Annotated in this window: 105 protein-coding genes and 4 tRNA genes; 68 read left to right on the top strand and 41 right to left on the bottom strand. The window is 70.8% G+C overall.

The window, feature by feature from the left end:
* Positions 1-230 precede the first annotated feature (230 nt).
* Both OHB21_RS33465 and OHB21_RS33460 read left to right on the top strand, forming a co-directional pair.
* On the top strand, positions 231-1,163 hold the full coding sequence (locus OHB21_RS33465) for a family 2A encapsulin nanocompartment shell protein (protein WP_067504225.1): 933 nt from the start codon (positions 231-233) through the stop codon (positions 1,161-1,163).
* Positions 1,135-3,303 carry a family 2A encapsulin nanocompartment cargo protein cysteine desulfurase gene (locus OHB21_RS33460; protein WP_195125613.1) on the top strand — a complete coding sequence of 723 codons (2,169 nt, stop codon included), beginning with the start codon at positions 1,135-1,137 and terminating at the stop codon, positions 3,301-3,303. Before OHB21_RS33465 ends, OHB21_RS33460 begins: the two co-directional genes overlap by 29 nt.
* A 66-nt stretch (positions 3,304-3,369) precedes the next feature.
* Here the strand turns inward: OHB21_RS33460 and OHB21_RS33455 are convergent, their stop codons facing one another.
* The gene (locus OHB21_RS33455) at positions 3,370-4,014 is read right to left on the bottom strand and encodes a TetR/AcrR family transcriptional regulator (RefSeq protein WP_067504219.1); all 645 of its coding nucleotides are present in this window, start codon (positions 4,012-4,014) and stop codon (positions 3,370-3,372) included.
* 1 nt (position 4,015) lies between these two features.
* Entirely contained in the window at positions 4,016-5,701 is a 1,686-nt protein-coding gene (locus OHB21_RS33450) for an FAD-binding dehydrogenase (protein ID WP_067504216.1), read from the bottom strand.
* A 239-nt stretch (positions 5,702-5,940) separates the two neighbouring features.
* Between OHB21_RS33450 and OHB21_RS33445 the strand changes: the two genes are divergently transcribed.
* The 3 genes from OHB21_RS33445 (at position 5,941) to OHB21_RS33435 (ending at position 10,162) form a co-directional block, all read left to right on the top strand.
* Positions 5,941-7,176: a cytochrome P450 family protein gene (locus OHB21_RS33445; RefSeq protein ID WP_067504318.1), complete on the top strand. Its 1,236-nt coding sequence runs from the start codon at positions 5,941-5,943 to the stop codon at positions 7,174-7,176.
* A gap of 69 nt (positions 7,177-7,245) precedes the next feature.
* Complete coding sequence (locus OHB21_RS33440) at positions 7,246-8,778, top strand: flavin-containing monooxygenase (RefSeq protein WP_195125614.1); 1,533 nt, start codon at positions 7,246-7,248, stop codon at positions 8,776-8,778.
* 466 nt (positions 8,779-9,244) lie between these two features.
* Positions 9,245-10,162 (top strand): LysR family transcriptional regulator, encoded by a 918-nt coding sequence (locus tag OHB21_RS33435; protein ID WP_195125615.1) that lies wholly within the window; start codon positions 9,245-9,247, stop codon positions 10,160-10,162.
* 507 nt (positions 10,163-10,669) lie between these two features.
* Here OHB21_RS33435 and OHB21_RS33430 read toward each other — a convergent pair.
* On the bottom strand, positions 10,670-12,721 hold the full coding sequence (locus OHB21_RS33430) for a hypothetical protein (RefSeq protein WP_195125616.1): 2,052 nt from the start codon (positions 12,719-12,721) through the stop codon (positions 10,670-10,672).
* Positions 12,722-13,082: 361 nt separating this feature from the next.
* On the opposite strand from OHB21_RS33430, the gene OHB21_RS33425 reads away from it, so the two are divergent.
* Entirely contained in the window at positions 13,083-14,036 is a 954-nt protein-coding gene (locus OHB21_RS33425) for a hypothetical protein (RefSeq protein ID WP_324192088.1), read from the top strand.
* Positions 14,037-14,045: 9 nt separating this feature from the next.
* Here the strand turns inward: OHB21_RS33425 and OHB21_RS33420 are convergent, their stop codons facing one another.
* Complete coding sequence (locus tag OHB21_RS33420; RefSeq protein ID WP_324192089.1) at positions 14,046-15,176, bottom strand: hypothetical protein; 1,131 nt, start codon at positions 15,174-15,176, stop codon at positions 14,046-14,048.
* Between OHB21_RS33420 and OHB21_RS33415 the strand changes: the two genes are divergently transcribed.
* The gene (locus tag OHB21_RS33415; RefSeq protein ID WP_067504201.1) at positions 15,157-15,456 is read left to right on the top strand and encodes a DoxX family protein; all 300 of its coding nucleotides are present in this window, start codon (positions 15,157-15,159) and stop codon (positions 15,454-15,456) included. The genes OHB21_RS33420 and OHB21_RS33415 overlap by 20 nt on opposite strands.
* A 53-nt stretch (positions 15,457-15,509) precedes the next feature.
* Entirely contained in the window at positions 15,510-15,851 is a 342-nt protein-coding gene (locus OHB21_RS33410) for a nucleoside triphosphate pyrophosphohydrolase (RefSeq protein ID WP_324192090.1), read from the top strand.
* A 312-nt stretch (positions 15,852-16,163) separates the two neighbouring features.
* Here OHB21_RS33410 and OHB21_RS33405 read toward each other — a convergent pair.
* The 3 genes from OHB21_RS33405 to OHB21_RS33395 all read right to left on the bottom strand — a co-directional run bounded on the left by OHB21_RS33405 (position 16,164) and on the right by OHB21_RS33395 (position 16,428).
* A tRNA-Val gene (locus tag OHB21_RS33405) sits at positions 16,164-16,238 on the bottom strand.
* Between the two features lies 1 nt (position 16,239).
* Positions 16,240-16,310, bottom strand: a tRNA-Cys gene (locus OHB21_RS33400).
* Between the two features lie 45 nt (positions 16,311-16,355).
* Positions 16,356-16,428 (bottom strand) — tRNA-Gly (locus OHB21_RS33395).
* A gap of 310 nt (positions 16,429-16,738) precedes the next feature.
* Between OHB21_RS33395 and OHB21_RS33390 the strand changes: the two genes are divergently transcribed.
* Positions 16,739-16,810 (top strand) — tRNA-Val (locus OHB21_RS33390).
* A 490-nt stretch (positions 16,811-17,300) separates the two neighbouring features.
* Here OHB21_RS33390 and OHB21_RS33385 read toward each other — a convergent pair.
* The 3 genes from OHB21_RS33385 to OHB21_RS33375 are packed head-to-tail and all read right to left on the bottom strand — an operon-like array spanning position 17,301 to position 18,624.
* Positions 17,301-18,197 carry a universal stress protein gene (locus OHB21_RS33385; RefSeq protein ID WP_067504195.1) on the bottom strand — a complete coding sequence of 299 codons (897 nt, stop codon included), beginning with the start codon at positions 18,195-18,197 and terminating at the stop codon, positions 17,301-17,303.
* 17 nt (positions 18,198-18,214) lie between these two features.
* Complete coding sequence (locus OHB21_RS33380; protein ID WP_067504192.1) at positions 18,215-18,487, bottom strand: hypothetical protein; 273 nt, start codon at positions 18,485-18,487, stop codon at positions 18,215-18,217.
* The gene (locus OHB21_RS33375) at positions 18,484-18,624 is read right to left on the bottom strand and encodes a hypothetical protein (RefSeq protein WP_157115796.1); all 141 of its coding nucleotides are present in this window, start codon (positions 18,622-18,624) and stop codon (positions 18,484-18,486) included. The genes OHB21_RS33380 and OHB21_RS33375 overlap by 4 nt, the downstream gene beginning before the upstream one ends.
* Positions 18,625-19,578: 954 nt before the next feature.
* Between OHB21_RS33375 and OHB21_RS33370 the strand changes: the two genes are divergently transcribed.
* The 13 genes from OHB21_RS33370 (at position 19,579) to OHB21_RS33310 (ending at position 33,329) form a co-directional block, all read left to right on the top strand.
* On the top strand, positions 19,579-21,810 hold the full coding sequence (locus OHB21_RS33370; RefSeq protein ID WP_067504190.1) for a SulP family inorganic anion transporter: 2,232 nt from the start codon (positions 19,579-19,581) through the stop codon (positions 21,808-21,810).
* Positions 21,811-21,910: 100 nt separating this feature from the next.
* On the top strand, positions 21,911-22,342 hold the full coding sequence (locus OHB21_RS33365; RefSeq protein ID WP_067504187.1) for a TIGR02611 family protein: 432 nt from the start codon (positions 21,911-21,913) through the stop codon (positions 22,340-22,342).
* Complete coding sequence (locus OHB21_RS33360) at positions 22,339-22,953, top strand: (2Fe-2S)-binding protein (RefSeq protein ID WP_170160686.1); 615 nt, start codon at positions 22,339-22,341, stop codon at positions 22,951-22,953. Before OHB21_RS33365 ends, OHB21_RS33360 begins: the two co-directional genes overlap by 4 nt.
* 521 nt (positions 22,954-23,474) lie before the next feature.
* A complete protein-coding gene (gene thrS / locus OHB21_RS33355; RefSeq protein ID WP_067504182.1) occupies positions 23,475-25,535 on the top strand; it encodes a threonine--tRNA ligase in 2,061 nt (686 codons plus the stop codon).
* Positions 25,532-26,104: an HIT family protein gene (locus OHB21_RS33350; protein ID WP_067504178.1), complete on the top strand. Its 573-nt coding sequence runs from the start codon at positions 25,532-25,534 to the stop codon at positions 26,102-26,104. Before thrS ends, OHB21_RS33350 begins: the two co-directional genes overlap by 4 nt.
* Positions 26,105-26,106: 2 nt before the next feature.
* On the top strand, positions 26,107-26,769 hold the full coding sequence (gene pgsA / locus OHB21_RS33345; protein ID WP_067504176.1) for a phosphatidylinositol phosphate synthase: 663 nt from the start codon (positions 26,107-26,109) through the stop codon (positions 26,767-26,769).
* Between the two features lie 64 nt (positions 26,770-26,833).
* Positions 26,834-27,793, top strand: coding sequence for a phosphatidylinositol mannoside acyltransferase (locus OHB21_RS33340; protein ID WP_067504174.1), 960 nt, complete (start codon positions 26,834-26,836; stop codon positions 27,791-27,793).
* Positions 27,790-28,914 (top strand): glycosyltransferase family 4 protein, encoded by a 1,125-nt coding sequence (locus tag OHB21_RS33335; RefSeq protein ID WP_067504171.1) that lies wholly within the window; start codon positions 27,790-27,792, stop codon positions 28,912-28,914. The genes OHB21_RS33340 and OHB21_RS33335 overlap by 4 nt, the downstream gene beginning before the upstream one ends.
* Positions 28,914-29,957, top strand: coding sequence for an NUDIX hydrolase (locus OHB21_RS33330; protein WP_067504311.1), 1,044 nt, complete (start codon positions 28,914-28,916; stop codon positions 29,955-29,957). The genes OHB21_RS33335 and OHB21_RS33330 overlap by 1 nt, the downstream gene beginning before the upstream one ends.
* A gap of 420 nt (positions 29,958-30,377) precedes the next feature.
* Entirely contained in the window at positions 30,378-31,298 is a 921-nt protein-coding gene (gene pdxS, locus OHB21_RS33325; protein ID WP_067504169.1) for a pyridoxal 5'-phosphate synthase lyase subunit PdxS, read from the top strand.
* A 223-nt stretch (positions 31,299-31,521) separates the two neighbouring features.
* A complete protein-coding gene (locus OHB21_RS33320) occupies positions 31,522-32,028 on the top strand; it encodes a hypothetical protein (protein ID WP_067504167.1) in 507 nt (168 codons plus the stop codon).
* Positions 32,029-32,140: 112 nt separating this feature from the next.
* Entirely contained in the window at positions 32,141-32,671 is a 531-nt protein-coding gene (locus OHB21_RS33315; protein WP_147265722.1) for a hypothetical protein, read from the top strand.
* A gap of 388 nt (positions 32,672-33,059) precedes the next feature.
* A complete protein-coding gene (locus tag OHB21_RS33310) occupies positions 33,060-33,329 on the top strand; it encodes an alpha/beta fold hydrolase (RefSeq protein ID WP_067504162.1) in 270 nt (89 codons plus the stop codon).
* A 26-nt stretch (positions 33,330-33,355) separates the two neighbouring features.
* Here the strand turns inward: OHB21_RS33310 and OHB21_RS33305 are convergent, their stop codons facing one another.
* Positions 33,356-33,967: a nucleoside/nucleotide kinase family protein gene (locus tag OHB21_RS33305; protein ID WP_067504159.1), complete on the bottom strand. Its 612-nt coding sequence runs from the start codon at positions 33,965-33,967 to the stop codon at positions 33,356-33,358.
* A 114-nt stretch (positions 33,968-34,081) separates the two neighbouring features.
* On the opposite strand from OHB21_RS33305, the gene OHB21_RS33300 reads away from it, so the two are divergent.
* From OHB21_RS33300 to OHB21_RS33285, 4 genes are all read left to right on the top strand, one after another.
* Positions 34,082-34,900, top strand: coding sequence for an acyl-CoA thioesterase (locus OHB21_RS33300; protein ID WP_067504156.1), 819 nt, complete (start codon positions 34,082-34,084; stop codon positions 34,898-34,900).
* Positions 34,901-34,948: 48 nt separating this feature from the next.
* Positions 34,949-35,596, top strand: a complete 648-nt coding sequence (pdxT, locus tag OHB21_RS33295) for a pyridoxal 5'-phosphate synthase glutaminase subunit PdxT (protein WP_067504153.1) — start codon at positions 34,949-34,951, stop codon at positions 35,594-35,596.
* Positions 35,597-35,738: 142 nt separating this feature from the next.
* A complete protein-coding gene (locus OHB21_RS33290; protein WP_195125619.1) occupies positions 35,739-36,566 on the top strand; it encodes a C1 family peptidase in 828 nt (275 codons plus the stop codon).
* A gap of 75 nt (positions 36,567-36,641) precedes the next feature.
* Entirely contained in the window at positions 36,642-37,394 is a 753-nt protein-coding gene (locus OHB21_RS33285; protein WP_067504132.1) for a YebC/PmpR family DNA-binding transcriptional regulator, read from the top strand.
* Between the two features lie 57 nt (positions 37,395-37,451).
* Here the strand turns inward: OHB21_RS33285 and OHB21_RS33280 are convergent, their stop codons facing one another.
* Both OHB21_RS33280 and OHB21_RS33275 read right to left on the bottom strand, forming a co-directional pair.
* Positions 37,452-37,955, bottom strand: coding sequence for an SRPBCC family protein (locus tag OHB21_RS33280; protein ID WP_067504129.1), 504 nt, complete (start codon positions 37,953-37,955; stop codon positions 37,452-37,454).
* A gap of 53 nt (positions 37,956-38,008) precedes the next feature.
* Positions 38,009-38,494: a metalloregulator ArsR/SmtB family transcription factor gene (locus OHB21_RS33275; RefSeq protein ID WP_084537352.1), complete on the bottom strand. Its 486-nt coding sequence runs from the start codon at positions 38,492-38,494 to the stop codon at positions 38,009-38,011.
* A 104-nt stretch (positions 38,495-38,598) separates the two neighbouring features.
* Between OHB21_RS33275 and OHB21_RS33270 the strand changes: the two genes are divergently transcribed.
* The 5 genes from OHB21_RS33270 to OHB21_RS33250 all read left to right on the top strand — a co-directional run bounded on the left by OHB21_RS33270 (position 38,599) and on the right by OHB21_RS33250 (position 42,021).
* Positions 38,599-39,111: an O-acetyl-ADP-ribose deacetylase gene (locus OHB21_RS33270; protein ID WP_067504126.1), complete on the top strand. Its 513-nt coding sequence runs from the start codon at positions 38,599-38,601 to the stop codon at positions 39,109-39,111.
* Positions 39,112-39,191: 80 nt separating this feature from the next.
* On the top strand, positions 39,192-39,761 hold the full coding sequence (gene ruvC / locus OHB21_RS33265; protein ID WP_067504123.1) for a crossover junction endodeoxyribonuclease RuvC: 570 nt from the start codon (positions 39,192-39,194) through the stop codon (positions 39,759-39,761).
* A complete protein-coding gene (gene ruvA, locus OHB21_RS33260; protein ID WP_067504120.1) occupies positions 39,758-40,363 on the top strand; it encodes a Holliday junction branch migration protein RuvA in 606 nt (201 codons plus the stop codon). The genes ruvC and ruvA overlap by 4 nt, the downstream gene beginning before the upstream one ends.
* A 6-nt stretch (positions 40,364-40,369) precedes the next feature.
* Positions 40,370-41,446 (top strand): Holliday junction branch migration DNA helicase RuvB, encoded by a 1,077-nt coding sequence (gene ruvB, locus OHB21_RS33255; protein WP_067504117.1) that lies wholly within the window; start codon positions 40,370-40,372, stop codon positions 41,444-41,446.
* Positions 41,447-41,505: 59 nt separating this feature from the next.
* On the top strand, positions 41,506-42,021 hold the full coding sequence (locus OHB21_RS33250; protein WP_067504114.1) for a GtrA family protein: 516 nt from the start codon (positions 41,506-41,508) through the stop codon (positions 42,019-42,021).
* Positions 42,022-42,026: 5 nt separating this feature from the next.
* Here the strand turns inward: OHB21_RS33250 and OHB21_RS33245 are convergent, their stop codons facing one another.
* Together OHB21_RS33245 and OHB21_RS33240 are read right to left on the bottom strand one after the other, a co-directional pair.
* Positions 42,027-42,590, bottom strand: coding sequence for a DivIVA domain-containing protein (locus tag OHB21_RS33245; RefSeq protein ID WP_067504308.1), 564 nt, complete (start codon positions 42,588-42,590; stop codon positions 42,027-42,029).
* Between the two features lie 158 nt (positions 42,591-42,748).
* On the bottom strand, positions 42,749-43,417 hold the full coding sequence (locus OHB21_RS33240) for a TetR/AcrR family transcriptional regulator (protein WP_084537351.1): 669 nt from the start codon (positions 43,415-43,417) through the stop codon (positions 42,749-42,751).
* A 35-nt stretch (positions 43,418-43,452) separates the two neighbouring features.
* Between OHB21_RS33240 and OHB21_RS33235 the strand changes: the two genes are divergently transcribed.
* The 9 genes from OHB21_RS33235 (at position 43,453) to OHB21_RS33195 (ending at position 55,814) form a co-directional block, all read left to right on the top strand.
* On the top strand, positions 43,453-44,946 hold the full coding sequence (locus OHB21_RS33235) for a flavin-containing monooxygenase (RefSeq protein WP_067504108.1): 1,494 nt from the start codon (positions 43,453-43,455) through the stop codon (positions 44,944-44,946).
* A gap of 299 nt (positions 44,947-45,245) precedes the next feature.
* Positions 45,246-45,593, top strand: a complete 348-nt coding sequence (gene yajC / locus OHB21_RS33230; protein ID WP_067504103.1) for a preprotein translocase subunit YajC — start codon at positions 45,246-45,248, stop codon at positions 45,591-45,593.
* A 105-nt stretch (positions 45,594-45,698) separates the two neighbouring features.
* Positions 45,699-47,372 (top strand): protein translocase subunit SecD, encoded by a 1,674-nt coding sequence (gene secD / locus OHB21_RS33225; protein WP_067504102.1) that lies wholly within the window; start codon positions 45,699-45,701, stop codon positions 47,370-47,372.
* Positions 47,369-48,583: a protein translocase subunit SecF gene (gene secF / locus OHB21_RS33220; protein WP_195125620.1), complete on the top strand. Its 1,215-nt coding sequence runs from the start codon at positions 47,369-47,371 to the stop codon at positions 48,581-48,583. The genes secD and secF overlap by 4 nt, the downstream gene beginning before the upstream one ends.
* Before the next feature lie 26 nt (positions 48,584-48,609).
* On the top strand, positions 48,610-50,322 hold the full coding sequence (locus tag OHB21_RS33215) for an ABC transporter substrate-binding protein (protein ID WP_195125621.1): 1,713 nt from the start codon (positions 48,610-48,612) through the stop codon (positions 50,320-50,322).
* A gap of 37 nt (positions 50,323-50,359) precedes the next feature.
* The gene (locus tag OHB21_RS33210; RefSeq protein WP_067504095.1) at positions 50,360-50,932 is read left to right on the top strand and encodes an adenine phosphoribosyltransferase; all 573 of its coding nucleotides are present in this window, start codon (positions 50,360-50,362) and stop codon (positions 50,930-50,932) included.
* 224 nt (positions 50,933-51,156) lie between these two features.
* Entirely contained in the window at positions 51,157-53,223 is a 2,067-nt protein-coding gene (locus OHB21_RS33205; RefSeq protein WP_232331636.1) for a CocE/NonD family hydrolase, read from the top strand.
* Positions 53,224-53,348: 125 nt separating this feature from the next.
* Positions 53,349-53,777, top strand: a complete 429-nt coding sequence (locus tag OHB21_RS33200; protein ID WP_195125622.1) for a hypothetical protein — start codon at positions 53,349-53,351, stop codon at positions 53,775-53,777.
* A 417-nt stretch (positions 53,778-54,194) separates the two neighbouring features.
* Positions 54,195-55,814: an ABC-F family ATP-binding cassette domain-containing protein gene (locus OHB21_RS33195; protein ID WP_195125623.1), complete on the top strand. Its 1,620-nt coding sequence runs from the start codon at positions 54,195-54,197 to the stop codon at positions 55,812-55,814.
* A 276-nt stretch (positions 55,815-56,090) separates the two neighbouring features.
* On the opposite strand, the gene OHB21_RS33190 is transcribed toward OHB21_RS33195, so the two are convergent.
* Genes OHB21_RS33190 through OHB21_RS33145 form a run of 10 tightly spaced genes read right to left on the bottom strand, consistent with a single transcriptional unit; the run spans position 56,091 to position 65,130 of the window.
* Positions 56,091-56,447 carry an MmcQ/YjbR family DNA-binding protein gene (locus OHB21_RS33190; RefSeq protein WP_113974910.1) on the bottom strand — a complete coding sequence of 119 codons (357 nt, stop codon included), beginning with the start codon at positions 56,445-56,447 and terminating at the stop codon, positions 56,091-56,093.
* Positions 56,448-56,487: 40 nt separating this feature from the next.
* Positions 56,488-57,651: an acyl-CoA dehydrogenase family protein gene (locus tag OHB21_RS33185; protein WP_195125624.1), complete on the bottom strand. Its 1,164-nt coding sequence runs from the start codon at positions 57,649-57,651 to the stop codon at positions 56,488-56,490.
* A complete protein-coding gene (locus tag OHB21_RS33180; RefSeq protein WP_198161668.1) occupies positions 57,648-59,030 on the bottom strand; it encodes an FAD-binding oxidoreductase in 1,383 nt (460 codons plus the stop codon). The genes OHB21_RS33185 and OHB21_RS33180 overlap by 4 nt, the downstream gene beginning before the upstream one ends.
* The gene (locus OHB21_RS33175) at positions 59,027-59,230 is read right to left on the bottom strand and encodes a hypothetical protein (protein WP_195125625.1); all 204 of its coding nucleotides are present in this window, start codon (positions 59,228-59,230) and stop codon (positions 59,027-59,029) included. Before OHB21_RS33175 ends, OHB21_RS33180 begins: the two co-directional genes overlap by 4 nt.
* Positions 59,227-59,550 carry a hypothetical protein gene (locus tag OHB21_RS33170; RefSeq protein WP_067504059.1) on the bottom strand — a complete coding sequence of 108 codons (324 nt, stop codon included), beginning with the start codon at positions 59,548-59,550 and terminating at the stop codon, positions 59,227-59,229. The genes OHB21_RS33175 and OHB21_RS33170 overlap by 4 nt, the downstream gene beginning before the upstream one ends.
* Positions 59,547-60,842, bottom strand: a complete 1,296-nt coding sequence (locus OHB21_RS33165; RefSeq protein ID WP_195125626.1) for an ATP-grasp domain-containing protein — start codon at positions 60,840-60,842, stop codon at positions 59,547-59,549. Before OHB21_RS33165 ends, OHB21_RS33170 begins: the two co-directional genes overlap by 4 nt.
* 17 nt (positions 60,843-60,859) lie before the next feature.
* Positions 60,860-61,891 (bottom strand): NAD(P)/FAD-dependent oxidoreductase, encoded by a 1,032-nt coding sequence (locus OHB21_RS33160; protein WP_195125627.1) that lies wholly within the window; start codon positions 61,889-61,891, stop codon positions 60,860-60,862.
* 1 nt (position 61,892) lies between these two features.
* A complete protein-coding gene (locus OHB21_RS33155) occupies positions 61,893-63,437 on the bottom strand; it encodes a class I tRNA ligase family protein (protein ID WP_084537349.1) in 1,545 nt (514 codons plus the stop codon).
* Complete coding sequence (locus tag OHB21_RS33150) at positions 63,434-63,838, bottom strand: cupin domain-containing protein (RefSeq protein WP_198161667.1); 405 nt, start codon at positions 63,836-63,838, stop codon at positions 63,434-63,436. The genes OHB21_RS33155 and OHB21_RS33150 overlap by 4 nt, the downstream gene beginning before the upstream one ends.
* Positions 63,835-65,130, bottom strand: coding sequence for a lysine N(6)-hydroxylase/L-ornithine N(5)-oxygenase family protein (locus OHB21_RS33145; RefSeq protein WP_067504050.1), 1,296 nt, complete (start codon positions 65,128-65,130; stop codon positions 63,835-63,837). The genes OHB21_RS33150 and OHB21_RS33145 overlap by 4 nt, the downstream gene beginning before the upstream one ends.
* 203 nt (positions 65,131-65,333) lie before the next feature.
* Between OHB21_RS33145 and OHB21_RS33140 the strand changes: the two genes are divergently transcribed.
* A complete protein-coding gene (locus OHB21_RS33140) occupies positions 65,334-66,959 on the top strand; it encodes a peptide ABC transporter substrate-binding protein (protein ID WP_195125628.1) in 1,626 nt (541 codons plus the stop codon).
* A gap of 58 nt (positions 66,960-67,017) precedes the next feature.
* Here the strand turns inward: OHB21_RS33140 and OHB21_RS33135 are convergent, their stop codons facing one another.
* From OHB21_RS33135 to OHB21_RS33115, 5 genes are all read right to left on the bottom strand, one after another.
* Positions 67,018-67,467, bottom strand: coding sequence for a TIGR03667 family PPOX class F420-dependent oxidoreductase (locus OHB21_RS33135; protein ID WP_067504047.1), 450 nt, complete (start codon positions 67,465-67,467; stop codon positions 67,018-67,020).
* 98 nt (positions 67,468-67,565) lie between these two features.
* Positions 67,566-68,783 carry an MFS transporter gene (locus tag OHB21_RS33130; RefSeq protein ID WP_067504044.1) on the bottom strand — a complete coding sequence of 406 codons (1,218 nt, stop codon included), beginning with the start codon at positions 68,781-68,783 and terminating at the stop codon, positions 67,566-67,568.
* Between the two features lie 18 nt (positions 68,784-68,801).
* Positions 68,802-69,632 (bottom strand): isocitrate lyase/PEP mutase family protein, encoded by an 831-nt coding sequence (locus OHB21_RS33125; RefSeq protein WP_067504043.1) that lies wholly within the window; start codon positions 69,630-69,632, stop codon positions 68,802-68,804.
* A 142-nt stretch (positions 69,633-69,774) separates the two neighbouring features.
* Positions 69,775-69,963, bottom strand: coding sequence for a hypothetical protein (locus OHB21_RS33120; protein WP_328436205.1), 189 nt, complete (start codon positions 69,961-69,963; stop codon positions 69,775-69,777).
* Positions 69,924-71,159 (bottom strand): helix-turn-helix transcriptional regulator, encoded by a 1,236-nt coding sequence (locus OHB21_RS33115; RefSeq protein WP_328436204.1) that lies wholly within the window; start codon positions 71,157-71,159, stop codon positions 69,924-69,926. Before OHB21_RS33115 ends, OHB21_RS33120 begins: the two co-directional genes overlap by 40 nt.
* A 335-nt stretch (positions 71,160-71,494) precedes the next feature.
* On the opposite strand from OHB21_RS33115, the gene OHB21_RS33110 reads away from it, so the two are divergent.
* The 21 genes from OHB21_RS33110 to OHB21_RS33010 all read left to right on the top strand — a co-directional run bounded on the left by OHB21_RS33110 (position 71,495) and on the right by OHB21_RS33010 (position 95,335).
* Entirely contained in the window at positions 71,495-72,427 is a 933-nt protein-coding gene (locus OHB21_RS33110; RefSeq protein ID WP_195125629.1) for a hypothetical protein, read from the top strand.
* 3 nt (positions 72,428-72,430) lie between these two features.
* Positions 72,431-73,684, top strand: coding sequence for an adenylosuccinate synthetase (locus OHB21_RS33105; protein WP_195125630.1), 1,254 nt, complete (start codon positions 72,431-72,433; stop codon positions 73,682-73,684).
* A 15-nt stretch (positions 73,685-73,699) separates the two neighbouring features.
* Positions 73,700-74,326 carry an NUDIX hydrolase gene (locus OHB21_RS33100; RefSeq protein WP_067504033.1) on the top strand — a complete coding sequence of 209 codons (627 nt, stop codon included), beginning with the start codon at positions 73,700-73,702 and terminating at the stop codon, positions 74,324-74,326.
* Between the two features lie 174 nt (positions 74,327-74,500).
* Positions 74,501-74,965 (top strand): histidine triad (HIT) protein, encoded by a 465-nt coding sequence (locus tag OHB21_RS33095; RefSeq protein WP_113974909.1) that lies wholly within the window; start codon positions 74,501-74,503, stop codon positions 74,963-74,965.
* A gap of 300 nt (positions 74,966-75,265) precedes the next feature.
* Positions 75,266-77,557, top strand: a complete 2,292-nt coding sequence (locus OHB21_RS33090) for a RelA/SpoT family protein (RefSeq protein ID WP_228791165.1) — start codon at positions 75,266-75,268, stop codon at positions 77,555-77,557.
* Between the two features lie 566 nt (positions 77,558-78,123).
* Complete coding sequence (locus tag OHB21_RS33085) at positions 78,124-79,755, top strand: cutinase family protein (protein WP_067504021.1); 1,632 nt, start codon at positions 78,124-78,126, stop codon at positions 79,753-79,755.
* Positions 79,756-79,808: 53 nt separating this feature from the next.
* Positions 79,809-80,738, top strand: coding sequence for a hypothetical protein (locus tag OHB21_RS33080; RefSeq protein WP_067504018.1), 930 nt, complete (start codon positions 79,809-79,811; stop codon positions 80,736-80,738).
* Positions 80,739-80,754: 16 nt separating this feature from the next.
* Positions 80,755-81,639, top strand: a complete 885-nt coding sequence (locus OHB21_RS33075) for a MinD/ParA family ATP-binding protein (protein WP_195125631.1) — start codon at positions 80,755-80,757, stop codon at positions 81,637-81,639.
* Positions 81,636-82,286 (top strand): hypothetical protein, encoded by a 651-nt coding sequence (locus tag OHB21_RS33070; protein ID WP_067504013.1) that lies wholly within the window; start codon positions 81,636-81,638, stop codon positions 82,284-82,286. Before OHB21_RS33075 ends, OHB21_RS33070 begins: the two co-directional genes overlap by 4 nt.
* Positions 82,287-82,326: 40 nt before the next feature.
* Positions 82,327-82,623, top strand: coding sequence for a hypothetical protein (locus tag OHB21_RS33065; protein ID WP_067504011.1), 297 nt, complete (start codon positions 82,327-82,329; stop codon positions 82,621-82,623).
* A gap of 10 nt (positions 82,624-82,633) precedes the next feature.
* Positions 82,634-82,906, top strand: coding sequence for a hypothetical protein (locus OHB21_RS33060; protein WP_195125632.1), 273 nt, complete (start codon positions 82,634-82,636; stop codon positions 82,904-82,906).
* A gap of 29 nt (positions 82,907-82,935) precedes the next feature.
* Entirely contained in the window at positions 82,936-83,784 is an 849-nt protein-coding gene (locus tag OHB21_RS33055; RefSeq protein ID WP_228790889.1) for a hypothetical protein, read from the top strand.
* The gene (locus tag OHB21_RS33050) at positions 83,781-84,593 is read left to right on the top strand and encodes a hypothetical protein (RefSeq protein WP_067504006.1); all 813 of its coding nucleotides are present in this window, start codon (positions 83,781-83,783) and stop codon (positions 84,591-84,593) included. The genes OHB21_RS33055 and OHB21_RS33050 overlap by 4 nt, the downstream gene beginning before the upstream one ends.
* 125 nt (positions 84,594-84,718) lie before the next feature.
* Entirely contained in the window at positions 84,719-86,182 is a 1,464-nt protein-coding gene (locus tag OHB21_RS33045; RefSeq protein WP_113974960.1) for a hypothetical protein, read from the top strand.
* Positions 86,179-87,666 carry an SCO6880 family protein gene (locus OHB21_RS33040; RefSeq protein ID WP_067504003.1) on the top strand — a complete coding sequence of 496 codons (1,488 nt, stop codon included), beginning with the start codon at positions 86,179-86,181 and terminating at the stop codon, positions 87,664-87,666. The genes OHB21_RS33045 and OHB21_RS33040 overlap by 4 nt, the downstream gene beginning before the upstream one ends.
* Before the next feature lie 7 nt (positions 87,667-87,673).
* A complete protein-coding gene (locus tag OHB21_RS33035; RefSeq protein ID WP_113974908.1) occupies positions 87,674-89,863 on the top strand; it encodes a hypothetical protein in 2,190 nt (729 codons plus the stop codon).
* A 325-nt stretch (positions 89,864-90,188) separates the two neighbouring features.
* Complete coding sequence (locus tag OHB21_RS33030; protein ID WP_067513909.1) at positions 90,189-90,497, top strand: transposase; 309 nt, start codon at positions 90,189-90,191, stop codon at positions 90,495-90,497.
* 55 nt (positions 90,498-90,552) lie between these two features.
* Complete coding sequence (locus tag OHB21_RS33025) at positions 90,553-92,184, top strand: peptidoglycan DD-metalloendopeptidase family protein (RefSeq protein WP_228788969.1); 1,632 nt, start codon at positions 90,553-90,555, stop codon at positions 92,182-92,184.
* 242 nt (positions 92,185-92,426) lie between these two features.
* Positions 92,427-92,978, top strand: a complete 552-nt coding sequence (locus OHB21_RS33020; RefSeq protein ID WP_324191861.1) for a hypothetical protein — start codon at positions 92,427-92,429, stop codon at positions 92,976-92,978.
* Between the two features lie 40 nt (positions 92,979-93,018).
* A complete protein-coding gene (locus tag OHB21_RS33015; RefSeq protein WP_067513907.1) occupies positions 93,019-94,866 on the top strand; it encodes a type IV secretory system conjugative DNA transfer family protein in 1,848 nt (615 codons plus the stop codon).
* Between the two features lie 46 nt (positions 94,867-94,912).
* On the top strand, positions 94,913-95,335 hold the full coding sequence (locus OHB21_RS33010) for a DUF4913 domain-containing protein (protein WP_067513906.1): 423 nt from the start codon (positions 94,913-94,915) through the stop codon (positions 95,333-95,335).
* Positions 95,336-95,412: 77 nt separating this feature from the next.
* Here OHB21_RS33010 and OHB21_RS33005 read toward each other — a convergent pair whose 3' ends face one another.
* Positions 95,413-96,048, bottom strand: a complete 636-nt coding sequence (locus tag OHB21_RS33005; protein WP_067513905.1) for a hypothetical protein — start codon at positions 96,046-96,048, stop codon at positions 95,413-95,415.
* Between the two features lie 408 nt (positions 96,049-96,456).
* A complete protein-coding gene (locus OHB21_RS33000) occupies positions 96,457-97,326 on the bottom strand; it encodes a peptidylprolyl isomerase (RefSeq protein ID WP_195124495.1) in 870 nt (289 codons plus the stop codon).
* Between the two features lie 141 nt (positions 97,327-97,467).
* Between OHB21_RS33000 and hisS the strand changes: the two genes are divergently transcribed.
* The 3 genes from hisS to OHB21_RS32985 all read left to right on the top strand — a co-directional run bounded on the left by hisS (position 97,468) and on the right by OHB21_RS32985 (position 100,580).
* Positions 97,468-98,745, top strand: a complete 1,278-nt coding sequence (gene hisS / locus OHB21_RS32995) for a histidine--tRNA ligase (protein ID WP_067513915.1) — start codon at positions 97,468-97,470, stop codon at positions 98,743-98,745.
* Positions 98,746-98,833: 88 nt separating this feature from the next.
* On the top strand, positions 98,834-99,472 hold the full coding sequence (locus OHB21_RS32990; RefSeq protein WP_084538160.1) for a hypothetical protein: 639 nt from the start codon (positions 98,834-98,836) through the stop codon (positions 99,470-99,472).
* A gap of 100 nt (positions 99,473-99,572) precedes the next feature.
* Positions 99,573-100,580 carry a malate dehydrogenase gene (locus OHB21_RS32985; protein WP_195124494.1) on the top strand — a complete coding sequence of 336 codons (1,008 nt, stop codon included), beginning with the start codon at positions 99,573-99,575 and terminating at the stop codon, positions 100,578-100,580.
* Positions 100,581-100,586: 6 nt separating this feature from the next.
* Here OHB21_RS32985 and OHB21_RS32980 read toward each other — a convergent pair whose 3' ends face one another.
* The 6 genes from OHB21_RS32980 to OHB21_RS32955 all read right to left on the bottom strand — a co-directional run bounded on the left by OHB21_RS32980 (position 100,587) and on the right by OHB21_RS32955 (position 108,024).
* Entirely contained in the window at positions 100,587-102,122 is a 1,536-nt protein-coding gene (locus OHB21_RS32980; protein WP_195124493.1) for an MFS transporter, read from the bottom strand.
* Positions 102,119-102,697, bottom strand: a complete 579-nt coding sequence (locus OHB21_RS32975; RefSeq protein ID WP_195124492.1) for a TetR/AcrR family transcriptional regulator — start codon at positions 102,695-102,697, stop codon at positions 102,119-102,121. Before OHB21_RS32975 ends, OHB21_RS32980 begins: the two co-directional genes overlap by 4 nt.
* A 187-nt stretch (positions 102,698-102,884) precedes the next feature.
* Positions 102,885-103,973, bottom strand: coding sequence for a 2-oxoacid:ferredoxin oxidoreductase subunit beta (locus OHB21_RS32970; RefSeq protein ID WP_195124491.1), 1,089 nt, complete (start codon positions 103,971-103,973; stop codon positions 102,885-102,887).
* A complete protein-coding gene (locus OHB21_RS32965; protein ID WP_195124490.1) occupies positions 103,973-105,913 on the bottom strand; it encodes a 2-oxoacid:acceptor oxidoreductase subunit alpha in 1,941 nt (646 codons plus the stop codon). Before OHB21_RS32965 ends, OHB21_RS32970 begins: the two co-directional genes overlap by 1 nt.
* A gap of 67 nt (positions 105,914-105,980) precedes the next feature.
* Entirely contained in the window at positions 105,981-107,000 is a 1,020-nt protein-coding gene (locus tag OHB21_RS32960; RefSeq protein ID WP_195124489.1) for an Rv2578c family radical SAM protein, read from the bottom strand.
* Between the two features lie 31 nt (positions 107,001-107,031).
* Entirely contained in the window at positions 107,032-108,024 is a 993-nt protein-coding gene (locus OHB21_RS32955; protein ID WP_067513898.1) for an NAD-dependent epimerase/dehydratase family protein, read from the bottom strand.
* A gap of 209 nt (positions 108,025-108,233) precedes the next feature.
* On the opposite strand from OHB21_RS32955, the gene OHB21_RS32950 reads away from it, so the two are divergent.
* Together OHB21_RS32950 and OHB21_RS32945 are read left to right on the top strand one after the other, a co-directional pair.
* Positions 108,234-108,551, top strand: coding sequence for an ESX-1 secretion-associated protein (locus OHB21_RS32950; RefSeq protein WP_067513912.1), 318 nt, complete (start codon positions 108,234-108,236; stop codon positions 108,549-108,551).
* Positions 108,552-108,559: 8 nt separating this feature from the next.
* On the top strand, positions 108,560-110,209 hold the full coding sequence (locus OHB21_RS32945) for a hypothetical protein (protein ID WP_067513897.1): 1,650 nt from the start codon (positions 108,560-108,562) through the stop codon (positions 110,207-110,209).
* A 382-nt stretch (positions 110,210-110,591) separates the two neighbouring features.
* On the opposite strand, the gene OHB21_RS32940 is transcribed toward OHB21_RS32945, so the two are convergent.
* Positions 110,592-111,116: a hypothetical protein gene (locus OHB21_RS32940; RefSeq protein ID WP_195124488.1), complete on the bottom strand. Its 525-nt coding sequence runs from the start codon at positions 111,114-111,116 to the stop codon at positions 110,592-110,594.
* A gap of 116 nt (positions 111,117-111,232) precedes the next feature.
* A complete protein-coding gene (gene ypfJ / locus OHB21_RS32935) occupies positions 111,233-112,159 on the bottom strand; it encodes a KPN_02809 family neutral zinc metallopeptidase (protein WP_195124487.1) in 927 nt (308 codons plus the stop codon).
* Between the two features lie 164 nt (positions 112,160-112,323).
* Between ypfJ and aspS the strand changes: the two genes are divergently transcribed.
* Positions 112,324-114,102, top strand: a complete 1,779-nt coding sequence (gene aspS / locus OHB21_RS32930; protein ID WP_067513894.1) for an aspartate--tRNA ligase — start codon at positions 112,324-112,326, stop codon at positions 114,100-114,102.
* A 58-nt stretch (positions 114,103-114,160) separates the two neighbouring features.
* Here the strand turns inward: aspS and OHB21_RS32925 are convergent, their stop codons facing one another.
* Positions 114,161-115,192 carry a DUF2189 domain-containing protein gene (locus OHB21_RS32925; protein ID WP_324191863.1) on the bottom strand — a complete coding sequence of 344 codons (1,032 nt, stop codon included), beginning with the start codon at positions 115,190-115,192 and terminating at the stop codon, positions 114,161-114,163.
* Between the last annotated feature and the right edge of the window lie 151 nt (positions 115,193-115,343).

The raw sequence follows: 115,343 nt of genomic DNA, 5'->3' as shown, positions 1-115,343 counted from the left end.
GAGTGCCATCCGGTGCCGCGGGTGGTGCACGCGTCGTAGCAGGTCAACGCGTTCGTGACGGGGGAGTGCGCCGTGGGGTGCGAGGGGGTGGCATCGGGTGCCCGCGAGAGCGTCCGCGATCGGGTCGCGGCCGCAACACGATTCCCCCGAGTTGGCGCGAGAACGCGGGCACGCGGGGTTAGCATGTGCGCACTGGTAACGGTGGATTTGCCAACCCCTAGGTGGTTTCGATGACCAGAGCTGTGCCCGGACCGGTTGCCCTCGGCGACGACGCCGCGCGGACACTGGCGAACGCGACGAAATCCGTCCCGCAGATGGAGTCCGTCAGCCCCCGGTGGTTGGTGCATCTGCTCGACTGGGTGCCCGTGGAGGCCGGTATCTACCGGCGCAACCGCGTCACCCACGAGCAGACGGTGGACATCCAGTGCGACAATTTCGACGAGTCGCCCCTGCCCGAGACGTTCATCGACTACGAGCGTGAACCTCGCGAGTACCGGCTCAAAGCCGTGCACACCATCCTGGACGTGCACACCCGCGTCTCGGATCTGTACTCGAGCCCGCACGATCAGATTGCCCAGCAGTTGCGGCTCACCATCGAGGCGATCAAGGAACACCAAGAGGGCGAGCTGATCAACAGTCCCGACTACGGGCTGATCTCCAATGCCGCCGACAAACAACGCATTCCGACCCTCGCGGGCCCGCCCACCCCCGACGATCTGGACAACCTGATCGCGAAGGTGTGGAAGGAGCCCGGCTTCTTCCTGACCCACCCCGAGGGCGTCGCGGCGTTCGGCCGGGAATGCACCCGGCGCGGTGTGCCGCCGCCGACGGTGAGCATGTTCGGGTCGCAGTTCCTCACCTGGCGCGGCATCCCGATCATCCCGTCGGACAAGGTTCCGCTGGTGGACGGCAAGACCAAGTTCGTGCTGGTCCGCAGCGGGCAGTCCCGGCAGGGCGTGATCGGCCTGTACCAGCCGGGCCTCACCGGGGAGCAGGGCCTCGGACTGTCGGTGCAGTTCATGGGCATCGACCGCAGCGCCATCGCGTCCTACCTGGTGTCGCTGTACTGCTCGCTGGTGATCCTGGTCGACGACGCGGTGGCCGTGCTCGAGGACGCCGAGGTGGACAAGTTCCATGACTACGCGCCCGAGTACCGGAAGTGAGCCCGATCCGGCGGCCGCCCGCGCGGCGGACCTGCCGGACCCGGCCGCACTGAACGCCCTGGCGGCCCAGTTCTTCTCGGCCCTGCCGTCGGCGTCGGCAGGTGCGCTCACGCCGGGCGCTCTCGGCGTGAGCGGTCCCCCCACGGGACAGGTTGCCGGGATTCCGGGAGCGGTCGCGAATGGTGCCGTGCCCTCTGGGGCGTGGACGCCTTCCGGTGATCTCGCCGGGTTGACGACCCCCGGCGGCTGGTCATCGCACACGACCCAGGCGCCGCCCGCGCACGCCGGCGGCCGGCCCGCCGCGTCCGGGTCGCCTGCCGCACCTCCCGGTGGGCGCACCCCGGAGCCCACGGTCCCCGGCCGCCCGGCCGACGGCGCGGATCACGCTGTGCCGGGCACGAATTCGTGGGCACCGTCCGGGTCCGGGGTCCCGGGATACGGCAGGTTGTCGCCGACCGGCGTCTCTCCCGCCGGATTCGACCGGGCCGCGCGGCCGTCCGCCGCCGACCCTGGCTTCGATCATTCGGCTGTCGTGCCGCCCGGTACGTCCGGAGTCTCGCCGAACGCTGCCTCCGCACCGCCCGGTGGTCGCACCCCGGACCCGCATGTCCCCGGTCGCCCCGCCAACGGCGCGGATCACGCTGTGCCGAGCGCGAATTCGGCGACGAACCCGAGTCGCGTGGCGGCGCGGTCGAGTTCGGCGCCCTCGGCAGGGGGCGCGCAACCTCCGGCTATCCCGTTCGGGGACGCATCCGGGTATCTCCCGCCGTGGGAGGCGATTCTGCCCGCGCCCCGCACGCTGGACGCCGCGCCCGCCGTCCCCACCTCCGCGGCACCCGCGTTCTATTTCCTCGATCGGTCATCGAGCGCGCCCTCGTTCGCGGACACCCGCGCGACCGATTTCGCCCCCGATCCGCACCCCCCGTTCGACGTGGACGCCGTGCGCGCCGACTTCCCCATCCTGCGCGAGCAGGTGAACGGCTACCCGCTGGTGTGGTTCGACAACGCCGCGACCACGCAGAAACCGCGCGCCGTGATCGACCGGCTCACCCACTTCTACGAGCACGAGAACTCCAATGTCCACCGCGCCGCACACGAATTGGCGGCGCGCTCCACCGACGCCTACGAACAGGCCCGCGACACCGTCGCGCGGTTTCTCGACGCGGGTTCGTCGGAGGAGATCGTGTTCGTGCGCGGCGCGACCGAGGGCCTCAACCTGATCGCGCAAACGTGGGGCCGTGCCAACGTGCGGGAGGGTGACGAGATCGTCATCTCGCATCTGGAACACCACGCCAATATCGTGCCCTGGCAGATGCTCGCCGCCGAGACGGGCGCACGCCTGCGCGTGATCCCCGTGGACGACAGCGGGCAGGTGCGCCTCGACGAGTACACGGCGCTGCTGTCCGACCGCACGAAACTCGTGTCGGTGACCCATGTTTCGAACGCGCTCGGCACCGTCACACCGGTGCGCGAGATCGTGGAGCTGGCGCACCGGGCCGGGGCGATCGCGATTGTGGACGGCGCGCAGTCGGTACCGCACACCCGCGTCGACCTGCAGGCTATGGACCCCGATTTCTTCGTCTTCTCCGGCCACAAACTGTTCGGCCCCACCGGGATCGGCGTGGTCTACGGGAAATCCGAAGTGCTGCAAGATATGCCGCCGTGGCAGGGCGGAGGCAACATGATCAGCGATGTGACGCTGGAACGTTCGCTGTTCCAGCCGCCGCCCGGTCGATTCGAGGCGGGCACCGGCAATATCGCCGACGCCGTCGGCCTCGGCGCCGCCATCGAGTACGTCGAACGTCTCGGCATCGAGAACATCGCCCGCTACGAACACGATCTGCTCGCCTACGCCACCCCGCGCCTGGCCGCGATCCCGGGCGTGCGGTTGATCGGGACGGCGGCCGACAAGGCGAGTGTGCTCTCCTTCGTGCTCGACGGCTATGAACCGCTCGATGTCGGAAAGGCGTTGAACGAGCGGGGCATCGCGGTGCGCGCCGGACACCACTGCGCGCAGCCGATCCTGCGCCGGTTCGGCGTCGAAGCCACCGTCCGGCCCTCGTTCGCGTTCTACAACACCTGCGAGGAGATCGACCGCATGCTCGACACGATCGACCGCCTCGCCCGTGCCCGCCGCTGAACCGTCACGCCGGCCTGCACGCCGACGAGGAGGGTGGCAGCCTCACCCGTGCCCGCCGCTGAGCCGTCAGCGGCGGGCCGGCTCGTCGGTGTAAGCCAGGACGACCGTGAGGAACAGGTCGGTCCGGCGCCGGCGCACCACGGGATTCTCCGGTTCCATCAGGCACTGCACCAGGGTGCCGTCGTGCACCGCGATCAACGCCTGCCCCAGCGCGGCCGGGTCGCGCACGACGCGGCCCGCCCGGCGGATCTGGGTTTCCAGCAGCGGCATGATCGCGTCCGCGATGGCCTGTTCGCGGGCCACCATCACGGCGCGCAGATCCGGATTGCGCAGGGCGTGCGCGGTGAACTCGGCGGTGATGCCGTACCACTTGGCGTCGAACGGCGTCACATCCAGCAGCGCGTCGGCGATCCCCGTCATATCGGCCATGTCGGTGGGCATGGCCGCCAGCGCGGCGGCCATGTCCTCGATCATCCGCGCCGAGCGCTGGTGCCACATGGCCAGGAAGAGCTCCTCGAGCGAGGTGAAGTTCGAGTAGAACGCGCCGCGCGTGTATCCGGCGCGCTCACAGATCATCTCGACCGTCGAATGCCCGAAACCCTCCTCGGCGAACGTGTCGAACGCCGCGTCCAGCAGGCGCTGCCTGGTCTGCCCGCGCCGCTTGGTGACGCGGGGTGCGGGTGCGGCGCCTGGCGCCTCGGCGGCGGGCACCTCAGGCCCCCTTCGCCGGCTTTCGCGCCAGCGCGCGCCCGGCGGCGCGACCGGAGAAGATGCAGCCGCCCAGGAAGGTGCCCTCCAGCGCGTTGTAGCCGTGCACACCGCCGCCGCCGAAACCGGCCACCTCGCCCGCCGCGTACAGGCCGGGCAGCGGCGTGCCGTCGGGACGGATCACCTGCGAGTCCAGGTTGGTCTGGAGACCGCCCAGCGTCTTGCGGGTGAGGATGTTCAGGCGCACCGCGATCAGCGGGCCCGCGGCCGGATCGAGGATGCGGTGCGGCTTGGCGACGCGGCCGGCCTTGTCGCCGAAGTACTGGCGCGCGTTGGTGATCGCCATCAACTGCGCGTCCTTGGAGTACTTGTTGTCGATGTCGCGGTCGCGCGCCACGATCTGGCGTTCCAGCTCGGCCGGGTCCAGTTTCGGGCCGCGCGCGATCGCGTTCATGCCGTCGACGAGTTCGGCGAGGGTGTCGGCGACGACGAAGTCCACACCGTGCTGTTTGAACGCCTCCACCGGGCCGGGCGCGCCCTTGGCGACCCGGCTCTTGAGCAGCAGCTTGAGGTCCTTGCCGGTGATGTCGGGGTTCTGCTCGGAGCCCGAGAGCGCGAACTCCTTCTCGATGATCGACTGGGTCAGCACGAACCACGAGTAGTCGTAGCCGGTGGCCAGGATCGCCTTCATCGTCGTGTTGGTGTCGAAGCCGGGGAAACACGGTGCGGGCAGCCGCTTTCCGTTCGCGTCGAACCACAGCGAGGACGGGCCGGGGATGATGCGGATGGCGTGGTCGGGCCAGATCGGGTCCCAGTTGTTGATGCCCTCGGTGTAGTGCCACATGCGATCCCGGTTGACGATCGCGCCGCCGGCGGCCTCGGAGATGCCGAGCATGCGCCCGTCGACGTGCGCGGGCACGCCCGAGATCAGCGTCTCGGGGCAGGGGCCGAGGCGCTCGACCGGCCAGTTGCGCCGGATCAGCTCGTGGTTGTGGCCGATGCCGCCGGAGGTCACCACCACCGCGGGCGCGCGGAACTCGAAGTCGCCCACCACCGTGCGCGAGGATGCCTTGCCGCGCGCCAGATCGGTGTTCTCGAGCACGCCGCCGCGCACGCCCACCACCGCGTCGTCCTCGACGATGAGCTCGTCCACGCGGTGGCGGAACGCGAAGGTCACCAGACCTTTTCGCTCGGCCTCGAGCACCGGTTCGGCGAATACGCGGACCACCTCGGGGCCGGTCCCCCAGGTGAGGTGGAAGCGCGGCACCGAGTTGCCGTGCCCGTCGGCCAGCGCACCGCCGCGCTCGGCCCAGCCGACCAGCGGCGTCACCCGCAGCCCGAGCGCGTGCAGGTAGTCGCGCTTCTCGGTGGCGGCGAAGCGCACGTACGCCTCGGCCCACTGCCGCGCCCAGTGGTCCTCGTCGTCGCGGTCGAAGCCGGCCGAGCCGAGCCAGTCCTGCAGGGCCAGCTCGTAGGAGTCCTTGATGCCGAGGCGGCGCTGTTCGGGGCTGTCCACGAAGAACAGCCCGCCCAGCGACCAGAACGCCTGGCCGCCGAGATTGTTGCGGTTCTCCTGATCCAGCACGAGCACCCGGCGGCCCGCGCGGGTCAGCTCGTAGGTGGCGACCAATCCGGCCAGGCCCGCGCCGACCACGATGACATCGGCGGCGGGGGAGTCGGCACTACTCATGGCTGATCCTTCGATCGTGCGGACCGGCGTCGTCCGCTGTTCGATACAAATTTGTATCCGATACGCTACCGCATCCGATCGCGGCCGGTGTGCGGTTCACGGAATTCGCGGAGAGGTCGCCGGGGCTCGAGTGCGCGGGTCGCGCTCACGCGGGTTTCCGCCGTTTCGTGACGTGGACCGTGGTCCGTGCCACCATCGAAGGGGCGCAACATGACTCGCCGAACGGGGAGAGGTTCAGCATGAGACAGTTACCGCCCGAGTTCTTCCGCACGCCCTACGTCTTCTACGAGAAGTTGCGAGCGCAGGGGCCCGTCCACCAGGTCACCTTCCGCACCGGCGTGCGCGCCTGGCTCGTCGTGGACTACGACGCGGCGCGCGAGGTGTTGCGCGACCCCACCGTCCGCAAGGACCCGCACACCGAGAGCGGACTGGCCGCCCGGCGGGGCTCGGCGGGCAACAGCGGCGTCGGCACGGTGAACAGCAGACTGGGCTACCACCTGCTCAACACCGACCCGCCGCGCCACGCGCGCCTGCGCAAACTGGTCACGCCCGCCTTCGCGCCCGCCAAGATGGACGCGCTCGCCCCGCGCGTCTCGGCGATCACCGACGAACTCCTCGACGGGCTCGCCGCCTCGGCCGACGCGTACGGGCGGGTCGATCTGATGGAGGAGTTCGCCCTCCCGTTGCCGCTCATGGTGATCTGCGAGATGCTCGGCGTCCCGTTCGCCGACCGCGCCCGCTTCAAGGAGTGGTCGGCGATCGTCTCCGACGTCACCCTCTCCGACCCGGTCCGGATGCAGGAGGCGACCGACGCCATCGTCGACTACTTCGACGCCGAACTGGCGCGCCGCCGCGCCGGGGCCGGCGGGAACGATCTGCTGTCGGACCTCATCGCCGCGAGCGATCGCGACGACCGGCTCACCGACGACGAGATCATCTCCATGGCGTTCCTCATCCTGATCGCGGGGCACGAGACCACGGTCAACCTGATCGGCAACGCGGTGCTGACCCTGCTCGGCGAGCCCGCGCGCTACCGCGCGCTACGCGAGGATCCGGGCGGCGTGCCCGCGCTGCTCGAGGAGGTGCTGCGCTACGACGGCCCGGTGAACATGGCCACCTTGCGCTACACCACCGCGCCGGTGGCGCTCGGCGGCACCGAGATCCCGCCGGGGGAACTGGTCCTCGTCGCGCTCGGGTCGGCCAACCGTGATGACAAACACTTCAGCGCGCCCGGCGAATTCGATCCCGGCCGCGGCGCGAGCGGGCACCTGGCGTTCGGCCACGGCATCCACTACTGCCTCGGCGCGGGCCTGGCCCGGCTGGAGAGCCGCGTCGCGCTGACCGGCCTGCTGGCGCGCTATCCCGACCTGCGGCTGGCCGTCGATCCGGAGGACATCGCGTGGCGGGAGAGCATCCTGTTCCGCGGGGTACGGGACCTGCCGGTCGAACTCGCGCCCGAGCCGGCACTGCGCTGAGGCGGTCATTCGTCCGGGATTGCGCCCGCGAGCTTTGCGCGGCCGCGCGGGCGGGTACTCTCGGTGCCCATGACGAGCGGTAGCCGCATCGCGATCGTAGGTGCGGGCATTGCGGGCCTCGCCTGCGCGAAGGTGTTGGGCCGGGAGGGTTTTCCGGTCGAGGTGTTCGAACGGGCGCCCGACGTGGGTGGTGTGTGGAGTGCGACGCGGCGCTATCCGGGGCTGCGCGCGCAGAACTCCAAGCACACCTATCACTTCTCGGACTTCCCCATGCCCGAGGACTACCCCGCGGTGCCCGACGGTGCCCAGATGCAGGCCTACCTGGAGGGATACGTCCAGCACTTCGGACTGCGCGAGCAGGTGCGGCTCGGCACCGAGGTGGTGGCGGCCGACCCGGTGGACAGCGGATGGTTGCTCGAGGTCCGCGACGAGAACGGCATCCACCGCACCTCCTGTGATCACCTGGTGGTCGCCAACGGCGTCTACAGCGAACCGGCCATGCCGGACATCCGCGGCGTCGACGCGTTCCGCACCCTCGGCGGTCAGGTGGTGCACTCCTCGCAGTTCCACGATGTGGAGGCGGCGCGCGGCAAAACGGTGCTGGTGATCGGCTACGGCCAGTCCGCGTGCGATATCGCCGAGGCCGTCAGCCACGTCGCCGCGTCCACCACGGTGGTCGCCCGCCGGTTGCTGTGGAAGATCCCGCGCAAGCTGGCGCGCGGGCTCAGCTTCGAACGCCTGCTGCTGAGTCGCCTGGGCCAGGCGCATTTCCAGCACCTGGAACCGCGCGGCCTGGAACGGTTCCTGCACGGCGGTGGCCGCAGCTTCCGCGACACCGATTTCGACGTGCTCCAGGAGATGGTCACCAAGCGGCTCGGCCTGCGGGAGCTGAACCTGGTGCCGGAGGGCCGGTTCGAGGAGATCGCGCAGAGCAGCGTCGGCGTGGTCACCGACGGGTTCTACGAGCAGGTCCGCGACGGGCGCATCACCGTGCTGCGCGACACCACCGTCGACGAACTGTCCGCCGGCGCGCAGGGCCCGGTCGCGTGGCTGTCCGACGGTGCGGAGCTACCCGCCGACCTCATCGTCTGCGCCACCGGATTCCAGCGGCGCGTGCCGTTCCTCACCCCGTACATCCAGCGGCAGCTCACCGACGAGGACGGCAACTTCCGCCTCTACCGGCACATCCTGCCCGTCGAGGTCCCCAATATCAGCTTCGCGGGCTACAACTCGTCGGTGGTGAGCACCCTGAGCTCCGAGGTGGGCGCGCACTGGATCGCCGCGCTGCTCGCAGGCCGCCTCGCCGTGCCCACCCGCGAGCAGATGGGCGAGGAGATCGACCGGCGGCTGGCGTGGATGTCGGCGGGCACCGACGGCCACCACGCCCACGGCACCACCATCACCCCGTTCGCACTGCGCAACCTGGACGAGATGCTGGCGGACCTGAACCTCCGACTGCCGCGCTCGGCCCGCGCCGCCCAGTGGTTCCGGCCCGTGCGCCCCGCCGCGTACCGGGGGACGCTGGAACGGTCCAAGCCGTCGGTGGAGCCCACCCCGCCCGCCCCCGCCCCGGTTCGCGACCCACATCCGTCGCAGGCGTGAGGGGGCTGAGGATTCCTACCGCCAGGCTCGGCCTGCGTGCCGCCCGGTGATTCCTGCCAGTGCGCCCCAGCCGGGGACGATGTGAGCCGTCGGTGGGTTCGGCTCACCCGCCCGGTTCCGTGCTCATGACCGCATCCGTTGCAGGCCAGAGGATTGGGGCGTAAGCCGATTCGGCCTGCGTCCGTCGTAGCGCATCGCCCGTGGAGCGGTGCAGTGCGCAGCGGCTGGCCGGAACGCGTCGACAGCGTGGCACACGGTGGCGGGGACAGCGTGGTGCATGGTGGCGGGACAGCGTGGCGCACGGTAGCGGGGACAGCGTGGCGCACGGGGGCGGGGAGATCGGTGCCGTGCCGGTGAGGGGCACACGCAGCGGGGGGTGCGCGGGCAGGTTCCGGTCGGGCCGCCCTCGCGGATTGCCGCATGCGCAATGCTCGGGGGCTCCGATTCCATCTGTGATAATCCGCGGGTGGACGCCCTCGACCTGAATCTGCTGGTGGCGCTGGATGCGCTGCTCGAGACCGGCAGCGTCACCGGCGCCGCCGAACGGCTGGGCACGTCGGCGCCCGCGATGAGCAGGACGCTGGCGCGGTTGCGGCGGGCGCTGGACGATCCGCTGCTCGTGCGCGCGGGCCGCAATCTGGTGCCGACGCCCCGCGCCCTCGAGATCCGCTACGAGGTGCGCGCGGTGGTCGAGCGCGGGCGGGCGTTGCTGGCGGAGCGTGCCGAGGCCGACCCGGCCGGACTGCGGCGCGGATTCGCCGTGGCGGCCGACGACGCCGTGCGCGCCGGATTGGCGGGCTCGCTACTCGCGACCGTGCGCAAGCAGGCACCAGGGGTGACGCTGCGTTTTCTGTCCGACGACGTCGACGGCGTGGCGGCCTTGCGCGACGGCCGCGCCGATCTCGCGGTGGGCGTGCTCGAACCGGGCGACCCCGAGATCGCGACGCAGCGGGTGTTCGGCGACCGGCTCATCGGGGTCGCGGCGCCACGGCATCCGTTGATCACCGGCCGCGTCACCGTCGCCGCCTATGCCTCCGCCGCCCACGTGGCGGTCTCGCGCCTCGGCCGCGCCCGCGGGCCCATCGACGACCGGCTCGCCCTGCACGGCCGCACCCGCCGCGTGGTCGCCACGGTCCCCGACCTCACCACCGCCCTGCTCGCCGTCCGTCCGGGCGACCTGATCTGCCCCGCCCCCGCCCGCCTGGCCGCGGGCACCCTGCGCGCACTCGGCCTGCGCGCCTTCGACATTCCGCTACCACTGCCCGAGGTCTCGATCGGCATGGCATGGCACCCGCGCAACACCGCCGACAGCGGCCACCGGTGGTTGCGCGAAGTCGTGCGGTCGTTGCTGGCGCCGGAGGGGGAGAAGCGCAAACGCGGGTAGACGCAACGGTGGTGACCGTCAGCTCGGTGCGTACACACGTCCCACGTGCGTGTGGACGTTGCGGGTGCACGGTAGCCGCCGGACAGCGCTGCGCCGGGAGATCAACGCGCGTGTACCGTCGGCCCCGTACCGGGGGCGGTCCCGTGTGCCGCTGAGGCCGGGCGGGCATGCTTCCGCATCCGGTCACCGGTGCGGGCGTGGACCGTCGGTTGTAGCGGGGAGTGATCGCGTCGGCCTCGGTTCCGGAGACAGGCTCACTCCCCTCCAGCCACACGCGCCGCGCGCCGGCTGTGGCGAGGGGAACGTGCTCACCCGGCGACAGGCACGTCGCGGGAGGTGGCCGCCTCTGTGCGGTTACGGCTGGATCGTGCCCGGAGCTCGCTGTGCCGATAGGTACTTGCCGGCCGAATGTGATCGGCGTGCTCCACGAGCCCGTCGTGGCGGCGGCTTCGGTCCCGGTGTTCCGCGTCGACGGCGGCACCGGACCGTTGCCGGGGCTTCGTGAGCTCAGGCGGGCTCGCCGGAGGGGGAGTTCAGGGGGCGGCCGAAGGGGCCGGCCGGGTTGCGCTTGAGTTCGTCGAGCATGGCTTGGAGTTTGTCGACGTGCGAGTTGTCCTCGGTGGGCGCGCGGTGCTGGCTCGCGGCGGGGTCGTCGCGGTCGGGGCGCGGGGCGGTGAGGTTGGCGTCGGGCCGCGAGATCGGGGTGTCGTGGTGACCGTTGCCCGAGGGCGGGACGGGCTCGAACACCGACTCGTAGCCGTAGGTGTTCGCGAACGGCGGGTCCGGATTCGGCGGAACCTGATTGTGCCCGTTCGACTCCGGGGCGGTGGTGAGCGGCGGACGCGAGATGGTCGGTTCCATCCAGTCGTGCAGGGCGGGCGGGATGGCGGTGGGCTCACGCCGCGGCAGGGCGGGCGCGGGCGGGGTGGGCGACGACTCCACGCGGGCCGCGACGGCGCCGGACTCGAAACTGTCGGTGCTCTGTGGCTCGGCGGGAGCGGACGAATGGATCATGTCGTCGGTGAGTCTCGACGTCGCGGCCGGCGCGGCGTCGGCGGGAGTCGACGGGCGCAGGCGCTCGGCGCGGGTGGGGCGCGCCGCGTCGGACGTACCGGCGTGTTCGGCGGCGGTCCGCGCTCCATCCGCGAGCGGTGGTGCGGAACGCGTGAGGCCGGGGCTGTCGACGCGGGCGGCGTCGGGAGGGGGAGCGTCCGGGTGCGTGAACTCGGTGGCGTCGCCGTGCCGCTGGACGGGCGTGGTCTCCTGCTGCGCCGGCGCGAACTCGTGCCGGTGCGCGGCGTCCGGCCGCTGGTCCCGTTGCGGGTTCTGCGCGGGCGTGAACTCGCGCCACTGGGTGGGGGCGGCCCGCTGTTGCGGGGCGGCGTCGTGGGGTTCGGCGGGCGTGGTCTCGGGTCGGGCGGGTGAATCAGAGGGCCGGAGACCGGTGTTCGTCTCGTGTCGCGGGCCGGAGGCGAGGGCCGCACCGGTGTCGAGTTGCCGTCCGGTCGCGGAATCCCGCCGCCCGGAGCTTTCGTGCTGCAGCGACGTGTCGAGGGGCCGACCGGAGATGTTCTCGTGCCCGGCGGTCGTGTGCCGCGCGGACGCACTGTCGAGCTGCCGGTTATCTGCGGCCTCGGACCGCACGCCGGACGCGTTCTCGAACTGGGCCTGCGCGCTGTCGAGCCGCCGGGCCGACCCGGTGTCGGCCTGCCCGCTCGCCACGGCATCGAGGCCTTGGCCCGAGGCGATGTCGAACGGCTGGAAGGCGTTGGCGTCGTTCGGCCGTGCCGGTGTGGTCTCGCGGCCGGAGTCGTGCCACCGGCCGGGCGAGTGTTCGCGCCCCGGCGCGTTCGGCGTGCCGACCTGCTCGACGCGCGACGCGTTCGACGTTGCGGAGCCAGCACCCGAGGCTTGCTCGGCGCGTGAACGCTCCGTGGACTCGGCAGGGAGGCTGTCAACCGGCCCCACCGGGCCGTCAGTGGACTCGGCCCGGTGTCCTTCCGCGCCGACCGGTGCACCCTCGGCCGAATCCGCGCGGCGCCCCCGGGTGCGCCCGGGGAAGGAACTCCCGGCGGAATCCCCAAGGCGCCCTTGGGTGTGCCCGGAGAGCGTGTCCCCGGTTGGATCCCCCCGGCGTCCGTCGGCGTGCCCGGCGCCCGAATCCCCAACCGCCACCGTGCGCGAGCCCTCAGCCCGCGCACGCGTCCGCCCGGCGCGTGAACCCGGCACTCCGGAATCACCGGCGATCTCTCCCGCGGTCTCGGGCACCTCGAAACGGGCCCCCTCGACCAACCTCGACACGGACTCGGCCCGCGGCAGGTGGTGGCGCGCGGTCTCGGCCGCCGGGTCCGCGCCCTCGAGGCGCGCGCCGAGCGCGGACACGTCCTGTTCGGTGCGGAAGGCCCACGCCTCCAGCTTCTTCAAGCGCGTCTCGATACCGTTGTCGTCGGCCACCTGGGCCGCGACGGCGTCGAGCCTGCCGCTCACGTCGCGCAGGAGCTCCGCGATGCCGGACAAGATCGCGCCCACCGATTCGGCGCCCTGCTGGCCGTGCTCCATGCGTGCTCTACCTTCTTCCCCGTCGATGCCGAAACTGCGCGCGGCCCGGCGATTCTATCCGCCGCCCCCGGCCGTTGCGGGGCGAGCACCGGGGCGGCGCGCGGGCCGGGTGACGCGCCGCGCCGGTGGGCGGGATTGGCGGTAACTATCAATTCGGTTAAGGTCCGATCGCCGCTCCGGCGCGCCGAACAGCGAAATCCCTTGCGACACATCACACGTCAGCCTCCGATGGGTCTCGGTACGGCCACGGCTCACCCGAGTGCGGGGTAAAGGGGACTGGCGGGGAACTAGGGTTCGGGAGCACTCTGGTAGGTGGAGTTTGGTCGCGAGACCGGTGGTGTTCGGGCAGGGGAGTGATCGCGTGAGGACGAAACAGCGCGCGGAGCAGGCTTGCGGACGCCGGACGATGCTCGCGGAATTGGGACTCGGCGAGGTCGACGGCACCCGCGCCATCGCGGCGGGCCGGTCCCGCTACAGCTGCCGCTGCCCGGGATGCGCGGCGGCGCAATGGGATATCCAGCGTCTCAAGTACTGGATCTGCTCCCGGCTGGTCGCCTTCGGCGCCGACGAGGCCGAGGTGGATCAGCGCGTCAACGGCGTGCGCGTCGACATCCTGTGGCGCCGCGACGGCAAGACCTATGCCATCGAAGTGCGCGGCGGCGCGCTCGATCGCACCTTGGCGCTGGAACACACGTCGCTGCTGCGCGACGCGGGATGCGACGGCGTGCTGTGGCTGTGTCAGCCCGGCTACTGGGTCTCGCACCTGCCCGCGCTCGGCATCTCCGACTACGCGCCGCCCGCGTGCGACTACGTCGCGGTGAGCGGGATGGTCGACACCGAGTACAGCGATCTCGTGGCCCCCAGCCGCGAGCCGATCGAGCTGCGGGAGTTCCTGCGCGGCTGGGTGTCGGGCGAGATCGCGTGGGGATATCGGGACGAGAAGACCGGAGGATGGGCCACCGTGACGGATTGGGAGCGCCACACCAAGACGCAGGCGACGGTCATCGCCCGCCAGCGCGAGGAACTGCGCGATCAGCGCACCGCGCTGGCGCTGTCGCGGAAATCGGTGCGCGACACGGAGAAACAGGTCGTCAAGCTCGCCGCGCGGCTGGACCGCGCCGCCCACGACGCCGACGACCAGGCGGCGGCGCTGGCGGAGATGCAGCGCAAACTCACCGAGCACTACCGGGTGGACGCCACCCTGCGCGCCACCATCCGGACCCTGCAACAGACCGTCGGGCATTGGCAGCTGATCACCTGCTTCGCGATGCTGGTGATCATCACGTTCCTCACCTCGGCGTTCGTGCTGCTCTGAGCCGCCTGCTCAGGTGGTGAGGCGGAAAGGGGAGCGGTCCCAGCGCCATTCGTGACGCAGGGTGAGGGCGGCCAGGTCGAGGAGGTCGAAGCCGGTCTCGCCGCGCAGTGCCGTGAGCGCGGTCCACGACGTCGTGCCCGGAGGGATCGCGTCGGCGACCGCGTCGGCCACCGGGCGGGCGAGGAGATCCGGGACGCCCAGCGTGCTGCCGGTCCACACGAGCCACCCCCAGCCCCGCGCGTGCGCGGCGGCCCGCGCGGCCGCGGATTTGACGCGGTTGACGTGGAAGGCGATGTGCCCGAGCGGTTGCACGTCGATGAGGACGACCCGGCCGTCGCCGAGGTGGGCGGCCAGCGTCGGGTGGTGGACGCGCGCGTCGCCGTCGATCTCGTACGGCACGGCGAGCGGGCGCTCGCGGAAACCCTCGACCACGGTCGCGGTGTTCACGGTGCGCAGCAGGCCCGCCTCCAGCGCGGAATCGAAGCCGATGTCGCGGCCCGCCTTGTCGAAGTAGAACCGGCCGCCTTCGTCGCTGTCGGCCGTCGAGGTGGTGGGCAGCGGGGCGGGAGAGCCGGTGGGCCAGTCGGCGCCCGCGAGCAGAGCGGTCAGATCGCCCGCCGCGGCGGGTTCGGTGTCGCGCAGTTTGGCCAGGCGGCGGTTGGTCTTCATCCGCCACGCCATGATTCGCTGCATGACGTACCCCGAGACGCGTTTGGCGTCCTCGGGCGGGTGGCCCGCCAGCCGGATCTTCAGGTACGAGAGTTCGGCGGCGGCGGGATCGGTGCCGGTGGCGTAGGTGTCGCGCAGGAGGGTGCGCACGAGCTGGGAGTCGCGCGCGTCGAGCGGGTAGCGGCGCGCGAAGACCTCGGCGATCGGGTGCCCGGTGAACGCCGCCTCCCGCAGGATCTGCCCGGTGGCGCGGGTGTGCAACTGGCGCACCCGGTCTCGCGCCAGATCGAAGCGCTCGCCGATGCGCGCGAACGACTCCGGGGGTTCGCCGTCGACGCCGAGCCTGCGCGCGACGATCTCCGCGTCGCGCTTCTGCCGGTCGGCGTGCCGCGCGACCAGGCCGCCGATCACCTCGTCGATCTCCTCCAGATCGAACGTCACCTCGCCGGCGATGTCGTCGGCGAACGACACCTCCGCCACACCGTCCCCGGACGCCTCGTCACCCACGCAGCGCAGCCTAACCGCGCGCACCGACAGATCCGGGCTGTCACACCCCGGCCGCCCGCGTCGTCGTCCCGGTGAAGGTTTCGCGCTGCCCCCGATCGGCGTCGCGGCCGCCGTCTGCCTCATCGTCTACTTCCTCGGCGCGTCGGCCACCGCGATCCGCGCCCACTCCTACGGGACGTCGGTCTTCCCGCTGCTCTACCTGATTCCCGCCGCGGCGACCCTGGCGCTGCAGCTGGCGCGCTGAGCCCGGCGCACTCCCCGGACGACGGTGCGGCGGCGGCCGGGGAGTACAACTGGGTGACGGCATCGACGTCGAAAAGGGGAGCGATGGGCAAGCTGGTGCGGGACCGGATTCCCGAGATCATCCGCGCGGAAGGCGGCACCCCCAACGTGCACGTCCTGAGCACGGCCGCCTACGAGATCGCCCTGCACGACAAACTCCTCGAGGAAGCGGCCGAACTCCGCGCCGCCCAGGACCCCGCCGACCGCCTCGAGGAAGCCGCCGACGTCCTCGAGGTCCTGCTCACCGTCGCCGGCCTGAACGGCTTCGCCCTCGACGACCTCGTCCGCGCCGCCGCCCACAAACACGCGCGGCGCGGGGGATTCGACGAGCGGTTGTGGTTGAAACGGTTCGAGTGAGCTCGGGTTCGCGGCGCCTGGACTCCCCGGCACGGCCGCGACCGGGGTTCGCCTGGGTGATATTTCGATGTGAGGCGATTCTGTCCGTGTCCGGGCGCGGAGTTGAATTGTCCCGCAAGGGAACTCTCCGGACGTAGGTCCGGGTCGGCGGTCGCCGCACCGCTTGTTCGAGGAGTGTCGGTCACGCCTCGAACCAGCACGAGTGGGCCCGCAGCGCGGGCCGGGTGGGTCGGAGGTGACGCGGAAGCGCGCGTAAGTGGCACGAACACAAGTAAAGCCCCGGTGAAAACCGGGGCTGACCTGGTATTACGGTGGTGCGCGATACTGGGATTGAACCAGTGACCTCTTCCGTGTCAGGGAAGCGCTCTCCCGCTGAGCTAATCGCGCGAGGTGGAGACGGGAATCGAACCCGTGTGCACGGCTTTGCAGGCCGTTGCCTCACCACTCGGCCACTCCACCGCGCAAAGGGGGACGGCTGTTTTCACTGCCTGGCCCTACCTCTCGAGCGGATGACGGGATTCGAACCCGCGACCCTCACCTTGGCAAGGTGATGCGCTACCAGCTGCGCTACATCCGCATTCGCATCTCGGGGGCTTTCGTTCCGGCCTCCGTGGTGCGAGACAGAACATTAGCCGACGCTCGGTGAAAGGTACAAATCCGCTGGTAGAACGGTTGGAAACGGCCGAGTTGCGTCAGGGGCGCGGGGGTCTGGTGTGGTGCGCGGTGCGCGGATCGACCACTGGGGCTTATGTGTCACCGATTCACGCGCGCCCGACCCCTCCCGCACCCCCGATCAACCCTGTCCAGGTGGCGATTTGGTGACCGACCGGTGGTGCGTGCTAATGTTCCATCTCGTTCGGAGGGAACACCCTCCGGACCGCAGTCCCGGTCTCATAGCTCAGCGGGAGAGCGTCCGCCTCACACGCGGAAGGTCGCTGGTTCGATCCCAGCTGGGACCACAGCAATCCCCTCGACTGAAATGCCAGGTCGGGGGGATTTTTCGTTGCTCTGCGAGGTCTCGGCCGGTCGATTGGCCACCCCGCGCAGCGGATATGCACAGAAGCGGGATCGCCACCGGTTCCGAGGCGGCAGTCGTTCGGAGCAACGTCTTTGTCCTGGAAGTCGTAGGGCCGCGCCGGCCGTCGGCACGGGCGATCGACAGGAGATGCGGGTGATGCGGGCGATCGCCCCCGCGCGGGCGCCGCCGTGCTTCCTCGGGCGTGTGCGCGGCCGAGACACTTCTGAATCGTCGTGCGCGCCTCGGGGTTCGCCGGGTCTGCCGCCTCTCACTCCGGCAGTTCCTCGGCGGGGTGGCAGCGCGGTAGTCCAGCCGGACTGGCGTAGGCGGCGATCGGTATCAGGGGCTTGGTCGTCGCTCACGTGCCGCCGCCCGAATCGTCCGCGTCCAGCCGCCTGCGCTGGTCCGGGTGGGCGGCCCGGTCGCGTCCGCTAGTCCGGATGCGCGACGAGCACCGGGCACGCCGCCCGGTGGAGGAGGGCGTTGCTCGTCGAACCGAGGAGCAGGCCGAGAAAACCGCCGCGCCCCCGGCTGCCGACCACGACGAGTTGGGCGGTCTCGGAGTGGCGCAGCAGGTGTTTGCGGGAGCCGGCGGGGTGGATGTCGAATTCGACGTGGACTTCCGGGTACTTCGCCTGCCAGCCCGCGAGGCGCTCGGACAGCATCTCCGCGGCGGCCGCTTCGACCCCGCCGTCGGGGAGGACGCCGGTGAACACTCGGAAGGCGTCGACGGTGATGTCGTTGACGGCGTGCACCACGATCAGCGGCGCGTCGCGGAACGCGGCTTCGGCGAAGGCGGCGGCCACGGCGGGCTCACCGACCCGGCTGCCGTCGACGCCCACCACCACGGGCCGGTCGGCAGGGTGGTCGTCGCCGCGCACCACCACGATCGAGCCGTGCCCGTGCGCGCCGACCGCGTACACGGTGGAGCCGATGGGGGAGAGCGGCCCGCCCGAACCCGCGCCCATCACCACCAGGTGCGCGGTCGCCGAGGCGTCGATGAGCAGTTTCGAGGGGTGCTCCGGCGAGACCTCGGTGCGCACCTCGCAGTCCGGCGCGGCCGCGAGCGCGACCTCTCGTGCGGCGGCCACCACGCGTTCGGCGCGCTCGCGCAACGCGTCGGCGACACCGGGAACCATCGCGTCGTAGGCGCCGTAGATCGCCGTCACCGCGGTGAGGTCGTACCCGTGCACGAGGCGCAGCGCACGATTGCGGCCCGCTGCGGTGCTCGCGGCCCAGCGCACGGCGCGATCGGAGGAGAGGGAGCCGTCGACGCCGACCACGACGGCGGCGGTGGCGAGGTGGTGCGGATCCGAGGAGCGGGACATGGCGGCCTCCGGAGGGTTCAGTCGCCGCGGCGGCGACGGGATGTGGACGGGCGCCGGGTGCCGTTGCGCCCCAGCGTGATTCCCCAGCGCAGGAGCCACGCGGAGGCTCCGACGTACATCGCGAACGTCACGTAGACCAGCCCGCCGAAATCGGCGGCCCACCCGGCCAGCGCGAACGAGGCGGCCGCGGCGAGGGCCAACAGGACGGCGCCGAGGATGCGGGCCGGGACCGCCAGCACGGACAGGTCCGTGCCGGCGGCGCGGCGATCCGGGGCGGCCACGGCGTTCATCCCGGGTCCCGCGAAACGGCGCCGGGATTCGCGACGAACTGGAGAGCGGCGACCCGGTCGGCGCGGCGAGCGGACAGCGCGAGACCCGCCGCGCGGGGAGCGCGGTGGCGGGGATGAGAGGTCTCGCTGTCGATCATGTCCCCAGTCTTCGGCCCCCCGGGGTGCGCAAACAGGGGACTTCTACCCGTTTCGGAGGGCCCTGAGTCCCTTCGCGGTGACCCGGCCAGACCGTGCCGTACTTGTGACGCGTATCACGATTTGATAGCGGTTCGATGTTTCCGCCCGGAAAGCTTTCCGTGCGCTTTGCGAAGTCTTTACTATTGACAATGGCCCCGGTGCCGGAGGGGCCGCCGCTCGCGTGAAACATCTTGTGCTCCACCACGCTTCGCCCGCCGCTCGCTTTCGATGCCAGTACATGTTGACCGATGAACCGGAACGGCCGCACGCCGCGCCGGCGAAGGAGAGATATGTCCACCGACACCGATCCCGCACCACGGACGTCGCGGTCGTCCCGCACACCCCGCACCGACGCGGAGGTCACTGCGGCCCTTGTATTTTCGATCGATCATGCCGCCGCTTCGCGCGGTGCTCGCCCCCGTGTCGCGAGCCCGTCCGCGGGCGGTTCGTCAGGCCGTACGCGCGGCCGTCCGGTGCGCAGAGTCGCCAGGACGCGCGGTTACGGCGCGGTCGGCCCGGACGATCCGACCGGGATCCGGCAGGCGCGAGGGCCTCGCGCGAACCTGAGAATCCTCGTTCCCGCGACGGCGCGCGACGGGGTGGACGGCCGTGTGCCGCCCGCCTGACCGGCGTGCGCGACGGACGTGGAACGGGCGCTCCCGCTGCACGATTCGACCCTGGTGTGCCGGACAACACACCGGCGGGGAGATATGTGAGCCGCCACGAAGCTCTTCCCTCTCAGGCTTTGCTAAGCCTTTACTAATAGCCTCGTTCCAGCTTTACCTTCTCGACCCGTCGCTGTGTCGGGACAGCTTCACCGCGAGATGCCGGTTCGCGGTCTTTTGCCCTGTTGGACAAAGTTGATCGTCAACCGACGTCGGCGCCGTGCGCGCCGAGTCGGCGAAGGAGAAGCCATGGCTGTCGAGAGTGATCTCGCCCCACCCCCGACCACGCCGCGCGCACGGGCCCTGTCCGAATGGCTGGCATCCGTTGTGCGCCATGATGTTCCCGCGTCGATCGTGGTCTTCCTCGTCGCGCTGCCGCTCTCGCTCGGCATCGCGCTCGCCTCCGGCGCGCCCGTCGCGGCCGGACTCATCGCCGCCGTCGTCGGCGGCATCGTCGCCGGTGTCCTCGGCGGCTCCGTGCTCCAGGTCAGCGGCCCCGCCGCGGGCCTGACCGTCGTCGTCGCCGAATCCATCAACCAATTCGGTTGGCGCGTCACGTGTTTCATCGTCGTCGCGGCCGGGTTGTTACAGATCCTGTTCGGGCTCAGCCGGATCGCGCGCGCCGCGCTGGCCGTGGCGCCCGTCGTGGTGCACGCCATGCTCGCGGGCATCGGCATCACCATCGCGCTGCAACAGATCCACGTGCTGCTCGGCGGCTCGTCGGAGAGCTCGGCGTGGAGCAATATCAGCGCGTTGCCCGGCCGGCTGGCGTCACTGGACGCCGGCGACGCCGTGGTGGGCACGGTGGTCATCGCGATCATGCTCGGGTGGCGCTACGCACCCGAGAAGATCAGGGTGGTGCCGGGACCGCTGGTGGCGGTGCTGGCGGGCACGCTGCTCTCGCTGGTGCTGCCCACCCACGTCGAGCGGATCGTGCTCAACGGCTCGCTGTTCGACGCCATCGGCCTGCCGCAGATCCCCGACGGCGGCTGGGGCGCGGTGGCGCTCATGGTGCTCACCATCGCGCTGATCGCCAGCGTCGAGAGCCTGCTCTCGGCCGTCGCGGTCGACAAGATGCACTCGGGCAAGCGCACCAACTTCGATCGTGAGCTGGTCGGTCAGGGATCGGCCAACGTGGTGTCGGGCATGCTCGGCGGCCTGCCGGTCACCGGTGTGATCGTGCGCAGCTCGGCGAACGTGGCGGCGGGTGCGCGCAGCCGCGCCTCCGCGGTGCTGCACGGCGTGTGGATCCTGCTGTTCTCGGTGGCGCTGGTCTCGGTGGTGCAGCAGATCCCGACGGCCGCGCTGGCCGGTCTGCTCATCGTGATCGGCATCCAGCTGGTGAAGCTGGCCCACATCAAGCTCGCCCGGCGCACCGGCGACTTGCTCGTCTACGCGGTGACCGTGCTCGGCGTGGTGTTCCTGAACCTGCTCGAGGGCGTGCTCATCGGCCTGCTGCTCGCCTTCGCGCTGCTGCTGTGGCGGGTGGTGCGGGTCGCGATCGACGCCCGCCAGATCCCGCAGTCGCAGCGCTGGCTGGTGACCATCGACGGTTCCTGCACCTTCCTGGCGCTGCCGCGCCTCTCGGCGGAACTGGCGAAGGTGCCGCCGGGCACCGATGTGACCGTGGAGATGACCGTCGACTTCCTCGACCACGCCGCCTTCGAGGCCATCGAGGAGTGGGTGCGCCAGCAGGAACACGGCGGCGGCAGCGTCGAATTCGTCGAGATCGGCACCGTGCGCATGGCCGATGCGCTCTCCGGCCCGCCCGCGCGCGGGTTCGGGCGGGCGGTGTGGGACGAGATCCTGGGCCCGTGGCAGCGCGACGACCGCAAGGCCGATCCGGTGGCCGAGGGCGTGGCCGCGTTCCACCGCAGTCACGCGCACGTGGTGCGCCCGCACCTGGGCGGTCTGGCCGACCGGCAGGACCCGCACTCGTTCTTCCTGACCTGCTCGGACTCGCGGATCGTGCCGAACGTCATCACCAACAGCGGGCCCGGCGACCTGTTCACCGTGCGCAACGTGGGCAACCTGGTGCCCGAATCCGGTGACGCGTCGGTGGAAGCGGCCCTGGTGTTCGCGCTCGAGGAACTGAACGTGCGCTCGGTGGTGGTGTGCGGGCATTCCTCCTGCGGGGCCATGCACGCGCTGCACACCGGCACCGCGACCGGCCCGTCCATCGGCCCGTGGCTTGCGCACGCGAAGCCGAGCCTGCGGCGCTTCCGGCACGGGCACCCGGTCGTGATGGCGGCCCGCGCGGCGGGCTTCGGCGAGGTCGACCAGCTGAGCATGGTGAACGTCGCCGTGCAGCTGGAGACGCTGCACCGGCATCCGGTGGTGCGGCGCGCGGTCGCCGAACGCGGGGTGCGGGTGTCGGGGCTGTTCTTCGACATCGCGGGCGCACGCGTGGTCGAGGTGACGGTGGACGGCCTGGCCCACATCGAGGGCGCCACCGACCGTCCGGTGCCCGAACTGGTCTGATCCGCACGATGCCGGGGAACCCGCGGTGACCTGCCGGTCGCCGCGGGTTCTTCGTCACCGGGACCGGTCGGACGGCCGGACAGCTCGTACCCTGGCGAATGTGAGCGTGGAGTTGGAGAAGGACAGCCCCGAAACGCCGAGCGGATGGCGTGGCTTTCGCGCGCGTGTCGCGGCGCGCCCTACGCTGAACCGCGCGTACCGCATCGGTGTGGGCGTGGTCGGCGTCGCGGTGCTGGCCGTGGGCATCGTCGCGATCCCGTATCCGGGGCCGGGCTGGGCCATCGTGTTCGCCGGACTCGGCATCCTCGCCACCGAATTCGGCTGGGCGAAGAAGGCGCTGGCCGCGGTGCGGGAGCGCTACTGGCAGCTCATGAACTGGTATGTCTCCCAGGGACTGTTCCTGCGGGCCCTCGGAGCGATAGCTACTGTATTGCTCGTCCTCGCGACGCTGTGGGTCCTCGGAACATTCGGAATGGTCGGCGGCTGGATCGGAGTCGAAGCGGAATGGTTGCGCAGTCCCCTGACGTGGTGAACACCGTCCCCGGCGGCATGCTCACCGAGCCTACGTGGCTGAGCGCCAGGATCACCGAGATGGGGGAGGCTTGGGGCACCGCCGTCCCGCGCGTGGCGGGCACCCTGTGGTGGTGCATGGTCGCGTCCGCACTGGTGGAGCCACTGGCCAGGGCCTACGCCACCGGGCAGCTGCCGCCCGAACCCGCGCTGGACCGGCTCGACTGCGAGGTGCGGCCCGACGGCGGCGTGGAGCGGGTGCGCATCCCGCCGGTCGACGCGCCGGATCCCGCGCGCGCCGCGGCCGTCCTGCGCGAGACCTTGGCCGCCGTCATCCCCGTCGTGGCGGCCGTGTCGGGGGCCGGAGTGCCCTCGCTGTGGGCCGTGGCCGCCGACGCCATGGGTAACCGCGCCCTCGACGCGGGGGACGGAAGTGCGGGCGCCCGGCTGGCCGAACAGGTCGGCGGGCGATTGCCGGTGCCGCGCTTCGTCGAGGTGGGCGGCCGGACCTTCCTGCGCCGGACGTCGTGCTGTCTGGTCTACGAGGTCGACGGCTGCCAGATGTGCACCAGCTGCCCGAAGCGTCCCGCCGCCGAACGCACGGCCTTGCTCGAGCGCGCCGCGCGGGGGTGAACGGGGCGGCGCGCCTGGCTCGCGGGTCGTGGAGGGCTGGGGTCGCCAGGTGCCGCCCGTCACAGCGGTGGACCGTTCGATGGAGTGCCGCGGATACTCCGGCACGATTCCCCGCGCGCGTGCCGTCCGCGGCGGATCGCGCGGGTACTCGAAAACCCGGCTCCCGCGCCTGACACCGCTGCCCGCCGAGGTCGCCACCCTGTGGTTGGAAGTCGCGGCACGCCGAGGGCGGATCGCGAGACGCAACGTCGCCGCCCGCGTGGTGGGGGAAACGAGGCCCGGAAGTCCGTCGGGGGCCGCCCATGGCGATGGCGATGCCCGTGCGGTGGGCGGCGAAGGGTGCCCGAGGCCCCACCGCGCGAAGTCGTGCACAGGTGCGTGCGTTGTGGATTCGTGGTGGCCTGGGGGCAGGTGCGAGGATGCTGGCTGGCTAGCATGAGAACGCCCGGAGCGAACGACCGCCCCGGCGCCGACGCGCGGGAACCCGCCCGCACCCAGAACACGTCAAGGAGAGCGCCGCCGTGACCACCACCGCCGCCAGCACCCCCGCCGCCCTCGTCCGGGTGCAGGCCGGGACGACGGCGGGCGCCGCGGTGCGCGAGGCCGGACTGCCCACCAAGGGCCCGCAGACCGTCGTCGTGGTGCGCGACGCCGAGGGCGCGCTGCGTGATCTGTCCTGGGTGCCCGACACCGATGTCGAGGTCGAGCCCGTCGCCGCCGACACCGAGGACGGCCGCAGCGTCATCCGGCACTCGGCCGCGCACGTGCTGGCCCAGGCGGTGCAGCAGGAGTTTCCCGAGGCCAAGCTCGGCATCGGCCCGCCCATCAAGGACGGCTTCTACTACGACTTCCGCGTCGACCGGCCCTTCACCCCCGAGGATCTGGCCAAGCTGGAGACCCGGATGAAGAAGATCATCAAAGGCGCGCAACGCTTCTCGCGCCGGGTGGTCGAGGTCGAGGAGGCCCGCGCGGAACTGGCGGGCGAGCCGTTCAAGCTCGAGCTGATCAGCGACAAGTCCGGCATCGACGACCCCGAGGTGATGGAGGTCGGCGGCAAAGAGCTGACCATCTACGACAACCTGGACCCCCGCAGCGGCGAACGGATCTGGGGCGACCTGTGCCGGGGCCCGCACATCCCCACCACCAAGTTCATCCCCGCCTTCAAGCTCACCCGCAGCTCGGCCGCCTACTGGCGGGGCGACCAGAACCGCGAGGACCTGCAGCGCGTCTACGGCACCGCCTGGGAATCCCAGGAGGCCATGGACGAGTACCTGCACCTGCTCGCCGAGGCCGAGCGCCGCGACCACCGCAAGCTGGGCCTGGAGCTGGACCTGTTCAGCTTCCCCGACGAGCTCGGCTCGGGCCTGCCGGTGTTCCACCCCAAGGGCGGCATCATCCGCAAGGAGCTCGAGGAGTACTCGCGCAGGCGGCACGTGGCGGCGGGCTACGAGTTCGTCAACACCCCGCACATCACCAAGGGCCACCTGTTCGAGGTGTCGGGCCACCTGGACTGGTACCGCGACGGCATGTTCCCGGCCATGCACCTGGACGCGGAGCTGAACGAGGACGGCACCGTCCGCAAGCCCGGCCAGGACTACTACGTCAAGCCGATGAACTGCCCGATGCACAACCTGATCTTCCGCGCGCGCGGCCGGTCCTACCGCGAACTGCCGCTGCGGCTGTTCGAGTTCGGGTCGGTGTACCGGTACGAGAAGTCCGGCGTGGTGCACGGCCTGACCAGGGTGCGCGGCATGACCCAGGACGACGCGCACATCTACTGCACCAAGGAGCAGATGCACGCCGAGCTCACCGACACCCTGCGGTTCGTGCTCGACCTGCTGAAGGACTACGGCCTCGACGACTTCTACCTGGAGCTGTCCACCAAGGACCCGGAGAAGTTCGTCGGCTCCGACGAGATCTGGGAGGAAGCCACCGAGACCCTGTCGAAGGTGGCCGCGGCCTCCGGTCTGGAACTGGTGCCCGATCCGGGCGGCGCGGCGTTCTACGGCCCCAAGATCTCGGTGCAGGCCAAGGACGCGCTGGGCCGCACCTGGCAGATGTCGACCATCCAGCTCGACTTCAACCTGCCGGAGCGGTTCGATCTGGAGTACACCGCCTCCGACGGCACCAAGCAGCGTCCGGTGATGATCCACCGCGCGCTGTTCGGCTCGATCGAACGGTTCTTCGGCGTGCTCACCGAGCACTACGCGGGCGCCTTCCCGGCCTGGTTGTCCCCGGTGCAGGTGGTGGGCATCCCGGTCGCCGAGGCCTTCGCCCCGCACCTGGACAAGGTGATCGAGCTGCTGCACGAGCGCGGCGTGCGCGCCCACGTGGACCGCAGCGACGACCGGATGCAGAAGAAGATCTTCAATAACACCGCGCAGAAGGTCCCGTTCATGCTGCTGGCCGGCGAGCGGGACGTGAACGCGGGCGCGGTGAGCTTCCGGTTCCGCGACGGCACCCAGGTCAACGGCGTCCCGGTCGACGACGCGGTCGCCACCGTGGCCGACTGGATCGCGCGCCGGGAGAACGCCTCGCCGACGGCGGAGGGTTTCGAGATCGTCTCGGCGGCGGGCGCATGAGTATCCCGGACGCCGTGGATGACACGGAGGGGAACATCGTGGACATCGGCACGGGCGAACCCGATCGGCTGCAACGACTCTGGACTCCGTACCGGATGTCCTACATCACCGAGGCCGCCGGCTCGCGCCCCAAGGACGCGACCGGGCACCCGTTCACCGACATCCCGAAGATGTCGGACGAGGACGGCCTGATCGTCGCGCGCGGCGATCTGGTGTACGCGGTGCTGAACCTGTACCCGTACAACCCCGGTCACATGATGGTGGTGCCCTATCGCCGGGTCGCCGACCTGGAGGACCTCACCGACGCCGAGGCCGCCGAGCTGATGGCGTTCACCCAGCGTGCCATCCGGGTGATGAAGAGCGTGTCCCGCCCGCACGGCTTCAACGTGGGCCTCAACCTGGGCGGCGTCGCGGGCGGGTCGCTGGCCGACCACCTGCACCAGCACATCGTGCCGCGCTGGGGCGGCGACGCGAACTTCATCACCGTGGTGGGCGGCGTGAAGGTGATGCCGCAGCTGCTCCGGGAGACCAGGGCGCTGCTGGCCGCCGCGTGGAAGGAAACGGACTAGCCGTGCTCAGCTTCTTCGGCCGCGACACGTTCGCCAAGGCGACCGCCCCGCTGGGCAAGGCGCTGGTGAGCACCGGACTGACCCCCGACGCGGTCACCCTGATCGGGACCGCCGCGTCGATCGCGGCCGCGGTCACGCTGTTCCCGACGGGTCACCTGTTCTGGGGCACCATGGTGATCTGGCTGTTCGTCATGTTCGACATGCTCGACGGCGCGATGGCGCGGGCGCGCGGCGGTGGCACCAGATACGGTGCGGTGCTGGACGCCACCTGCGACCGGGTCGCCGACGGCGCGATCTTCGGCGGCCTGGCCTGGTGGGCGGTCTACCACGAGAACAACAGGTGGCTGTTCGCGGCGACGCTGGTGGTGCTGGTGACCTCGCAGGTCATCTCCTACGCCAAGGCGCGCGCCGAGGCGAGCGGGCTCTCGGCCGACGGCGGCCTCATCGAGCGTCCCGACCGGTTGATCATCGTGCTGGTCGGCGCGGGTTTCACCGGCATCGGCGGCCACTGGGACATCGAGTGGCTGACCTACGCCGTGCACGTCGCGATGTGGATTCTCGCGGTGCTGAGCATCATCACCGTGTTCCAGCGGGTGCTGGCCGTGCGGAATTCGCCGGGCGCGCGCGACGTGATCCCGCCCGCCGCAGCGCAGGAGGCGCGGTGAGCGCTCGCGCCGGGCGAATCGGTCATAGCGGACGTACTGTCGGAGTTGTGGCACAGGGGGCACGGTGAGTTTCGGAGAACGGCTGAGCGACGCCGGATACGCGGCGGGTTGGCGCCTGGTGCGCGCGCTCCCGGAGCGTGCCGCGCGCAAACTCTTCGACTGGGGCGGTGAACGCGCGGCGCGCGACGGCGGCCCGGATCAGTTGCGGCGCAACCTCGCCCGCGTCCTCGGCGTCGCGCCCGCCGAGGTCCCCGACGACTTGATGCGCGCGAGCCTGCGCTCCTACGCGCGGTACTGGCGCGAGGCGTTCCGGCTGCCCACCATGGACCACGCGGCGCTGGGTTCCTCCCCGCTGCACCCGGTCGGCGGGCTCGAGCATCTGGACGCGGCGCTGGAACGCGGCCGCGGCGTGGTCTTCGTGCTCCCGCACTCCGGGAACTGGGATATGGCCGGGTTGTGGCTGGTGCAGAACTACGGCGGGCTCACCACCGTGGCGGAACGCCTGAAGCCGGAGTCGCTGTTCGAGCGGTTCGTCGCCTACCGGGAGAGCCTCGGCTTCGAGGTGTTCCCGCTGACCGGCGGTGAGCAGCCGCCTTTCGCGGTGCTCGCCGAGCGGCTGCGCCAGAACAAGATCGTCTGCCTGATGGGCGAGCGCGACCTCACCGGCAAGGGCGTGCCGGTCACCTTCTTCGGCGAGCGCACCTGGATGCCGGCCGGCGCGGCGAAACTGGCCATCGAGACGGGCGCCGCGTTATTGCCGGTGCACGCCTGGTACCGGGTCACCGACGACGGCACGGAGGCGTGGGGGCTGAAAACCGAAGCGCCGGTGGACGTCTCGGGTGGCGTCGCCGCCGCGACGCAGGCGCTGGCCGACCGGTTCGCGGCCAACATCGCCGAACATCCGGCTGACTGGCACATGCTGCAACCGCTCTGGGAGGGCGATCTGTCGCCCGAGCGGCTGGCCAGGATCGCGGCCGCGCAGGCCGAACTCGGGCGCCACACGGCGGGAGACGAGGCGTCGTGAAGATCGGGATGGTGTGCCCGTACTCCTTCGACGTCCCCGGCGGCGTGCAGGCGCACGTCGTGGAGCTGGCCCGGGTCCTCATCGAGCGCGGCCACAAGGTCAGCGTGCTCGCGCCGGCCTCGGAGGAGACGCCGCTGCCGGAGTTCGTGGTGTCGGCGGGGCGCGCGGTCGCCATTCCGTACAACGGCTCGGTCGCGCGACTCTCCTTCGGCCCCATGGCCTACACCCGCATCCGGCGCTGGATCGACGGCAACGACTTCGACGTGCTGCACATCCACGAGCCCAACGCGCCGAGCCTGTCCATGCTGGCGCTGAAGATCGCCGAGGGGCCGATCGTGGCCACCTTCCACACCTCCACCACGAAGTCCTTGGTGCTCAGTACTTTTCAGGGCGTGCTGCGGCCGTACCACGAGAAGATCAGCGGTCGGATCGCGGTGTCGGAGCTGGCCCGCCGCTGGCAGGTGGAGGCGCTGGGCTCCGACGCGGTGGAGATCCCCAACGGCGTCGACGTGGCGGCGTTCGCCCGTGCCCCCATGCTGGAGGGCTACCCGCGCGCGGGCGGCACGGTGCTGTTCCTCGGCCGCTACGACGAGCCGCGCAAAGGCATGGAGGTGCTGCTCGGCGCACTGCCCGAGCTGGTGCGCCGCCACCCGGAGCTGGAGATCCTCATCGTCGGGCGCGGTGACGAGGAGCGCCTGCGCCGCGAGGCCGGTCCGCACGCGCGCCACCTGCGCTTCCTCGGGCAGGTCTCCGACGAGGAGAAGGCCTCGGCCATGCGCAGCGCCGATGTGTACGTCGCGCCCAACCTGGGCGGCGAGAGCTTCGGCATCATCCTGATCGAGGCGATGGCGGCGGGCACCGCCGTGGTGGCCAGCGAGCTCGACGCCTTCCGCCGCGTGCTGCGCGACGGCGCGGCGGGTGTACTGGTCCCGGTGGGCGACGCGCCCGCGCTGGCCACCGCGATCGACGGGGTGCTCACCGACACCGCCCGGCGCGAGCGCCTTGTCCGCACCGCGAATCAGGTGGTCGGCGAATACGATTGGCCCGTGGTGGCCGAACAGATCCTGCGCGTCTACGAGACGGTCACCGTCGGCGACACGAGGGTCCGGGCCGCCGGATGATCACCTTCTCCGCCACCACGGTCCTCGTTCTCGCGCTGATCGCGGCCGTCGTCGTGGCGATCGGCCTGTGGGCCTACTCCACGGCCAACCGGCTCGACCGGCTGCACGTGCGCTCCGACCAGTCCTGGCACGCGCTGGAATCGGCGCTGGCCCGGCGCGCGGTGGTCGCGCGCTCGGTGGCCATGGCGATCGCCGGGCCGGTGTCGGATCCGGCGCTGGCCGAACAGGCCAAGCACCTGTCCGGGCTGGCCGACCGGGCCGAACGCGCCGACCGGGCCGAACGCGAGACCGTCGAGAACCAGCTGTCCGCCGCGCTGTCGGGGGTCGATATCGCGCAGTTGCGGCCCCAGCTGGTGGCCGAACTGGCCGATGCCGAGGCCAGGGTCCTGATCGCCCGCCGATTCCACAACGACGCCGTCCGCGACACGCTCGCCCTGCGCACCCGGCGCCCGGTGCGCTGGCTGCACCTGGGCGGCACCGCGCCGCTGCCCACCTACTTCGAGATCACCGAACGCGCCACCCCCGCCGCGTCCACCGGGCTCGAGGTCGACACGATCCGCACGTCGGCGCGCGTCGTGCTCCTCGACGAGCAGGACCGCGTGCTGCTGATGCGCGGCCACGACCCCAAGACGCCCGACGTGTCGTTCTGGTTCACCATCGGCGGCGGCGTGGAGCCGGGGGAGAGCCTGCGCGCGGCCGCCGTGCGGGAGCTGTGGGAGGAGACCGGGCACCGCGCCGATCCGGTGAGCCTGCGCGGCCCGATCTGGCGGCGGGTCGCCGTCTTCCCGTTCGACGGCGAACTGATCCGCGCCGAGGAGCTGTTCTTCGCGCTGCGCGTGCGCCAGTTCGATCCGGAGCCGGGCAACCTCACCCACGTCGAGCGCCGGTGCATCACCGGGCACCGCTGGTGCACGCCCGAGGAGATCCGGGCCATCGACGCCACCGGCGAGACCGTCTACCCGTACCACCTGGACGAACTCCTGCCCGAGGCCGCCGCCGTCGCGTCGGGCAACGACGATCCCGAGGTCCGCTCCATCCGCTGAGCGCTCCGCGCCGCCCTGTGATCCGCTTCACTTCGTGATAGCTTCGGGACTGGATCGCGCCGCCGCGGGTAGCCCAGCTGCGGGCGGCGCGGTGGTACCGGAGCCGCTGCTCCCCGTCGACGTGGAGCGGTCCGTTTCGCTGGTGTGGAGGGATGTAGTTCATGTCGTACCTGCTGTTCGATTTCCTGTTGCCGATCCTGGGTCCGGCCGCCGCCGAGTATTGGGCGCAGCTGCTGGTGATCGATCCGGTCTGATTCCGGTGATCCGCCGTCGACGGCGGCGGATGCGGCGAACGGGAGCGGTGGACCGAGCGGGTGCGCCGGGGGACCAGTCCAGTGGTCTCCAACTGGCTATCAAGTGGCATTTCGGGCGGGCCTAGAATTGGCTCGTTCCTCGATCCGCGCGACCCGATAGGCGCCCATGACACAGGAGTTTGCCGTGACCACGCCCGAGCCCACCACCACCGTCGGCACCGCCCGCGTCAAGCGCGGCATGGCCGAAATGCTCAAGGGCGGGGTGATCATGGACGTCGTCACCCCGGAGCAGGCCAAGATCGCCGAGGACGCCGGCGCGGTCGCGGTCATGGCGCTCGAGCGGGTCCCCGCCGACATCCGCGCCCAGGGCGGCGTGTCCCGGATGAGCGATCCGGACATGATCGACGGCATCATCAACGCCGTGTCCATCCCGGTGATGGCCAAGGCCCGCATCGGTCACTTCGTGGAGGCGCAGATCCTGCAGAGCCTCGGCGTCGACTACATCGACGAGTCCGAGGTGCTCACCCCCGCCGACTACACCAACCACATCGACAAGTGGAACTTCACCGTTCCCTTCGTCTGTGGCGCGACCAACCTGGGCGAGGCGCTTCGCCGCATCACCGAAGGCGCGGCCATGATCCGCTCCAAGGGCGAGGCCGGCACCGGTGACGTGTCCAACGCGACCACCCACATGCGCCAGATCCGCCAGGAGATCCGCAAGCTGGCCGCGCTGCCCGCCGACGAGCTGTACGTGGCGGCCAAGGAACTGCAGGCCCCCTACGAGCTGGTCCGCGAGGTCGCCGAGACCGGCAAGCTGCCCGTGGTGTTGTTCACCGCCGGCGGTATCGCCACCCCCGCCGACGCGGCGATGATGATGCAGCTCGGCGCTGAGGGCGTGTTCGTGGGCTCCGGCATCTTCAAGTCGGGCAACCCGGAACAGCGCGCGGCCGCGATCGTGAAGGCCACCACCTTCCACGACGACCCCGACGTGCTGGCGAAGGTGTCGCGCGGGCTGGGCGAGGCCATGGTGGGCATCAACGTGGAGGAGATCGCGCAGCCGCACCGGCTCGCCGAGCGCGGTTGGTGAACAGGTTTCGACGCCCGGTCACGGAGGTTTCCGCGGCCGGGCGTTCGCGTGTCCGGGTTCGACTCTTGGGCCGGTCACACGGCGGTCTCAGAGTTTCCACAGAGCCGCCGGATAGCGTCGGGCGCGGTGCCGATGACGTCCGCTGGCCCCGCGCGGGCGCGACACGGCGCGATGACGCAGCCGGGGCGACGCGACCCGATTCGAACGCAAAGGACGACAGTTGATGTTTCGCAGGACCGGAAAGATCGCGATCGCAGGCCTGGCGGCCGTGGCGGCGCTGAGCCTGGCCGCGTGCGGCAGCGACGACGGGGGCGACGACACACCCACCACCACGACCACGTCGGCGACCGCCCAGGCCACCACCACGCAGGCGGAGAACACGCCGGCGGTGCCGTCGGTGGCGGATCTGAACGCGCAGTTGCAGCGCGCGCTCGACCCGGCCGTGCCCAACGAGGAGAAGCTCGACATGGTGCAGGGCGTCGAGGCGGATCCGGAACTGCCGGGTCGCTTGGCGCAGGCATACACCGACACCGGCGCCACCATCGAGGTCACCGACGTCACGGCGTACGGAAATGTGGTCAACGCGAAGGCGAAGGTCGTCCTCAACGGCCAGGAGAACATCGTGGATGTCCCCTTCGTCGCCGAGGACGGCAAGTGGAAGGTCCAGAAGGACTGGGCTTGCCAGATGCTCACCGCGTTCGGTCAGCAGTCGGTGGCCTGCACCGCCTGATGCGAGCCGAATAACCAAGCGCTCCAACGAACCCGGTCGTGCGTGGCCGGGTTCCGTGCCGTTCGGGGGATATTCGGACGACACCGCCCGCACCGCCTGCGAGCATGGTCGGGTGACAGCGGAGCTTCCCCATTTTCACGGTGATTTCGAGGCGCATGTTACCGTGCGCGTCGACGACCCGGCCGACGCGCTGGAGCGGCACGCGGCGGCGCACGGTGCGAAGTTCGTCCACATCGCCTTGGCCGGAGGTCGGGTGCCCGTGCAGCCGATGTTCACCCTTCGGCGCTCGGGTTCCCTTGTGGCCGTGCGTGATTCGGTGCGAGATTTCGCGGAAGGCGTGGTGGCGGCCGGTTTCGGCGTGACGCGGGTGAAGATCGAGGCGACACCGTGGGCGGCCGGTGTGCCGCGCACCGACGCCGCGGGATTCGCGCTGGGGGAGCGGTTCTACTTCGAGCATCACATCAAGCTGCTGCTCGGCCGGGAACTGTCCCTCTTCGACTACAGCACTGTCGAATTGGTTATCGGACTGCGGGAAGTGCTGGGACACAAGGAATTCACGCCGAATATGGTCACCGAACTCGTGCACTCGGAGTGCGGGGCGGGGCGCACCGATCGCATCGATCCGCGCGAGATCGCCGCATAGATCGCACAGGACAGGGGAAGCGAGTCATGACGGTTACGCCGTGGGATCGGAGGAGGACGGGGCAATGGCCCGCCGACGAGGTGGCGGCAATATTCGAGCGGTGAGGTCGGCGCGCTCTGCCGGGCGTGGGATGGAGGGTGGAGCCGGATGCCTCGGGCGGCACCCGGTTGTCGCGCCGAGATCGCCGCTCGCTCACCTCGTGCCCATCCCCGAAGAGTCGCAGCGGCATCCACGGTCAGGTCGGAGGTGGGTCCGTACCATTCGTCGAGGACTCGTCGGAGTCGGTTGCCCCGGTGGAGCTTTCGCGAAGCGCCGCGGTCCACAGCCGGATCATCGTCTCGACGCAGTCTTCCACGCTGCTGCCGGGCGGTGGGTCGAGAACAACTCCGTGGACCTGGGCTTCGACGCCCTGGGTGCAATCCTCCGGCTCCACGGAGCCTGCCCGGTCCGGCTCACCCACCCCGGCGCCGACCGCTGGACCTCGACCGCCGTCAGCCGCGCGTTCTTCGACCGCATCACCGCCCCAACCCGCTTCATCGAACTCGAAGGCGCGGGCCACTTCCCGGTGAAGCGCCCCGGCATCGACCAATTGATCAGCGCGCTCGTCGAACTACGCGACCTGGTCGCCGACGCGACCGCGGGCCCACACACCTCCTGAGAGCGCCGCACGGCCGAAACCCGGCCTCACTCACGTCGCAGCGCCGCCCGGTCCGGGTGGTCCCAGCGCACGAAATAGTCTGGTACCTCCGGGTTTTCGTCCGCGTGCGCGCCCAGCGCGGGGATGGTCCACTGTTCGCTGTCCGGGGTGTTGCGCCGCAGCGCCGCCGGGCCGAGGTCGAGGTGGACGGTCAAGTCGAAGGGGAGGGAGCGGCCCAGGAGCATCGGGCCCGCGAGGAAGAGGACCGTGTCGGTGGGGGCGGTGCGCACGGCGACGCGGGCGGAGCGGTCGGTGGACTCGTCCCAGAGGGCGGGCAGCCAGCGGCCGTGCGCGCGCAGCGCGTCGAGCACTTCGCGGCGCAGCGCGTCGTAGTCGAACCATGCTGTGCGGTAGGAGAATTCGTCCTCGCGCCCGTACTCCATGCGCAGCGAGGCCGGGCGCACGTAGTCGTGTGTCGAGACCACCTCGGCGGTGCGGCCGGTGTCGCGCACGGCCCGCGCGGCCTCGTGCGCGAAGTCGGCGGGTCGGGCGGCGTCGGCCCCGTCGATCGCGACAACGCGCCGCCCCGGCAAGTCGTGGAGGCGGACGATCAGCAGGTCGGCGAGCCCGCGCGGGGTGATGGGTGCGAAATGCGGCACGCCTCCATCACAGCAGACCGCCCCACCGCGTCTCCGATCGCGGAACAGACCCCTACGCCGGGGCAACAGGTGGGCGAACGGGGCGAATCGGATGCCGCGGGTTAACCTCAGCGCATGGCGACAATCGAAGAGGCATTGGAGATCGAGCGCCTGGAGCGGGACATCTTCCGGGGCGCGTCCCCGAAGACCCAGCTCGCGCGCACCTTCGGCGGTCAGGTCGCCGGTCAGGCCCTGGTGTCGGCGGTGCGCACGGTGGAGCCGCGTTTCCAGGTGCATTCACTGCACGGCTACTTCCTGCGGCCGGGCAATCCGCAGGAGCGCACCGTCTACCTGGTCGAGCGCATCCGCGACGGCCGGTCCTTCTGCACCCGCCGCGTCACCGGCGTGCAGGACGGCGCGGCGATCTTCATGATGTCGGCCTCGTTCCACGTCGGCGACGACGGGCCGGTCCACCAGGACGTGATGCCCGAGGTGCCCGCGCCGGACGACCTGCCCGACGCGCAGACCTCGCTGAGCCCCGAGCGGCTGTGGGCCATGCGCGAATGGGAGCACTGGGACATCCGCATCGTGCCGCAGGAGTCGGTGGCGCGGCGCGACGGTTCGGTCGCCCAGCAGCAGGTGTGGTTCCGGTACCGCCACCCGCTGCCCGACGATCCGCTGTTCCACGTCTGCACGCTCGCGTACATGAGCGATATGACGCTGCTCGGCTCGTCCAAGGTCATCCACCCCGGTGAACCCACCCAGGACGCCTCGCTCGACCACGCCATGTGGTTCCTGCGCCCGTTCCGCGCCGACGACTGGCTGCTCTACGACCAGTCCTCCCCGGCCGCGGGCTTCGGGCGCGCGCTCACCGGCGGCCGCATCTTCAACCGGGCGGGCGACCTCGTCGCGGCCGTCGTGCAGGAAGGGCTCATCCGCACGCCCCGCCAGTGAGCGAAGCGTGAGCGGGCCCACACCGCCGGGACTCGTAAGCTCGTCGGGGTGAACGCATCCCCGGTCGCCACCCCCGCCGCCGACGCGCGGCCCGCGTCGCGCCCCACCATCGGTGTGCTGGCACTGCAGGGCGACGTGCGTGAACACGTCGCGGCGCTGGCGCACTGCGGTGCCGAGCCGGTGCTGGTGCGCCGCCCCGAGGAGCTGGCCGCCGTCGACGGACTGGTCATCCCCGGCGGGGAGTCCACCGCCATCAGCAATCTGCTGGTCGCGTTCGACCTGCTCGAACCGCTGCGCGCCCGCCTGCGCGCGGGCATGCCCGCCTACGGTTCGTGCGCGGGCATGATCCTGCTCGCCTCCGAGGTGCTCGACACCCGGCCCGACGCCGAGCACCTGTCGGGCATCGATATGACGGTGCGCCGCAACGCGTTCGGCCGCCAGGTCGACTCCTTCGAGGTCGATCTGGACTTCGACGGCGTCGAGGGCGGGCCGGTGCGCGCCGTCTTCATCCGCGCCCCCTGGGTGGAGCGCGCGGGCGACGACGTGCAGGTGCTGGCCACCGTGCCGTCCGGGCCGTTCGCCGGGCGCATCGTGGCGGTGCGGCAGGGCGCGGTGGTGGCCACCGCGTTCCACCCCGAGGTCACCGGCGACCTGCGGGTGCACGGCCTGTTCGTCGATATCGTGCGCGGCGCGTAGTCCCGCGCCCCACCTGCGCGTTCGCCCGCGATCCCGGCGGCGGAACGGGTACGCGAGTACTCGCGTCCGGGGCGTGGCGGCGGCGCATCATCACTTCTCATCCGGGCGATCCCGACCGACCCGGACGTGAAGGAACCCCATCATGACCGACGTCATCACCGCACCCCGTGCGGACGAACCCGTGCCCGCCGAGGCGCGGATCTGCAATCTGGTCCCCTCCCGTGACACCGCCCGGGACTGGACGTTCGCCGACGCCCTGACCGTCGGCGCGCTCGGCGCCGTCGCGGCGCTGCCCGACAGCGTCGACCTGCGCCGCGACTGGTGGACCATCGGCGACCAGGAGGACACCGGCTCCTGCGTCGGCTGGGCCACCGGCGACGGACTGCTGCGCTACCACCTGGTCACCGCGGGCCGGGTGCCCCAGGACGCGCGCATCTCGCCGCGGTTCGTGTGGATGGCATCGAAGGAGACCGACGGCTTCTCGCAGCGCCCGGAGACGTTCATCGAGGGCGCGGGCACCGAATTGAAGGCCGCCGTGGAGGTGTGCAAGCGCTATGGCGTGGTCGAGGAGAGCTTGCTGCCGTTCCATATCGCCACCAAGATGTACCGGGGGCAGGAGAACACCTTCTGGGCGCACGCGGCGGGCAAGCGTATCGCCTCCTACTTCAATGTGGGCGTCAACCTCTCGCACTGGCGCGCCGTGCTCGCCGACGGCAAACCCATCCTGGCCGGCTTCCTCGTGGACGACACCTGGGACGGCGCGACCGCGGCGGGCGGCTTCCTGGAGGAGTTCGCGCACGGCACCGCGCGCGGCGGGCACGCCGTCGCGATCGTCGGCTACCTGGCCAGCGGGCACTTCGTCATCCGCAACAGCTGGGGCACCGCCTGGGGCGACGAGGGCTTCGCCTACGCCTCCCCGAAGTACATCCGGGACGCCTTCTTCCCGGAGGCGTACGTGGTTTCGCTGTGAGGCGACGCGGGCCGGCCCGGGGCGTCCACTAGGCTGGTGGAATTCTTCAGCCACCGACCTCGAAGGAAGTAGGGAATGAGCGGCCACTCCAAATGGGCCACCACCAAGCACAAGAAGGCCGCGATCGATGCCAAGCGGGGCAAGCTCTTCGCGAAGCTGATCAAGAACATCGAGGTGGCGGCCCGCACGGGTGGCGGTGATCCGGATGGCAACCCGACGCTGTACGACGCCATCCAGAAGGCCAAGAAGTCGTCGGTGCCCAATGACAATATCGAGCGCGCGCGCAAGCGCGGCGGCGGTGAGGAAGCGGGCGGCGCCGACTGGCAGACCATCATGTACGAGGGCTACGGCCCCAACGGTGTCGCCGTGCTGATCGAGTGCCTCACCGACAACCGCAACCGCGCCGCGGGCGAGGTGCGCGTCGCGATGACCCGCAACGGCGGCAACATGGCCGATCCGGGTTCGGTGGCCTACCTGTTCACCCGCAAGGGCGTAGTCACCCTGGACAAGAACGGCCTGTCCGAGGACGACGTGCTGCTCGCGGTGCTGGACGCGGGCGCCGAAGAGGTCAACGACCTGGGCGAGTCGTTCGAGATCATCAGCGAGCCCGGTGATCTGGTCGCCGTGCGGTCGGCGTTGCAGGCCGCGGGCATCGACTACGACTCGGCCGAGTCCGGCTTCCAGCCGTCGGTGTCGGTCGCGGTGGACGTGGACGGCGCGCGCAAGGTGATCAAGCTGATCGACGCACTCGAGGACAGCGACGACGTGCAGAACGTCTACACCAACGTCGACATCCCCGACGACGTCCTCGCCCAGCTCGAGGACTGAGCGTTTCCGCTCGCGAGCCCCGGTCCGCACAGGGCCGGGGCTCGCGGCGTCTTCCGGTCAGGCGTCGAGCTGGGCTCGGAAGTGCTCGGACTGGGCCGGGTAGTAGTCCTCGAACACGGGCAGTGTCCCGCCTTCCCGCGCGGCGGTGAGTGCGTCGAGGTAGTACTCCCAGCCGGGGCCCACCTCGCCCGCCTGTTTCGCGGTGTCGGCGTCCAAGTGATGCACGAACCTCAGCTCGGTCCGGTCGCCGTGCTCGGTGAGCGTGAGTTCCAGCCGCCAGTTGCCGGACTCGTCGGCGCTGGAGAGGGCCAGGTGGCGCGGCGGTGCGCACGCGTCGATCGTCATGGTGACGGTCGGCTGCCCTTCTTCGAACAGCAGGCGCACCGCGACCTCGCGGCCCGGCCCCGCCTCGCCCTCCCAGGAGCCGTACCAGCGCGCGGTGCGCTCGGATTCGGTGACGCTCGCCCACACGTCCTCGATCGGGGCGCGATAGGTCCTGGTGAGGACGAGATCGTGGCCTTGTTCGGTGGGGATCAGGCGGCCGGTGGGGGTGGGTGTCATGCGAAATCCTTTCGGGGGAAGTCAGTTTCGCGACGCGAGTCGTCTGGGCGTGGTTATGCGGTGTTTTTCCTGGGGGTGGCCGGTCGGCCGGAGTCGTGCTTCGGGCCTGCCGGTTTCGCCCGAGTTCCCTGGACACCGGGGGCGGTCGGATTCGCCGGGCTGTCGGCGGATTGCGCGCTGCCCGCGCGAGGCTGGTCATCCGCGCGCGGGGTGCCGCGCACGCGGTCGCGCTTGGTGCGGTGCACCTCGGTGGCCAGCGCGTCCAATCGCTGCTCCCAAACGCCCGCCACGCCGAAGCGCGCGATCCAGCCGGCGAGTTCGCCGAGCGGCGCGGCGTCGAGCTCGTAGTAACGCCGCCTGCCGCTGAGTTCGTCACGGACGAGCCCGCTTTCGCGCAGCACGCGCAGATGCCTGCTGATCGCGGGCCGGCTGACGTCGAACCGTCCCGCGATCTCGCCCGCGGTGAGCCGCCCGTCCCGCAGCATCTCCAGGATCGCGCGGCGAATCGGATCCGCGATGGCGGCGGCTACCTCGTCCACGAGTAAAGCGTAACCAATTGGTTACGCATTGTCGAGGGTCGAGGGCTCGTGGTCCGGTCGGAAGGTGCTGGCGGCCGACGATCGGGCGGGGCAGAATCCGGGGCATGACCACCGTGGAACTCGTCCGGGGTGACATCACGCGGCAGGCGGTCGACGCGATCGTCAACGCCGCGAACTCGTCGCTGCTCGGCGGTGGGGGAGTGGACGGCGCGATCCACCGTGTGGGCGGCCCGCGCATCCTGGCCGAATGCCGCGATCTGCGGGCCTCCCACTACGGTCGCGGGCTGCCGACCGGTCAGGCCGTCGCGACCACCGCCGGGGAACTGCCCGCGCGCTGGGTGATCCACACCGTCGGACCCGTCTGGTCGGAGCGGGAGGACCGCTCGGACCTGCTCGCCTCGTGCTATCGCGAATCCCTGCGCGTGGCAGACGAACTCGGCGCGCTCACCGTCGCGTTCCCCGCCATCTCCACGGGCATCTACCGCTGGCCCATCGACGACGGCGCGCGCATCGCGATCGAAACCGTCCGCGCGGCGGGCTCGGCCGTCGACACTGTGCGGTTCGTGCTCTTCGACGCCCGCGCCTACCACGCCTTCGACGCGGCGGTCCGGGCGTAGCGGCCGTGTCGCTGGTGACCGCGCACCGCACCCTCCGCTAAACTCTCGAACAGTTGTTCGTGTCTGCGAGAGGGGTTTTCGTGCGGGTGATGGGCGTCGACCCCGGGCTCACCCGGTGCGGCCTCAGCCTCGTGGAGGGCGGACAGGGGCGCACCGTCACCGCGATCGCCGTCGACGTGGTGCGCACCCCGCCCGATCTGGACCTCGCACACCGGCTGCTGCGTGTCGCCGACGCCGCCGAGGAGTGGATGGACACCCACCGCCCGTCGGCCGTCGCGATCGAGCGGGTGTTCGCTCAGCACAACGTGCGCACCGCCATGGGCACCGCGCAGGCGGGCGGCGTCATCGCGCTGGCCGCCGCGCGCCGCGGCATCCCGGTGGCCTTCCACACCCCGAGCGAGGTGAAGGCCGCCGTCACCGGCAACGGCAGCGCCGACAAGGCGCAGGTGACCGCGATGGTCACCCGGCTGCTCGGCCTGAAGGTCGCGCCGAAACCCGCCGACGCGGCGGATGCGCTGGCCCTGGCCATCTGTCATTGTTGGCGGGCGCCGCTGCTGGCGCGGATGGCCGCCGCCGAGGCGAAGGCCGCCGAGGCGCGGCGGCGCTACACCGAACGACTGGCCGAACAACGGAAGGCGGTGCGCGGGTGATCGCGTCGGTACGCGGCGAGGTGCTGGAGATCGCGCTCGACCACGCGGTGGTGGAGGCCGCCGGCGTCGGCTACCGGCTCAACGCCACCCCCGCCACGCTGGCCACACTCACCCGAGGCGCGGAGGTGCGCCTCTACACGGCGATGATCGTGCGCGAGGACTCCATGACCCTCTACGGTTTCGCCGACACCGAGGCCCGCGACCTGTTCGGCCTGCTGCAAACCGTCTCCGGCGTCGGCCCCCGGCTGGCCATGGCGGTGCTCGCCGTGCTCGAACCCGAAGCCCTGCGCAAGGCGCTCGCCGAGAGCAATGTCGCCGCGCTGACGAGGGTTCCCGGCATCGGCAAGCGCGGCGCCGAGCGCATGGTGGTGGAGTTGCGCGACAAGGTGGATCTCGTTCCGGTGCAGGCGGGTCCGCCCGGCAGCGCGCAGGCGCCCGTGCTCACGCCCGTGCGCGACCAGGTCGTGGAGGCGCTCGTCGGACTGGGCTTTCCCGCCAAACAGGCCGAGCCGTCGGTGGACGCCGTCCTGGCCGAACAGCCCGCCGCCGACACCGCCACCGCGCTGCGCGCCGCCCTGTCCACCCTCGGCAAGAACCGGTAGGACGCGATGGAGCACGACGAGGACGAATCCGCCGTCACCGCGAGCTACCTGCGCTCCGACGGCGAGATCGAGGCCAGCCTGCGCCCGAAGTCGCTGGACGACTTCATCGGCCAGCCGCGCGTGCGCGAACAGCTCACCCTCGTGCTGCGCGGCGCCCGCCAGCGCGGCGGCACACCCGATCACGTGCTGCTGTCGGGCCCGCCCGGTCTCGGCAAGACCAGCATGGCGATGATCATCGCCGCCGAACTCGGCACCGCCCTGCGCATCACCTCGGGTCCGGCGCTGGAACGCGCGGGTGATCTGGCCGCGATGCTCAGCAATCTGGTCGAGGGCGACGTGCTGTTCATCGACGAGATCCACCGCATGGCCCGCCCCGCCGAGGAGATGCTGTACCTCGCGATGGAAGACTTCCGCGTCGACGTGGTGGTCGGCAAAGGTCCCGGCGCCACCTCGATCCCGCTCGATATCGCGCCGTTCACGCTGGTCGGCGCCACCACCCGCTCCGGCGCGCTCACCGGCCCGCTGCGCGACCGCTTCGGCTTCACCGGGCACATGGATTTCTACGATCCCGAGGAACTGCGGCTCATCCTCACCCGCTCGGCCCAGATCCTCGGCGTGCACATCGAGGACGACGCCGCCGCCGAGATCGCGGGCCGCTCCCGCGGCACGCCCCGCATCGCCAACCGGCTGCTGCGCCGCGTGCGCGACTACGCCGAGGTGCGCGCCGACGGACTCGTCACCAAGCCGATCGCCCGCTCCGCGCTCGAGGTGTACGACGTGGACGTCCTCGGCCTGGACCGGCTGGACCGCGCTGTGCTGGGCGCGCTGGTGCGCAGCTTCCACGGCGGCCCGGTCGGCGTCTCCACGCTGGCCGTCGCCGTCGGCGAGGAAGCCGCCACGGTGGAGGAGGTGTGCGAGCCGTTCCTGGTCCGCGCCGGACTGGTCGCGCGCACGCCGCGCGGGCGGGTCGCCACCGCCGCGGCCTGGGAGCACCTCGGCCTGGTACCGCCGCCCGACCTGGTCTTCGGGTCGATCGAGGTGCGCGGCCGCGAACCGCAACCGACGCTGGACCTGTTCGACTGAACCCCGTTCATGATCGCCGTCGGCGGACGCCGCTCGGCGGCGCCGGTTAGAGTCGGGTCATGACCGTGGTCCAACAAGTGCTCGACCATATCCCGGAGCCGTACCGCAGCAAGGCGATCGAGCACCGCGAGCTGCTGAAGTTCGCCACGGTCGGCGCCATCACGTGGTTCATCGACACCGGCGTCGTGTACGCGACCAAACTGACGGTCCTGGGCGACAAGCCGCTCACCGCGCGCCTGCTGGGCGTGCTCATCGCGACCATCGCCTCCTACATCCTCAACCGCGAGTGGTCGTTCCGCACCAGGGGCGGCCACCAGCGCCACCACGAGGCGGCCCTGTTCTTCGCGGTCAGCGCGCTCGCCATCGGCGTCACCATGATCCCGCAGGCCATCTCGCTGTACGTGCTGGATCTGCGGGTGCCGCACGTCGGGCCGGTCACCCAGGCCGTCTCGAACTTCATCACCGGCCAGATCCTCGGCGTGCTGCTGGCCATGGCGTTCCGCTTCTGGGCGCTGCGCCGCTTCGTCTTCCCCGACGACAAGCACCAGGCCGAACTGCACAGCATCCAGGGGTAGAGCGGTCAGTGGTGGTCGCTTCGCTCCAGCGCCGTGACCACCAGATCCAGGAACGCGTCCACCTCGTCGCGCTGGTAGCCGCGGGTGCCGAGGCGGGCGTCGGTGAACCGGACGGCGCGCACATCGTCCACGGTGAGGCTGCCCGGCCCGCCGTGCGCGAGGGTGGCGGCGACCAGGTCGAGGAACGCGTCGACCTCTTCCTCGTGATAGCCGCGCCGCCCCACGGCCGACTGCGTGAAGCGCATCCGGTGCACGTCGTCGGGGGTGAGCAGGGCCGCGGTGGCGCCGTTGCCGCCCCACGGCGCGGGGCGGGTGCCGCGCTGACGGTATTCGAGTTCGACGCGCACCCGGTCCAGGAACTCGTCCACCTGGTCGGCCTGGTAGCCGCGCCCGCCGAACCGGGGCGGGTCGAACGCGACGTGACGCACGTCGTCGGCGGTCAGCGCGCCCTGGCCGCCCAGGGTGGCGGCGACCAGTTCCAGGAAGGCGTCGACCTCCTCGGCGTGATAGCCGCGATGCCCCAGCTGGGGCATGGGGAAATGGACGCGACTCACGTCGTCGGGGGTCATCACGCGCGACATTGTGTCAGGCCCTCCGGACGGGTGATCGGCCGCTGCGCCGCTGCGCCGCGTGGTCCGGTCTTTCGAGAACAACGTGCGCCCCCATGCGAACAGGTGTGATCTGTGTCCCACACTGTAGCGGCCGGGCGGCCCGCGCGACGGCGGGTTCAGTCTTTGCGCACGCCGTCGATGAGCAGGCGGCGGATGGCGGTCTCCAGGCCCTCCACGGCGGCCGGATCGGGATCGCGCATCCCGTGCAGGATCGCCGCGATGAGCATCCCGGTCACCGCGCGCGCGGTGTTGACGGTATCGAGATCGGCGCGCAGGTACCCGGCCTCGACGCCGTGCTCGAGGTAGCCCGCGGTGAGCGCGTCGGCGGTGTCGAGCAGCCCGTAGAGGCGGGCGGTGAGTTCGTCGTCGATGCCGGTGGCGTGGAACATGAGTAGCTGCGGCACCCGCCGGTCCTCGATGAGGATCCGGCTCAGCTCGGTGCCGATGCGCTCGAGCTGGGCGCGGTAGTCGTCCAGCGAGGTGGCCGCGTCGGGGGCGTTGCGGGTGCCCAGCGCGTCGATGATGCGCGCGGAGAGGTCATCGATGACGTGGTCGATGATGTCGCGCTTGTTGGCGAAGTACCGGTAGAAGGTGCCGTGGCCGATGCCCAGCGCGCCCGCGATGTCGGCGATGCCGGTGGCGTGATAACCGCGTTCGGCGAAGCATACGAACGCCGTATCGATGATCTCCTGCCGCAGTTCGGCTCTGCGTCGTTGCGCCCGGGTCGGCGATGGCTGCGTCACCCCTGTGATGATACTGTCGTCACAAACGGAATGATGTGTCATTCTGTGATAAGTCATTCACATCTGGGAGGTTCGACGTGGCGCCTCGGTACGACGCGATCGTGGTCGGTGCGGGTTTCGGTGGTATGGGGGCGGGCATCGAGCTCGATCGCCTCGGCCTGAGCAATTACGTGATCCTGGAGCGCGAGAGCGATCTCGGCGGCACCTGGCACGTCAACCACTACCCGGGGCTGGCGGTCGACATCGCGTCGGTCACCTACTCGTACTCCTTCGAGCCCAACCCGTACTGGACGCGGCTGTTCGCGCCGGGTGCGGAGCTCAAGAAGTACGCGGCGCACGTCGCCGACAAGTACGGCCTGCGCCGCCGCATGCGCTTCGACACCGTGGTGGACGGCGCGCGCTGGGACGAAGAACACCAGCACTGGGTCGTCTCGATCGAGGGCGGGGAAACCCTCACCGGCCGGTTCCTGCTCACGGCCACGGGCTTCCTCTCCCAGCCCTACACCCCGCCGTTCCCCGGGATCGACACCTTCGAGGGCAAGATCATCCACACCACGGCGTGGGACGAGGACTTCGACCTCACCGGCCGGCGCGCCGCCATCATCGGCACCGGCGCCACCGCCGTGCAGCTGGTGCCCGAGGTCGCGAAGAAGGCGGCCGCGCTGACCGTCTTCCAGCGCACGCCCATCTGGGTGGTGCCCAAAGTGGACGCGCCGATCCCCGCGCCGGTGCAGCGCCTCTTCGCCAAGGTGCCCGTCACGCAGAAGGCCGCCCGGCTGGTCAACACGTCGATGCTGGAAGCCCTGATGGTGGTCGGCGTGCTGCACTACGACCAGGCCAAGCCGCTGAACAAGGCGGCGGCGCTGCTGGCCAAGGCGCACCTGCGCGCCCAGGTGCGCGACAAGAAGACCCGCGAACAGCTCACCCCGCACTACGACTTCGGCTGCAAACGGCCCACCTTCTCCAACGAGTACTTCAAGACGTTCAACCGGCCGCACGTGCGTCTGGAGACCAACTCCATCGATCACGTCACGCCCGACGGCATCGTCACCGCCGACGGGCACAAGACCGAGATCGACACCCTGATCCTGGCCACCGGCTTCAACCTGTGGGACGTGAACTTCCCCGCCATCGAGATCATCGGGCGCGACGGGGTGAACCTCGGAAAGTTCTGGCGCGACAACCGTTTCCAGGCCTACGAGGGCATCACCGTGCCGAAGTTCCCCAACTTCCTGAGCCTCAACAGCCCGTACTCCTACAGCGGCCTGTCGTACTTCACCACCATCGAGGCGCAGATGAAGCACATGGCCCGGCTGCTCGGCGAGCTGTTCCGGCGCGGGGAGACCACCTTCGAGGTCACCGAGGCGGCCAACGAGCGCTTCCTCGACACCGTCACCGACAAGCTCGGCTCGTCGGTGTTCTACGGCGGCGACTGCGCGAGTTCGCGCAGCTACTACTTCAACCAGCACGGCGAGGCCGCGCTGCTGCGCCCGAACAGCACGGTCAGCACCCATCGCCACGCGGTGAGCTTCCCGCTCGACGACTACGCCTACGGGTCGGTGCCCGCCTGAGCGGGTCAGGCCCGGAGGAGGTAGCGCAGCGTCACCACGCAGGGCCCCCGATCAGGCCGATCGGCTACCGCCTGAGCGGGTCAGGCGAATCCGCTACAGCCTGACCGAGCCCAGCTCGGGAAATGCCTCGCGATCACCGGTCGCGGGGCATTTCGCGTTCGGCGAAACCCTCCTCCGACCTGCCGGTGGACACCCCCGCCGCTCGTCGAGGGTGTGCGGGTGTGGCGGCTCGGGCGGCAACTGGCAGACTGTGTGGGTACTTGTCCATCCCACCCACAAGACAGGGACTGACTCCGACGATGGATTTTCTGTTTCTGCTGATACTCGTTGCCCTGTTCATCCCGATCCTGCTCGGCCTGCGCCGCCAGAAGCGTGAAGCCGAGAAGACGGCGACGATGCAGGACAGCCTGAAGATCGGCGACCAGGTGGTCACCACGTCCGGTCTGTGGGGCACCGTGGTAGAGCTCGACGAGGACACCGTCGACCTGGAGATCGCCGAGGACGTGGTCACCACGTGGCTGCGCCTGGCGATCCGCGAGGTCCGCGAGCCCGCCGACGAGATCGCGGACGAGACCGTGGACGACACCCCGGCCGACCCGGCCGAGGAGACGCCCGAGCAGACCGAGACCCGGCTGACCAAGGACTGACCGCCGCGGCGCCCCCGACCGCGCGCCGGACGCACCTGCCTCCGGCGGCGGTCCGCCGTGTGCGCCTGGATCCATCCTCGACTTCCCGCCTAGGAGATACGTACTGTGCCACCTTCTCAGGGATCGGCGCATCCGCTCAGGTTGCTCGGCGTCTACGCCGCGCTGCTTGCCGTGATCTATGCGTTGGTGTTCTTCACCGGTGACAAGGACCCGACACCCAAGCTCGGCATCGACTTGCAGGGCGGTACGCGGGTCACGCTGACCGCGCGCACGCCCGACGGCAGCAGCCCCAGCCAGGACAGCCTGAAGAAGGCGCAGGAGATCATCGAGAACCGCGTCAACGGTCTCGGCGTCTCCGGCTCCGAGGTGGCCATCGAGGGCGAGAACATCGTCATCACCGTGCCGGGCGACGACGGCCAGCAGGCCCGCGCGCTCGCCACCACCGCCAAGCTCTACATCCGCCCGGTGTTGCAGGCCTCCCCGCCGATCGCGGGCGCCCAGCAGACCCCGCCCGCGCAGCAGACCACGCCCGGCGCCACCACACCCGCGCCCGAACCGGCCCCGGCGCCCGCCGAGCAGCCGTCGGAACCGCAGCAGCGGGTGTTCCCCGCGCAGGCGCCCACCGACGAGCCCGCGGAACCGTCGCTCACGCCGCAGGAGCAGACCCAGCGCGAGATCGCCGAGGCCCGCGCCAGCAGGCAGAGCACCGATCAGGCGACGCAGCTGGCCGCGATGGCGGCGCTGGACTGCACCAAGCCCGACCCGCTCGCGGGCAACGACGACCCGAACCTGCCGCTGGTGACCTGCTCGCAGGACGGCACCGAGGTGTTCCTGCTCGACAAGAGCCGCATCGACGGCCAGGAGATCGCCAACGCGACCTCCAACCTGGACACCCAGCAGTCGCGCTGGGTGGTCGACCTGGAGTTCAAGTCCACCGGCAGCGACGCCTGGGCCGATCTGACCGGCGAATACGTGCAGCGCCGCGTGGCGTTCACGCTGGATTCGCAGGTGGTGAGCGCGCCGCAGGTGCAGCAGGGCCCGCAGCTCGGCGGCACCACCCAGATCTCCGGCTCGTTCAGCGCCTCCTCGGCGCGGGAGCTGGCGAACACGCTGAAGTACGGTTCGCTTCCGCTGTCGTTCCAGACCTCCGAGGCGGAGACGGTGTCGGCGACACTGGGCCTGTCCTCGCTGCGCGCGGGCCTGATCGCCGGTGCGGTCGGTCTCGCGATCACCCTGCTGTACTGCTTGGTCTACTACCGCATGCTGGGCTTCCTCACCGGCCTGTCCCTGCTGTTGTCCGGCCTCGGGGTGTACGGGTTGATGGTTCTGCTCGGCCGTTGGATCGGCTTCACCCTCGATCTCGCGGGCATCGCGGGCCTGATCATCGGTATCGGTATGACGGCCGACTCGTTCGTGGTGTTCTTCGAACGAATCAAGGACGAGATGCGCGAGGGCCGCAGCTTCCGCTCGGCGGTGCCGCGGGGCTGGCAGCGCGCCCGGCGCACCATCCTGACCGGTAACGCGGTCAGCTTCCTGGCCGCCGCCGTGCTGTACGTGCTCGCGGTCGGCCAGGTGAAGGGCTTCGCGTTCACCCTCGGCCTGACCACCATCCTCGACGTCGTCGTGGTGTTCCTGGTGACCTGGCCGCTGGTGCTGCTGGCCTCGCGCCGCGAGTTCTGGGCGCGGCCGTCGATGAACGGTCTGGGCGCGATCCAGGAAGTCGCGCGTGAGCGCCGCGCCGCCCAGGGATCGGTCTCCGAGAGCGTGAGGACGCGATGAGCAACAGCCAGACCACTCCGTCGATGGTCGAAGACGCCCAGTCGCCGTCGGGACCTGGCCGTGCGCCGGAGCACGGTTTCTTCAACCGTCTCTACACGGGCACCGGTGCGATCGACGTCATCGGCCGCCGCCGCTTCTGGTATACCGTGTGCGCCGTCATGGTCTTGATCTCGTTGGGCAGCATCGTGTTCCGCGGGTTCAGCTTCGGCATCGACTTCGAGGGCGGATCGCGCATCCAGTTCCCGGCCGGTACCGCGACCACCGAGCAGATCGAGACGGTCTACCACGACGCGCTGGGCACCGACCCGGTCACCGTGCAGTCGGTGGGCAGCGGTTCCACCGCCACGATGCTGATCCGTTCCGAGGCACTGGATCAGTCGCAGGTCGAGCGGCTCAACGCCGCGCTGTTCGAGGCTTTCCAGCCGCTGGACCGCGACGGCAACCCCAGCGTGGCCGCGATCAGCACTTCCGATGTCAGCGAGACGTGGGGCGATCAGGTGACCCGCAAGGCATTGATCGCGCTGGTGGTGTTCCTGGTCCTCGCCGCGCTGTACATCGCCGTCCGCTTCGAGCGGGACATGGCCATCGCCGCGATGGCGTCGCTGTTCTTCGACGTCGTGGTCACGGCGGGCGTGTACTCGCTCGTCGGCTTCGAGGTCACCCCGGCCACCGTGATCGGCATCCTGACCATCCTCGGCTTCTCGCTGTACGACTCGGTCATCGTGTTCGACAAGGTGGAGGAGAACACGCGCGGCATCGAGCACCTGAACCGGCGCACCTACGCCGAACAGGCCAACCTCGCCGTCAACCAGACCTTCATGCGCTCGATCAACACCACCGTCATCGGTGTGCTGCCGATCGTGGGCCTGATGGTGATCGCGGTGTGGATGCTCGGCGTCGGCACCCTCAAGGACTTGGCGCTGGTGCAGCTGGTGGGCCTGATGGTCGGCACCTTCTCCTCGATCTTCCTCGGCACCCCGCTGCTGGTGTCGATCAAGGAGCGGTGGGGCCCGATCGCGGCCCACACCAAGAAGGTGCAGGCCAAGCGGTCCGGAGCGGCGAAGACCAGGGCGGGCGCGGAAGCCGAGCGGCGCGCGGTCGCGGCCACCGGTCGCGAACGGCCCGAGACGCCCGTGCGCAGGCCGCGCGAGGCGACCGGTCCCCGCGCCGGCGCCCGTCCGTCCGGAAAGCGGCACAAGAGGCGGCACTGACCCCCCCGACGTCAGGAGTGCGTTCCATGCGACAGCCACGCGGTGCTGCGGTGCGTCTGATCGGAGCGGTCGCCGTGGGCACCCTGGCCGCCGGTGCGGTGGCCGGGTGTTCGGGGCAGAGTCAGGTGCCCTCCATCGGCTACGCCGTCGACGCGGTCGTCACCAGCTACAACGGCGGTACGGCCGTCGGCGCGAGCAGCGGGTCGGCCGCGCTCTTCTCGCGCGTGCTCACCGGGTTCTTCTACACCGGACCCGAGGGGCAGCCGGTCGCCGACACCGATGTCGGCACCGCCAAGGAAGTGCCGGGCGAGTCCCAGACCATCCAGTACCGGCTCAACCCCGACGGTGTGTACTCCGACGGCGTGCCCACGTCCTGCGACGATCTGGTGCTGACCTGGGCGGCGCGCAGCGGCCGGTTCCAACAGCCCGACGGCACACCGCAATTCGACTCCGCCAGCACCGCGGGCTACGCCGACATCGAGCGGGTCGACTGCCAGCCGGGGTCCAAGGACGCCACCGTCGTGTTCCGGCCGGGCCGCTGGTATCAGCCGTGGCGCACCCTGTTCGCGGCCGGTGAGTTGATGCCCGCGCACGTCGCCGCGCGCGTGGCCGACGTGCCGAACGCGGTGTCGGCGGTGCAGAACGCCGAACCCGATGCCATCGCGCGGCTCGCCGATTTCTGGAACACCGGGTGGAACTTCGGATCCGGCGACATCGACCTCACCCGGTTCCCCTCCTCGGGGCCCTATCGCGTCGAATCCTTCAGCGCCGAAGAAGGTCTCGTACTCGTCGCGAACGAGCGCTGGTGGGGGAATGCCGCCGAGACCGGGCGGATCGTGGTCTTCGACAAGACCTCGGATCTGAAGCAGAAGGTGTCGGACAACGCCGTCGGCGTGGTCGACATCGGCATGAACTCGGTGCCCGAACTGAATCTGGACGGGTTCACCGTCGCCAACGTGCCGGGGCGCGGCGCCGAGCAACTGGTGCTCTCGACCGGGGGAGTGTTCGCCTCGGCGGAGGCGCGCCGCGCGTTCGCGCTGTGCGTGCCGCGCCAGGCGCTCTACGACGAACTGGGCAAGGCGGCCGACCTGCCGGGCACCGGCCTCGGCGAGGGGCCGCTGAATTCCCTGATCACCCAGCAGGATTCGCTGTTCTACGGCGCCACCATCGGTGCCGCCGAGCGCTACCGCGGCAGCGACGTGCCGGGCGCGACGGCCGCGCTGGCCGCCGCGGGCACCCCGAATCCGACCGTCCGGATCGGCTACCTCACCCCCGACGACCGGCGCGCGAAAACTGTCGCCAAGATCACCGAGGCCTGCCGCGCGGCCGGCATCACCGTCGTGGACGCGGGCGCGCCCGACTTCCGCCCCACCGCCCTCACCGAGGGTTCCGTCGACGCCGTGCTCGCCGGCACCGCCTCGGCTCCCGGCCCCGCCGGTTCGATGACCGGGGTGTTCGCGACCAGCGCGTTGCGCCCGGTCAACGGCCTCGATTTCGGGCGATTCGGGAACGGCCGTTACGATGCGATCACCGATCAGCTTGCGGCCGACGACAACTCGGCCGCGCAGCTGGGCCTGCGGACCGAGGCCGAGAACCTGCTGTGGGCGGAGATTCCGAGCATTCCGTTGTTCGCCACCCCGCGCACCATCGCCTTCGGCGCCGGTCTGCACAACGGTGTGGCCGGTCCCACCCAGGGTGGCACCGGCTGGAACATGGACCGCTGGGTGTTGCGGCGGTGACAGGTGTTGGTGGGTGCGTGACCATGGAGAGGTGTCGATGAGTAAGCACGCGGCGGTCGAATCCGACGAGATAGTCGCCGAGCGGACCGCCAAGGCGGCCGGACAGGTCGAACGCCTCACCCGGTGGCGGGACGACTTCCCCGAACCCGGCGTCCGCTTCGCCGACCTCACCCCGGTGTTCGCCGATCCCGAGGGTTTCCGCGCGGTCATCGACTGCCTGGCCGCCTGTGCCCCCGACGCCGACCTCGTCGCCGGCGTCGACGCGCGCGGCTTCCTGCTCGGCGCGGGCGTCGCCGCCACGCTGGGCACCGGCGTGCTCGCCGTCCGCAAGGCGGGCAAGCTGCCGCCGCCCGTGCACACCCGCGAGTACCGCCTCGAATACGGTTCGGCCGCACTGGAAATCCCCGGCGACAGCGTGGAGCTGTCGGGGCGCCGGGTGCTGTTGCTCGACGACGTGCTCGCCACCGGCGGCACCCTGTCGGCGGCGGCCGAGCTGTTCGCGTCGGTGGGCGCCGAGGTGGTGGCGGCGGCCGTGGTGCTGGAGCTCGGGTTCCTGGACGGGCGGTCCCGCCAGGGGGATTATCCGCTCACGTCGATCGTGAAGGTGTAGGGGACGCACCTGCGGCATCCCGCACTGCTCGGTGCGTCCGTCCGCAGCCCGGCGTTCGCGTGTTGTCCGGCGCGTCCGGTGTCGTGGCGGTGCTGAGGCGTGCTCCTGGCTACGCACCGGCGCGACGTGCCGACCGGTCCGTACCTCCCCGATTCCCCGGTAGCCGATTGCTATGGTCTCGGTCACAGTCATGTGATCGGTGATCGGCGACGGAGAGGACAGGGGTGTCGAGGACGATCCGGTCGAGGGCGCTGTCGGGGGTGGTCGTTCGTTCGGCGGTGGTGGCGCTGGTGGTCGCCGTGACCATCGTGGCCGCGTGGTGGACGTCGACGCCGCCGCGTCCGGAGACGCCCGATCTCACCGCGCTGGCGCAGCAGTGGACCGCCCTGCACGACGGGCCGCAACCGTACTCGGATGTCGACATCACCTGGGACGTGCCGATCACGATGAGCGACGGCGTCGTCCTCAAGGCCAACGTCTACCGCCCCTCGCACACCGGTCAGGGGCCCGCCACCGAGCCGCTGCCGACCATCGTCAACCTCACCCCGTACACGAAACTGCTGACCAACCTGGTGGATTCGGCGCTGGCGGTGCCCGGGTTGCAGCCGACCGTGATGGACCTGGTGGGCCGGATCAACCTGTCCGGCACCGAGTTCAGCGGTTTCGAGGACCTGCTGCACGCGCTCGACGGCGGCACCGTGCAGACCGTGCTCGGCATCGACCGCAAACTCCTCCGCGGCGGCTACAACCTCGTGGTGGTCGACGTGCGCGGCACCGGATTCTCCCAGGGCGGCTGGGACACCCTCGGCGCCCGCGAACAACTCGACACCCGCGAGGTGATCGACTGGGCGGCCGCGCAACCGTGGTCCAACGGCGAGATCGCCATGAGCGGCGGCTCCTACGCGGGCATCAACCAGCTGCGCGCCGCCGAGAACGCGCCCGCGCCGCTGAAAGCGATCTTCCCGGTCGAGCCCGGCAGCGACCTGATGCGCGACGTGGTGGCGCCCGGCGGCGGCATCGGCACCACCTTCCTGCCGCTGTGGTTGAGCAATGTGAATCAGATGAAGCTGATTCCCGACGTGGCCTCCATGCTGAACGGCACGTTCGACTGGAAGTGGTTCGACGAGCGGCTGCGCGACCCGAACACCAACTTCGACCTGCTCGCCCAGGCGCTGCTCACGCCGTCGCTCGAGGACGTGCCGCCCGCTCTCGCCGACGCGCTGGACGAGGGAAGCCCGTTCCGCCGAGGGATTCTGGGCAGCCCGCAGCAGGTGAGCGTGCCCACCTTCGTGTACGGCGGCTGGCACGACATCTTCGCCAACAGCGCCACCAAGCTCTACGACGCCATGCCCCTGCCCGAGACGCAGAAGAAGCTCGTCATCGGCAACACCTACCACGCCAACCCCGGCGCGGGCACCGGCTCACCCGGCGCGCCACCCCGGCTCGACGTGTTGCAGCGCGCGTGGTTCGACAAGTGGCTCAAGGACATCGAGAACGGTGTCGACGACTACGGGCCGATCGTGGTGTGGGAGCAGGGTGGTGACTGGGTGACGCTGCCCGAGTTCCCCCGGTCCGACGCCGTGCACCGCCGCGTGTACCTCTCCGCCGACCCGAGCGGCAGCACCTCCGACAGTCTGCACGACGGCTCCCTGGTGCAGCACCGGCCCTCCGACGCCGAAAACCTCACCGTCGCACCGGGTCTCACCACCATCTGCTCCCGCGACACCGCGCAGGGGTCGGCGGGCCTCACCGCGTTCCTCGACATGTGCGCCAAGGACTCCCGCATCGCGGAGACCAACGCACTCACCTTCACCACCGCCCCCGTCACCACCCCCACCGTGGTGTCCGGCCCGATCTCGGTGCACCTCAACACGATTCACGACGCCACGGACGGCTACTGGACCGTCACCGTCAACGACGTCTCCCCCGACGGCACCTCCACCGTCCTCACCACCGGCCAGCTCACCACCTCCATGCGCGCCGTCGACGAATCCCAGAGCACCCGTTCCCCCTCCGGCGACTACACCGCCCCCTACAACCCCATCACCCTCGACAGCATGCTCCCCGTAACCCCAGGCACCCCAACCCCTCTCGACATCGCCGTCATCCCCACCCAAGCGGTGCTGAAGCCGGGCCACCGGCTCCGCCTGGACATCTACGCGGCGAACTCCCCGAAAGGCGTCCCGTTCCGGCCGATGTTGAACAACACCGAGTTGAAACCCCAGTATTTGGCGTTGGACCCGGACAACCCGAGCTACATCAACCTGCCCTCGACGGTTCCGCTGCCGTAGGGCGTTTAGGTTCGTCGGCCCTGTCTCGACAGGCGATCGCCAGATGTCGTGAGCGGAACCTATTTTCCGCCAGGATGTTTCAGATAGGCGAGGTGCCAAGTAGCACACGGATCGGGGAGACGTAGGTGTCGGACGGCGGGCGTGTTCGGGAACTTGTCATCGGTGCCGGCGACTTCCAGGTTGTTCGACGCCTGCCGTTCGAGCTGGCGAACGTGCCCCGCGAGGTGATCGTCGCTTTGGGGTGGTGGAGCCCGGAGAACGGTGAGTATCTGAGGCGACTCGCCCGATCGATACCGTCGCAGGTGGCGGCGGCAACCCGGGTCAGGATCGTGATCACCGATGTGGAGATCGAGGATCTTTCTCGGTCGGGGCGCCCTGCTTCGGAAGACGAGATCGTGAGATTCGTGCCCGAGTCGGTCGCGCAGGTGTGGCCGGAGCTGATGCGAGGGGTGTTCGATGCTCTGGGTGCGTTGGAGACGCGTTATCGCACCGGATTCCACGAAGCCGAGGTTTCCCAGGCACTTCGAGCGCTGGATGGCATCGGCGAGTTGTGACGGTCGGCTGCCGCGAATCGGCAGACTGATCGTGGGCGCGGAACCGGACACGGATCGCCCATGGTGCGCTTCTGCTGCCGGACCGCTGGGTCTGGACAGAGTGCGGGGACCGTTCGTGGGCTGGTGACCAGGTGCGCTGAGCGACGATCTCTGGACGTTGCCGAGTTCGGGAGAGGCGCCACCGCCGGGCTCGGGGTACGAGCGAGGTCTGGCGCATAGGTCGGTCCGGAAGGGGCCGGCAGGCCGGTCGGGGTGTGATGTCGGAAATAGGGGTGGCGTGGGGTGGTGGGGTGTGCTTATCCTGGGTGCCGTCTTTGTTGTCGGCGGTGGGAGTGCGCGTTGATTTCTTGAGGTAGCGGTTTCGGCGGTTCGCGGGGTGCGGGCCGTGGTTCTTCTTCGCAACCTCAGGAGTGGCGCATGGGTGCACTGTCTTTTTCTGATCTTTCTTTTTCCTGGCCGGATGGGTCTGTCGTGTTCGATGGGCTCGGGGCTGTGGTGCCCGAAGGGCATGTCGGGTTGGTGGGGGCCAATGGGGCCGGGAAGTCGACGTTATTGCGGTTGATCGCGGGGGAACTGCGGCCTGCTCGGGGGTCGGTGACCGTGGCGGGGCGGCTCGGGTATCTGCGGCAGGATCTGGGGCTCGGGGACGGGCTGCGGGTGGATGAGGTGCTCGGGATCGCCGAAGTGCGAGCGGCGCTGCATCGGATAGAGGCGGGCGAGGGGAGCGAGGAGAACTTCGAAACCGTCGGTGCCGCTTGGGATGTGGAGGAGCGTGCGCTTGCGTTGCTCGGGCGGCTCGGGCTGAAGTATGTGGCAGATTCGGCCGAAGGGTTGGATCGGCGACTGGATACGTTGTCGGGCGGAGAGACGGTGTTGCTCGGGTTGGTGGCGCAGCTGCTGGCCGAGCCGCAGGTCTTGTTGCTCGACGAGCCGACGAACAATCTGGATCATGTTGCGCGGGAACGGCTTTACGATGTGGTCGAGCAGTTCTCCGGAACGGTATTGACCGTCGGTCACGATCGGGAACTGCTCGAGCGGATGGACGTGATCGCCGAACTGCGGCAAGGGGAGCTGCGATTCTTCGGCGGGCCTTACAGCGAATACGAGCGGATCGTGGCGGCCGAACAGGAGGCGGCGCGGGCGGCGGTGCGCGAGGCGCGCGGGGATGTGCGCAAGCAGTCGCAGGAGTTGGTCGAGACGCGGATCAAACTGGATCGCAGGCAGCGCTACGGGAAGAAGCAGGCCGACAACATGCCGAAAATCCTGGCGGGAGCGCGGAAGCGGGCCGCCCAGGAGTCGGCGGGCAAGCTGCGCGGCACGCACATCGAGAAGCTGGAGGAGGCGAAGGAGAAGCTCGATCGGGCCGAGGAACTGGTGCGCGACGACAAGGTGATTCGCATCGACCTGCCCGACACCCGGTTGTATCCGGGGCAGGACGTGCTCGAGGTGGAGGACGTCCGGCTGCGGTGCGGACCCACTGTGACGCTGCGGGTTTCGGGTCCGGAACGGATCGCGCTGACCGGGCGCAACGGTGTCGGCAAGTCCACGCTGCTTCGGCAGATCGCGGACGCCCCGCCGAAGGTGCCGTTCGCGTTGCTGCCCCAGCGGCTCGACGTGTTCGATGAGGACCGGACCGTTTTCGAGAACGTCGCCGACCGCGCTCCGCACGCGACTCCCCACGAAATCCGGACTCGATTGGCGCGCTTCCTCTTTCGCGGGTCGGACGCCGACGTTCCCGCGGCGGCGCTTTCCGGTGGAGAACGTCTGCGTGCCGCAGTGGCCACGGTCTTGCTGGCCGATCCGGCGCCCCGGCTCCTCCTGCTCGATGAGCCGACGAACAATCTGGACATGTCCGGCCTCCGCCACCTGGCCGAAGCGCTCGCGGGATTCGAGGGTGCGCTGATCGTCGTCAGCCACGACCCGCGCTTCCTGGACGACATCGGCGTCACCCGCCGGTTGGAGCTGACGGAGGAGGGGGTGGTCGAGGCTGGAATGGAGGGGGCGAGTGTGGATGAGTCGGGTGGGCAAAGTGAATGAGAATCGGGCATTATGATCGGGAACGCCCAGGTCAAGAAGTATGCTTCCCGCGCACGCGGGGATGAGCCCCGGCGCTCCGCCGCCAGCCAGTCGTGCAACCGTATGCTCCCCGCGCATGTGGGGAGGAGCCCCCGAACACGCCCAGGTATCGGACCGCGGCTGCACTCCCCGCGCGTGCGGAGATGAGTCGATCGGCGGTTCTGCACGCCGACCGATTCCCCAGCCAATGGCTACGGTTTCCGGCAGTCCCGATGTCCGCGAACCGGACTGTTCAACTCAGTCTGTGAGTAACGCACTCAGCCTCTTCGGCGCCACTTTCCGGTACCCGTCCCGGATGATCTCCCCGATCTCCCCCCAATCCGGCTCCACATCGAGCCGCACCCCGATCCACCCGCGATGCCCCACGTAGGGCGGTCGGAAGAAGCGGTCAGGTTCTGCGTCGATCAACTCGCCCTGCACCCCGTCCGGGGCGGGCACCCATAGCGCCGGCCCAGGTTCGTCGTACGCGTCCTCGGTGTACATCGTGAAGACAGTCTTCGCGCGCACGAAAAATGTCGGCGTCCCGTGGCTCAGTCGTTCACTCGCCTCCGGGAGCGCCAGGCAGATCTTCCGAGTCCGCGCCAGCGGGTCCATACCGCGCAGTCTAGGCGGACGGTACGGACCCGGCAGCGGATCAGACCAGCCCCAAGCTCAGCTTGAACGACGGCGTGCCGCCGAGCAGATACGCGCCGGCGGACTGGAGGATGCGGTCCTGGGCGACGATGTGCTGGCACATGGTGGTGGTGTCGCGCAACCAGCGGTCCAGCGGGGAGGGGCGATAGATGGCGGCGGTCTGGCGCAGGTCGTAGAGGCGGGAGACGACGCGGCGGGCCGTGCGGAAGGCGTGCAGGCGCGAGAGGGGCAGAGCGGCGCGTTCGTCGGGGGAGAGGTCGTCGAGAGTGCCTCCGGCGCTGAGGATTTCCCACTGACGGTGCATCGCGGTGTACACGCCGGCGCGGGCGGCGTGCAAGTCCGCCTCGCATTCTCCGATCGTCACCTGCGTGCGGTAATCGTCGGATTTGGCGGCGGATTCGGCGCGGGCGAAGTCCAGCGCGGCCCGCATCACGCCCAGTGGGACGCCCGGCATGGTGCGCATGTGCACCTCGGGCTGGCCGAGCGCACCGAAACCGTGTCGGACGCTGGAGAATTCGAGTGTGTGCTCCTCGGGGACGAACACGTCGGCGATGCGGTAGTCGCAACTGCCACTGCCCGCGAGCCCGGTGGTGTGCCAGGTGTCGATGATCTCGACCTGCGCGCGGGGCACCATGAACAGCCGCGAATCGGGTGCGCCGGTGGCGTCGCGCTCGGCATCGCCGTCGCGGTACAGGAACGCGCCCGACACGACCCAGTCGGCGTGGGTGATCCCGCTGCCGAACTGCCACCGCCCGCTGAGCCGGAACCCGCCCGCGGTGCGCTCGGCCCGGCCGGTCGGGAACAGCAGCCCGGCCGTGACCATGTCGAGACTGCCGAACATCTCCTTGGCGACGCTCTCCTCGAGGAATCGCGCGTAGAGGCCGGTGTCGGAGCCGATCATGGCGCACCAGCCGACGGAGGCGTCACCGTAGGAGAGCGCCTCCACCACCTCGGTCTGCTCGACGGAGGTCAGTTCCGGCCCGCCCCACTCGCGGGCGAATCCCATGCGGAAGACGCCCGCGTCGCGCAGCAGGTCCACGATATCGGCGGGCAGCCTGCGGGCGCGCTCGATCTCCTCGGCGCGCTCGCGCAGCAGCGGTGCGAGTTCCTGTGCGCGGGCGAGGATCTCACCGGAATCGGTGTGGGGCTCGGCGACGACGGTCATCGGACGTTCTCCTTGCTGAGAGGGGTGATGGCCTGCGGGAAGCGGAAGAAGCCGTCCGGGTCGTACCGGTGCTTGATCCGCGCCAGGCGGTCGTGATTGGGCCCGTAGTAGGCCGAGAGGTCGGTGAGCGCGGGGTCGGTGAAGTTCACGTAGGCGGCGCCGGTGGCGTAGTCGCCCATCTCCTCGTAGAGGGTGTCGAGCCATTCGAGGTTGCACCACATGGTGCGCGCGGTATCGGTCGTGCTCCACGAGGTGTCCATGGACACCAGGAACAGCGTGTCGCGGTGTGGGAAGGCGCTGTCGCCCACGGGAATCCGGTTGATCGCCCCGCCCCAGGTGAACAGGGCGACGCCCGCGCCGTCGGGGTTGCCGCTGCCGGGCCAGCGGTCGATCGCGTCGATCACCGCGTCGACGCCGGATTCGGCGAGGGGCTTCGGCGTGCAACGGGTGCGCACCGCGAACGGGTCGCCGGAGGTCTCGTGGTGCAGGTAGTCCTTTGCCTCCCAATAGGTCCGGTCCTCGATGTCGGCCCGGAACGGGGTGGCCGCGGCGAACGCCGGTGCGAGGATTTCGCGCAGTTCGCCGGCGGGGCCGAGATATTGGCCGATCACCGAGACGGCGCCCGGCGCGTCACCGGCCCGGCTCGCGCCGATGCGCGCGGCGAATTCGTCGGGCGCGCCCGCCATGATCTCCTGCATCACGGTGAGCGCGTGCCTGGCGTGGGGCCACTCCCACAGCAGCAGGCAGGTGGAGCTGGGCACGGTGTCGCGCGCCTGGAACGTGAACGATGTGTTGACGCCCAGGTTCCCGCCACCCCCACCCCGGCACGCCCAGAACAGGTCGGCGTTCTCGGTGGCCGAACACACGCGGGTACTGCCGTCGGCGAGCACGATCTCGGTGGACACGAGCGCGTCGGCGGTGAGGCCGAACGCCCGCGAGACCGCCGCGACACCGCCGCCGAGGGTGAGCCCGCCGATGCCGACCTGATCCGAATTGCCCAGCGGCACAGCGAGTTCGTGCCGCTCCAGCGCCTCATAGACGAGTCCGTTGGGTGTGCCGCCGCCGACGGTGATCAGCCCGCGTTCGGCGTCGACCCGAATGTCGGAGAGTCCGCGCAGATCCAGCACCAACCCCGGGCCGACGGAATGGCCCGCGTAGCTGTGCCCGCCGCCGCGCGCGACAAGCGGCACGCCCTCCTCCCGCGCCCACGTGATCGCGCGCGCCACGTCGGTGGTGTCGCGCACCGAGAGCACGGCGGCCGGGGTGATGTCGGCGTACCGCTTGTTGAACGGCGTCCCGGCCGCAGCGAAACCGAAATCGCGGGGATAGCGCACGATTCCGGCGTCGAGGGCGGCCAGGGTCTCGAAGCGTGTGTTCACCGATCCTCCTCGGGACAGGTGCGCCGCACGCCGTCGAACGCCCTCAATTCCGTTGTGCCACGGCCGATCGTGGCCCAGCGCCGATCGGCCGCCGACATCCGTGAGGCATCATGCGCCGCAGCGTCTTCCGTGCCCAGCCGGCGGCGCTCGGTGGGCGCATTCCACTCCCACGCCCCGAATTCACGCAGCAACCGGTTCACCGGATCTCCTCCAGATACGAGACCCCGCTGCTACCGCCCGCGCCGTACCGTTCCCACTCCTCGCGCAGCCGGATCAGTCCGTCAGGGGTTCGTTCGGGTTCGGACCGCGTGAAGCCCGAGATGATGTCGCCGCCGTGCAGCACCATCGTGTAGGCCAGGTGCAGCACGCCGTCCTCGTCGCAGAGGCCGTTGAGCGCGCCGCGGCGTACCTTGCCGCCGGCGAACGAGGCCCACACCAGGTCGCCGCGCTGGTGGTAGCGGGCGACGACGCCGTCGTCGCTGTCGGGGTTGCGGAAGCGCCGCCCGTCGTAGTTGATCATTTGTCGGCGTCCAGCAGTCCGGCGGGCAGGGTGAAGGTCGTGCCCGCGGCGAGCGGTTCCAGCGGGTCGCCGGTCACCTCGACGGCGTCGGCGGCGGACCGGAGCAGGTCGGCGCAGCGCGGCGCATCGGCGGCCTCGCACACCACGAACGAGTGCCGCGCGATGTAACCGCCAGGGGGCAAACGTAATTCGGCGCCCGGCTCCACCATCGCGGCCGCCGTGACGAGTCCCGGCGCGTGCTCGGGCACGGTGACCGACCGCACGGTGAGGTCGTGTTCCGGGTAGCCGAACCGGATGCCCGCGGCGGCGCGCCGGGTGGGTGTGGTGGCGGGCCGGTGACCGGTGGCGACGTCCACCAGCACCTCGCCGGGGTCGATGCCGGTGGCGATCTTGCCCAGGAACGGGATGAGGTCGCCGCCCAGCCTGCCGTTGACCTCGATGATGAGCGGTCCGCGCGCGGTGAGCCGCACTTCGGTGTGGGTGGTGCCGTTCTCGACGCCGAGGGCGCGGTGCGCGGCGGCGAGGGTGGTCAGCAGGGTCTCGTCCGCGAGCAACGGGTCGGCCCCGTCCACGAGGTGGCCCAGCTCCTCGAAGTACGGTTCGAGCCCGGTTCGCTTGCGCGCCAGGAACATCGGCAGGTACTCGCCCTTGTACACGGCGGCGTCCACGCTGATCTCCGGGCCGACGGCGTATTCCTCAACGATCGCGGTGCCGCGGAACGGGGCGTCGCCGATGGTGCTCGCGCCGGTGGCGGTGGTGAACGCGGTATCGAGTTCGGCGTGGTCACGGGCCAGCACCACGCCCATGCTCGCCCCGAGCGCCTGGGGTTTCACCACGACCGGGTAGCCGATGCGCTCGGCGGCGGCCCCGGCCTGCTCCGGCGTGGTGGTGAGTTCGAAGAGCGGCTGCACCAGACCGGCGTCGGTGAGCACGGCGCGGGTGCGGTTCTTGTCGCGGCAGCCGCGCACACCGGTCGCGGAGAGGCCGGGCACGCCGAATTCCTCGGCCAGGTCGGCGGCGGGCTGCACGAGCGGTTCGTCCCAGCACAGCACACCGGCCACGCGCCTGCGGGCGGCGATCTCGCGTGCCCGCGCGGCGAGGATGTCGTGATCGAAGACGTTCGCCACGACGATCTCGTCGAAATACGCGTCCTGCCAGGTGGGTTCGAGGTTGTTGAGCAGCACCAGGTCCAGGCCGGCGGCGCGGGCGCGGGCGGTGACCGAGCGCACCAGGTACTCGCGGTAGAGCCGCAGCCCGCTGCCGATGACGAGCAGGATGTCGTTGGAGGTCATGGGAATTCCTTCGCGCGTCAGGCGGCCGGACGACCGGCCGCGAGTTCGACTAGGTGGTCGGCGACCAGTGGCGCGGTGCGGAAACCGTCGCCGCCGGTGGCGGCGCGGGCCCACACCGCGGGGCCCGGTTGTGTGAGCGCGGTGGCGCCGACGGTGTAGTGGCAGTGTTTGATGGCGGCGATCCGGTAGCGGTGGGCGTCGGTGAGGATCTGTGCCACGTATGCCCTTGCGGTGTCGGGGGTTTCACCGGGTTCGGTGAGCGAGGTGACGGTGCGGCACAACCCCGACGAGCTGAGCTTGAGCAGCGTGCCCGCGCCCGGCGGCATCAACCAGCCCGTCCCGTCGGCGCCGACGCGCCCGGCGCTGGGTGCGGTGTGCCACCAGCCGGCCAGCGCCGCAGGCGGGCGCAGGTAGACGGTGGTCTGGCGGTGCAGCACGGCCGGGCTGTCGACCAGTTCGGACGTCCACGCGCCGGTGGCGAGCAACACGAGATCGCCGGTGAGGCGGCTGCCGTCGTCGAGCCGCAGTCGCGCGGCACCGGCGTCGACCTCGACCACCCGCCGCCACGGCAGCAGCGTGACGGCGGGCTGCGCGCGCAACCAGGCCGCCGCGGCGTGCAGCACGCGTTCGGCGAGCAGCACACCGGCGTCGAGCTCCAGCAACGCGTGGTGCCCGTGTGGAAAGATGATGTGCGGCAACGCCTGTGGTGCGAGCACCCGGACGGTGAGCCCGGCCTGGGCGGCGGCGTCGGTGGCGGGTTCGACCGCGTCGGCGGGGTAGCCGGTGACCACCCCGATCCGGCGGTAGAACTGCCCGCCGAGCAGCGCTTGCAGCCGCAGCCAACGGCGGTGCAGGGCGGCGGCCGTGCGGGTGGCCCCGGGATCGCCGGGCGCCAGCGCGCGCACGGCGCGGTGGTGGTCGAACGAGCCCGACGCCGGGTTGGGAATGGGTCCGCGGTCCACCACCGTGACCCGGTGCCCGGCCCGCGCGCACCGCACGGCCGTGATCAGGCCGGTCACCCCGGCGCCCGCGATCACGACGGCGGTCATCTCAGGCCCTCACCTGCGGCAGGCGGGGCATGCGGACGGGTTCGATCGCGCGGCGCGCGACCACGTCGTCGAGCGCGCTGCCCGGCAGCATGTCCGAACCGGCCAGCGCGGCCGCGGCCAGGTCCACCAGGATCGGCGCGGCGCAGCGCACCAGCACGTCGACCTGGTGGCAGTAGTCGCCGCCGTCGGTCGCCGGGGTGCGATCCAGCCGCGCCACCTGCTGGGTGAGGGTCTCGGCGGCCCGGTTCAGGCTGAATCCCGGCAGTTCGTAGGCGGCGCGGAACCGCGCGACCATCCGCCGCGCGTCGTCGCGCCCGCGCGGGGAGACGGGCAGTTCGCCGCGCCATACCCACGCGTCGGCCTTGGCGGCCACTCGGTTCCACGGCTCGACCAGGCGGGTCCTGGTCAATGCCACCAGTTCGTCGTGGCTGAAGCTGGTGCGCTGGAACTCGGGGCTGTTGGCGGCCAGGTGGAAGCGGATCAGGTCGCGCGGCACCCGGGCGGCCAGATCGCGCCCCCACACCAGGTGCCCGCGGCTGGTGGAGAACTTCTCGTGCCGCAGTTCGTAGAACTCGTTGGTGAGGAACAGTTTCGGCAGCGCGTAGTCGCCGAGCGCGAGCAGCATCGCCAGCCCCGAGATGCCGAACGGGTGGATATTGTCGATACCGAGGAAGTAGACGACGGTGGCGCCGGCCTCCGGCCGCCACAGCGAGTCCTCGGAATCCGGTTCCAGGCCGCGGTTCTCGGCCGCGAGCAGGGCGCAATACGTCGTCCACGCCACCGGTTCGGCGTTGGGGTTCACCACCTGGCCGGGCAGGCCCGGCGCGGGGATGCCCCACGAGATCGGGTAGGTGACGGGAAAATCCAGCAGTGGGCGGGACAGCAGTTCGGCGACCACCTGCGCGGCGTGGGGGCGAAGCAGTCCGGCGGCGTCGGCGAAGTGGGCGCGCAGCCGCTCCCGGTACTCCTCCAGCGGGAGCACGAGCACTTCGACTTCGCGGATCTCCAAGCGCTCCTCGGGGTTTCGTGTCGAGCGCGGGTCCAGCAGTTCCCCCGCCGTCACCGCGTGACCGCAGCTCTCGCACAGACCGCCGCCGGTGTCGGCCAGGCAGACCGGGCAGGTGCCGGCCACGTGCCCGTCCACCAGATACTCGCCGGTGCCGGGAGCGTAGGGAAAGGGCATGGGCCGCAAGCGGAGTGCGCCCTTGTCCCGCAGGTCGGTGACGATCCTGGCGACGTAGGAGGTGAAGCGGCGCTCCCACCCGGTGAACGCGTCGACGGTGATGCCGAGCGCGGTGAGCGTGGACTCCACCTCCTTCGCGGAGCGTTCCACCAGCGCTTGCGGGGACAACCCGAGTCGGTGGGCGGTGGTGGTGACGTAGGTGGAGGTGTCCTGTACGCCGGTGCCGAACAGCACCTCGCGGCCGGCGGCGCGCGCGTAGCGGGTGTAGACGTCGGCGGCCAGGAACGGGCCGGCGATGTGGCCGAGGTGCAGGTCGCCGTTCGCCGTCGGCGCGGGCGAGAGGACGATGGTCGGCCCGGTCACGGCGACACCGCATCATTCTCGGCGGCAACGCCTTTCGGGTCCGCCGCGTGCCTGCGCAGGAACGCCGACGACATGTCGGTGTCCCACCACACCGCGTACCACTCGAAATCGGTGTCGCCGACATTGCGGACGTGGTGGGTGGTACCGGGAATCAGGTGCGCCACATCGCCCGCGACGAACGCGCGCCGCTCGCCGTCGACGTCCAGTTCGGCGCGCCCGGTCAGGGCGATGAACAGTTCGTACTCGTGATGGGCGTGCGCGGCCGAGACCTGCCCCGGCCCCAGCACGCACCACGCGCCTTCGAACGGCGCGTTGAGCGCGGGCCACGGCAGCAGCCGCTCGGAGGCGACGCCGTACGCTTCGGTGAGCCCGGCCCGGTCCAGGCTGCGGATCTCGATCATGCCGTCCGGCTTTCCGGGAAGGCGCCCGCGGTGACGTGGCGGCGGTCGAGCATATCGTCGACGATGTCCTGCGAGCGGTGCGCGAGCACGCTGATGAGGGTGTCGGAGATGCCGTGCGTCGCCTCGTTGACGCCCTGCAGATACACCGCGCCCCAGGCGGATTCGCCGAGATCCAGGCGGTAGCGGCGGCTCACCGCGGGCTCGGTGATGCCCAGGTCGGTCAGCAACGCGCCGACCAGGGCGGGCATCCGCTGCTCGTAGCCGGTGCCGAGGAAGACGTGGTCGCAGCGCAACGGCTCGATCTTGCCGGTGCGGCGGTCGCGCAGCTCGAGCACCACCTCGCCGCCGTCCATCCGCGCGCCGGTCACCTCGGTCATGGCGCGCACGGTCGAGCGCCGCCGCCCCAGCATGCGCTGCTGGTAGAGCATCGCGTAGATCTCGTCCAGGAACGGCGGGGCCAGGCCCGCGTAGTTGGTGAGGTGGACCTCGTCGAGGATGCGGGCGCGCACCTCGGCGTCGGAGTGGTAGAAGTCGTCCACGAACGAGGGAAAGAACAGCTCGTTGACGAACTTGCTGGTCTGGTAGTTCTGCAGGCCGATGGAGCGCATGAGCAGCGCGGGCGTGCTGTGCGGCAGGTCGGAGTGCAGCGCCATGAACATCTCCGCCGCGCTCTGCGCGCCGCCGATCACGACGGGCCTGCTCGGCCGGTCGGTGGGCAATTCCGCGACGCGCGAGGTGTATTCGGCGCTGTGCGCCACCCGGTCGGCCGGCAGGCCGCGGAACACCTCGGGGACATGCGGGTCGCGCCCGGTGCCCACCACCAGGTCGCGGCAGGTGACGGTGTCGCCGTCGGCGAGGGTGACGGTCCAGCCGATGACGCGGCCGTCGCCGGTGCGCCGCGGCGCGAGGGCCACACAGCGCGCGTTGTAGCGCACGCGCACCCGCTCCAGCGACTGCGCCACCCACTGCTGGTACTCCGACAGCTCCCACCGGTAGGGGTTGAAGGTCGACAGGTTGACGAACTCGTCCAGGCGGCGGCGCTCGTGCAGGAAGTTCAGGAAGGAGAACCGGCTGCGCGGGTTACGCAGGGTGACAAGGTCTTTCAGGAACGACACCTGGCTGCGCGCCCAGGGGAGCAGCAGGTTGCGCTGCCACTTCACGTCGGGGTGCTGTTCGAGCAGCAGGGTCCGCTGCGCCAGGTGCGGCGCAGTGGACTCCTCGAGCGCGACGGCCAGCGCCAGATTGGCCGGACCGGCGCCGATGGCCAGGACGTCGACTTCGTGATCGGTCACAATTCCACCTGAGTCTCGATGGGAAGCTCTTGCTCCGGCCCAGTCAATGCCGTGCGGTGGTTGTCCGACAGCGATCGGCCCGTCCGCACGACAACCGGCCGACAGCCCGGCCCGCGACGCCCGCTCCGGCGGCTCGTCCGCCGATTGACGGTTCTTGCCCTGCGACCCCACCGGTCAACGCCGCGCTCTGCTGAGCTGGCCAGATGAGCACACACCACGCCACCGGCGGGCCGCCGGTACGGATCCGGTCACTCGCGCGGCGCGTCGTGGCGGGCGCGCTGGCGCTCTCGTCTCTCGCGCTGCTCACCGTCGCCTGTTCCGAGGAGCAGGAGACCGGCGACCGCGGCATCATCAGCTACAACGGCACCGAACCGCAGCGCCCGCTCGTCCCGGGCGACGCGACCGATCGCGACACCGTGAAGATCGTGGGCGCCCTGTTCACCGGGTTGGTCGAATACGACACCGACACGGCCGAACCGCGCAACGCCGTCGCCGAGTCGATCACCACCGCCGACTCGCGCGTCTACACGATCACCCTGCGACCGGGCTGGACCTTCCACGACGGAAGCCCCGTCACCGCAACGAGTTTCGTGGATGCGTGGAACCACACGGCCTACGGCCCCAATGCCTTGCAGGGTGGGCCGTACCTGTCGAACATCGCCGGCTACTCCGAGGTGCACGCGGGTGCCGCGACCGAGATGTCCGGCCTGCGCGTGGTCGACGACCGCACGTTCGAGGTGACGCTGTCGGCGCCGCTGTCGGCGTTCCCCACCCAATTGGGGTACGCGGCGTACTTCCCGCTGCCCGCGTCGTTCTTCGCCGATCCGGACGGGTTCGCGCGCCACCCGATCGGCAACGGCCCCTTCCGTTTCGCGTCGCACGAGCCAGGCGCGAACATCGTCGTGCACCGGTACGACGAGTACGGCGGCGCGCGCAAGCCGCAGGTGGAGGGCGTCGAGTTCCGGTTCTACGCGGCGCTCGAGGACGCCTACGCCGACGTGGTGGCCGGCGCGCTGGACTACCTCGACTTCGTTCCCGCCGACGCGCTGGCGGGCGGCCGGTACAAGGCGGAACTGCCGGGGCGCAACCTGTCCCACACCTACCTGGGTGTGCAGTCGCTGTCGTTCCCGGTCTATGACTCCCGCTACGCCGATCCGCGCCTGCGACAGGCGATCTCGATGGCGATCGACCGGAAGTACGTGGTGGACAAGGCCTTCGACGGTGACAAGATCCTGGCCGACGGGCTGGTGCCCGCCAAGGTGCCCGGCCATGTCGCTAACCAGTGCGGTGACCTGTGCGTCCACGATCCCGCGCGGGCGCGGGAACTGTTCGAGGCCACGGGATTCCGAGGTCCGATCGAGCTGAGCTCCAACGACGACTCGGCCAACCAGGTCTGGATCGACGCGACCTGCGAGACCATCACGGCCGCGCTGGGCCGGGAGTGCCGCTACGCGCCCGTGCCCACCTTCGGCGAGTTCCGGGCGCGCATCAACGAGCGGACGATGACCACGGTGTTCCGGTCCGGCTGGGTGGCGGACTACCCGTCCATCGAGAACTTCCTGAACCCGGTGTTCCGCACCGGCGCGGGCGTGAACGGTACCGGCTACTCGAATCCGGAGGTCGACGCGCTGCTGGCGGCCGCCGACGCCGCACCCACCGAACGGGAAGGCTGGGCGCGGTATCAGCAGGCGGAGCGCCTGATCCTGGCCGATATGCCGGCGATCCCGCTGTGGTTCCAGAAGGTGCAGTCCGGGTGGTCCACCCGGATCACCGATGTGGCCGTCTCGCAGTTGCTGCAACTGGACCTGTTCGCGGTGCGCCTGGCGTGAGATGACCCGGGCCGGAAGGCGTTGGTGTCCAAGGGATGTCACCGCCTTTCGCGTGCCGTCAGTCGAGCGAAGTGACGCCGCCGCTGACGTGCAGGCGATGCGGCGTGATGATCACCGCCTCGGTGAACAGGGTGCCGAACGCCTCCGGTGTGCCGAACATGGCGCCGATCCGCTCGGCGTACTTGGCGGCGTAGCGCGGCTCCTCGTGGGCGGGCGGCACGCCCTCGGCGCGGGCGGCGGTGCCCTCGACCCGCACGATGTCGCGGCCGATATCGGTGACGTCGAGCGCGAGGCTCACGCGCGGATTCGCCTCGATATTGCGCAGTTTCCGCTTGCCGGGCTGGCTGTAGAGCAGGAAGGTGCCGTCCTCGCGGGCCAGGAACCACACCGGCACGCTGGCCGGGCTCCCGTCGGGGCGCACGGTGGTGAGCCAGGCGATGAGGTTGCTGTGCAGCCGGGCCTCCACGTGGGCGCGGCGGTCTTCGGGCAGGCGCGAAAGCAGGGTCATGATCGTCCTCGGGGAGTGGGTGTGGGGGAGTGACACGCGAACGCCGTCCGCCCGGCACGGTGCGCGTGCCGGGCGGACGGGTCGAGCGTGCCGGATGATCAAGTGGCGCTGTCGTTCTCGCGCATCCCCGCGTAGGCGAACCAGGCGGCGGCCAGCCCGAGCCCGCCCAGCAGCGGCCAGATCCCGGTGCCGAGCCACTCCCACGCCAGCACGCCCAGCGTCGGGCCCAGCGCCATGCCGAGTCCGAACGTGGCCTGGTGTGTGCCGATGTAGCGGGCGCGCACGGCGGCGGGGAACGACGACGGATGCGCGAACATGGTGGGCCCGTTCACCATCACACCGAACACGAACACCACCGTGGCCAGCAGCACGGGCGCTGCGCCGAACCCGGCGAAGGCGTAGCCCGCGACACCGAGCCCCATGATCGCGGTGCCCACGGCCGCCACCAGCGGCGCCCTCAGGTGCTTGACGTAGGCGGTGATCTTCAGCTCGCACAGGATCAGCACCACCGACGCGGTGACCAGCACGGCGCTGTACAGGCCGGTGGAGAAGCCCTCGGCCGACAGGTTCAGCGGCAGCGCGACGATGTACTGCACGTAGATCACCGAACCGAGCAGGCACGAGGCCAGGAAGAACAGGTAGCGGCGGTCGCGCAGGATCACCCCGTAGCCCGCGCCCGTGGTCTCGGGCTCGTCGTCGGTATCGCGCACGGCGGTGACGTTCGGCACCAGCAGCAGCACCAGCGCGGCGTAGGCGAAGGCGGTGGCGGCGTCCAGCCACAGCAGCAGGTTCCAGTCGATGAGGATGATGCCCGCCGCCAGCAGCGGGGCCAGCGCCGCACCGGCGTTGAGCGCGATCCGCATCATGGAGAAGCCCATGACCCGGTGCTCTTCGGGCATCAGATCGCCGAGCATCAGCGCGGCCGCGGGGCGGTAGGCCTGCGTCACCAGACCGGTCGCGGCCACCGCGACCAGCAGGGGCGCGAACAGGCCCGGCGTGGCCAGGAACGGGATCGCCGTGAGCAGCAGCCCCGACCCGGTCATGGCCGTGATGATCGTCGCGCGCGGACCCAGCCGGTGGGCCAGCTCGCCGCCGAGCATGGTGCCGAAGATGGCGCCCGCGCTGTAGGCGGTGAGCGTGAGACCCGCCTGCCCGACGGAGAAGTCGCGGTGGATCAGGTAGAGGACCAGGAAGGTCTGGACGAAGGCGCCGAGCTGGTTGATCAGCACGCCCGCCAGCAGGAACAGCACCGGGCGCGGCGTCTGTCGCAGGATGGCGAGCACCCCGTCGCGCTCGTCGGTTTTCGTGGCGTTCATCGCGGGAATCCTTCGGTCTCAGCGCAGCAGCGCTTCGACGGCACCGAAATCGAGCGCGCCGTCCAGCGCCGTGTAGGTGCCCGCGCCGAGCAGTTCCCGCGCGGCGGCCGCGGCCTGGCCGTAGGCGGCCTGCGCGAGTGCCGGGCCGAGGCTGACCCGGCGCACCCCGATCGCCGCCAGCTCGGGCACGGCGGGCGCGCCGGGGCCGACCATCACGTTCACCGGCAGCGGCGATTTGCCCACCAGATCGGCGAGGGTGTCCAGGTCGAGCAGGCCCGGCACGAACAGGCTGTCCGCGCCCGCCTCGGCGTAGGCGGCGGCCCTGGCCAGCACGTCGTCGAAGCGGCCCGCGGGCTCGCCGATGCCGAACAGGTAGACGTCGGTGCGCGCGTTGATCACCAGCGCGGGCAGCCCCGCGGCCGCAGCGGCGTCGCGCGCGGCGCGCAGGCGCGCGGCCTGGTCGCCGGGCTCGAACAGCGGCCCGCCGGGGGCGGTGGAATCCTCGAGGTTGATCCCCACCGCGCCCGCCGCGATCACGGCCGAGACCGTGGCGGCCACGTCCTGGGGAGTCGGTCCGTAACCGCCCTCGATATCGGCCGTGACGGGCACGTCCACCGCCGCGGCGATCCTGGCCACCTGGCCCGCCGCCTCGTCCCTGCTCAGCCGCTGGCCGTCGGTGCGGCCCAGCGCCCACGACACGGCCGCGCTGGTGGTGGCGATCGCGACCGCCCCGGCCTGCGCGATCACCGCCGCGCTGATCGGGTCCCAGGCGTTGGGCAGCACGAAGGTGCCCTCCGCGTGCCACGCCCGCAATGCCTCGGCCCGGTCCTGCTGGTTGTCCTGCGCCACGTCGGCTCCTCCTGAGTCGAATCCCGGATCTGTGCACGTAACTGGTCGAACGCGACGAACCTAACCCCGCGCGCCGCCTCCGGCGCCCCGTCGGCGCCGGGTGCGGACAATCGAACGTCAAAGCCGGACAACATCTTCGGGCTCACCGGCGATAACCGCGGTCGTCGAAGCCGATGGCGGCGCGCAGCGGATCGGACTCGTCGTCGGGGCCGCGCCGCAACGCGAAGCGGTCGGCCTCCTGCGCGAGCAACCGGCCCAGCAGCGGCGGCATCACGTACCGCTCCGGTTCGGTCAGCACGTGCAGCAGGCCGCCGTCGATGAGGCTGTCCATCGCGTACTCCGCCGACTCGATCGACAGGTGCAGCGTCCGCGCGAGCGTGGCCGGGGTGACCTCGCCGGCGCCGCCGGCCAGCATGTGCAGCACGTGCTTGGCCAGCGGCGGGCGCGCGAGGTAGCGGGCAGCACCGCGTCGGCCAGGCCCACGTCGCCGATGCGCAACCAGTCGGCCACGTTCACACCCTCGCCCAGGCGCGCCGCGATCTCGGACAGCCTGCGCCCCGGCTGCGCGGCGATCTTGCGTCCGGCGATGGTGAGCGCCAGCGGCAGATGCTCGCAGAACCGGGCGATCCGCCCGGCGGCGGCCGATTCGGCCCGCACCCGGTCCTCGCCGATGAGCAGGCGCAGCAGATCCTCCGACGCCCCGGCGGGCAAGGGGCCCAACGCGATCCGGCGCACACCGTCGAGGCCGAGCAGACGGGCCCGGCTGGTGATCACGATCTGGCTGTTGAGCGAGCGCGCCAGCAGTGGACGCACCTGCGGTTCGTCGCGCACGTTGTCCAGCAGCACCACCACGCGCCGCTCGGCCAGCATGGACCGGTACAGGCCGATCCGGTGCATATCGTCGCCGGGCACCTGATCGGGCGGCACGCCCAGCGCGTGCAGGAATCCGGCCATCACCTCCATCGGCTCGGCCATCTCGCCGCGCCGGGCGGACAGGTCCGCGAACAGCTGCCCGTCCGGGAAGTCGCTGGTGAGCCGGTGCGCGAACCGCAGCGCGAACGCGGTCTTGCCGATGCCGATCGGGCCGCGCACCACGACCGGGACGCGGGAGTCGGCCATGCCCGCCGTCGCCGAGAGCGCGCTCTCGAATTCGGCCGTGCGCCCGACGAAGTCGTGCGGGCCGATCGGCAGTTGCGCGGGCCGCGGCCTGCCGGACTCGCCGGCCTCCTCGCCCGGCAGTACGGGCAGCGGTTCGGTGGGCGCGCCGTCGCCGCGCGCCACGCGCCAGCGCTGCTCCCACTCGTCGGGATCGCCGCCGCACGCCCGCGCGAAGGCCAGCGTGACGGGCAAGGTCGGCAGCCGATGGCCGCCCGCCGCGTCCGACAGGACCGACGGGGAGTACAGGGCCGCACTCGCCAGTTGCCGATAGGACGGATTGCCCGCGGCCGCGCGGAGTTTGCGTAGATCGCTCGCGAACGCGGCGACCGGACCCGATCCGGCATCGATCGGCTTCTCTCGTCTCCCCATCGGTGCTACCACTCCCTGCCTGCGTCGCGGCACACCCTGCCCCGGTGCCGCAGCCTGGTAGCCGACGACCGTGTCGGCTTCCCCCGTGACGCGCGCTTTCACGGTCGCGTCCCGGGGGACGCGGCACCGCGCGTCCGGCGAGTCCGGTTTCCCGTTCCGAGATCGTCCAATCGCCGGATGAACTAACGGCGTCGCCGTGGCGTGCACCAGGCGACGTGCCGTCCAACCCTGACTCGCGCGGTGCGGCCGGTCCGCCCGTCGCACTTGTTGTGGACTACTTGACCAAAACAATTTTGGTCATTTAAACTAAAACGCATCACGGGAGGAGATCCGATATGGGATACGGACATTGGGACGATTCGGCGTACCGGGCGGGCAAGACCTACCGGGCCAGCCGGGGGATCGACGACTTCGGCTACACGGCCGATATGCGGGCGCAGCCGTACGCGAGCTGGACGGCGCATCCGGATCTGGATCCGCTCGGCGTCACGCGCGAATGCCGCGACTCCGCCGAGCACGGGGCGTCGCTGCCGATCGCGGTGCTGTTCGATGTGACCGGCTCGATGCGGCAGGTGCCGATCGTCATGCAGGACAAGCTCGGCAAACTGCACGGGCTGTTGCAGCGCAAGAAGTACGCCGACGATCCGCAGATCCTGTTCGGCGCGGTCGGCGACGCCGACACCGACCGGGTGCCGTTGCAGGTCGGGCAGTTCGAATCGGACAACCGGATGGACGAGCAGCTGCGCAACATCCTGCTGGAGGGCGGCGGTGGCGGGCAGAAGTCCGAAAGCTACGAGCTGGCGGCGTATTTCATGGCCACCCACGTCGTCACCGACGCGTGGGAGCAGCGCGGGAAGCGCGGCTACCTGTTCCTCATCGGCGACGAGCTGAACAAGCCCCGTCTGGCCTCGCGCCACATCCGCGGCATCATCGGCGATCACGTGCGCCAGGACGCGCGGGTGGAGTCGATCTACCGGGAACTCCAGCAGCGCTGGCACGTGCACTACATCCTGCCGAAGCAGTCCAGCTACTACGACGATCCGGAAATCGAGCGGCACTGGACCGCGCTGCTCGGCCAGAACTTCCTGAAGCTGGACGATCCGGCGGCCGTGTGCGAGCTCATCGCGCTCACCATCGGGCTGGGGGAGGGGCGCGTGGACCTCGACGGTGGGCTGGCCGACCTGCGCGACGTCGGCTCGGTCGCCGAGATGACCTCGGTGCGCAAGGCGCTCGGCCCGCGCCGGGCCCTGCCCAGGGGATCGAGCTGAGCGATGAGCGAACCGCACATCATCGTGGTCGATCTGGGTTTCGGTGACGCGGGGAAGGGGGCGACGGTGGACTGGCTGTGCGCGCGGCGCACGGAACGCGGGGTGTCCGCCGTCGTCCGCTTCAACGGAGGTGCGCAGGCCGCGCACAACGTCGTGACCGGCGGTCGGCACCATACGTTTTCGCAGTTCGGGTCGGGGACCTTCGCGGGCGTGCCGACCCTGCTGTCGCGGCACATGCTGGTGGAACCGATCGCGCTGGCCTCGGAGGCGGAGCGCTTGGCCGCGCGTGGCGTGCGTGATCCGTTGTCGCTGATACGAATCGACGAGCGGGCGTTGCTCACCACACCGATCCACATCGCGGCCAACCGGGCGCGCGAGGACGCGCGCGGGGACCGCAGGCACGGGTCGTGCGGACGGGGAATCGGGGAAACCGCCTCGTACGCCTTGGAATTGGACGCGCCCACCGTGGGCGACTGCCGGAATCCGAGAGTGCTGCGGGCGAAATTGCGTTCGCTGGCGGCGCATTACGGTGCGCTGATCGCGCCGAGTGAGCACCGGTACGAGCCGATCGACGACCTGGTCGACATGTATCGCGAGTTCGCCGCGGCGGTGCGGATCGTGGGCGAGGGGGAGTTGGCGGTGCTCGCGCGGCGCGGGCGGTTGGTGTTCGAGGGCGCGCAGGGCGCCCTGCTGGACGAGTGGCGAGGATTCCACCCGCACACCACCTGGTCGACGGTCGAGCCGCGCCACGCGCGGGCGATGCTGGCCGAGATCGGCGCCACCGCGTACACGCTCGGCGTGACCAGGACCTACCAGACCCGCCACGGCGCGGGCCCGCTGCCCACCGAGGACGCCGCGCTGGATATTCCCGAGCCGCACAACACGTTCGGGCGCTACCAGGGCGGGTTCCGGCTCGGGCACCTGGACCCGATCCTGTTGCGCTACGCCGTCGCGGCGTGCGGCGGGATCGACGGGTTGGCCGTCAACCACCTCGACGCCGCCGGAACAGGCTGGGCGGCAAGCGGTTACCTGACCGACGGCGGTGTGGTGACGGACCTGCCGCTCGGCCGGTGGCAGGATCTCGACCATCAGCGCCGGCTGACCGAGCTGCTGTCCACCGCCGAGCCGGTGCTCACCGAACTACCGGCCGACCGGATCTCGTGGTTCGAGCGCACGCTCGGCGCGCCGGTGGTGCTCACCGCCGACGGTCCCGACCGCGCGGATCGCACCCCGGCTCGCGCGGAGGCCGCCGCCTGAGGAGGATGGGCGGTCGTGGATCAATCCGTTGTCTCGGTCGACGTGGTGGCGCTGCGGTTCTGGGCGGACGACGCCGGCGTCACCCTCGGCGTCGCGCCCCGCGCCCACGAACCCTTCACCGGCGAACTCGCCCTGCCCGGCGTGCTGCTCGGGCGCGGCGAGCGGCTGGCGGTGGCCGCTCGCCGCGCCGTGCACACGAAACTCGGGGTGCCGGAGGCGGCGATCGGCGCGGTCGGTCAGCTGATCACCTTCGACGAACCCAACCGCGATCCCCGCGGCCCCACCCTCTCCCTCGCGATGTGGGCGGTCGTCGCCCCGCACGAGGGTCCCGCCGACTGGGTGCCGTTCGACGAGGTGCCCGCGCTGGCGTTCGACCACAACCGCATCCTCGAGGTCGCCCGCGGCTTGCTGGCCCGGCTGCTGTGGAAGGACGTGGCCTTCACCCGCGCCCTGCTCGGACCCGAATTCCCCGCCACCCGCGCCGTCGACCTGGCCGCCTCGCTGCTCGGCACGCGCCCCGACCCCGCCAACCTGAACCGCACCCTCGCCGCCGTGCCCGGCCTGCACCGCACCGAAGAGCGCCGCCGTACCCGGGCCACCGGCCGTCCCGCCGCCGTCTGGGCGTTCGAGCCGGGAGAGTAGGCACACACCTGCCGCCGAGTGCTCGCGTCACCTCTTCGGCTGTGCCCCTGAGCGACCGACCTCGCTGTCCGGTCTCGACGTGGTCCGCGCCCGAGGCGAGGCCCGTCCGGCGCGTTCGACTCGTCCGAAGTGAATGGGTGGGTCCGACGGGGCGCGCCGCTCTATTCTCGAGCGGTGGGGAGACCATGCGATATCTGCGCCAAGCATCGGGGTGAGGGTCCACTGGTGGGGCCGGTGCTGTTCGAGGACGACCTCGTGGTCGTCACGCACCGTCCGCTGTCGGAGGGCCGGCTGCCCGGCTATCTGTTCGTGGAACCCCGTCGGCACACCACCGGCGGCTTCCCCGATCTGACCGATGCCGAGGGCGCCGCGATCGGGCAGGCGGCGGCGCGCGCCGCGCGCGTCCTGCGCCGCGAACTCGCGCCCCGGTACGTGTTCTCCAAGATCACCGGCATCACCTGGGAGCACTTCCACCAGCACGTTTTCGCCCGGGACCACGATACCCCGGACGACGTGCCGTGGCACTCGCCGGACTTGTGGGCCGACGCCCCGCCCTTCGATACGGATGCGCTCGAGCGCCTGTGCGCTCGCCTCAGGGAGCGGTTCTCGGACCCGGCCCCGATATCCCCGCCGAGGTGAGGGCGTCCGGCATCCGCATCGTCGAGGCCGCTGCGCACTCCCGCGCCGGCCACGGGACGGGCACGGTTCGGCCCGCTTCTTCCGCGCGTCGGACGGCGTGTCGCCCGGGGGACTAAAGTTGTGGTCTGGGCGGTTGCAGCGGTCGGTTAGGGTGTTCCGATCGCGGCGTGGAGAGGTGGTGGCATGACTCAGCACTCGGTCGAGGCGAATGTCGAGCAATCGGCGGGTACCGCCTCGAAGGCGAACGGCACGGCGCCCACCTCGGTGAGTTCGCCCGCGCCCAAGGTGACGCCGAACACCATGCCGCAGCGCCAGCCCGGCGCCACGGCGGCCGTGCCCACCTCGGCCTCGCGCCGCGTGCGCGCCCGCCTGGCCCGCCGGATGACCGGTCAGCGCGGCATCGCGGCGGTCAAGCCGGTGCTCGAGCCGCTGGCCACCGTGCACCGTGAGCTGTACCCGAAGGCCAACCTGAACCTGCTCCAGCGGGCCTTCGACGTGGCCGACGAGCGCCACGCCCACCAGTTCCGCAAGTCGGGCGACCCCTACATCACCCACCCGCTGGCCGTCGCGAACATCCTCGCCGAGCTCGGTATGGACACCACCACGCTGGTGGCCGCCCTGCTGCACGACACCGTCGAGGACACCGGCTACTCCGTGGAGCAGCTCACCGCCGACTTCGGCGAAGAGGTCGCCCACCTGGTCGACGGCGTCACCAAGCTGGACAAGGTCAACCTGGGCGCCGCCGCCGAGGCCGAGACCATCCGCAAGATGATCATCGCGATGGCCCGCGATCCGCGCGTGCTGGTGATCAAGGTGGCCGACCGCCTGCACAACATGCGCACCATGCGCTTCCTGCCGCCGGAGAAGCAGGCCAAGAAGGCCAAGGAAACCCTCGAGGTCATCGCCCCGCTGGCCCACCGCCTCGGCATGGCCACGGTCAAATGGGAGCTCGAGGACCTCGCGTTCGCGATCCTGCACCCCAAGAAGTACGACGAGATCGTGCGCCTGGTGGCCGACCGCGCGCCCTCGCGCGACACCTACCTGGCCAAGGTGCGCGCCGAGATCGTCAACACGCTGGCCGCGTCCCGCATCAACGCGATCGTCGAGGGCCGCCCGAAGCACTACTGGTCGATCTACCAGAAGATGATCGTCAAAGGTAAGGACTTCGACGACATCCACGACCTGGTCGGCATCCGCATCCTGTGCGACGAGGTGCGCGACTGCTACGCCGCGGTCGGCGTGGTGCACTCGCTGTGGCAGCCGATGGCGGGCCGGTTCAAGGACTACATCGCCCAGCCGCGCTACGGTGTCTACCAGTCGCTGCACACCACCGTCGTCGGGCCCGACGGCAAGCCGCTGGAAGTGCAGATCCGCACCCAGGATATGCACCGGACGGCGGAGTTCGGCATCGCCGCGCACTGGCGCTACAAGGAGACCAAGGGCAGGCACTCCGGCGACTCCGCCGAGGTCGACGACATGGCCTGGATGCGCCAGCTGCTCGACTGGCAGCGGGAGGCCGCCGATCCGGCCGAGTTCCTGGAGTCGCTGCGCTTCGACCTGAAGTCGCCGGAGATCTTCGTGTTCACGCCGAAGGGCGATGTGATCACGCTGCCGCAGAAGTCCACGCCGGTCGACTTCGCCTACGCCGTGCACACCGAGGTGGGCCACCGCTGCATCGGCGCGCGCGTGAACGGCCGGTTGGTCGCGCTGGAGCGCCAGCTCGAAAACGGTGAAGTGGTCGAGGTTTTCACCTCCAAGGCGCAGAACGCGGGCCCCAGCCGCGACTGGCAGAACTTCGTCGTCTCCCCGCGCGCCAAGGCCAAGATCCGGCAGTGGTTCGCCAAGGAGCGCCGCGAGGAGGCGCTCGAGAGCGGCAAGGAGCAGATCTCCAAGGAGGTCCGCCGCGTCGGGCTGCCGCTGCAACGCCTGATGAGCGTGGACGCGATGACGGCGGTCGCGCACGAACTGCACTACTCCGACATCTCCACGCTCTACACCGCCGTCGGCGAGCACCAGGTCTCCGCGCACCACGTGGTGCAGCGGCTCATGGCCCAGCTCGGCGGCATCGGCGACGTGGAGAACGAGCTCGCCGAGCGGTCCACGCCGTCCACCACGCCGAGCCGTCAGCGCGTCACGGGCGACGCGGGCGTGCTCATTCCCGGCGCGCCGGGCACGGTGGCCAAGCTGGCCAAGTGCTGCACCCCGGTGCCGGGCGACGAGATCCTGGGCTTCGTGACCCGCGGCGGTGCGGTGAGCGTGCACCGCACCGACTGCACCAACGCCGGGTCGTTGCAGGAACAGGCCGAGCGGATCATCGACGTGGAGTGGGCGCCCTCACCCTCGTCGGTGTTCCTGGTGGCCATCCAGATCGAGGCGCTGGACCGCACCAGGTTGCTGTCCGACGTGACCAAGGTGCTGGCCGACGAGAAGGTGAACATCCTGTCCGCGTCGGTCACCACGCACGGCGACCGCGTGGCGATCAGCAAATTCACCTTCGAGATGGGCGATCCGAAGCACCTCGGGCACCTGCTGAACGTGGTGCGCAACGTGGAGGGCGTGTACGACGTCTACCGCGTGACGTCGGCTACCTGATCCGGGCGCGAAATGCCCGCCCGGTGCGGCTCGCGGGGTGAGCGCGCCGGTCACGTTCCCGCCGTGCGCGTCGCGGCATCGCGGGCCCCGATGGTGTTGTGCCACCGTCGATTCGGGGTGTCTCGCGGCCTGGTGTGACGAACCCGGACAGCGTCGCCTGACGCGGCTGACTTCCTATCGTGCGGTCAGTTGTCCGGGACCATGTCAGTACGTCCACATCGTGGGATAGCGGTCTCATCCGTGTGCGATCGGGTCTACCATCGCAAGGTGCTTCCGGGTCGGGTGCCCACCGGTCGAGTCGCCGGCGGGCCGCAGGTTTGCCGACCACACTCCGGCCACTCTGGCAAATATTTGGCGAATTTCGGTCTCCCCGTGGCACTCTCGCGTGCGCCGATCGGAAACTTGCCGGGCCGAGTTCCGGGTCACGCCCGGATATATCGGGTAGGCTGCCACCTTTCGCGGAAAGTTTTCGCAGGTGCGACAGTAATAGCCGGAATCTGTTACGGTCTATTGCGTTTCATGGCGTTGAGGGTAGTCGCGGCAACGGGAACTGATTGCGGATCGCTATGACTGATCATTCGGTACGACTCGCGGGACTGGTGGCAGCGACCACCGTCGCCGTCGCCACCGCGACGGCCGGTTCCGCGTACGCCGATCCGCCGGATTCCGCGAGCCCGACCCTGCCGGTCGCCGGCTGTCCCGCCCTGTACGCCTTGGGTATTCAGGGCACGGGGGAATCCTCGCCCGACGCGGCGCCCACGACCGACACCGGCATGCTCTCCACCGTCTTCATGCCGCTGCTGGCCAGGGCCGCCGACCCGAGCCTGGTGGCGCGCGCGTACGTGCCCTACGAATCCGGATTCGGCGGCTTCACCGGCGGCGCCCCGGTGCCCTACGCGGAGTCCGTGCAAGGCGGATTGACCAGGCTGCGGGACATGGCGCGCGACGTCGCCGCCCGCTGCGCCGACACCCGGTTCGCGATCGTCGGTTACTCGCAGGGCGCGCACGTGGCGTCCCTGTTCGCGCAGGAGATCGGCCAGGGCCGCGGCGTGCTGCCCGCCGAGAAGGTCGCGGCCGTCGCCTTGTTCGCCGATCCCACCCGCAACCCCGGAGCGCCCCTGTTCCCCGGTTCGCCCGGAAAGCACACCCCCGATCCCGCGCCGGGCACGGCGGGCGAGCGCGTCGCCACCATCGCGGCGCTGCCGCAGACGCCGGTCAGCGGCGGCGGCATCGCCCCCGACCGCGATGTCGCGCCCAACTTCGCCGCGCTCACCGGCCGCGTCGCGAGCTTCTGCGCCGCGGGCGATCTCGCGTGCGACGCACCGGAAGGCGCGCCCATCCTCAAGGCCGTGGCCGGCGTCGCGGGCCAGGCGAAGGTCAGCGGCGGCGATCCGATCGCCTCGCTCACCTCCATCGCGCAGGCGCTGGCGTACACCTCGATCAAGACCGCGAGCGCCGTCGTGAACAACGACGTGCAGGGCTCCACGATCGCGAATCTGTCGCTCTCGCCGCAGAAGTCGATCTCGCAGCGCCTCGCCGAGGCCTCCGATCCGCGCACCCCGCTGGACCTGAACGCCGCCTTCCGCGCTGTGCTCAAAGTCGGGGTGATCGGGCTCAACGCGGTCACCACGGTGGTGCGCTCGGTCCTCAACCCGGCGGCCATCTCGGAGCTGGCCACCGCGGGCCTGACCAACCCGGCCGCGGGACTGTTCCTGCTCGGCGCGCGGCTCATCGACGCCACGACGCAGCTCGTGCCCCCCACCACGGTGTCCCGCCTGGTGAACCAGGCGTACCAGGCCGTGGTACAGAACATCACCGACAATCGCGAACTCCTTGACCTCACCACCTGGGTGCGGTACTGGGACACGGTGCAGCGCCACGGCGCGTACAGCACCGCGGCGGTGGCCGCCAACGGAGACGCGCCGACCCGCTTCGTGGCCGATTGGTTCGCGGCACTGGCCCGCGACCTGGCCGACCGCTTCGGCGGCGGCGCCGCACCGCAGGGGCGGCTCCCCGCGCCGCCCACCGGATTCTCAGGGGGCGGTTCCGGCGCGTCGGCTACGCCGAATTCGTCCGGTACGGGACAATTTCCGTTCGGGACAGGAGCCGATGGCGCCTCATCCGGGGGCGTGACCTCGATTCCGCCCACCGAGCGACCCGGCACCGACGCCAACGCCTACCCGTTCTCCACGAACTGATCGCCGAGAGGTCCGACGATGCGATATCACGTGCTCTCTGCGGGAATGGGGGAATGTTGAAGTCGTACAAAAACCTGTCGCGATGGTACGACGCCCTCGAGCCCGACACGGGCGCGCCGACCGCACCGCAGCAGGATCAGGCGCGCCTGGACGACCCCGAGGACGAGGGCCCGGCACGGTATCCGCACTACATTCGCGAGACCGAGGTCGACCCCGAGGAAGCCCGCGCCCGCAACGAGATCCCCGCGGATCTGCCCACCCGGCGCAGCGAGTTCACCGGCGGCTGGTCGGACTGGGTCGCCGACCGCGCGCCCGGCCCCGACGACGACTACACCCCGCGCGACGGCGCGGTCGTGCACTTCCCGTGGCCGGAGGACGACGACTACGACGACGAACCCCTGCGCGAGCGCGAGCCGCAGCCCCGGTCGCTGCGTGAGCATCCCGCCTCGCGGCGCGGGCGCGTGGTGGTCGTGCTGATCGTCGCGATCGTGCTGCTGGCCCTGGCCGCCGCGGGCGCGCTGTACCTGGTGCAGTCCTCGGGCCAGCGGGCGGCCACCGCGCCCATGACGCCGCCGATGCAGTTCACCGCGGGCAGCGCGCAGGCGGGCATCACCTCCGGCTGCCAGGCGGAGCGGAGGGACCGGATCGTGCGCAGCGCCGAATCCGGCGGCACCCACTCCGGCCCCGACGCCATCCTGGCCTTCCAGTACGCCTACTACGTCGAGCGTTCCGGCGAGCGGGCCAGGGCGGTGGTCGCGCCGGACGCGCCCATCTCGCCCGCGCCGCTCATCCAGCGCGGCATCGACAGCGTCCCCGCGGGCACCACGCACTGCGTGCGCATCGCGACGGTGGGCGAGCACACGTACTCGGTGGAGGTCACCGAGTACCGGCCGGGCGGCGCGCCGGCCACGTACAACAAGCAGACGGTCACCACCGCGGTGATCGGCGGCCGCACCCTGATCACGGGCATCACGGCCGGATGAAAGAGAGCTGAGAACGATGGGAGAGGACTGGAGCCGCTGGCTCGACGAGGCCGCCGAGGGCGCCCCGCCGGGACGCCAGGCGCGCGCCAAGGCTCCGGTGGTACGACTGCGGCGCGGCAAGCGCGACGACGGCGGGGACGGCGGGGACGGCGATCCAGGGCAGCGCCCGATCCTGGTGGTGGGCGGCTGCGGCGGCGCGGGCACCACCACCACGGCGCTGGGCATCGCGGGGGAACTGGGCGCGGCGGGCACGCCGACCGTGGCGGTGGACGCGACGGCCGCGGGCAGCGATCTGGCGCTGCGCGGCGCCGACGAGCACCTGCACCCGATCAGCCTGCAATCCTGGCTGTACGGGCGCGGCGACGACGAACCGGCGCCGCTCAAGGAATGCCTGTCGCGCGCCACCTCGGGCATCGGCCTGCTGTGGCGCGACGAGACGCCGCTGCGCAGGCGCGCCACCTACCTCACGGTCGCGCGCGCCGTGGAGGTCGCGGGCTTCACCGCCGTATACGACGGCGGCAGCCCGATCGCGGGCCGCCAGTTGCGCCCGCTGCTCGACGACGCCGATGTCGCGCTCATCCTCGCGATCCCGTCGCGCCCCGACGCGGCGAACCGGCTGCGCGTCACGCTGGAGTGGCTCGACGACCAGTTCGGCGAGTCGAGCGAGGGGCAGGGCAACGGCATCGTCGGCGATGCCACCATCGTCGTCTCGCACCAGCAGCCGGGCGGCGATTCCCGGGTTGCCGACCATTTGCGCGAACACCTGTCGGGCTGGGTCCGCGATATCGCCGAGGTGCCCTACGACCCGCACCTGGCGCGCGGTGAACTCGTCCGGCACACCGCGCTCGCGCCCGAGACACGCAGGGCTTATGGGCGACTGCTCGCCGGAGTGGCATCATGACGGCCGCCATGAGGATTCGCCGCAAACTCGCCCCGCGCCCGGCGGGCGTCGTCGCCCCGCCGGAGTCGCGCCGTGCCCCGGTGTGGGACCGTCCGGTGCCCGGCATCGGCCGCGCGCCGCTGCTGTGGCTGCTGGGTGTGCACGGCGGTTCCGGAGCCACTACGCTCGCGCATGTGCTTGCGCCCGCGGCGGATTCGAGCCGCCGCTGGCCCGGCGTCTTCGAGCGCGAATCGCCCTTCGTCGTCCTCGTCGCCCGGGAGACCATCGCCGGGCTCACCCGCGCGCACGACCTGTTGCGCCAGCACCACTTCGGCTTCGGCGGCCCCTCGGAAGTGCTCGGCCTGATCACCGTGGCCGCCCGGCCCGGCAAGATGCCCGCCGAGATCCGCCGCTACCGCGAGGTGGTCGGCTCGCTGGCGGGTCCGCTGTGGCAGGTGCCCTGGTACGAGGAATGGACGCTGGTCGAGCCGGAACAGCTGCCGGTGTGGACGCCGGGCGATCCGGTCCCCGAGCGCAAACGCCGCGTCGACCCGCTCACCGAGGTGCCGCCCGAGGTCCGCGAACTGGGCGCCGACATCGTCGCGACCGTTCGTGAGAAGCTCGACGGCGCAGCGGATTTCGACGACGAGCAGGAGGCGCACCTGTGATCGTTCGCGTCGCCGGAACACATCTCGAGAAAGGCATCCGATGAGCATGTATCTGCTAGCCGCGCAGGACGCGTACGGCGCCGTGCTGGCCCAGGTGGGCAACCCGACGCCGGAGGCGCCCCCCGGATCCGACAAGATCCTGCAGCTGGTGCGCTACCTCACCTGGTTCGTGCTGCTGTCGGGCGTCTGCGGCATCATCTACGCCGGCGGCCGGTTCGCGTGGGAGAAGTGGACCGGCGGCGGCCTGGAATCGCCGAAGATGGTGGCGGGCGCGATGATCGGCGGCGTGGTCGCCACCAGCGCGGGCACCATCATGAACGCCGTCATCGGCACCTAGAGGGAGCGCCATGCCGACGCCGCGACCGTCCCTGGAACTGTCCGCCTACAAGCAGATGCCCTCCGAGGTACTCGAACCCATCATGCAGCTGCTCAACTGGCTGCTGTGGTTCGTGCTGCTGGTGTGCCTGGCGTGGATGATCCTGTCCGCGGGCCGCCTGTGGATCGCGTTCCGCACCGACCTGGCGGCCAACGACGCCTCGCACGGTGTGCTGATGAGCCTCCTCGGCGCGACGGTCGCCAGCACCGCCTCGGGGATCGCGTTGGCGTTCCTTCCGACGTGAGCCGGCCGGGACCGGAGGGGAGCGGCTCGATGAACCGCACAGTGGCGCAGCCGTTCTCACTTACGTCGGCGTCGGCGTGCCTCGGCACGACGGCGCTGTCGCACGCGGACACGGCTGCGTCGGCGCGCAGGAATCCGGCAGCGGCCCAGCCGCGCACGGGTGCCGGGGTGCGGTCGCTCACCGACGTGGTGGCACAGCCGCTCATGAGCGCCACGGCGCGGGTACACACCCACCCGTCGGCACGCCCCATTCCGGCGCGCGGACGGCGCGGTGCCCGCCGACCGGCCGCGGGTGTGGTCGGCGCGGTGCTGCTGGCCGCGGCCGTGGGCTGCGGCGGCGGTGACGAGGCCGCGGGCCCCGACCTGTCCGAACCGCCGAGCGGCGTGCGCTGGCAGAGCTTCCAGGGCGTCGCGCTGCCGCACACCGACCAGGGGCCGAAGACCGAGGACGGCGGCGCGGCAACGGGATTCGACCGCACCCCGCCCGGCGCGGCGGTCGCCGCCATCACCCACACGGTGCGCCTGTCCGTCGCCAGCGACAGCCAGTGGCCGAAGGTGGTTGCGGCGGAAGTGATTCCGAGCACAGCGCGCGACGAGTGGTCGGTGGCGCGGGTGCAGCTGTCCATCACCGGACCCGCCGATCCGGAGTACGCCCCGCGTTTGCTCGGCTACCGGATCACCGAATACACCGAGCAGCGATCCGCGGTGGACGTCTACACCGAATACTCCGATGGCTCCCGCGCCGTGAACCACACCGTCGTGGAGTGGTACGCCGAGGACTGGAGATTACGACTGCCCGAATCGGAGTCGACCGCACGGCCGGTCGACGCCATCGACGAACTACCCACCGACATCGTGACTTTGGAGGCGCCGCAGTGAGCGAGAAGGGGTCGTACGCGCGCGACCGCGTCTCCTTCGGCGGGGTCGCCTCCGCCGCGCTGCTCGCGCTCATCGTCATCGTGGGCGCGGTGGTGTACCTCAACCGCGACGAGGCGACACCCGACACCGGCGACGCCGAACTCACCGCCACCACGGGCGAGGGCTTCGCCACCCCCGAGGTGGACATCTTCGGCAGGCGCGTCGACGTCCCGAACAACCCTGCGGGACAACCGCTTCCGCAGGACCCGTCCCTGCAGCGCCACTCCGGCGATCCCGACTGGCTCACCGGCGCGCCCGTGGGGACCACCGAACCGCGCGGCTGGCAACGGGTCTACGGCGCGTCGGTGCCGTTCTCGACCTCCGACGGCCCGAGCCGCATCGAGGACGGCTTGGCGGTCGGGTACGCGCACACCCCGCAGGGCGCGGCGCTGGCCGCCGCCCAGATCACCTACCGGCTCAACGCCCGCCCGGCCGACCGCGACCTGTACGTGCGCCAGGTGCGCGTCTCCGCGCAGCAGATCGCCGCCTACGATCGCGCGCTGGAGGAGGACCGCCTGCCCGAGCAGCAGCCGGAGAAGGTGACCAGATACTTCGTCGCCCCCGACGCGTTCAAGGTGGAGAACTACGCCGACGATCTGGCCATCGTCCGGTTCGCCTCGCGCGGGCCGGTGGTCGACGGCAGACAGCTGTGGGCCGCCCTGCGCCTGGTGATGGTGTGGGACGCGGGCGACTGGCGGCTCAAACCCGCGACGAGCAACGGCGCTCAGACCGAACTGATCGAATCGCTCGAGGGGTGGACGCGATGGTGAGCGCGACACAAACCGGGGAAACCCAGCAACCTCAGCAACACCCCACCGTCCAGCTCGTGAGAAAGGCCCGGGTGCCAGTTGCCAGTCCGGATCGAGTCCCTGCGACCAAGCGAGGGGTGGACAGCATGGTGAAGAAGCTCCTGACGATCTTCGCGGTCATCTGCACGGTGATGATCGCGACGCCGACCGTCGCCTACGGTCAGACCTACGGCTTCGACGAGACCTGCAACGAGATCCACGACACCCTCGACGACGTCGGCCTGCCCGGCATCTCGCTGGGTGACGCCGCCTCCGCGGTGTGCAAGGCGGGCAACGCCGCCTCGCATCCGGGCGACGCGGCCACCACGGTGAAGGACGCCGCGTGGGATTCCACCTTCGGCAAGGTGGTCGACTCGCTGATGAACGGTCTCGGCGAGGCCATCATCCTGGCGCTCACGTTCTGGATGAACGTGCCCAACGAGGCGGCCAGCGACGGCGGTTCGCTGTTCACCAAGATCCAGGACTACACCTATCAATTGCAGATCCTGCTGCTGATCGCCTCGGTGATCCTCACCGGCGCGAGACTGGCCGAGGCCAGACGCGGAGCGGCGGTGAGCGAGGCGGCCGAATCGTTCCGCATGTTCGCCAGGGTGGTGTTCAGTTCCTGGATGCTGGGCGCGGTGATCGTGGCGGGCACGGTGGCCTCGGACCGGTTCGCCGAGTGGATCATCAACGACTCCACCGACGGCAACGCCAAGAACATGGCCGAGCTGATGGTGAAAACCAGTAAGCTCCAAGCCTTCTCGCCCGGCCTGGTGCTGATCATCGCGATCGTCGGCCTGCTCGGCGCGCTCGCCCAGATCGTGTTCGCCATCGTGCGCCAAGGCCTGCTGATCATCGCGGCGGGCGCGCTGCCCCTGGCGGCGGCCGCGTCGGGGATGAACGTCGGTAAACAGTCGTATCAGAAGCTGATCGGCTGGATCATCGCGTTCATGCTGTTCAAACCGGTGGCGGCGATCGTGTACATGATCGCGTTCACCACCGCGGGCCACGTCGACGGACTCACCTCCACCACGGGGCTGCCCGACGGCGAGGAGGCCCAGCGCATGTTGGTCGCGATCGTGCTGCTGTGCAGCGTGGCGTTCGTGCTGCCCGCCCTGATGCGCCTGGTGACCCCGGCCGTCGCGACCGTCGGTTCGGGCGGTTCGGGTCTGGCCTGGACCGGCGGCGCCGTGGTCGGCGCGCTGGCGCTCGGCGCGATGGGCACCAAGGCCGTCGGCGTGAAGGCGGCCGCGGGCCCCGGCCAGGCCGGCTATGTGAGCGGCAGCGGTTCGGGCCCGCGCCCGCCGGGTGGCGCGGGCCGCGGTGGCTCACCGCGCCCGGCGCCGCCTCCGCGCGGCGGCGGTGGCGGCGGGGGAGCGGCGGGTCAGACGCCGCAACAGGCCGCGGCCGGGGTACCGTCCGGTGCCTCGCGCGCGGCGGGCCGGGCGGGCGCGGCCCAGGCCGCGACGACACCGCTGCGCAACGCCGACCAGTCCATGGGTGACGTGGCGGGCGACCGCTGGGCGAACCGTTCGCCCGACCTCGGGAGGAGCACCATTCCGCGATGACGACCGACACCTACGAGCGCCGTTCCTACGGTCTGTGGCAGAAGCCGCGCAGCGCGGGCCTTTTCGGCCTGCGCTGGGAGGAGACCGTCATCGGCTTCGTCGTCGTGATCACGGCGCTGCTCTGCGCGATGTTCGGCGGCTTCAAATGGGGTCTGATCGTCGGCGGCACCGGCGCGTTGATCATGGTGCCCCTGGTGTGGCGCACCGGGGGCCGTTCGGGCTACGAGACGGGATTGATGATGTTCAACTGGATGCGCTCGCGTAATCGCGGCGAGCACGTGTACCGGGGCGGCCGCTTCTCCCGCATCCCGGGCGGAGTGACCCGGCTGCCGGGCCTGCTGGCGCCCTCGAAGCTCTACGAGGGCATCGACGCGGGCGGCTACAGCTTCGGCATGATTCACCTGCCGCAGTTCGCGCAGTACACGGTGGTGCTGCGCGCCTGGCCGCAGGGCCACGAGGCGGTGGACCAGCCGGTGATCGACCGCTGGGTCTCGGCGTGGGGCACCTTCCTCGCCTCGATGGGCCAGACCAGCGACATCGTCGCCGTGGTGCCGGTGATCGACACCGTGCCCGAGACCGGAAACCGTTTGCTCACCGAGGTTTCCGCGATCACCCGGCCCGACGCGCCGGACCTGGCTCAGCAGGTGATGTACGAGCTGGCCACCGAACTGCCGCAGGAGCGGGTGCAGCTGCTGCCGCGCGTGGCGATCACGTTCAAGGCCACCACCGCCGAGCGGCGCAAGAACCCCGCCGAGGAGGCCGTCGAGATCGGCCGCCGCCTGCCGGGCATCTGCGCGGCGCTGGCCGAGGCGGGCGTGCGCGCCCAGCCCATGTCGGCCGACGAGGTGATCTCCTTCATCCGGCGCAGCTACGATCCGGCCTCGCAGGCCGATCTCGAGGTCGCCGCCTCCGAACCCGAAGGGCACGGCCTGGATTGGGCCGACGCGGGCCCGATCTCGCACGATGAGAAGTGGGATCACTTCGTGCACGACGGCGGCCGCTCGGTGACCTGGGAGATGGACGCCGCCCCCGAGGGCGCGGTGGACGAACGGGTGCTGCAGCGGTTGCTCGCGCCGAATCCGGAGGTGCCGCGCAAGCGCATCGCCATCGTCTACCGTCCGCATTCGGCCGCCGACGCCGCCGAGATCGTCGACGACGACTTCAAGAACGCGCTGGTGGCCCAGCAGAGCGAGCGCGGCGTGGTCTCGGCCGCCGCCACGCTGCGCGTCGGCGCCACCCAGCAGGCCCGCGAAGAGCAGGCCAGGGGCCACGGCGTGACCCGCTTCGGCGCGCTGGTCACGATCACCGAGCCGATGCGCGGTGACCTGCCGCGCATCGAGGCCATCACGCGCGACCTGTCCACCCAGGCGCGACTCAAGATCCGGCGGTGCTACCGGTACCAGGCGGCGGCCTTCGCGGCCTCGCTCGGGTGCGGGGTGATCCTGCCGGAACACGCGACCATTCCGAAGGCATTGGCGGGGTGAGCGATTCATGGCACGGGACCACGAGCCTCCGGTACGGGAGCGCGACGAGGCGGCACGCCGGGCACGCCGGGAGCCGGAGGGCTACCACGCGGGCTACGACGAAGCGCCGCAACGCCGCTCGGGTCGGGGCGCGCCGCGTATGAGCGGCGACGAGCGCATCGGCGTCGACGAACGCCGCGCGCCACGGGACGGGGAACGCAGGCCGCGTCCCCGCCCCGACGGGGCCCGTGCCGAACGTCCGCACGGCGAGCGCGGGTATGTCGAACGCCCGCACGGGGAGCGTTCGCTCGGCGACCGCGCCAGGGCCGAACGCGCCGCCGCCGAGCGCGCCAGGGCGAGCGCCGGGCGCGGCAGGCCGCCCCGCGAGGAGCCGGCCCGGCGCGGCAAGCGGCCCGCCCGCCCGCGCGCCGACGATGCCGCCGACCGCGCGATGGGCGTGTCCGACAAGGCGGCGCAGCGCGCGAAAGCCAGGGCGGAGAAGAAGAAACAGTCCGGGCCGCCGCTGCTCGACGATGTCACGCGGGCGCGGCTCGAGGAGACCGCGCGCGAGGGCTCCGGCCTGCGCGCCGCGTGGGCCGCCTTCCGGGTGCGCACCGACGATATCCGCCGCCGCAACTACGCCGCGCGCGCCGAGCTCACCGTCGAGGACGGATTCGACCGCAGCACAGCGCAACTCACCGCCCGCGGCTACGCCGGGCCGGGCGGCGGACGGATGAACGTGGTGGGCCGCCCCGTCGAATACCGCGCCACCACGGCGCAGGTCGCCGGATTGTGGCCGTGGTCGGTGGGCGCGGGCGCGCCGCTGATCGGCACACCGCTCGGCTCGCACCTGCACACCGGCGCGCCGGTCTGCTTCGACCCCATGAACTGGTTCATGCGCGGCAGCTTCATCACCGCGCCGAGCCTTTTCGTGCTGGGGCTCAACGGTTTCGGCAAGTCCTCGCTGGTGCGCCGGATCGTGCTGGGCGGCATCGCGCAGGGCATCACGCCGCTGATCCTGGCCGACGTGAAACCCGACTACCGCCGGATGGTGGAACTGGTCGGCGGCCAGGTCATCGACCTCGGCTACGGTCACGGCAAACTCAACCCGCTGGCGGCGGGCGTACTCGGCTCGGTGGTGCCGCTCCTGGACGAGTTCCCCGCGCTGCGCCTGCAGGTGCTGCAGGATCTGCGCGCCCGCCAGGTCACGCTCATCGCGGGCCTGGTGGAGCTGGTGCGCGGCGCGCGCGTGCGCGACTACGAGGAGACCCTCATCGCCACCGCGCTGCGCATCCTCTACCAGGAGGGCAGCGGCTACACCCCCGACCGGCCGCCGATCATGGAGAACCTGCTCGAGGTGATCGTCGCGGGCGGCGAGGAACTCCAATTGGACGCGGGCGCCGACGATCCCGGCGAATACCAGATCGCGATCAAGGAACTGCGCCGCTCGCTGCGCGCGCTCACCCAGGGCCCGTTCGGCGCGGTGTTCAACGGGCAGACCTCCGTGCCGATCGACACCGACGCCGTCGCGGTGTGCATCGACGTCTCGCACATCCCGACCGGCGACAAGAAGCTCAAGGCCGCCGTCATGCTGGCCTGCTGGGCCGACGGTTTCGCCTCCGTGGAGGCCGCGCACGTGCTGGCCGACGCGAATCTGGGCCCGCAGCGCTACTTCCAGGTGGTGATGGACGAGCTGTGGCAGGTGCTCGGGCTCGGCGACTTCATGGTCGACCGCGTCGACGAACTCACCCGTCTGCAGCGCGGCCTGGCCACGGCGCTGATCATGATCAGCCACACCATCAAGGATCTCCAGTCGCTCGGTTCGGAGGCCGCCATCGCCAAGGCGCTCGGCTTCCTGGAACGCGCGCGCGCCAAGATCTTCGGCGCGCTGCCCGCCGAGGAGGTCAAACGACTCGACAGCACCGTCCCGTTCACCTCCGCCGAGGAGGAGATGGTGACGGGATGGTCGGCGCCGCAGGCACTTACGGGTGAGGCGCTCAAACCGGGACAGCAGCGGCCCTCGCCGCCGGGCACCGGCAAGTTCCTGCTGAAGATCGGTGAGGACCGCAGGCCCGGCATTCCGTTCCACATGGAGTTCACGCTCTCGGAGAAGGAGAGCGGTATCCACGACACCAACCAGCGGTTCAGCGAATTCACCGGCGGTACCGGCCGATCCGGCGGCACCGGCGGCGAATCCCCGAACGGAAGTGCGGCATGAGATACCGTCCGGTAGGCGAAGCTGCACAGCGCTGTCGGACGGGAGCGAAAAGCCGAGCGCCCCAACGGGCGTCCGGCGTGTGGAACCGGGCGCCGCGACGGGCCGCGGTGCCGGGCGAGAGGATCCGGGTCCCACTGCGGGCGGTGGCGTTCGGCGCGACAGACCGGGCGCCGCGTCCGGCGGTGGCATCCGGCGGAAAGATCCGGGCGCCGCATCGGGCGGTGGCGTTCGGTGCGACAGGCCGGGCGCCGCATCGGGCTGCGGCACTCGGCGAGAGGATCCGGGCGCCGCAACGGGCGGTGGCGTTCGGTGGAAGGGGTGCCGCATGATGCCGCATCGTTCGTATCGCAGGGTCTCGCCGGAGGTGCGCAAGGCCGCCGTGGAGCAGGTCCTCGCGCTCACCGGCACGCTGAGCAGCGAATCCGAGGCGTGCCGGGTGGTGGCCGATCAGATCGGCGTGCACACCAATTCGGTCCGCAACTGGGTGCGCGCGGCGGAGGGCCCCGGCCTGGAGCGGATGGACGCCGTCGCGCTGCGCCGCAAAGTGGCGCTGCTGCAACAGCAATTGGCCGCGGCGGCCGAGATGAACCGCACCCTCGCCGACACCTTGAACGAAGCGCAACGGCGCACGTGACCGCTCCCGTCGAGGTGAGGGCACCGTGAGCGCCAAGGGGATCCTCTGGGGCGTCATGAGCGTGGTCGTCGGGCTCATGGCACTCGTACTTGTCGTCGTGCTGCCCGCCGTGGAGGACCCGTGCGAGGGCCAGTCCGTCCTCGGCCCGTCGGGCACCGACCTGCCCCCGCTGGGCGGTGTCGCGCCGGGGGATCAGCGCGCGGCGGCGGAATCCACGGACGCGCAGGCGAATCCGACCGCGACCGCGACGCCGTCGCTGGCGGCGGGTGTCGGTCCGATCCGGCGCACGATGCCGATGGCGGCGGGCACCTACACCGTCTCCGACGTGTTCGGTTCGCGCGGCGGCGGGCACCGCGGCGTCGATATGGCCGCGGCCGACGGCACGCCGATCTTCTCGGTGTCCGACGGCCGCGTGGTGGCGGCCGGACCGGCCTCGGGCTTCGGCAACTGGATCGTGGTCGACTCGATCGACACCAACGGGCGCGGCTATTCGGCGGTCTACGGGCACATGTGGGATCACGGCGTGCTGGTGCGCGTCGGCGACACGGTGCGTGCGGGCCAGCAGATCGGCCTGGTCGGTTCGGCGGGCGAATCCACCGGCCCGCACCTGCATTTCGAGATCGTGCCGGGCGGGCGCTTCACCGGCGGCCGCCAGATCGACCCGATGCCGTGGCTGGACGGCGCGCCGACACCGGATCTCGGTGGCGCGCAGTGGTATTCGGCCGACCCGCGCTGCCAGCTCGGGTTCGGCACCGCGGGCGGCGCGCTGGCGGCGGGCAAGGTGCCGCCGGAACTGGAGATCTGGTACCGCCGGGCGGGGTCGCTGTGCCCGGAGATCACGCCCTCGCTGCTGGCGGCGCAGGGACGTCAGGAGTCGGGTTTCCGGCGCGGTCTCACCTCGCCCGCGGGCGCGCAGGGCCTGGCGCAGTTCCTCCCCGGCACCGCTACGAGCACCAACCCGGACGACGGGCGCCCGTATGTCATCGACGCCGACGGCAACGGCGTGGCCAGCGTGTGGGACGACGGCGACGCGATCATCGGCCAGGGCCGCTACATGTGCGCCATCGCGGGCAAGATCAAGCAGTGGCAGGCCGAGGGCCGGGTGCAGGGCGATCTGACCTCGCTCACGCTGGCCGCCTACAACGCCGGCGAGGGCGCGGTACTGGCCTCGGGCGGCATGCCCAACCAGTACGCGGCGCACTGGTCGGAGACGAGGCCGTACGTGGCGAACATCCTGGCGATGGAGGCGCAGTACCGTGCGCCCGGCTCCACCGGGCGGTTCAGTCCGGGCGAGGGTTCGCCGGGCGAACAAGTGGTGGAAGCCGCGCACGACTGGCTCGGCACCCCGTACGTGTGGGGCGGCGGCGGCCCGCAGGGGCCCAGCGACGGCGGCCTGGACGGACCGGGACTCACGGCGGCCGCGGTGTTCGCGGCCTCGGGCGGTGCGGTGACGTTGCCGCGCACCGCCGAACAGCAGTGGGAAGCGGGCCGCGAGGTGTCGATGAGCCGCGCCGAACCGGGCGATCTGGTCTTCCACTCGTTCGGACCGCGCGGGCCCGCCCAGGTGGGCGTATACGCCGGGGACGGGCGGATGATCCAGTCCGTGCCGGCGGCGGGCGCCGGTGCCGGTGGCGGTGTGCGCGAGGTGGCGGTTCCGGGTGACGCGCGGGTGCGGAGGGTGCTGTGAACGGGAGACGTGCGGGAACCGCAGGGCCGGGCCGCGACGCGCGAGCCGTTGCGGCGGGTCGCCGATCCGGTGCGGGCGCGCGCCCGCCCGGGGTGGCGCGCGATCTCGCTTCCGGTCGCGGCATCGGCCGGGGGTGTGCCGGCGGATGCGGTCGTGAGGGTGTCGCGCGCGAACACGCCGGAACTCGGGAGCCGAATGGGCGGGCGCGGTACGGGTCCCGCCGGTTAGCCTGGGTGGACAGGGTGAACGCGCGCGCGAAACTGGTGGTGATGCTGGTGCTGAGCGTGGCGATGGTGGGTGCGGCCTGCGGCAGCGACGACGGCGATCCGGAGTCCGGTGCGCCGGGTGCCGCCACGTCGACCACGCGGTTGCTCGAGGAGGTGCCCGCGCCCGACCCGGTGACCCCCGACGGTGTCGCCGTCGCGGCGCTGCAGGAGATCTTCACCTGGTACCCCGCCACCGAGGAACCGGGAGACTCCGTGGACCGCGCGCGGAAGTGGCTGGGCCCCAGCATGATACGAATGCTGGACACCGAGCCCACCGGTGCCGAGGCGCCGAAACCCTCACTGCAGTGGGCGGAGTGGGCGCAGGCGGGCGTCACCGTGGAGGCGTTCACGTTCGCGTCGGGGGAGCGGCCGCCCGAGGGCGCCGATCCCGCGGTGCGGCAGTACAAGATCGGCATCGAGCAGACCGTGGTGCGCGCCGACGGGCGCCGCGAACAGCTGCCGCCCGCCACCGTGATCGCCACGGTGGTGCAGACGCCCGAGGGCTGGCGGCTCGACGCGTTCCGCTGACGACAGGCATTACCCCGCAAGGCCATTCGAGGAGGCAGACATGGCGAAGAAGAAAAAGGTCACGGATCCCGCCGACCCGGGACCCGATCTCGGCCTCTACGCCGTCTACGCCGGTTTCGGTGTGCTCGGAACCCTGTGGATCGCACTGCAACTCGGCAACCGGATGTCGGCGACGCCGCAGGACTTCCCGATCAACCCGATCGAGATCGTCGCGGGCCTGGCGCGCGGGCGCTTCACCTGGCCGACCGCGTCCACGGTCATCGTGCTGCTGGTGCTGCTGACCGTGGTGGCGATCATCCTGGTGCGCAGGCAGTTGCGCAAACGACAGGGCAAGGGCGCGCTGCCGGTGGACGAGAAGGCCCAGTACATGGGCTCGGGCGGCGCGATCTACGGCCTCACCGAGGCCGGGGTGCGCGAGAAGGCCGAGCAGTTGGGCATGCGGCTCGGCTACGACGACGCGCCGGGCGTGCCGCTGGGCATCGGCGTCGCCGACGGCGTGATGCTCTACGGCTCGTACGAGGATCTGCACCTCGACATCTGGGGTCCGCGCCAGGGCAAATCCACCTCGCGGGTGATCCCGGCGATCCTGTCGGCCATCGGGCCGGTGCTGGCCACCTCGAACAAGCGCGACGTGGTGGACGCGACGCGCGACGTGCGTGAGTCCAAGGGCAGCCCCACCTTCGTGTTCGACCCGCAGGGTGTCGCCGACGAGAGTCCCAGCTGGTACTGGAATCCGCTGGCCTGGGTGGACGCCGGGCGCGAGGGGTGCGAGATGCGGGCCCAGCGCCTGGCCGGTCACTTCGCCGACGCCGACAATGGCGGCGAGAGCGGCAAATCCGACGACAACTTCTTCGATCCGGAAGCCGAGGACCTGCTCGCCGCGCTGTTCCTCGCCGCGGCGGTGGCCCAGCGACCCATCACGCAGGTCTGGGGCTGGGTGACCAATCCGGTCGACACCGAACCGATCGAGCTGTTGCGCGGCGTCCGCCACGACTTCATCGCCTCGGGTCTGGCGATGCAGTACAACGCCGACCCGCGCACCCGCAGCGGCATCTTCGGCACCGCCAAGAAGATGGTGCGCTGCCTGCAACTGTCGAACGTGCACAACTGGATCCTGCCGGGCTCCGATCCGGCGACCGGTCAAACGCGCAGGCAGTTCGACGAACTCGAGTTCATCGAACGCAACGGCACCCTGTACTGCCTCTCGCTGGAGGGCCGCGGCTCGGCCGCCCCGCTGGTGAGCGCGCTGACCGAGGCCGTCATCGACGTCGCCATGCGCAAGGCGTCCCGCTCGCGCGGCGGGCGGCTGCCGATCCCGCTGCTCGCGGTGCTGGACGAGGCCGCCAACGTGGTGCGCTGGAAGGATCTGCCCAAGCAGTACAGCCACTTCGGCTCGCGCGGCATCGTCGTGATGACGGTGTTGCAGTCCTGGGCCCAGGGCGCGCGCTGCTGGGGCGAGGCGGGCATGTCGGCGCTGTGGTCGGCCGCCAATATCAAGGTGCTGGGTCCCGGCGTGGACGATATGAACTTCCTGCGCGACCGGTCCGAAGCCATCGGCGAATACGATGCGATCTCCCAGTCGGTGTCGGAATCCAAAGGCGGCAAGAGCTATTCGCGGTCACTGTCGTCGTCGAAGACGTTCAGCGTCAACGCGCTCACCACGCTGCCGCGCGGCCGGGCGATCGTGTTCACCTCCGGGCAACCCGCGGTGCTGTTGCGCACCGTTCCGTGGTGGGAGGGCGAGTACTCTGCGGACGTGAAGAAGTCGATCGCGCAGCACGATCCGCAACGCAAGACCGAGATCACGGACCTGTTCGGCTCGCCGTCGCTGACCAAGGCCGAGCCGCCCCAGGAATACGGTCAAGTCGAGGAGGTTCGGCCACTGTGAGGCAATCAGCGTCGAGTGCCGTGTGCGAGGATCGTGAGGTGCGGTCATGAGTGAGGAACAGCAGCCGCCCGCCGGCCAGGAACCGCCCGCGGCTGCGGAGCCGCCGACCATCTACACCAGCGTTGTCGAGTTCGTCGAGAACTACTTGAGCCTGGTCTACCGCCGTCAGGTCACCGATATCAGCGACACCGTGTGGTGCCCCGAATGGTGGCAGCACGCCGAGGCGGCGGCGCGGCTGGACGCGGTCTGGCGGGCGTGGGAACACCTGCGTCGGGACGGCAGCACCGGATTGAGCGTGTGGTTCCTCGACCACGCCGACCCGCACATGGCCAAGCTGTTCGATCCGCGCGGCCCGTTCAAATACTGCAGTGTGCGCAACGGGCACAAGGACATGCTGAGTCCGCTGCCGTTGAAGACGCCCACCGACGGGATGTGGACCGATCCGACTGCGGGCAACTTCCGCCAGTAGGCGCACGTGAAAGTGCCCGCTGCCGAGGCAGCGGGCACCTTTCGCAGTTCCGTGGGAACGCTGTTGCGTGAGAACGCTTACTGCCGTACGCGTTCCAGTCCGCGCGCCTCGATCTCCCTGGCGCGGGTGCCGACGGCGCGTTGCGCGTCGGGCTTGGCGCGCACCGCGTCCTCGAGCGCCTGGCCCTGCCCGACCTCCACGAGCATGCGGACCGCGGCGAGTTCGGGGGCGACGCCGATGCGGGCGAGATGCGCGGCGATGGCCATGCGGCGCTCGGTCGAGTCGTAGCGCATCAGCGGCTGGCTCGCGGCCGTGGCGGCGGTTGTCGCGGTGGTGGCCATGGCGGTGTGGGCCGTATCGGCCTGCGAGAGATAGCGGTCCTTGTACAGCGAAACACCCTTGCTGCCACCGCTTTTCTGGACGCCCGGCGCGATCTTCTCGACCCCCGGCGCCGCCTTCTCCACCGTGGGGACGGCCCTCTCGACCAGGCGCGCGAGCTCGAGGTTGCGCGGGTCCTTCGACTTGTTGTCGCGGGCCTCGCGGATCTGGAGTTCGCGGGCTTCCTTCAGGCGGGCCTCGGTGATCTTGGCCCGGGCCTCGGCTTCCTTCTGACCACGTTCCCGGGTGCGCAGCGCGACCAGGGTCGCCAGCTGCAACATGGTCTTCATGATGGCCGCGGTCTGCTGACCGATGTCGTCCAGTTCCTCGGACATGGCTGCTCCCCGATGCTGCAGTGATCACTATGGATGATTGTGGTGCTTCGTCACGGACGCCGCCGGGCGAACGGTGATCCGCCGGTGGCGCCCCGCCTGCAAACGCGGACACCCGGAGCACCCGTGTCGCGCGTTCCCATCCGGTCGGGGATCGCCCTCGTGCGGGGACGGCTTCGGCACGGAAACTCCGTGTATCGAGATTACCCGAGAAACGCCTGGCACGACCGGCCGGGCGTGCCGCAACCAGCATATAACGCGCATTTCCGACACGCGCTCGGACGCGCCGGAGGATCTCCGGCATGAGGGCACCCTTACCGGAGGAACGGCGGGGATCGCGCCCGTCGCCGGGAACGGGTCGGGCCCGGCACCGAATCCGGTGCCGGGCCCGACGGCGCGGGGTGCGCGAACTCAGTCCAGCCGTACCGATTCCAGCACGACCGGCTGGTTCGGTGCGCCGTCGCCGGGGCCGTTGGCGTTGTCCTGGCCGATCTCGGCGATCTTGTCCAACGTGGACAGCGAGTTCTCGTCGACGGTGCCGAAGATGGTGTAGTTCGGCGGCAACTGCGAGTCTCCGTACACGAGGAAGAACTGGCTGCCGTTGGTGGCCGGGCCCGCGTTGGCCATGGCCAGCGTGCCGCGCGCGTAGCTGATCGGCTGCTGCAATTCGGGGGCGTTCGGCGCGTACTGATCGGTGGGGTACTCGTCGGCGAAGGTGTACCCCGGACCGCCGTTGCCCTGGCCGGTCGGATCGCCGCACTGGAGCACCTTCAGGTACTCGTCGGCCGTCATGCGGTGGCAGGCCACGCCGTCGAAGAAGCCCTGGCTCGCCAGGCTCACGAAACTGTTGACGGTGCAGGGGGATTCGGCGTTGTTCAGGGTCAGGCCGATCGGGCCCTGGCTGGTCTCCACGCTCACGCTCACCGTCGAGTCGCCGCCGGTGGTGGGGATGCCCTCGGTCCTGGCGGGCTTCTGCACCGGCTTCGCGGCGGGCGCGCCGTCGTTGTAGGCGCAGTTCACCAGCTCCGGCTTGGGCTGGGCCGCGGGCGGCGGCGCCGCCGACAGCGAGGCCTCCGGGGTCGGCTCGGCGGCGTTGTTCTCGCCGTCCTCGCCCTTGGTGAGGAAGTAGACACCCGTGACCGCCGCGACCACGACGACGACGCCGAGCACCGATCCGGCGATGGTCATCTGCTTGCGCTTGCGCGCTCGCGCGGCGCGGTTCTCCAGCTGACGTTCCAGCTTGCGCTTGGCCGTAGCTCGTCGCTGTTCGTTGGTCGGCACTCCCACGTTCCTCCCGTATCGGCTTGCATCCGAGGTAAGAGTGTGCCATCCCTTCCTGAGACCGCTCCGGGGTGCGGCGAGCCCCGCACGCTACGGAACCGGTTGGACTTGGTGGCCCACGGTGGTGGAAACTGGACCATCGTGACCAAGACCAGCAGCTTCACCGCCCCGAAGGGTGTACCGGACTACCTGCCCCCCGCCTCGTCGGAGTTCGTCGCCGTGCGCGACGGGCTGGTGCACGCGGCCCGGCTGGCCGGCTACGGGCACATCGAGCTGCCGGTCTTCGAGCAGACCGCCCTGTTCGCCCGCGGCGTCGGCGAATCGACCGACGTGGTCAGCAAGGAGATGTGGACCTTCGCCGACCGCAACGGCGAGAGCTTCACGCTGCGCCCGGAGGGCACGGCGGGCGTGATGCGCGCGGTCATCCAGCACGGCCTGGACAAGAGCGGCCAGCTGCCGATCAAGCTCTGCTACGCGGGCCCCTTCTTCCGCTACGAGAACCCGCAGGCGGGGCGCTACCGCCAGCTCCAGCAGGTGGGCGTGGAGGCCATCGGCGTGGACGACCCCGCGCTCGACGCCGAGGTCATCGCCATCGCCGACGCCGGTTTCCGCGCGCTCGGGCTCACCGGGTTCCGGCTCGACATCACCTCGCTGGGCGATGACACCTGCCGCCCGCAGTACCGGGAACTGTTGCAGGACTTCCTGTTCGGGCTCCCGCTGGACGAGGAGACCAAGCGCCGCGCGGCGATCAACCCGCTGCGCGTGCTCGACGACAAGCGGCCAGAGGTGCGCGAGCTCACCGCGAACGCGCCGCTCATGATCGACCACCTCTCGGAGTCGGCGAAGGCGCACTTCGAGCAGGTGCTCGGCCACCTCGACGCGCTGGGCGTGCCGTACACGGTGAACCCGCGCATGGTGCGCGGCCTGGACTACTACACCAAGACCACCTTCGAATTCGTGCACGACGGGCTGGGCGCGCAGTCCGGTATCGGCGGCGGCGGCCGCTACGACGGCCTGATGGCCGAACTCGGCGGGCAGCCGCTCTCGGGCATCGGGTTCGGCATCGGCGTGGACCGCACCGTGCTCGCGCTGCGCGAGGAGGGCAAGCCCGCGGGCGATCCGGCGCGCTGCGACGTGTTCGGCGCGCCGCTGGGCGATGCCGCCAAGCAGCGCCTGGTGGTGGTCGCGGCGCAGTTGCGCGCGGCGGGTGTGCGCGTGGATCTGGCCTACGGCGGGCGCGGGATGAAGGGCGCGATGAAGGCGGCCGACCGTTCCGGCGCCCGGTACACGCTGGTGCTCGGCGATCGCGATCTGGCCGAGAACAGCGTCGGCGTGAAGGACATGTCCACCGGCGAGCAGCGGCAGGTGCCGCTGGACGAGGTGGTCGGTGTGCTGCGCGAGGCGCTGGCCGCCGGGTAGCGCGGCGGCGACCCGCCCCCGCGGGCGCGCGGCGCGGGGTACCGTGGCTGCGCGCCACGGGTGCGGTGGCTCGCGGGAGAGGTGGACTGTGGACGCGAAACCCGTTCAGCCGGAGCCGGTCGGGCTGGATCTGGTGGCCCCGGAGATGTACGCGCCGATGCTGCGCAGGTTGTCGCTGGCCTCGGTGGGCATCGGCGTGGGCGCGGGCCTGCTGGCCGCGCTGCTGGTGAGCTGGCCGCTCGCGGTGGCCATCGGCGTGGTGGTGGGCGCGCCGACGGCGCTGTACACCGTCGCGCTGCGGCGCCGCCGGATCTGGATGACCGGGACCACCCTGCACGTGCGGCGGCTGTTCGGCGAACGCCACCTCGAGGTGTCGCGCGCGAACGGCGTGGAGCTGCTGGTCTATCCGGCGCGCCTGAGCCGGGTGGCGCTGCGGCTGACGGCCGGGCCGGAGCGCCAGCTGATCCCGCTGGCCATGTACACCGACGCGGGCAGCGGCCGGGAACTGCACCTGCTGGGCCTGCGCAAACTGGCCGACGCGCTGGCCACCAGCGAGCTGGCCGCGGCGGTCGCCGTGTCCTCGATGCTGGTGTCGCAGTTGCGTGCCGAGGCCCGCGACGCCGGGCTCGAGGAGCGTCCGCTCTATCGCGCGGTGCGCCTGGTGCGGGCCAAGGACTACGTGTCGCCGGTGGTGCTCACCGATCGCGAGGTCGCCGAACTCGGCTGAAAACCGCGTGCTGAGGCGTTGCTCACCACCGGGTTCCGCGTGCGGTGCGGGTTATTAGGCTCGGGGACGGAACATCCGACGAGACGCCGAGGAGTTCGTGTTGAGCACCGTCGCTCGCAATCACCCCGTAACTGTCGCCGTGACCGGTGGGGCAGGCCAGATCGCCTACGGCCTGCTGTTCCGCATCGCCTCCGGCGCGCTGCTCGGCCCCGACACCCCGGTGCGGCTGCGGCTGCTCGAGATCCCGGCCGCGTGCGCCGCGCTGGAGGGCGTCGCGATGGAACTGGAGGACGGCGCGTTCCCGCTGCTGGAATCCATTGATATCGCCGACGATCCGCGCGTCGGCTTCGAGGGCGCCAACGTGGCGTTGCTGGTCGGCGCGCGCCCCCGCACGGCGGGCATGGAGCGCTCGGATCTGCTGGCCGCCAACGGGCCCATCTTCACCGAGCAGGGCCGCGCGCTCAACGCCGCGGCGGCCGACGATGTGAAGGTGCTGGTGGTGGGCAACCCGGCCAACACCAACGCCTACATCGCCATGAGCAACGCGCCCGACATCCCCGCCGAACGCTTCACCGCCATGACGCGTCTGGACCACAACCGCGCGATCGCGCAGCTGGCCAAGAAGACGGGCGCGCCCGCGGCAGAGATCGCGCGAGTCGCGGTGTGGGGCAACCACTCCGCCACCCAGCTGCCCGCTATCGCGCACGCCACGGTCGGCGGGCGCCCCGCGACCGAACTGGTGGACGAGGCGTGGATCCGGGAGGTGTTCATCCCGACCGTGCAGCAACGCGGCACCGCCATCATCGAGGCGCGCGGCGCGTCGTCGGCCGCGAGCGCGGCCAGCGCGGCGATCGACCACATCCACGACTGGGCGCTGGGCACGGCGCCCGGCGACTGGACCTCGATGGCGGTGCCGTCGGACGGTTCCTACGACATCCCGAAGGGGCTGATCTGCTCGTTCCCGGTGGTGTGCGCCGGCGGAGAGTATTCGATCGTCTCGGACCTGACGTTCGACGACGACGCCAGGGCGCGGTTGTTCGCGACCGTCATGGAACTCGAAGCGGAGCGCAAGGCGGTCACCGATCTCGGTTTCGCCGGCCCCGCGTAGTCGAGGTCAGTGCGACTGCCTGGTGATGTCGGTGCCCTTCGGGGTGGTGACGAACACGACGGCGGCCGCCGCGAGCATCACGAGTCCACCGATCAGGCTGGTCACCTGCATGGATTCGGTGAACGCCGCCGAGGCTTCGCTCGCCAGCAGCGGCAGGCCGAGCTGGTCGGCGACGGCGATCGCGGACCCCAGCGACTCGCGGGCGGCATCGGCCAGTGCGGGGTCGAGGCTGTCGAGCAGGTGGTCGGCGTCCAGGCGCGAACGGTAGAGCACCGCCGCCGCGCTGCCGAGGGTGGCGACGCCGAGCACGCTGCCCAGGTCGTAGGCCGTCTCCTCGATGGCGGCGGCGCTGCCCGCCTTCTCCTGCGGGCTGCCCGACATGATCATCGCCGAGCCGATCGCGAGCGACCCCATGCCCGCGCCCACCAGGCACAGCGCGACCAGCACGTGGCCGTAGACCGGGCTCGACGGGACGAACAGCGCCAGCATGCCCACGCCCGCGACCGCCAAGCCCCCGGCCAGCACGCTGCGCGCGCCGATCGCGCGCGCCAGCAGCGGCGCGAGCACCGAGGCCACCGTCGCCGCCGCCGCGACGGGCAGTAGCAGCACGCCCGTGCGGATCGGGGACGCGCCCTCCACCAGCTGCATCCACTGCGCGAGCAGCAGCAGCGCCGCGCCGAGCGCGAACGTCGCGCCGAGCGCCGCCACCACGGCCGCCGTGAACGGCCTGCTCGAGAACAATCGCACGTCCAGCAGCGGATCGGGGCGGCGCAGGCAGCGCAGCACGAACAGCGTGAGCAGGGCGAGCGCGGTCAGCAGCACGATCCAGCCGTCGGCGTCGGCGAGCGTCTCCTGCTTGGCGAAATGCTTGAACGACCACACCAACCCGACCATGCCCGCCAGCGAGAGCCCCGCGCCCACCAGGTCCCAGCGGCCCGGGTTCGGGTGGCGCGCCTCGGGCAGGATCAGCGCGCCCGCGACGAACGCGATCGCCATCAGCGGCGCGTTCACCAGGAACGCCGCTCGCCACGAGAAGAATTCGAGCAGCAGGCCGCCCACGATCGGGCCCACCGCCGCGCCGACGCCCGACACCGCCGCCCAGATCCCCAGCGCGGTCGCGCGTTCGGCGGGATCGGTGAACACGGTGCGGATCATCGACAGCGTGGTGGGCATGATCATCGCGCCGCCCACGCCGAGCAGCGCCCGCACCGCGATCACCGCCTCGGGCGAGTGCGCGAACAGCACCAGCACCGACGCGCCGCCGAAGACCGCGTACCCGGTCAGCAGCAGGCGTTTGCGGCCCCAGCGGTCGCCGATCGAACTCATCGTCACCAGCAGGCCGGCCAGCACCAGCGAATAGCTGTCCACGATCCACAGCAGCTGATCGGAGGCGGGCCGCAGGTCGGCGGCCATGTCCGGGATGGCGATATTGAGGATCGTCATGTCCATCGTGATGACCAGCAGGCTGGCGGACAGGACGGCGACGGCGGCCCAGCGGCGGGTGGCCGAACCGGCGGGGGCCGCGGTGGCGGAGGTATTCACGGGCGCGGCTCCTCGTCGGGGGTGGCGCCGGCGAAGAGCGCGGCGAGGGTGTCGGTGATGTCGGCGAGCGTCAGCGGCTCCTCGTGCAGCACGGCGTGCCAGGTGGCGCCGTCCACGTAGACGGCCACGGCCACCGCCCGGCGGGCGCCGATGCGCGGGGTCAGCAGGGCCACCAGCTCGTCGAACCAGCGCAGCGACAGCGCGCGCAGCTCCGGATCGGTCATGGCGGCGGTGGTGACGGCGACGTCGGCGGCGAGGACCTTGGAGTCGCGCACCGCGGCGTGCACGGCCTCGGCGACGGCGGCGAGCGGGTCGCCCTCGGCGGCGAGCGCGTCGCGGAACCGTGCGAGACCGCCGTCGATATCGGTGGCCAGGTGGTGCAGCGCGGCCTGGCGTAGGTCGTCGAGGGTGGCGAAGTACTGGGTGGTGGAGCCGAGCGGGACGCCGGCGCGCGCCGCGACGAGCCGGTGGGTGAGCGCGTCGGCGCCGACCTCGACGATCAGCTCGGCGGCCGTCGCGATGAGGAGGGCGCGCCGGCCCTCGGGATCGCGTTTGCGTCGCGCGGGGTTGGCCATGGCAGCCCTCCTTCCGTACATATGTACATGTACGTTTGTACATTAACTCGGGCGAAAGTGCACGTGGGATGTGTGGGGGACCGTTCGGCGAGCGCGGCCGGTTCGGCGGGGTCGGACGAATGCCGTTGCGGGTGAGGTGAATTCGTCCGCTTCGAGAAGAGGGCGTCGAGAGTGGTGGCGGGTTACGTCACCGTGCTCGGTCGACGGTCCAGGTCTCCGGGCCGGTCAGCAGCTCTTGCAGCGATTCGGGTGTGACGGGGTTGCGTTCGCGGGCCGTGGCGGCCTGGGCGCGGACGCTGTCGTCGTAGGTCGGCCGCGCGACGCTGCGGAACACGCCGGTCACCACGTGCGTCAGGTTCTGGTCCGACAGGCGCGAGAGCGCGTACGCGTAGCCGGGGTCGTCGGCGTAGGCGTCGTGCACGACGATCTCGGCCGGGTCGACCTCCGCCGTCGCGACCACGTCGAGGCCGAAACCGCTACGCACAACGGCGAATTCGCCGTCCGCGCCGAAGACGATCGGCTCGCCCTGGCGCAGCGGTATGAGGTGGTCGGCGGCGTGCTCGCGGCGCAGCGGATCGAACGAGCCGTCGTTGAAGATCGGGCAGTCCTGCAGGATCTCCACGAACGAGGTGCCGCGGTGCTGGGCCGCGGCCCGCAGTACCTCGGTGAGCCCGGCGCGATCGGAGTCCAGGGCGCGCGCGGCGAACGTGGCCTCCGCGCCCAGCGCGATCGACAGTGTGTTGAACGGGTGGTCCACCGAGCCCATGGGGGTGGACTTGGTGATCTTGCCCTCTTCGGAGGTGGGGGAGTACTGGCCCTTGGTGAGCCCGTAGATGCGGTTGTTGAACAGCAGGATCGTCATGTTCACGTTGCGGCGCAACGCGTGCACGAGGTGGTTGCCGCCGATGGACAGCGCGTCACCGTCGCCGGTCACCACCCACACCGACAGGTCCGGGCGCGTCACGGCCAGGCCGGTGGCGAGGGCGGGCGCGCGGCCGTGGATGGAGTGGATGCCGTAGGCGTCCAGGTAGTACGGGAAACGGCTGGAGCAGCCGATCCCGGACACGAACATCAGGTTCTCCCGGCGCAGCCCGAGTTCGGCGAGGAAGCCGCGCACCGTCGCCAGGATCACGTAGTCGCCGCAGCCGGGGCACCAGCGCACCTCCTGATCGGAGGCGAAGTCGGCGGCCTTCTGCGGCGCGTCCGCAGCCGGGACGCCCCACGTGCCGGTGATCCCCAGATCCGTTCCCACGAGCGATGTTTCGATGATGGTCATCAGCGGCCCCCGGTCTGTGCGCCGTGGTGGAGGTAGGTGGCCGACGCCCGCGCGGCCTCGGTCTTGGCGCGCTCCAGCTCCTCGAGCGAACCGTCCAGCGCGGCATCGATGACGCCGACGAGCTCCTGCGCGGAGAACGCGGTGCCCGCGACCTTGGTCCAGGGCCGCACATCGGCGAGGTAGCGCGCGCGCAACAGCAAGGCGAGCTGCCCGCCGTTCATCTCCGGCGCCACGATCGTGCGGTAACGGCCCAGTACCGCACCGAGATTCGGCGGCAGCGGATTGAGATGCCGCAGATGCGCCTGCGCCACCGGCACGCCCCGGCGGCGCGCGCGGCGGCAGGCCTCGCCGATCGGCCCGTACGAGCTGCCCCAGCCGATGAGCAGCAGTTCGGCGCGCCCGTCGGGATCGTCCACCACCAGGTCGGGGACGGCGATGCCGTCGATCTTGGCCCGCCGCAACCGCACCATGAGTTCGTGATTGGCCGGATCGTAGGAGATGTCGCCGGTGCCGTCGGACTTCTCCAGCCCGCCGATGCGGTGCGCGCGGCCCCGCGTGCCCGGCACGGCGAGCGGTCGCGCCAGCGTTTCGGGATCCCGCGCGTAGGGCAGGAATTCGGACGCGTCCTCGGCGTCGGGCTCGAATCCCGGGTCGATGGGCGGCAAGTCGCGCACATCCGGAATCGCCCACGGCTCCGAACCGTTCGCGATCGCGCCGTCGGAGAGCAGCAGGACCGGCGTGCGATAGGTGAGCGCGATGCGGGCCGCCTCGACGGCGGTGGCGAAGCAGTCGGCGGGGGAGCGCGGCGCGAGCACCGGCACGGGCGATTCCCCGTTGCGGCCGTAGAGCGCTTGCAGGAGATCGGCCTGTTCGGTCTTGGTCGGCAACCCGGTGGAGGGCCCGCCGCGCTGGACGTCGATGACCAGCAGCGGCAGCTCGGTCATGACGGCCAGGCCGATGGTCTCGCTCTTCAGCGCCAGCCCCGGCCCCGACGTGCTGGTGACGCCGAGCGAACCGCCCAGCGACGCCCCGAGCGCCGCGCCGATGCCCGCGATCTCGTCCTCGGCCTGAAAAGTGGTGACGCCGAACCGCTTGTGCTTGCTCAGCTCGTGCAAGATGTCCGACGCCGGGGTGATCGGATAGGTGCCCAGGAAGACCGGCAGGCCCGACAGCTGTCCCGCCGTCACCAGACCGTAAGCGAGCGCGGTGTTGCCGGTGATCTGGCGATAGGTGCCCGGCGGCAGCGCGGCGGGCGCGATTTCGTAGGTGGTGGCGAAGGTTTCGGTGGTCTCGCCGTAGTTCCAGCCCGCGCGGAACGCGAGGATGTTCGCCTCCGCGAGCTCCGGGAACGCCGCGAACTTCTCCCGTAGGAAGCGCTCGGTGCCGCCGAGCGGCCGCCCGTACATCCACGACAGCAGGCCGAGCGCGAACATGTTCTTCGCGCGCCTGCCGTCCTTCTTGCCGATGCCGGACGGTTCGGCGGCGGTGAGCGTCAGCGTGGTCATCGGCACGCGGTGCACCACGAAATCGGTGAGCGAGCCGTCCTCGAGCGGGTCGGCGGTATAGCCGACCTTGGCCAGGGCGCGCTTGGTGAACTCGTCGGTGTTCGCGATGACGGTCGCGCCGCGCGGCAGGTCGTCGATATTCGCCTTCAGCGCGGCCGGATTCATCGCGACCAGCACATCGGGCTGATCGCCCGCGGTGAGGATGTCGTAGTCGGCGATCTGGATCTGGAACGACGACACACCGGGCAGCGTGCCCTGCGGCGCGCGGATCTCGGCGGGGAAGTTCGGCTGGGTGGCCAGGTCGTTGCCGAACGCGGCCGCCTCGTGGGTGAAGCGGTCGCCGGTCAGCTGCATGCCGTCGCCGGAGTCGCCGGCGAATCGGATGACGACCTTGTCCAGTGGGGCCGCCGCGGAATCCTCGCGATGCGCAACCATCTGCCTGCTCGACTTCCTCGTCGAAGAAGGGTGCCTCCCGCCAACCTACTAGCATTCGGCGGGACGGTCAGCCGAACAAGGCCAGCTGCGTGTCGGGCGCGGGAGCCGGTGCGGGCGCGGCCTTGGGCCGGGGCGCGTCGCTCTCGCGCGCGAGGCCGTGCCGGACCAGCAGCGGAGCCACCCGCTCGCGCAGCCACGCCGAATACTCCGGTGAGACGTAGGCGCCGCGGCCGTAGAGCCCCCGATACCGGCGCAGCAGCGCCGGGTGGTGTTCGGCCAGCCAGCCGAGAAACCAGCCGCGCGTGCTGCCGCGCAGGTGCATCGGCAGGATCGTCACCGAGGCGCCGCCGGCCCCGGCGATCGCGGCCAGCAGCGCGTCCAGGTGGGCGCGGCCGTCGGTGAGGTAGGGGATCACGGGCGCGACCATCACATGCACGTCGAACCCCGCGTCGGTGAGCGCGCGCACCAGGTCCAGCCGCGCGCGGGGCGACGGCGTGCCGGATTCGAGCCCCTCGTGCAGCGCCGGGTCCAGGATGGCGATCGAGACGGCCAGGTGCACCGGCACCTCGCGGGCGGCGAGGGTGAGCAGCGGCAGATCGCGCCGCAGCAGCGTGCCCTTGGTGAGCACGGAGAACGGCGTGCCCGCGTCGGTGAGCGCGCGAATGATGCCCGGCATCAACCGGTATCGGCCCTCGGCCCGCTGGTACGGGTCGGTGTTGGTGCCCAGCGCGACGGGCTCGCGCCGCCACGAGCGGCGGGCCAGCTCGCGGCGCAGCACCGCCGCCACGTTCGTCTTGATCACCAGCTGGGCGTCGAAATCGCGGCCCGCGTCCAGGTCCAGGTACTCGTGCGTGGGCCGCGCGAAGCAGTAGCGGCAGGCGTGTGAACAGCCGCGCATCGGGTTCACCGTCCATTTGAACGGCAGCGACGACTCGGCGGGGATCTTGTTCAGCGCGCTCTTGCAGAGCACCTCGTGGAACGTGATGCCCTCGAACTCCGGGGTGCGGACGGTCCGGACGAGCCCCGCCCGCGTCAGGCCGGGCAGGGCGCCGTCGTCGGCGTCCAGGGTCTGGTTCTGCCAGCGCACCCCGTCAGTCGAACATGCGTTCTAATGACTGTCAAGCGGCGGCGGCCGCGAAACCCTCCGGGTCGGCGTAGAAGGCGACCAGGTCGCGCAGTGTCTCGTCGATCGGGCGCGGCCGGTAGCCGAGTTCGCGTTCGGCCTTGCCGTGGTCGACCAGCGGCGCCGAGACCAGCGCGCCCAGCGCGGCCTTGGACAGGATGTCGGTGTCGAGCATCTTGCCGATCGGCGCGAGCACCGGGATCAGCCCGCCGACCAGCTTCGGCGGGATGGTGAAGCGGGGCCCCTTCTTGCCGCCGTACGCGGCGGTGCGGCGGCACAGATCGACCATTGCGATCATCTGCCCGCCGAGCAGGTAGTTCTCGCCGGTGCGGCCCTTCTCGGCGGCCAGCAGCAGTCCGCCCGCCACATCGCGCACGTCGACCAGGTCGAAGCCGCCGCCGATCATCGCGGGCAGCCTGCCGTGGGCGGCGTCGCGCAGCGTGCGGTTGATCCGCGACAGCGGCGTGCTGCGATCGACCGGGCCGAACACGCCGGTGGGATTGCACAGCACCGCGTCCAGGCCCTTGTCGATCACCGAGCGCAGCGCGATCTCGCCGGCCCACTTGGACCGGTCGTAGACGGGCAGCCCGGGATCGGTGGAGCGCGCCGAGGTCTCGTCGATGCGCCCGCCACAGCTGTACTGATCGAACGCGTGGATGGAGCTGGCGTGCACCAGGCGGCGCGCGCCGACCTCGAGCGCGGCCTCGGCGACGACGCGCACGCCCTCGGTGTTGACGCGCCACGCCAGATCGTTCTGTTCGGCCAGGGTGATCACCGCCACCAGGTGGTAGACGATCTCCGCGCCGTCGAGCACCGACCGCATCGATGCCGCGTCCAGCACGTCGCCGGTGACCCAGGTGACGTTCGGGTGGACGATGTGCCCGGGGACGGCGCGGTCGATCGCGGTGACCTCGTGTCCGAGGTCCGCGAGCCGGCGGAGCAGATTGGTACCGAGGTAGCCGGCGGCGCCGGTCACTGCGACCTTCATGGCGCAAGAATATAGAACTTGTTCTAATTTGCAACAAGTTCTAGTTCTGTCGGAGCCCGCGGATCGGCTCGAAAACTGTCCGAAGGGTCGGCTATATTGACCACACCGGGGCGACGTCGCCTCCTCGGGCGGTCCCAACTGCCCGACGGCACAGTCGTTTCTGACGTTTCGACAAGACGTACACGCACACGACGAATGGGGGGCATGCGATGACCGAAGTCTCAGTACAGACCGATGGCGTACGGGAGTTCGCCGCACAGAACGCCGGGATCGCCGCGCAGATCTCGGGCGCCGCCAATATGGACCTGGTCGGCAGCGTTTCGGCGCTCACGCCGGTCTTCGGCCTGATCGGCGCCGACTACCTGCTGAGCTTCGCCGCCGCGCAGGTACTCCAGGCCAGGGACATCCACGACCTGTCCGCGAAGTACTCCGACCTGTCCTACAAGGCGTTCAACGCCGCCTCGCTGTACGAGACCACCGACGGTGACAACGCGGGCGCGCTGAACGTCCAGGCGACGCAGATCTGAGGGGCGTGATGAAACCACTGGACAGTTCGCCCACCGGACTCATCGCGCCGCCGTCCGAGCCCGGCGCCGAATCGCTCGACCACGCGACCGCGGCCTCGCACGCCCCCGCCGCGCCGCAGAGCACCGCCATCCCGACCGATCAGGCGATCGTCGACGTGCCGCTGACCCAGCTGCCCGAGGACATCCCGCCGGTCGAGGCGCCCGAATTCCTGCTGTCGCGCAAGGTCGGCGAGGATTCGCCGGGCCTGGCCACCACGCCCGCGGGCCTGGGCGGCCTCGGCGGGTTGGGCGGCGGTTCCGCTCCCGACCCGCAGGACATCCTCGGCGGCGTTTCCGCCGACGTCGACAATCTGCTGGCCGGCGCGAACAACGCCATCAGCCACGCGGCCGAACAGGCGCAGGACGCCGCGCAGAACCTCATCGCCCCGGCCAGCGGCCTGCTGGGTGGGGGTGGCGGCGGTGATTCGGCCACCGCGAGCCCCACCGCGGGCGAATCCTCGCCGCTGCCGACGCTGCCCGAACTGCCCGCCGATCCGATCGGCGCGCTGATGAGCGGGCTGCAGGTGCCGGCGCTGCCCGGCGTCGACCTGCTGTTCCAGCCGATCCTGGAACTGCTGCAGAGCTTCGGCACCGGCGTGCTCGGCGCATTGGACCCGACCGCGATCCTCAACCAGTCCTCGCAGGTCATCGAGATGGCCATGCAGGTCGGCAAGGGCAGCCTCGCCACCGTCGAGCAGCTGTGGGAGGGCCAGGCCTCGCGCCAGGCGCAGATCGCGGGCCAGGAGGCGCAGGCGCAGGGGCAGGAGACCAGCCAGCGCGGCTTCGACATCTCCGAGCTCACCCAGCGCGCGGCTGCGGTGGTGCAGCAGGGCAACGCGCAGTTGCTGACCGTCGCTGGCTCGTTCGCCGCGCAGGCCACCGCCATGGCGCCGGTGATCCTCACCCCGCCCGGCCAGGCCGCGATCATCGCGACGGCGACCGAACACCTCGGCCAGGCCGTGACGATCGTGAACACCACCCGCGGGGATCTGGCGGGCAAGACCGCCGAACTCAACGGCGTGGTGTCGCAGCTGCTGGGCCAGAGCGGGCTGCCCGCGCCGCAGGAGGTCGCCCAGGCCGCCGTGCAGAACATCGGCGAGCCGCTGCTCGCGCAGGCGCAGGAGACCGCGACGCAGGCCGCGAGCACCAACCCGAGCGGACTCAACACCGGCTCGCCGTCTACGTCGACGCTGCCGTCCTCGCTCAACACCCCCGGCTCCCCGGGCCCGGGTTCGCCCGGTCTGATCGGTACGCCCGGCCGTCCGGGTCCCGGCCCCGGCGGCCCCGGCCCCGGTTCGGGCGCGCGCCCGGTCACCGGTCTGCCCGGTGTGGCGATCCCGTCGGCGCGCCCGATGGGCCTGCCCGGCGCGACCATTCCCGGTCTCGGCGGGTCCACCACGCCGGCGGGCGCTGGTAGCTCGTTCATGGGCGGCCCCGGCGCGGCAGGCGCGGGTCGGCAGAACGACGACGACGAGCACGGCCGCAACGTGCAGCCCTACCAGAGCCGCACGGGCAACGACGATCTCACGGGCCCGCTCGGCGAGTCGACCCCCGACGTCATCGGCGCCACCCACACCGACGAACTGCTCAGCTCCGATTACGAGCAGGACCAGTTCTAGCGGGGGAAACGCACTCGGTGCCCGTCGCCCTTCGGGGTGACGGGCACCGTCGTTTCTCGGATGTGTCGCGAAACCGGTTGGCATCGCAGGATTCTCGCCCGGGGGGACCCTTTGGCTGTCCCTCGCTGCGGGAGGGCGGATCCGGTCGTCGCCAGCGGAACCGGTTGCGACCTGTCATTTCGGAGCCGCGCTCCTGCACCAGCGCCGTGACGGAGGCTCACGCCACCCGTGTCGACAGGGGGCCGCCGCCGACGGTGCCCATATTCGGCTTTGAAGGCGGCTCACGTAACCCGCGTCGGCCGCCGACGATGCCCCTACTCGGCCTCAAAAGGCGGCTCACGCCACCCGCAGTGCCAGGGTTCGTCGCCCGACGGCGGTGCCCCTACTCCGCCTTGAACGCGTCGATGAGTTCGCGGTAGACGTCGGCGAAGCGCTCGCGGGCGGCCTTGTGGTCGTCGGTGAGGCCCTCGTCGTTGCCGGGCGAGTACAGGATCAGGTGAACGTCCTCGCCGGGATTCTCGGGCATGACGTCGATGATCTGGGAGCCCGACTTGTTGTCGGCCGAGGTCGGGATGCCGAGGTCCACCTCGGCGAGCGCGCGGATCTCGGTGATCGCCTCGTCGAGCGCTTCTTTCGGGACCGACCCGCGCACCTGCTTCGCCGGAGTGTCCGGATCGCGTTCGGGCGCAACGGCATCCGGGTAACGGTGGGCGCTGGCATCGCCGAAGACCTCGAGCTGGGGGCGCAGATCGGTGCGGCCGTCCCAGCCGTCGGGCAGCGTCGTCAGCGTGACCAGCGCGAGTCCCTTGTCCTCGGGCGTGGTGCGCGGGGGTTCGGCCGCGGTCAGACCCGAACCCGTCACCAGCGCGAACGCCACGACCAGCAGAGCCGACGCAGTTCTTCGCATGGCAGCTTCCTTACTCGAGAGCGGTGGCCGAACGCCCACCCGGCCAGCACATTACGCCACGACGGGCGGACACGACAGCGCGCGACCGCCCGTCGAGGGCGGCCGCGCGGGTGGTGTCAGCGCAGGGCGGACGGGTTGTCGAGGTCCTGGGCGGAGAAGGTGTCGCACGCGCTCACCTGACCCGTCCGGTAGCCGGCCAGGAACCACTTCTGCCGCTGCTCGGAGCTGCCGTGGGTCCACGCCTCCGGGTTCACCCGGCCCTGCGCGGCGCGCTGGATGCGGTCGTCGCCCACCGCGGCCGCCGCCGACAGCGCGTCGCGAATGTCGTTGTCGGACAACTTCTTCAGGAACGGCTGATCCGAGCCGGGCGCGGGCATCTTGTCGGCGTAGTACGCCCAGATCCCGGCGTAGCAGTCGGCCTGGAGTTCGGTGCGCACCGCGCCCGACTCGGGTCCGCGCGGATCCCGTTGCGAGCGACCGAGATCGCCGAGCTGGTTCTGCAGATGGTGGCCGACCTCGTGCGCCACCACGTACTCCTGCGCCAGCGGGCCCGCGCTGGCGCCGAACCGGTCTACCAGCTCCTGGAAGAAGCTCGCGTCGAAGTAGGCGGTCTGGTCGGCGGGGCAGTAGAACGGGCCCACGGCGCTGGACGCCTGCCCGCACCCGGTGGCGACCGCGCCCGAGAACAACCGCACCTTGGGCTGGATGTAGCGCTCACCGGTCTGCTTCGGCAGTTCCGTGGCCCACACCGCGTCGAGGCTCTGCGCGGTGAGGACGACCCGGCAGTCGACGTACCGGTTGGCGTCGGCGCCCGTCTTGCAGTGTTCGGGCGTGCCCTGGGTGCCGGGCTGGGACTGCTCGGTGCTCTGCGCGCCGGTGAACTGCCCCAGCACCGAACCCGGATCGCCGCCCAGCAGCAGCGTCAGGACCAGCACGATCAGGCCCGTCGCGCCGCCGCCGAGCGCCAGCTTGCCGCCCATCCCCGGCCCGCCACCGGACGAGGCCCGGTTCGGATCGATCTGCATCCCCTCGTTGAACGTCATGGTGCTCCCATTGACCGGCGTCGCGGCGCCTCGCTAACTGTCGGCTACAGCTTGACACGGCGGGACGGATATCGGTTTCCACTTGCCGAACGTGTCTAACTACGATGGTTGCCGCACCTGGTCGCACACCCTCCCCGGTGTGAAGCGTCGTCGAAAGGAATCCCGTGCTGCGCACCCACTTGGCTGGTTCGCTGCGAAGCGAGCACGCCGGTCAGACCGTCACCCTCTCCGGATGGGTGGCCCGGAGGCGCGACCACGGTGGCGTGATCTTCATCGATCTGCGCGACGCGTCCGGGGTGGCGCAGGTGGTGTTCCGCGAGGGCGCGGCCGCCGAACAGGCGCACCGCCTGCGCGCGGAGTACTGCGTGCTCGTCACCGGCGTGGTGGAGCAGCGGCCCGACGGCAACGAGAACCCCGAGCTGCCGACCGGGCAGATCGAGGTGAACGTCACCTCGCTCGAGGTGCTGAACGAGAGCGCGCCGCTGCCGTTCCAGCTCGACGAGCAGCCCGGCGAGGAAGCCCGCCTCAAGTACCGGTACCTGGACCTGCGCCGCGACGTGCCCGGTCACGCCATCCGCCTGCGGTCCAAGGTCAACGCCGCCGCCCGCGAGGTGCTGGCCCGCCACGAGTTCGTCGAGGTCGAGACCCCCACGCTGACCCGCTCCACCCCCGAGGGCGCGCGCGACTTCCTGGTGCCCGCCCGCCTGCAGCCGGGCAGCTTCTACGCGCTGCCGCAGAGTCCGCAGCTGTTCAAGCAGCTGCTCATGGTCGGCGGTATCGAGCGGTACTACCAGATCGCGCGCTGCTACCGCGACGAGGACTTCCGCGCCGACCGCCAGCCCGAGTTCACCCAGCTCGACATCGAGATGAGCTTCGTGCGCCAGGAGGACGTGATCCTGCTGGCCGAGGAGATCCTGGTCGCGCTGTGGAAGCTCATCGGCCACGACATCCCCACCCCGATCCCGCACATGACCTACGCCGAGGCCATGCGCCGCTTCGGCTCCGACAAGCCCGACCTGCGGTTCGGCGTCGAGATCACCGAGTGCACCGAGTACTTCGAGGACACGCCGTTCCGCGTGTTCCAGGCGCCGTACGTGGGCGCGGTCGTGATGCCGGGCGGCGCGAGCCAGCCCCGCCGCCAGCTCGACGCCTGGCAGGAGTGGGCCAAGCAGCGCGGCGCGAAGGGCCTGGCCTACGTGCTGATCGGCGAGGACGGCACGCTCGGCGGCCCGGTCGCCAAGAACCTCAGCGACGCCGAGCGTGAGGGCCTGGCCAAGCACGTGGGCGCGGTGCCCGGCGACTGCGTGTTCTTCGCGGCGGGCCCGGCCAAGGCGCAGCGCGCGCTGCTGGGCGCGGCGCGCGGCGAGATCGCCCGCAAGGTCGGCCTGATCGACGAGAACGCCTGGTCGTTCGTGTGGATCGTGGACGCGCCGCTGTTCGAGCCCGCCGATGACGCCACCGCCAGCGGCGATGTGGCGCTGGGGCATTCGGCGTGGACGGCGGTGCACCACGCGTTCACCTCGCCCAAGCCGGAATCGCTGGACACCTTCGACACCGACCCGGGCTCGGCGCTGGCCTACGCCTACGACATCGTGTGCAACGGCAACGAGATCGGCGGCGGCTCGATCCGTATCCACCGCCGCGACGTGCAGGAGCGGGTGTTCAAGGTGATGGGCATCAGCCACGAGGAGGCGCAGGAGAAGTTCGGCTTCCTGCTCGACGCGTTCGCCTACGGCGCGCCCCCGCACGGCGGCATCGCCTTCGGCTGGGACCGCGTCACCGCGCTGCTGGCCGGGCTGGACTCGATCCGCGAGGTCATCGCGTTCCCGAAGACCGGCGGCGGCGCCGACCCGCTCACCGACGCCCCGGCCCCGATCACCGCGCAGCAGCGCAAGGAAGCCGGACTGGACGTCAAGCCGGACGAGGCGAAGAAGGCCGACTGATCGCACGGTTCCGGTCCGGTGCGCGCACCGGACCGGAACCCGTGTAGGACCGGACCGGTCAGGGGGCGACCGGGCGGCCCGTCAGGACGCGGTAGCCGTAGGAGACGGCCAGCACGGACACCGGGCCCGCCACCAGCAAGCCGATCCCGCAGAGCAGCAGGCCGAAGAAGGTCAGGATCGCGACCGAGAGTGCGAGCAGCAGGGTGGGCACGACATTGTTGATCACCAGCGTCGCGCTGGAGCGGATCGCGTCGATCGGGCCCATGTCCTGATCGACGACGAAGTGCAGCGCGAACATGCACAGCACGCCGACCGCGAGACCCGGCAGCACGCACAGGGCCAGCCCGAGCCAGGTGCCGAACGCGGCCAGCAGCGCCGTCAGCAGCACGTTGCCCGCGTTGGGGATACGGAAGAACGAGCCGAAATGCGGTCGCACACCGTCGGTTTGGTACAGCGCGCCGCGCACCATGGCCGCTTGCAGCAACCACACCCCGGTCATCACCAGCAGGAACAGCAACAGCAGCGGCAGCAGCGAATTCGGTTCGAAGATCTGCACGATCGCCAAGAAGACCAGGTAGATCACGACGCCTGTCGCCGTAACTCCTAGCCACGAACCAACATTCGTACGGAACTTTTCCAGTCCCCAGCTGATCGCGTTGCCCACGTCGAGATGGTCGGGCACGGCCGCCGCCTGGTAGCCGTACACCGGCTGGACCTGTGGCGCACCGGGACCCGTACCGGGCGGTCCGTACACCGGCTGCTGCTGTCCGAGCGGCGGCGGTGGCTCGACGGGCTCGTTGCCGTACTGCGCCGCACCGGGACCCTCGAATTGCGGGTACCCCGCGCCGCCGGGCATCTCGTGCCTGCCGTGGCCGCCGGGCTGCGGCTCGGGGCCGGGGTAAGGGGCGGGCGCCGGGTACGGATCACCGCTCTGCGGACCCGACGCGGGGGGCTGTTGCTGGGGCGATTGCTGCCCGCCGGGCCCCGGGTACTGGTGCTGCCCGGGCGGGGCTGCAAATGGCTCCCCACCGCCCTGCTGCGGTGCGCCGCCGGAGGGGTCTTTCGGCGTGGGAGACGGTGTGTCGGTCACAGTGTGAAGACCTTTCGACGCGACTGGTTTGCGAAGTGGCGCACAGCAGTTCACGATGAGAAAACCGGACGGGTGCAATGGTGTCAAGCGAGCCGGGCGCCGTCCGCCACCACGGGACGAGACACGCCGAGCGAAGCGGAAAGGTTGTGCA

It is taken from the genome of Nocardia puris (genome assembly GCF_036051655.1).
In the GTDB taxonomy this organism is placed as follows: Bacteria; Actinomycetota; Actinomycetes; order Mycobacteriales; family Mycobacteriaceae; genus Nocardia; species Nocardia puris.
This window is presented reverse-complemented; position numbering and strand designations above follow the sequence as displayed.

Bases quoted from the DNA above. Each gene is read 5' to 3' on its own strand.
- OHB21_RS33465 (WP_067504225.1), top strand. From the start codon at position 231: ATGACCAGAGCTGTGCCCGGACCGGTTGCCCTCGGCGACGACGCCGCG.
- OHB21_RS33460 (WP_195125613.1), top strand. From the start codon at position 1,135: ATGACTACGCGCCCGAGTACCGGAAGTGAGCCCGATCCGGCGGCCGCC.
- OHB21_RS33450 (WP_067504216.1), bottom strand. From the start codon at position 5,701: ATGAGTAGTGCCGACTCCCCCGCCGCCGATGTCATCGTGGTCGGCGCG.
- OHB21_RS33445 (WP_067504318.1), top strand. From the start codon at position 5,941: ATGAGACAGTTACCGCCCGAGTTCTTCCGCACGCCCTACGTCTTCTAC.
- OHB21_RS33440 (WP_195125614.1), top strand. From the start codon at position 7,246: ATGACGAGCGGTAGCCGCATCGCGATCGTAGGTGCGGGCATTGCGGGC.
- OHB21_RS33430 (WP_195125616.1), bottom strand. From the start codon at position 12,721: ATGGAGCACGGCCAGCAGGGCGCCGAATCGGTGGGCGCGATCTTGTCC.
- OHB21_RS33415 (WP_067504201.1), top strand. From the start codon at position 15,157: ATGTCGTCGGCGAACGACACCTCCGCCACACCGTCCCCGGACGCCTCG.
- OHB21_RS33385 (WP_067504195.1), bottom strand. From the start codon at position 18,197: ATGTCCCGCTCCTCGGATCCGCACCACCTCGCCACCGCCGCCGTCGTG.
- OHB21_RS33380 (WP_067504192.1), bottom strand. From the start codon at position 18,487: ATGAACGCCGTGGCCGCCCCGGATCGCCGCGCCGCCGGCACGGACCTG.
- OHB21_RS33375 (WP_157115796.1), bottom strand. From the start codon at position 18,624: ATGATCGACAGCGAGACCTCTCATCCCCGCCACCGCGCTCCCCGCGCG.
- OHB21_RS33370 (WP_067504190.1), top strand. From the start codon at position 19,579: ATGGCTGTCGAGAGTGATCTCGCCCCACCCCCGACCACGCCGCGCGCA.
- OHB21_RS33350 (WP_067504178.1), top strand. From the start codon at position 25,532: ATGAGTATCCCGGACGCCGTGGATGACACGGAGGGGAACATCGTGGAC.
- pdxS (WP_067504169.1), top strand. From the start codon at position 30,378: ATGACACAGGAGTTTGCCGTGACCACGCCCGAGCCCACCACCACCGTC.
- OHB21_RS33320 (WP_067504167.1), top strand. From the start codon at position 31,522: ATGTTTCGCAGGACCGGAAAGATCGCGATCGCAGGCCTGGCGGCCGTG.
- OHB21_RS33300 (WP_067504156.1), top strand. From the start codon at position 34,082: ATGGCGACAATCGAAGAGGCATTGGAGATCGAGCGCCTGGAGCGGGAC.
- OHB21_RS33290 (WP_195125619.1), top strand. From the start codon at position 35,739: ATGACCGACGTCATCACCGCACCCCGTGCGGACGAACCCGTGCCCGCC.
- OHB21_RS33285 (WP_067504132.1), top strand. From the start codon at position 36,642: ATGAGCGGCCACTCCAAATGGGCCACCACCAAGCACAAGAAGGCCGCG.
- OHB21_RS33280 (WP_067504129.1), bottom strand. From the start codon at position 37,955: ATGACACCCACCCCCACCGGCCGCCTGATCCCCACCGAACAAGGCCAC.
- OHB21_RS33270 (WP_067504126.1), top strand. From the start codon at position 38,599: ATGACCACCGTGGAACTCGTCCGGGGTGACATCACGCGGCAGGCGGTC.
- ruvB (WP_067504117.1), top strand. From the start codon at position 40,370: ATGGAGCACGACGAGGACGAATCCGCCGTCACCGCGAGCTACCTGCGC.
- OHB21_RS33250 (WP_067504114.1), top strand. From the start codon at position 41,506: ATGACCGTGGTCCAACAAGTGCTCGACCATATCCCGGAGCCGTACCGC.
- OHB21_RS33245 (WP_067504308.1), bottom strand. From the start codon at position 42,590: ATGACCCCCGACGACGTGAGTCGCGTCCATTTCCCCATGCCCCAGCTG.
- OHB21_RS33240 (WP_084537351.1), bottom strand. From the start codon at position 43,417: ATGACACATCATTCCGTTTGTGACGACAGTATCATCACAGGGGTGACG.
- yajC (WP_067504103.1), top strand. From the start codon at position 45,246: ATGGATTTTCTGTTTCTGCTGATACTCGTTGCCCTGTTCATCCCGATC.
- secF (WP_195125620.1), top strand. From the start codon at position 47,369: ATGAGCAACAGCCAGACCACTCCGTCGATGGTCGAAGACGCCCAGTCG.
- OHB21_RS33215 (WP_195125621.1), top strand. From the start codon at position 48,610: ATGCGACAGCCACGCGGTGCTGCGGTGCGTCTGATCGGAGCGGTCGCC.
- OHB21_RS33210 (WP_067504095.1), top strand. From the start codon at position 50,360: ATGAGTAAGCACGCGGCGGTCGAATCCGACGAGATAGTCGCCGAGCGG.
- OHB21_RS33195 (WP_195125623.1), top strand. From the start codon at position 54,195: ATGGGTGCACTGTCTTTTTCTGATCTTTCTTTTTCCTGGCCGGATGGG.
- OHB21_RS33190 (WP_113974910.1), bottom strand. From the start codon at position 56,447: ATGGACCCGCTGGCGCGGACTCGGAAGATCTGCCTGGCGCTCCCGGAG.
- OHB21_RS33185 (WP_195125624.1), bottom strand. From the start codon at position 57,651: ATGACCGTCGTCGCCGAGCCCCACACCGATTCCGGTGAGATCCTCGCC.
- OHB21_RS33170 (WP_067504059.1), bottom strand. From the start codon at position 59,550: ATGATCAACTACGACGGGCGGCGCTTCCGCAACCCCGACAGCGACGAC.
- OHB21_RS33165 (WP_195125626.1), bottom strand. From the start codon at position 60,842: ATGACCTCCAACGACATCCTGCTCGTCATCGGCAGCGGGCTGCGGCTC.
- OHB21_RS33160 (WP_195125627.1), bottom strand. From the start codon at position 61,891: ATGACCGCCGTCGTGATCGCGGGCGCCGGGGTGACCGGCCTGATCACG.
- OHB21_RS33150 (WP_198161667.1), bottom strand. From the start codon at position 63,838: ATGATCGAGATCCGCAGCCTGGACCGGGCCGGGCTCACCGAAGCGTAC.
- OHB21_RS33140 (WP_195125628.1), top strand. From the start codon at position 65,334: ATGAGCACACACCACGCCACCGGCGGGCCGCCGGTACGGATCCGGTCA.
- OHB21_RS33135 (WP_067504047.1), bottom strand. From the start codon at position 67,467: ATGACCCTGCTTTCGCGCCTGCCCGAAGACCGCCGCGCCCACGTGGAG.
- OHB21_RS33130 (WP_067504044.1), bottom strand. From the start codon at position 68,783: ATGAACGCCACGAAAACCGACGAGCGCGACGGGGTGCTCGCCATCCTG.
- OHB21_RS33120 (WP_328436205.1), bottom strand. From the start codon at position 69,963: ATGGACAGCCTCATCGACGGCGGCCTGCTGCACGTGCTGACCGAACCG.
- OHB21_RS33115 (WP_328436204.1), bottom strand. From the start codon at position 71,159: ATGGGGAGACGAGAGAAGCCGATCGATGCCGGATCGGGTCCGGTCGCC.
- OHB21_RS33110 (WP_195125629.1), top strand. From the start codon at position 71,495: ATGGGATACGGACATTGGGACGATTCGGCGTACCGGGCGGGCAAGACC.
- OHB21_RS33105 (WP_195125630.1), top strand. From the start codon at position 72,431: ATGAGCGAACCGCACATCATCGTGGTCGATCTGGGTTTCGGTGACGCG.
- OHB21_RS33090 (WP_228791165.1), top strand. From the start codon at position 75,266: ATGCCGCAGCGCCAGCCCGGCGCCACGGCGGCCGTGCCCACCTCGGCC.
- OHB21_RS33085 (WP_067504021.1), top strand. From the start codon at position 78,124: ATGACTGATCATTCGGTACGACTCGCGGGACTGGTGGCAGCGACCACC.
- OHB21_RS33080 (WP_067504018.1), top strand. From the start codon at position 79,809: ATGTTGAAGTCGTACAAAAACCTGTCGCGATGGTACGACGCCCTCGAG.
- OHB21_RS33075 (WP_195125631.1), top strand. From the start codon at position 80,755: ATGGGAGAGGACTGGAGCCGCTGGCTCGACGAGGCCGCCGAGGGCGCC.
- OHB21_RS33070 (WP_067504013.1), top strand. From the start codon at position 81,636: ATGACGGCCGCCATGAGGATTCGCCGCAAACTCGCCCCGCGCCCGGCG.
- OHB21_RS33065 (WP_067504011.1), top strand. From the start codon at position 82,327: ATGAGCATGTATCTGCTAGCCGCGCAGGACGCGTACGGCGCCGTGCTG.
- OHB21_RS33060 (WP_195125632.1), top strand. From the start codon at position 82,634: ATGCCGACGCCGCGACCGTCCCTGGAACTGTCCGCCTACAAGCAGATG.
- OHB21_RS33055 (WP_228790889.1), top strand. From the start codon at position 82,936: ATGAACCGCACAGTGGCGCAGCCGTTCTCACTTACGTCGGCGTCGGCG.
- OHB21_RS33045 (WP_113974960.1), top strand. From the start codon at position 84,719: ATGGTGAAGAAGCTCCTGACGATCTTCGCGGTCATCTGCACGGTGATG.
- OHB21_RS33040 (WP_067504003.1), top strand. From the start codon at position 86,179: ATGACGACCGACACCTACGAGCGCCGTTCCTACGGTCTGTGGCAGAAG.
- OHB21_RS33035 (WP_113974908.1), top strand. From the start codon at position 87,674: ATGGCACGGGACCACGAGCCTCCGGTACGGGAGCGCGACGAGGCGGCA.
- OHB21_RS33030 (WP_067513909.1), top strand. From the start codon at position 90,189: ATGATGCCGCATCGTTCGTATCGCAGGGTCTCGCCGGAGGTGCGCAAG.
- OHB21_RS33025 (WP_228788969.1), top strand. From the start codon at position 90,553: ATGAGCGTGGTCGTCGGGCTCATGGCACTCGTACTTGTCGTCGTGCTG.
- OHB21_RS33015 (WP_067513907.1), top strand. From the start codon at position 93,019: ATGGCGAAGAAGAAAAAGGTCACGGATCCCGCCGACCCGGGACCCGAT.
- OHB21_RS33010 (WP_067513906.1), top strand. From the start codon at position 94,913: ATGAGTGAGGAACAGCAGCCGCCCGCCGGCCAGGAACCGCCCGCGGCT.
- OHB21_RS33005 (WP_067513905.1), bottom strand. From the start codon at position 96,048: ATGTCCGAGGAACTGGACGACATCGGTCAGCAGACCGCGGCCATCATG.
- OHB21_RS32975 (WP_195124492.1), bottom strand. From the start codon at position 102,697: ATGGCCAACCCCGCGCGACGCAAACGCGATCCCGAGGGCCGGCGCGCC.
- OHB21_RS32970 (WP_195124491.1), bottom strand. From the start codon at position 103,973: ATGACCATCATCGAAACATCGCTCGTGGGAACGGATCTGGGGATCACC.
- OHB21_RS32965 (WP_195124490.1), bottom strand. From the start codon at position 105,913: ATGGTTGCGCATCGCGAGGATTCCGCGGCGGCCCCACTGGACAAGGTC.
- OHB21_RS32955 (WP_067513898.1), bottom strand. From the start codon at position 108,024: ATGAAGGTCGCAGTGACCGGCGCCGCCGGCTACCTCGGTACCAATCTG.
- OHB21_RS32950 (WP_067513912.1), top strand. From the start codon at position 108,234: ATGACCGAAGTCTCAGTACAGACCGATGGCGTACGGGAGTTCGCCGCA.
- OHB21_RS32945 (WP_067513897.1), top strand. From the start codon at position 108,560: ATGAAACCACTGGACAGTTCGCCCACCGGACTCATCGCGCCGCCGTCC.
- OHB21_RS32940 (WP_195124488.1), bottom strand. From the start codon at position 111,116: ATGCGAAGAACTGCGTCGGCTCTGCTGGTCGTGGCGTTCGCGCTGGTG.
- ypfJ (WP_195124487.1), bottom strand. From the start codon at position 112,159: ATGACGTTCAACGAGGGGATGCAGATCGATCCGAACCGGGCCTCGTCC.